Annotated in this window: 112 protein-coding genes, 4 tRNA genes and 3 pseudogenes (2 of these 119 cut by a window edge); 95 read left to right on the forward strand and 24 right to left on the reverse strand. The window is 59.4% G+C overall.

The window, feature by feature from the left end:
* A protein-coding gene (locus tag CHU70_RS05675) for a DUF2505 domain-containing protein (RefSeq protein ID WP_147719193.1) crosses the window boundary here: on the reverse strand, positions 1–42 show its start. It extends 456 nt beyond the left edge of the window; the window shows 42 of its 498 coding nt (coding positions 1–42); the start codon lies at positions 40–42; the stop codon falls past the left edge of the window.
* A gap of 85 nt (positions 43–127) precedes the next feature.
* Here CHU70_RS05675 and CHU70_RS05680 point away from each other — a divergent pair, with 85 nt between their 5' ends.
* Complete coding sequence (locus CHU70_RS05680; protein WP_187269752.1) at positions 128–1,303, forward strand: UDP-N-acetylmuramate dehydrogenase; 1,176 nt, start codon at positions 128–130, stop codon at positions 1,301–1,303.
* A gap of 322 nt (positions 1,304–1,625) precedes the next feature.
* Here CHU70_RS05680 and CHU70_RS05685 read toward each other — a convergent pair whose 3' ends face one another.
* Positions 1,626–3,461 (reverse strand): long-chain-fatty-acid--CoA ligase, encoded by a 1,836-nt coding sequence (locus tag CHU70_RS05685; protein WP_080969550.1) that lies wholly within the window; start codon positions 3,459–3,461, stop codon positions 1,626–1,628.
* A 259-nt stretch (positions 3,462–3,720) separates the two neighbouring features.
* Between CHU70_RS05685 and mshA the strand changes: the two genes are divergently transcribed.
* From mshA to CHU70_RS05710, 5 genes are all read left to right on the forward strand, one after another.
* The gene (gene mshA, locus CHU70_RS05690; RefSeq protein WP_180950668.1) at positions 3,721–4,983 is read left to right on the forward strand and encodes a D-inositol-3-phosphate glycosyltransferase; all 1,263 of its coding nucleotides are present in this window, start codon (positions 3,721–3,723) and stop codon (positions 4,981–4,983) included.
* Between the two features lie 59 nt (positions 4,984–5,042).
* Complete coding sequence (locus CHU70_RS05695) at positions 5,043–5,528, forward strand: YbjN domain-containing protein (protein WP_147719190.1); 486 nt, start codon at positions 5,043–5,045, stop codon at positions 5,526–5,528.
* Between the two features lie 70 nt (positions 5,529–5,598).
* Positions 5,599–6,345, forward strand: coding sequence for a phosphoglyceromutase (locus CHU70_RS05700; protein WP_016421977.1), 747 nt, complete (start codon positions 5,599–5,601; stop codon positions 6,343–6,345).
* 130 nt (positions 6,346–6,475) lie between these two features.
* Positions 6,476–7,783, forward strand: coding sequence for a cell wall metabolism sensor histidine kinase WalK (locus CHU70_RS05705; protein ID WP_016421978.1), 1,308 nt, complete (start codon positions 6,476–6,478; stop codon positions 7,781–7,783).
* A gap of 3 nt (positions 7,784–7,786) precedes the next feature.
* Positions 7,787–8,482 carry a response regulator transcription factor gene (locus tag CHU70_RS05710; protein ID WP_016421979.1) on the forward strand — a complete coding sequence of 232 codons (696 nt, stop codon included), beginning with the start codon at positions 7,787–7,789 and terminating at the stop codon, positions 8,480–8,482.
* 53 nt (positions 8,483–8,535) lie between these two features.
* On the opposite strand, the gene CHU70_RS05715 is transcribed toward CHU70_RS05710, so the two are convergent.
* Positions 8,536–9,468, reverse strand: coding sequence for a hypothetical protein (locus CHU70_RS05715; protein ID WP_147719189.1), 933 nt, complete (start codon positions 9,466–9,468; stop codon positions 8,536–8,538).
* A gap of 34 nt (positions 9,469–9,502) precedes the next feature.
* Between CHU70_RS05715 and CHU70_RS05720 the strand changes: the two genes are divergently transcribed.
* The 5 genes from CHU70_RS05720 to CHU70_RS05740 all read left to right on the forward strand — a co-directional run bounded on the left by CHU70_RS05720 (position 9,503) and on the right by CHU70_RS05740 (position 13,602).
* Positions 9,503–10,441 carry a Ppx/GppA phosphatase family protein gene (locus CHU70_RS05720; RefSeq protein ID WP_076773236.1) on the forward strand — a complete coding sequence of 313 codons (939 nt, stop codon included), beginning with the start codon at positions 9,503–9,505 and terminating at the stop codon, positions 10,439–10,441.
* 1 nt (position 10,442) lies between these two features.
* Positions 10,443–11,891, forward strand: a complete 1,449-nt coding sequence (locus CHU70_RS05725; protein ID WP_147719188.1) for a hypothetical protein — start codon at positions 10,443–10,445, stop codon at positions 11,889–11,891.
* A gap of 102 nt (positions 11,892–11,993) precedes the next feature.
* On the forward strand, positions 11,994–12,803 hold the full coding sequence (gene proC, locus CHU70_RS05730) for a pyrroline-5-carboxylate reductase (protein ID WP_016421983.1): 810 nt from the start codon (positions 11,994–11,996) through the stop codon (positions 12,801–12,803).
* A 263-nt stretch (positions 12,804–13,066) separates the two neighbouring features.
* Positions 13,067–13,258, forward strand: a complete 192-nt coding sequence (locus tag CHU70_RS05735; RefSeq protein ID WP_005509751.1) for a helix-turn-helix domain-containing protein — start codon at positions 13,067–13,069, stop codon at positions 13,256–13,258.
* A 242-nt stretch (positions 13,259–13,500) separates the two neighbouring features.
* Complete coding sequence (locus tag CHU70_RS05740; RefSeq protein WP_003855542.1) at positions 13,501–13,602, forward strand: 30S ribosomal protein bS22; 102 nt, start codon at positions 13,501–13,503, stop codon at positions 13,600–13,602.
* A 238-nt stretch (positions 13,603–13,840) separates the two neighbouring features.
* Here CHU70_RS05740 and CHU70_RS05745 read toward each other — a convergent pair whose 3' ends face one another.
* On the reverse strand, positions 13,841–14,965 hold the full coding sequence (locus CHU70_RS05745) for an HAD family phosphatase (protein ID WP_049172365.1): 1,125 nt from the start codon (positions 14,963–14,965) through the stop codon (positions 13,841–13,843).
* Positions 14,966–15,135: 170 nt separating this feature from the next.
* Between CHU70_RS05745 and CHU70_RS05750 the strand changes: the two genes are divergently transcribed.
* The 17 genes from CHU70_RS05750 (at position 15,136) to rfbA (ending at position 33,923) form a co-directional block, all read left to right on the forward strand.
* On the forward strand, positions 15,136–15,378 hold the full coding sequence (locus CHU70_RS05750) for a glutaredoxin family protein (RefSeq protein ID WP_038627544.1): 243 nt from the start codon (positions 15,136–15,138) through the stop codon (positions 15,376–15,378).
* A gap of 224 nt (positions 15,379–15,602) precedes the next feature.
* The gene (locus tag CHU70_RS05755; RefSeq protein ID WP_083327083.1) at positions 15,603–17,045 is read left to right on the forward strand and encodes a glutamyl-tRNA reductase; all 1,443 of its coding nucleotides are present in this window, start codon (positions 15,603–15,605) and stop codon (positions 17,043–17,045) included.
* Positions 17,046–17,060: 15 nt separating this feature from the next.
* Positions 17,061–17,993, forward strand: a complete 933-nt coding sequence (gene hemC / locus CHU70_RS05760; RefSeq protein WP_070851779.1) for a hydroxymethylbilane synthase — start codon at positions 17,061–17,063, stop codon at positions 17,991–17,993.
* 204 nt (positions 17,994–18,197) lie between these two features.
* Positions 18,198–19,865: a bifunctional uroporphyrinogen-III C-methyltransferase/uroporphyrinogen-III synthase gene (locus CHU70_RS05765; protein WP_147719187.1), complete on the forward strand. Its 1,668-nt coding sequence runs from the start codon at positions 18,198–18,200 to the stop codon at positions 19,863–19,865.
* A gap of 47 nt (positions 19,866–19,912) precedes the next feature.
* Positions 19,913–20,971 carry a porphobilinogen synthase gene (hemB, locus tag CHU70_RS05770; RefSeq protein ID WP_070438168.1) on the forward strand — a complete coding sequence of 353 codons (1,059 nt, stop codon included), beginning with the start codon at positions 19,913–19,915 and terminating at the stop codon, positions 20,969–20,971.
* 45 nt (positions 20,972–21,016) lie between these two features.
* A complete protein-coding gene (locus CHU70_RS05775; protein WP_147719186.1) occupies positions 21,017–21,661 on the forward strand; it encodes a sugar porter family MFS transporter in 645 nt (214 codons plus the stop codon).
* Positions 21,658–22,038: a hypothetical protein gene (locus CHU70_RS05780; protein ID WP_147719185.1), complete on the forward strand. Its 381-nt coding sequence runs from the start codon at positions 21,658–21,660 to the stop codon at positions 22,036–22,038. Before CHU70_RS05775 ends, CHU70_RS05780 begins: the two co-directional genes overlap by 4 nt.
* 19 nt (positions 22,039–22,057) lie before the next feature.
* Entirely contained in the window at positions 22,058–24,649 is a 2,592-nt protein-coding gene (locus CHU70_RS05785; RefSeq protein WP_147719184.1) for a cation-translocating P-type ATPase, read from the forward strand.
* A gap of 35 nt (positions 24,650–24,684) precedes the next feature.
* The gene (hemL, locus tag CHU70_RS05790; RefSeq protein ID WP_049190552.1) at positions 24,685–26,031 is read left to right on the forward strand and encodes a glutamate-1-semialdehyde 2,1-aminomutase; all 1,347 of its coding nucleotides are present in this window, start codon (positions 24,685–24,687) and stop codon (positions 26,029–26,031) included.
* Between the two features lie 7 nt (positions 26,032–26,038).
* Positions 26,039–26,749 carry a histidine phosphatase family protein gene (locus tag CHU70_RS05795; RefSeq protein WP_083324575.1) on the forward strand — a complete coding sequence of 237 codons (711 nt, stop codon included), beginning with the start codon at positions 26,039–26,041 and terminating at the stop codon, positions 26,747–26,749.
* Between the two features lie 55 nt (positions 26,750–26,804).
* The gene (locus CHU70_RS05800) at positions 26,805–27,419 is read left to right on the forward strand and encodes a TlpA disulfide reductase family protein (protein ID WP_016421995.1); all 615 of its coding nucleotides are present in this window, start codon (positions 26,805–26,807) and stop codon (positions 27,417–27,419) included.
* Between the two features lie 23 nt (positions 27,420–27,442).
* Positions 27,443–28,303 carry a cytochrome c biogenesis CcdA family protein gene (locus tag CHU70_RS05805; protein WP_187269750.1) on the forward strand — a complete coding sequence of 287 codons (861 nt, stop codon included), beginning with the start codon at positions 27,443–27,445 and terminating at the stop codon, positions 28,301–28,303.
* Between the two features lie 14 nt (positions 28,304–28,317).
* Positions 28,318–30,006, forward strand: coding sequence for a cytochrome c biogenesis protein ResB (locus CHU70_RS05810; protein WP_147719182.1), 1,689 nt, complete (start codon positions 28,318–28,320; stop codon positions 30,004–30,006).
* Positions 30,007–30,178: 172 nt separating this feature from the next.
* On the forward strand, positions 30,179–31,189 hold the full coding sequence (gene ccsB, locus CHU70_RS05815) for a c-type cytochrome biogenesis protein CcsB (RefSeq protein ID WP_016421998.1): 1,011 nt from the start codon (positions 30,179–30,181) through the stop codon (positions 31,187–31,189).
* Between the two features lie 52 nt (positions 31,190–31,241).
* Positions 31,242–32,234, forward strand: coding sequence for a dTDP-glucose 4,6-dehydratase (gene rfbB / locus CHU70_RS05820; protein WP_147719181.1), 993 nt, complete (start codon positions 31,242–31,244; stop codon positions 32,232–32,234).
* Positions 32,235–32,337: 103 nt separating this feature from the next.
* Positions 32,338–33,027: a dTDP-4-dehydrorhamnose 3,5-epimerase family protein gene (locus CHU70_RS05825; protein WP_147719180.1), complete on the forward strand. Its 690-nt coding sequence runs from the start codon at positions 32,338–32,340 to the stop codon at positions 33,025–33,027.
* A 20-nt stretch (positions 33,028–33,047) separates the two neighbouring features.
* Positions 33,048–33,923: a glucose-1-phosphate thymidylyltransferase RfbA gene (gene rfbA, locus CHU70_RS05830; RefSeq protein ID WP_070603557.1), complete on the forward strand. Its 876-nt coding sequence runs from the start codon at positions 33,048–33,050 to the stop codon at positions 33,921–33,923.
* Here rfbA and CHU70_RS05835 read toward each other — a convergent pair.
* A complete protein-coding gene (locus CHU70_RS05835; RefSeq protein WP_070429274.1) occupies positions 33,920–34,186 on the reverse strand; it encodes a hypothetical protein in 267 nt (88 codons plus the stop codon). The two genes, rfbA and CHU70_RS05835, sit on opposite strands and share 4 nt — an antisense overlap.
* A 176-nt stretch (positions 34,187–34,362) precedes the next feature.
* Here CHU70_RS05835 and CHU70_RS05840 point away from each other — a divergent pair, with 176 nt between their 5' ends.
* A complete protein-coding gene (locus CHU70_RS05840; protein WP_070429275.1) occupies positions 34,363–34,722 on the forward strand; it encodes a DUF4229 domain-containing protein in 360 nt (119 codons plus the stop codon).
* Here CHU70_RS05840 and CHU70_RS05845 read toward each other — a convergent pair.
* From CHU70_RS05845 to menE, 3 genes are read right to left on the reverse strand one after another with little or no spacing between them, the layout of a single operon-like run.
* Positions 34,719–35,879, reverse strand: a complete 1,161-nt coding sequence (locus CHU70_RS05845; RefSeq protein WP_049192983.1) for an alpha/beta fold hydrolase — start codon at positions 35,877–35,879, stop codon at positions 34,719–34,721. The two genes, CHU70_RS05840 and CHU70_RS05845, sit on opposite strands and share 4 nt — an antisense overlap.
* Positions 35,880–35,888: 9 nt before the next feature.
* Entirely contained in the window at positions 35,889–36,785 is an 897-nt protein-coding gene (locus tag CHU70_RS05850; protein ID WP_016422005.1) for a 1,4-dihydroxy-2-naphthoate polyprenyltransferase, read from the reverse strand.
* Between the two features lie 56 nt (positions 36,786–36,841).
* Positions 36,842–37,990, reverse strand: coding sequence for an o-succinylbenzoate--CoA ligase (gene menE, locus CHU70_RS05855; RefSeq protein WP_048732378.1), 1,149 nt, complete (start codon positions 37,988–37,990; stop codon positions 36,842–36,844).
* A 102-nt stretch (positions 37,991–38,092) separates the two neighbouring features.
* On the opposite strand from menE, the gene msrA reads away from it, so the two are divergent.
* Both msrA and CHU70_RS05865 read left to right on the forward strand, forming a co-directional pair.
* Positions 38,093–38,749 carry a peptide-methionine (S)-S-oxide reductase MsrA gene (gene msrA, locus CHU70_RS05860; protein ID WP_048732380.1) on the forward strand — a complete coding sequence of 219 codons (657 nt, stop codon included), beginning with the start codon at positions 38,093–38,095 and terminating at the stop codon, positions 38,747–38,749.
* A gap of 99 nt (positions 38,750–38,848) precedes the next feature.
* Positions 38,849–40,027: a hypothetical protein gene (locus CHU70_RS05865; protein ID WP_069359108.1), complete on the forward strand. Its 1,179-nt coding sequence runs from the start codon at positions 38,849–38,851 to the stop codon at positions 40,025–40,027.
* A gap of 26 nt (positions 40,028–40,053) precedes the next feature.
* On the opposite strand, the gene CHU70_RS05870 is transcribed toward CHU70_RS05865, so the two are convergent.
* The 6 genes from CHU70_RS05870 to CHU70_RS05895 form a co-directional block, all read right to left on the reverse strand.
* Complete coding sequence (locus CHU70_RS05870) at positions 40,054–41,487, reverse strand: hypothetical protein (RefSeq protein ID WP_147739784.1); 1,434 nt, start codon at positions 41,485–41,487, stop codon at positions 40,054–40,056.
* Positions 41,484–42,227, reverse strand: a complete 744-nt coding sequence (locus CHU70_RS05875) for an ABC transporter ATP-binding protein (protein ID WP_147719178.1) — start codon at positions 42,225–42,227, stop codon at positions 41,484–41,486. Before CHU70_RS05875 ends, CHU70_RS05870 begins: the two co-directional genes overlap by 4 nt.
* A 116-nt stretch (positions 42,228–42,343) precedes the next feature.
* Positions 42,344–43,030: a response regulator transcription factor gene (locus tag CHU70_RS05880; protein ID WP_242451362.1), complete on the reverse strand. Its 687-nt coding sequence runs from the start codon at positions 43,028–43,030 to the stop codon at positions 42,344–42,346.
* Positions 43,031–43,103: 73 nt separating this feature from the next.
* Positions 43,104–44,333: a sensor histidine kinase gene (locus CHU70_RS05885; protein ID WP_147719177.1), complete on the reverse strand. Its 1,230-nt coding sequence runs from the start codon at positions 44,331–44,333 to the stop codon at positions 43,104–43,106.
* A gap of 33 nt (positions 44,334–44,366) precedes the next feature.
* Entirely contained in the window at positions 44,367–45,047 is a 681-nt protein-coding gene (locus tag CHU70_RS05890; protein ID WP_016422013.1) for an alpha-ketoglutarate-dependent dioxygenase AlkB, read from the reverse strand.
* 16 nt (positions 45,048–45,063) lie between these two features.
* Positions 45,064–45,846, reverse strand: coding sequence for an SDR family oxidoreductase (locus CHU70_RS05895; protein ID WP_147719176.1), 783 nt, complete (start codon positions 45,844–45,846; stop codon positions 45,064–45,066).
* Positions 45,847–45,985: 139 nt separating this feature from the next.
* On the opposite strand from CHU70_RS05895, the gene arfB reads away from it, so the two are divergent.
* Together arfB and pdxY are read left to right on the forward strand one after the other, a co-directional pair.
* Complete coding sequence (arfB, locus tag CHU70_RS05900; RefSeq protein WP_070429282.1) at positions 45,986–46,429, forward strand: alternative ribosome rescue aminoacyl-tRNA hydrolase ArfB; 444 nt, start codon at positions 45,986–45,988, stop codon at positions 46,427–46,429.
* Between the two features lie 41 nt (positions 46,430–46,470).
* Positions 46,471–47,397 (forward strand): pyridoxal kinase PdxY, encoded by a 927-nt coding sequence (gene pdxY, locus CHU70_RS05905; RefSeq protein WP_222865510.1) that lies wholly within the window; start codon positions 46,471–46,473, stop codon positions 47,395–47,397.
* A 65-nt stretch (positions 47,398–47,462) separates the two neighbouring features.
* Here the strand turns inward: pdxY and CHU70_RS05910 are convergent, their stop codons facing one another.
* On the reverse strand, positions 47,463–48,443 hold the full coding sequence (locus CHU70_RS05910; protein ID WP_016422029.1) for a 1,4-dihydroxy-2-naphthoyl-CoA synthase: 981 nt from the start codon (positions 48,441–48,443) through the stop codon (positions 47,463–47,465).
* 13 nt (positions 48,444–48,456) lie between these two features.
* Here CHU70_RS05910 and CHU70_RS05915 point away from each other — a divergent pair, with 13 nt between their 5' ends.
* The 5 genes from CHU70_RS05915 to CHU70_RS05935 all read left to right on the forward strand — a co-directional run bounded on the left by CHU70_RS05915 (position 48,457) and on the right by CHU70_RS05935 (position 53,873).
* Positions 48,457–49,482, forward strand: coding sequence for an o-succinylbenzoate synthase (locus CHU70_RS05915; RefSeq protein ID WP_147719175.1), 1,026 nt, complete (start codon positions 48,457–48,459; stop codon positions 49,480–49,482).
* A gap of 191 nt (positions 49,483–49,673) precedes the next feature.
* A complete protein-coding gene (menD, locus tag CHU70_RS05920; protein WP_187269749.1) occupies positions 49,674–51,398 on the forward strand; it encodes a 2-succinyl-5-enolpyruvyl-6-hydroxy-3-cyclohexene-1-carboxylic-acid synthase in 1,725 nt (574 codons plus the stop codon).
* 67 nt (positions 51,399–51,465) lie between these two features.
* The gene (locus CHU70_RS05925) at positions 51,466–51,957 is read left to right on the forward strand and encodes a DUF3592 domain-containing protein (RefSeq protein WP_049172339.1); all 492 of its coding nucleotides are present in this window, start codon (positions 51,466–51,468) and stop codon (positions 51,955–51,957) included.
* Positions 51,958–51,961: 4 nt separating this feature from the next.
* Positions 51,962–53,170 (forward strand): glycosyltransferase family 1 protein, encoded by a 1,209-nt coding sequence (locus CHU70_RS05930; protein ID WP_049190593.1) that lies wholly within the window; start codon positions 51,962–51,964, stop codon positions 53,168–53,170.
* A gap of 10 nt (positions 53,171–53,180) precedes the next feature.
* Positions 53,181–53,873, forward strand: coding sequence for a demethylmenaquinone methyltransferase (locus CHU70_RS05935; protein ID WP_048732404.1), 693 nt, complete (start codon positions 53,181–53,183; stop codon positions 53,871–53,873).
* Positions 53,874–53,924: 51 nt separating this feature from the next.
* On the opposite strand, the gene CHU70_RS05940 is transcribed toward CHU70_RS05935, so the two are convergent.
* A complete protein-coding gene (locus CHU70_RS05940) occupies positions 53,925–55,277 on the reverse strand; it encodes a geranylgeranyl reductase family protein (protein ID WP_222709367.1) in 1,353 nt (450 codons plus the stop codon).
* A 118-nt stretch (positions 55,278–55,395) separates the two neighbouring features.
* Here CHU70_RS05940 and CHU70_RS05945 point away from each other — a divergent pair, with 118 nt between their 5' ends.
* From CHU70_RS05945 to CHU70_RS06015, 15 genes are all read left to right on the forward strand, one after another.
* Entirely contained in the window at positions 55,396–56,451 is a 1,056-nt protein-coding gene (locus CHU70_RS05945) for a polyprenyl synthetase family protein (protein ID WP_049172333.1), read from the forward strand.
* A gap of 180 nt (positions 56,452–56,631) precedes the next feature.
* A tRNA-Tyr gene (locus tag CHU70_RS05950) sits at positions 56,632–56,713 on the forward strand.
* A gap of 371 nt (positions 56,714–57,084) precedes the next feature.
* A tRNA-Thr gene (locus CHU70_RS05955) sits at positions 57,085–57,157 on the forward strand.
* Positions 57,158–57,196: 39 nt separating this feature from the next.
* A tRNA-Met gene (locus CHU70_RS05960) sits at positions 57,197–57,270 on the forward strand.
* A 103-nt stretch (positions 57,271–57,373) separates the two neighbouring features.
* Positions 57,374–57,446 (forward strand) — tRNA-Trp (locus CHU70_RS05965).
* Positions 57,447–57,989: 543 nt separating this feature from the next.
* Positions 57,990–58,298: a preprotein translocase subunit SecE gene (gene secE / locus CHU70_RS05970; RefSeq protein ID WP_016422041.1), complete on the forward strand. Its 309-nt coding sequence runs from the start codon at positions 57,990–57,992 to the stop codon at positions 58,296–58,298.
* A gap of 191 nt (positions 58,299–58,489) precedes the next feature.
* Complete coding sequence (gene nusG, locus CHU70_RS05975; RefSeq protein ID WP_049190597.1) at positions 58,490–59,353, forward strand: transcription termination/antitermination protein NusG; 864 nt, start codon at positions 58,490–58,492, stop codon at positions 59,351–59,353.
* 333 nt (positions 59,354–59,686) lie between these two features.
* Positions 59,687–60,124, forward strand: coding sequence for a 50S ribosomal protein L11 (rplK, locus tag CHU70_RS05980; RefSeq protein WP_016422043.1), 438 nt, complete (start codon positions 59,687–59,689; stop codon positions 60,122–60,124).
* 101 nt (positions 60,125–60,225) lie between these two features.
* The gene (rplA, locus tag CHU70_RS05985) at positions 60,226–60,930 is read left to right on the forward strand and encodes a 50S ribosomal protein L1 (protein WP_016422044.1); all 705 of its coding nucleotides are present in this window, start codon (positions 60,226–60,228) and stop codon (positions 60,928–60,930) included.
* 254 nt (positions 60,931–61,184) lie between these two features.
* Positions 61,185–61,817 carry a hypothetical protein gene (locus CHU70_RS05990; RefSeq protein ID WP_049193217.1) on the forward strand — a complete coding sequence of 211 codons (633 nt, stop codon included), beginning with the start codon at positions 61,185–61,187 and terminating at the stop codon, positions 61,815–61,817.
* 387 nt (positions 61,818–62,204) lie between these two features.
* Positions 62,205–62,717 (forward strand): 50S ribosomal protein L10, encoded by a 513-nt coding sequence (gene rplJ / locus CHU70_RS05995; protein WP_016422046.1) that lies wholly within the window; start codon positions 62,205–62,207, stop codon positions 62,715–62,717.
* A gap of 124 nt (positions 62,718–62,841) precedes the next feature.
* Positions 62,842–63,225, forward strand: coding sequence for a 50S ribosomal protein L7/L12 (gene rplL / locus CHU70_RS06000; protein ID WP_016422047.1), 384 nt, complete (start codon positions 62,842–62,844; stop codon positions 63,223–63,225).
* 223 nt (positions 63,226–63,448) lie between these two features.
* Positions 63,449–64,414 (forward strand): DUF3068 domain-containing protein, encoded by a 966-nt coding sequence (locus tag CHU70_RS06005; protein WP_049170045.1) that lies wholly within the window; start codon positions 63,449–63,451, stop codon positions 64,412–64,414.
* A 432-nt stretch (positions 64,415–64,846) separates the two neighbouring features.
* Positions 64,847–68,335, forward strand: a complete 3,489-nt coding sequence (locus tag CHU70_RS06010) for a DNA-directed RNA polymerase subunit beta (RefSeq protein ID WP_042388391.1) — start codon at positions 64,847–64,849, stop codon at positions 68,333–68,335.
* A 148-nt stretch (positions 68,336–68,483) separates the two neighbouring features.
* Positions 68,484–72,455, forward strand: coding sequence for a DNA-directed RNA polymerase subunit beta' (locus CHU70_RS06015; protein WP_070438078.1), 3,972 nt, complete (start codon positions 68,484–68,486; stop codon positions 72,453–72,455).
* A 306-nt stretch (positions 72,456–72,761) separates the two neighbouring features.
* Here the strand turns inward: CHU70_RS06015 and CHU70_RS06020 are convergent, their stop codons facing one another.
* The gene (locus CHU70_RS06020) at positions 72,762–73,409 is read right to left on the reverse strand and encodes an SDR family oxidoreductase (protein ID WP_016422051.1); all 648 of its coding nucleotides are present in this window, start codon (positions 73,407–73,409) and stop codon (positions 72,762–72,764) included.
* Positions 73,410–73,951: 542 nt separating this feature from the next.
* Between CHU70_RS06020 and rpsL the strand changes: the two genes are divergently transcribed.
* The 17 genes from rpsL (at position 73,952) to CHU70_RS06105 (ending at position 87,008) form a co-directional block, all read left to right on the forward strand.
* The gene (gene rpsL / locus CHU70_RS06025; RefSeq protein WP_005509887.1) at positions 73,952–74,323 is read left to right on the forward strand and encodes a 30S ribosomal protein S12; all 372 of its coding nucleotides are present in this window, start codon (positions 73,952–73,954) and stop codon (positions 74,321–74,323) included.
* 3 nt (positions 74,324–74,326) lie between these two features.
* Positions 74,327–74,797, forward strand: a complete 471-nt coding sequence (gene rpsG / locus CHU70_RS06030) for a 30S ribosomal protein S7 (protein ID WP_016422052.1) — start codon at positions 74,327–74,329, stop codon at positions 74,795–74,797.
* A gap of 299 nt (positions 74,798–75,096) precedes the next feature.
* Positions 75,097–77,229 (forward strand): elongation factor G, encoded by a 2,133-nt coding sequence (gene fusA, locus CHU70_RS06035; RefSeq protein ID WP_016422053.1) that lies wholly within the window; start codon positions 75,097–75,099, stop codon positions 77,227–77,229.
* Positions 77,230–77,731: 502 nt separating this feature from the next.
* Positions 77,732–78,922 carry an elongation factor Tu gene (tuf, locus tag CHU70_RS06040; RefSeq protein WP_049170037.1) on the forward strand — a complete coding sequence of 397 codons (1,191 nt, stop codon included), beginning with the start codon at positions 77,732–77,734 and terminating at the stop codon, positions 78,920–78,922.
* A gap of 669 nt (positions 78,923–79,591) precedes the next feature.
* Positions 79,592–79,897: a 30S ribosomal protein S10 gene (gene rpsJ, locus CHU70_RS06045; protein ID WP_003938093.1), complete on the forward strand. Its 306-nt coding sequence runs from the start codon at positions 79,592–79,594 to the stop codon at positions 79,895–79,897.
* 31 nt (positions 79,898–79,928) lie between these two features.
* Entirely contained in the window at positions 79,929–80,585 is a 657-nt protein-coding gene (rplC, locus tag CHU70_RS06050) for a 50S ribosomal protein L3 (protein ID WP_005509762.1), read from the forward strand.
* Positions 80,582–81,229 (forward strand): 50S ribosomal protein L4, encoded by a 648-nt coding sequence (gene rplD, locus CHU70_RS06055; protein WP_016422055.1) that lies wholly within the window; start codon positions 80,582–80,584, stop codon positions 81,227–81,229. The genes rplC and rplD overlap by 4 nt, the downstream gene beginning before the upstream one ends.
* Positions 81,229–81,534, forward strand: coding sequence for a 50S ribosomal protein L23 (gene rplW / locus CHU70_RS06060; protein WP_005509869.1), 306 nt, complete (start codon positions 81,229–81,231; stop codon positions 81,532–81,534). Before rplD ends, rplW begins: the two co-directional genes overlap by 1 nt.
* A 37-nt stretch (positions 81,535–81,571) precedes the next feature.
* A complete protein-coding gene (gene rplB / locus CHU70_RS06065) occupies positions 81,572–82,414 on the forward strand; it encodes a 50S ribosomal protein L2 (RefSeq protein ID WP_016422056.1) in 843 nt (280 codons plus the stop codon).
* 14 nt (positions 82,415–82,428) lie between these two features.
* Complete coding sequence (rpsS, locus tag CHU70_RS06070; protein ID WP_005509882.1) at positions 82,429–82,707, forward strand: 30S ribosomal protein S19; 279 nt, start codon at positions 82,429–82,431, stop codon at positions 82,705–82,707.
* Between the two features lie 3 nt (positions 82,708–82,710).
* Positions 82,711–83,073, forward strand: coding sequence for a 50S ribosomal protein L22 (gene rplV / locus CHU70_RS06075; RefSeq protein WP_005509775.1), 363 nt, complete (start codon positions 82,711–82,713; stop codon positions 83,071–83,073).
* Positions 83,073–83,813: a 30S ribosomal protein S3 gene (rpsC, locus tag CHU70_RS06080; protein WP_016422058.1), complete on the forward strand. Its 741-nt coding sequence runs from the start codon at positions 83,073–83,075 to the stop codon at positions 83,811–83,813. Before rplV ends, rpsC begins: the two co-directional genes overlap by 1 nt.
* 3 nt (positions 83,814–83,816) lie before the next feature.
* Positions 83,817–84,233, forward strand: coding sequence for a 50S ribosomal protein L16 (gene rplP / locus CHU70_RS06085; RefSeq protein WP_016422059.1), 417 nt, complete (start codon positions 83,817–83,819; stop codon positions 84,231–84,233).
* Positions 84,233–84,469, forward strand: coding sequence for a 50S ribosomal protein L29 (gene rpmC, locus CHU70_RS06090; protein ID WP_005509851.1), 237 nt, complete (start codon positions 84,233–84,235; stop codon positions 84,467–84,469). Before rplP ends, rpmC begins: the two co-directional genes overlap by 1 nt.
* The gene (gene rpsQ / locus CHU70_RS06095) at positions 84,466–84,744 is read left to right on the forward strand and encodes a 30S ribosomal protein S17 (protein WP_042388398.1); all 279 of its coding nucleotides are present in this window, start codon (positions 84,466–84,468) and stop codon (positions 84,742–84,744) included. Before rpmC ends, rpsQ begins: the two co-directional genes overlap by 4 nt.
* 201 nt (positions 84,745–84,945) lie before the next feature.
* Positions 84,946–86,295 carry a magnesium transporter gene (gene mgtE, locus CHU70_RS06100; protein WP_069359389.1) on the forward strand — a complete coding sequence of 450 codons (1,350 nt, stop codon included), beginning with the start codon at positions 84,946–84,948 and terminating at the stop codon, positions 86,293–86,295.
* A 53-nt stretch (positions 86,296–86,348) separates the two neighbouring features.
* Positions 86,349–87,008 (forward strand): bifunctional 2-polyprenyl-6-hydroxyphenol methylase/3-demethylubiquinol 3-O-methyltransferase UbiG, encoded by a 660-nt coding sequence (locus tag CHU70_RS06105; protein WP_147719173.1) that lies wholly within the window; start codon positions 86,349–86,351, stop codon positions 87,006–87,008.
* Positions 87,009–87,028: 20 nt separating this feature from the next.
* On the opposite strand, the gene CHU70_RS06110 is transcribed toward CHU70_RS06105, so the two are convergent.
* Positions 87,029–87,925, reverse strand: coding sequence for a carbohydrate kinase (locus CHU70_RS06110; protein WP_147719172.1), 897 nt, complete (start codon positions 87,923–87,925; stop codon positions 87,029–87,031).
* A 27-nt stretch (positions 87,926–87,952) separates the two neighbouring features.
* On the opposite strand from CHU70_RS06110, the pseudogene CHU70_RS06115 reads away from it, so the two are divergent.
* The 3 genes and pseudogenes from CHU70_RS06115 to CHU70_RS06125 all read left to right on the forward strand — a co-directional run.
* Positions 87,953–88,336: pseudogene (locus CHU70_RS06115) on the forward strand (glycoside hydrolase family 32 protein); the annotation flags it as partial.
* Between the two features lie 127 nt (positions 88,337–88,463).
* A pseudogene (locus CHU70_RS06120) lies at positions 88,464–88,880 on the forward strand (PTS glucose transporter subunit IIA); the annotation flags it as partial.
* A 116-nt stretch (positions 88,881–88,996) separates the two neighbouring features.
* Positions 88,997–89,824: a formate/nitrite transporter family protein gene (locus tag CHU70_RS06125; RefSeq protein ID WP_222865514.1), complete on the forward strand. Its 828-nt coding sequence runs from the start codon at positions 88,997–88,999 to the stop codon at positions 89,822–89,824.
* 44 nt (positions 89,825–89,868) lie between these two features.
* Here the strand turns inward: CHU70_RS06125 and CHU70_RS06130 are convergent, their stop codons facing one another.
* Entirely contained in the window at positions 89,869–90,585 is a 717-nt protein-coding gene (locus CHU70_RS06130) for a VIT family protein (RefSeq protein WP_049193225.1), read from the reverse strand.
* A 132-nt stretch (positions 90,586–90,717) separates the two neighbouring features.
* Positions 90,718–91,959 (reverse strand): multidrug effflux MFS transporter, encoded by a 1,242-nt coding sequence (locus CHU70_RS06135; RefSeq protein WP_065428880.1) that lies wholly within the window; start codon positions 91,957–91,959, stop codon positions 90,718–90,720.
* 281 nt (positions 91,960–92,240) lie between these two features.
* On the opposite strand from CHU70_RS06135, the gene rplN reads away from it, so the two are divergent.
* From rplN to rplO, 10 genes are all read left to right on the forward strand, one after another.
* On the forward strand, positions 92,241–92,609 hold the full coding sequence (gene rplN / locus CHU70_RS06140; RefSeq protein WP_016422069.1) for a 50S ribosomal protein L14: 369 nt from the start codon (positions 92,241–92,243) through the stop codon (positions 92,607–92,609).
* Positions 92,610–92,924: a 50S ribosomal protein L24 gene (rplX, locus tag CHU70_RS06145; RefSeq protein ID WP_005509963.1), complete on the forward strand. Its 315-nt coding sequence runs from the start codon at positions 92,610–92,612 to the stop codon at positions 92,922–92,924.
* 2 nt (positions 92,925–92,926) lie between these two features.
* Positions 92,927–93,481 (forward strand): 50S ribosomal protein L5, encoded by a 555-nt coding sequence (gene rplE, locus CHU70_RS06150; RefSeq protein WP_005509901.1) that lies wholly within the window; start codon positions 92,927–92,929, stop codon positions 93,479–93,481.
* A gap of 382 nt (positions 93,482–93,863) precedes the next feature.
* Entirely contained in the window at positions 93,864–94,760 is an 897-nt protein-coding gene (locus CHU70_RS06155; protein WP_049170004.1) for a GDSL-type esterase/lipase family protein, read from the forward strand.
* Between the two features lie 403 nt (positions 94,761–95,163).
* Entirely contained in the window at positions 95,164–95,562 is a 399-nt protein-coding gene (rpsH, locus tag CHU70_RS06160; RefSeq protein ID WP_005509822.1) for a 30S ribosomal protein S8, read from the forward strand.
* Between the two features lie 15 nt (positions 95,563–95,577).
* Positions 95,578–96,114 carry a 50S ribosomal protein L6 gene (gene rplF, locus CHU70_RS06165; RefSeq protein ID WP_005509895.1) on the forward strand — a complete coding sequence of 179 codons (537 nt, stop codon included), beginning with the start codon at positions 95,578–95,580 and terminating at the stop codon, positions 96,112–96,114.
* Positions 96,114–96,512, forward strand: a complete 399-nt coding sequence (gene rplR, locus CHU70_RS06170; protein WP_005510009.1) for a 50S ribosomal protein L18 — start codon at positions 96,114–96,116, stop codon at positions 96,510–96,512. The genes rplF and rplR overlap by 1 nt, the downstream gene beginning before the upstream one ends.
* 34 nt (positions 96,513–96,546) lie before the next feature.
* On the forward strand, positions 96,547–97,164 hold the full coding sequence (rpsE, locus tag CHU70_RS06175; protein ID WP_005510059.1) for a 30S ribosomal protein S5: 618 nt from the start codon (positions 96,547–96,549) through the stop codon (positions 97,162–97,164).
* A gap of 5 nt (positions 97,165–97,169) precedes the next feature.
* On the forward strand, positions 97,170–97,355 hold the full coding sequence (rpmD, locus tag CHU70_RS06180; protein ID WP_005509843.1) for a 50S ribosomal protein L30: 186 nt from the start codon (positions 97,170–97,172) through the stop codon (positions 97,353–97,355).
* A 7-nt stretch (positions 97,356–97,362) separates the two neighbouring features.
* Positions 97,363–97,809 (forward strand): 50S ribosomal protein L15, encoded by a 447-nt coding sequence (rplO, locus tag CHU70_RS06185; protein ID WP_016422071.1) that lies wholly within the window; start codon positions 97,363–97,365, stop codon positions 97,807–97,809.
* Positions 97,810–97,912: 103 nt separating this feature from the next.
* Here rplO and CHU70_RS11490 read toward each other — a convergent pair whose 3' ends face one another.
* Both CHU70_RS11490 and CHU70_RS11495 read right to left on the reverse strand, forming a co-directional pair.
* Entirely contained in the window at positions 97,913–99,064 is a 1,152-nt protein-coding gene (locus tag CHU70_RS11490; protein ID WP_370449630.1) for an aminotransferase class I/II-fold pyridoxal phosphate-dependent enzyme, read from the reverse strand.
* A gap of 48 nt (positions 99,065–99,112) precedes the next feature.
* A pseudogene (locus CHU70_RS11495) lies at positions 99,113–99,772 on the reverse strand (6-carboxyhexanoate--CoA ligase); the annotation flags it as partial.
* A 349-nt stretch (positions 99,773–100,121) separates the two neighbouring features.
* On the opposite strand from CHU70_RS11495, the gene secY reads away from it, so the two are divergent.
* The gene (gene secY, locus CHU70_RS06195; protein ID WP_048731466.1) at positions 100,122–101,459 is read left to right on the forward strand and encodes a preprotein translocase subunit SecY; all 1,338 of its coding nucleotides are present in this window, start codon (positions 100,122–100,124) and stop codon (positions 101,457–101,459) included.
* Positions 101,459–102,010: an adenylate kinase gene (locus tag CHU70_RS06200; protein WP_005509947.1), complete on the forward strand. Its 552-nt coding sequence runs from the start codon at positions 101,459–101,461 to the stop codon at positions 102,008–102,010. The genes secY and CHU70_RS06200 overlap by 1 nt, the downstream gene beginning before the upstream one ends.
* A 168-nt stretch (positions 102,011–102,178) precedes the next feature.
* On the opposite strand, the gene CHU70_RS06205 is transcribed toward CHU70_RS06200, so the two are convergent.
* The gene (locus CHU70_RS06205; protein WP_147719171.1) at positions 102,179–102,760 is read right to left on the reverse strand and encodes a hypothetical protein; all 582 of its coding nucleotides are present in this window, start codon (positions 102,758–102,760) and stop codon (positions 102,179–102,181) included.
* Positions 102,761–102,897: 137 nt separating this feature from the next.
* On the opposite strand from CHU70_RS06205, the gene map reads away from it, so the two are divergent.
* From map to CHU70_RS06250, 9 genes are all read left to right on the forward strand, one after another.
* Positions 102,898–103,698 (forward strand): type I methionyl aminopeptidase, encoded by an 801-nt coding sequence (gene map, locus CHU70_RS06210; protein ID WP_070429842.1) that lies wholly within the window; start codon positions 102,898–102,900, stop codon positions 103,696–103,698.
* Between the two features lie 284 nt (positions 103,699–103,982).
* Positions 103,983–104,204 (forward strand): translation initiation factor IF-1, encoded by a 222-nt coding sequence (infA, locus tag CHU70_RS06215; protein ID WP_016422077.1) that lies wholly within the window; start codon positions 103,983–103,985, stop codon positions 104,202–104,204.
* A 296-nt stretch (positions 104,205–104,500) separates the two neighbouring features.
* Complete coding sequence (rpsM, locus tag CHU70_RS06220) at positions 104,501–104,869, forward strand: 30S ribosomal protein S13 (RefSeq protein WP_005509836.1); 369 nt, start codon at positions 104,501–104,503, stop codon at positions 104,867–104,869.
* 3 nt (positions 104,870–104,872) lie between these two features.
* Positions 104,873–105,277 carry a 30S ribosomal protein S11 gene (gene rpsK, locus CHU70_RS06225; protein WP_016422078.1) on the forward strand — a complete coding sequence of 135 codons (405 nt, stop codon included), beginning with the start codon at positions 104,873–104,875 and terminating at the stop codon, positions 105,275–105,277.
* A gap of 24 nt (positions 105,278–105,301) precedes the next feature.
* Positions 105,302–105,907, forward strand: a complete 606-nt coding sequence (rpsD, locus tag CHU70_RS06230; protein WP_005509964.1) for a 30S ribosomal protein S4 — start codon at positions 105,302–105,304, stop codon at positions 105,905–105,907.
* Positions 105,908–105,980: 73 nt separating this feature from the next.
* On the forward strand, positions 105,981–107,006 hold the full coding sequence (locus tag CHU70_RS06235) for a DNA-directed RNA polymerase subunit alpha (RefSeq protein WP_016422079.1): 1,026 nt from the start codon (positions 105,981–105,983) through the stop codon (positions 107,004–107,006).
* A gap of 37 nt (positions 107,007–107,043) precedes the next feature.
* A complete protein-coding gene (gene rplQ, locus CHU70_RS06240; protein ID WP_016422080.1) occupies positions 107,044–107,514 on the forward strand; it encodes a 50S ribosomal protein L17 in 471 nt (156 codons plus the stop codon).
* Between the two features lie 293 nt (positions 107,515–107,807).
* Complete coding sequence (locus CHU70_RS06245) at positions 107,808–108,698, forward strand: tRNA pseudouridine(38-40) synthase TruA (protein ID WP_042388414.1); 891 nt, start codon at positions 107,808–107,810, stop codon at positions 108,696–108,698.
* 59 nt (positions 108,699–108,757) lie between these two features.
* Positions 108,758–110,899, forward strand: coding sequence for a DUF6541 family protein (locus CHU70_RS06250; RefSeq protein WP_016422082.1), 2,142 nt, complete (start codon positions 108,758–108,760; stop codon positions 110,897–110,899).
* Between the two features lie 589 nt (positions 110,900–111,488).
* Here CHU70_RS06250 and CHU70_RS06255 read toward each other — a convergent pair.
* Complete coding sequence (locus CHU70_RS06255) at positions 111,489–112,643, reverse strand: hypothetical protein (RefSeq protein ID WP_016422084.1); 1,155 nt, start codon at positions 112,641–112,643, stop codon at positions 111,489–111,491.
* A 114-nt stretch (positions 112,644–112,757) separates the two neighbouring features.
* On the opposite strand from CHU70_RS06255, the gene eccB reads away from it, so the two are divergent.
* On the forward strand, positions 112,758–113,309 hold the beginning of the coding sequence (gene eccB / locus CHU70_RS06260) for a type VII secretion protein EccB (protein ID WP_016422085.1). 891 nt of this gene lie beyond the right edge of the window; 552 of the gene's 1,443 nt are visible here — the first part of the coding sequence; the start codon lies at positions 112,758–112,760; the stop codon falls past the right edge of the window.

Consider the following 113,309-nt stretch of genomic DNA (forward strand, 5'->3'; position numbering starts at 1 on the left):
CGGCTGGTCGAAGTTGACGGTGTGCGTGTTAGTCGTAGTCATGCGCTTGATGATACGTAATTTGCACTACGCTAGGGGCGTGGAAAATCTCGACCAATCGCCGAACCCAATTCACCTGACCTCCGACATGGAAGAAGCCATCGATGGGCTTGCGGGGCTAGAGGGGGTGGAGCTCAGCACGCATACCGCTTTCGCGGATTTGACGACGCTCCGCCTCGGCGGGGTGCCGCGTGCCGTCGTCCGGTGTAGCACGACGGACGCTGTGGTCGATGTTGTACGCGCGCTTGACGACGCTAACGTGCCCCTCCTCATCGTGGGAGGCGGATCCAACCTGGTGGTAGCCGATGAACTCGAGCCGCTGGTGGCCGTGGTGATCGAGGCCGACAACGTGACCATGAGCACTCGCGGACACGGGCTGGAGTCCGTGTCGGCAATCGTGGAGGCCGAGGCCGGTGCGGTCTGGGACGAGGTCGTGGAGATGAGTGTCGACGCAGGTTTTGGCGGCCTTGAATGCCTGTCGGGTATTCCGGGATCGGCCGGAGCCACTCCGGTGCAGAACGTTGGCGCCTACGGTGCTGAGGTGTCGCAGGTCCTGGACTCGGTGCAGCTTTACGATCGCGCAACCGGCTCGGTCGAGTGGGTGGAACCGGAGTCTCTCGACCTTTCCTACCGCTACTCGAACCTGAAGTTCACCGCACGGGCAGTGGTGCTGGCCGTGCGGTTCGAGCTCAGTGTGGATGGCATGTCCGCGCCACTTCGCTATGGCGAACTGGCGCGGCGCCTGGGCGTCGACGAGGCCGAGGCTGCGGCTGGCGAGATTCGCAGGCCGGCTGAGTTGGTGCGCGAAAAGGTGCTTGAGCTGCGCCGGGGCAAGGGCATGGTGCTCGAAGATGCTGACCGCGATACCTGGTCGGCGGGTTCTTTCTTTACCAACCCGATTATTCCGGAGAACTCGGTGGAGGCCGTGCGTGCAAAGGTTGCCGCGCTGCGTGGGGCCGATGAGGCCGCGAATATGCCCGCATTCCCCGCTGGCCCCGGCCACGAGGGAGCCGTGAAGCTCTCGGCGGCGTGGCTTATCGAGCGCGCCGGGTTCCCCAAGGGCTACCCCGGTGACGGTGCGCCCGCGCGACTGTCGACTAAGCACACTCTTGCCCTGACCAACCGCGGGGAGTCCGGCGACGGTACGCCGACGACCGCCGCCGACTTGGTGGCTTTGGCGCGCGATGTGCGCGCTGGTGTGGAAAAGGCCTTCAGCGTGACCCTGGTGCCCGAGCCGGTGTGGGTCGGCGTGAGCATCGACTAGGCCCGCGGCGGGTGGCTGATGGCCAGTGGGGGCGGACTGGAGAGGCTAGCGTGCCTGATGGGACTAACGGGGGTGATGGGGCTGACCGGGGCGCTGGGGCTGATAGAACCGCCGGGTAGTCCTCAGTTTGCGCTCCCGGGCCTTCTCCCAATGGCGGGGATAGAGAAAGTGACTAGGTTTATGGCACGTGAATATTATTCACCCTCAGTTTTTTGTCATAAACCTAGTCACTAAGTCTGGGGGGGGGGAGCCGGGGTCCGCCTTAAAGGGATAGGAGCCCGCTCTACTCAGGCCCCTATCCCAACTACAAAACCACCGTGAACTAATGGTGCTTGCGGTGGGAAAGCGAATCGACGCTCTGGCCCTTCTGCTCCAGCTGCGTGAGCAGCACGTCGCGGACATCGCGGCGGCGGACCTTGCCCATCTGGTCGCGAGGTAGTTCCTCCAGGTGGAAGAATGCGCGCGGCACCTTGTACCGGGTCAGGTTGTCGTAGCAGTGGTCGCGGTAGGCGTCGGAATCCAGTCGGGCGTAGTCAGCAAGGGTGATGGCGGCCACGACCATCTCGGAGCCGTCACTCTTCGGCAGGCCGACGACCGTGGCATCGGTGATGTCCGGGTGGGAGAGCAGTACTTCCTCGACCTCGGCCGGGTAGACATTGAAGCCACCGGTGATGATGACCTCCTTGATGCGGGCAACCAGCTTGATGAAGCCGTCCGACTCCATGACTCCGACATCGCCGGTGCGGTACCAACGGTCGCCAGCGGGAAGCTCAGCAGGCCCATCGGTGAAGGACTTCTCCGTTGCCTCCGGGAGGTTGAGATAACCGGCGAAAACCTGTGGGCCTCGGACGATGACCTCGCCCTCCTCGCCGTCAGCGCGGAGTTTGGTGGGATTTTCGGGGTCAACGATGGCAACCTCGGTGTCGGGGAATGGCAGGCCAACGTAGCCCGGGCGGCGGTTGCCGTCCATCGGGTTGCCGACGATAATCGGTGACGTTTCGGTGAGGCCGTAGCCTTCGACAAGGCGCCCGCCAGTGAGTTTCTCCCACTTCTGCACAAGGGAAACCGGCAGGGTAGCAGCACCGCAGAAGGCGAACTTCACGCCGGAGAGGTCGACATTATCGCGCTCGGCGGCTTCGACAATCTTCTCGTAGAGAGTCGGCACACCAGGCACCCATGTCGGGCGATTGTTCTTCATCACCTTCATAATCAGCGGAATCTCCGGTGCCGGCACCAGCACCAGTTCAGCGCCAATCAGCATGGACAAGTTGGTGACAATGGTCAGGCCGTAGGCATGGAACATCGGCAGAACACCGAGGGAGATCTCCCGCTCCTTGCCAAGGCCCGGCACCCAGGCCTTGCCCTGCAGAATGTTGGCTACCAACCCCTGGTGACTCAACTGCGCGCCCTTTGGCGAGCCCGTGGTGCCAGAGGTGTACATCATCACTGCAGTGTCATCGGCAGTGATGGATTCATCGGCCTGGAGGTCGTGGCCGTCTCCGCCGACGGCGTCGTGAAGCAAAGCGTCAAAACCCATGACCTGCGGTGCGGAGGAGTGCAGCTTAGCGCGGGCGGCGCGGAGTTTCGGCAGCGGGATCGACAGGGCGGTGCGCATGACAAACGGCAGGTCCTGCAGCATATTGACCGCGATGATGGTCTCGAGCGGGGTGTTGTTGCGGAGGTCCTCAAGTACGGGGACGATCTTGTCCCAGCAGATGGCAAAGCGGGCGCCGTGGTCGTTGAATGGGTGGCGCAGTTCGTGGGCGGTGTAGAGGGGGTTGTGCTCTACGGCAACAGCGCCGAGGTGCAGAACTGCCCAGTAGGCGATGACGTGCTGCGGGCAGTTCGGCATGAGCAGTGCCACGCGATCGCCTTTGCGTACGCCAAGTGCGCGCAGGCCGGCGGCAACGCTGCGAACCTTGGCATCCAGCTCGGCGTAGGAGGTGGAGCGACCGAAGAAGGTCAATGCCTTGCGGCGCGGGTGGTTGCTCAGAGTGTGGCGGTAGACGTCTAGGAGGGTGTCGAAGTTGTAGTCGATGTGGGGTGGGGTCCACTCCGGATACAGGTTCAGCCAGGCCTTGGAGGCCGCAGCGTTGGGTGTGGAACCGTGAGCTGGGGCAGAGTCATTTGCAGCGTGTGAGCTGGATGTATCGGCCATGGGATCCTCCTAGGTTTTTGTTTATCGCCTGACTATGTCGTGAGGTGATAATAACCTACGACGTAGTAGGTATCGACCTCTATTGTGCCGTACGTCGCACTGCGATGCCGGAATTCCTATACACGTATTTGAGGTACTCATTTGCGGGGTTGCCCCTGGCATAGGCACTCTGGGCAGTATGAGCGAAACATTTCCGGCGGCAACGGCGGGCGCAGACGCGGCCACCTCTAACACCCCGGCGTGGCCGAACCGCATCGCGATGATCTCCATGCATACCTCTCCGCTGGAGCAACCGGGCATCGGTGACGCTGGTGGCATGAATGTCTACGTGCTGCGCACCTGCGAGGAGCTGGCGCGACGCGGTGTGAAGGTGGATGTTTTCACCCGCGCCACGCGTTCCAGCGATGGGCCGGTGATTCAGGTCAGTGAGAACTTCCGCGTCATCAACATTGTGGCTGGCCCATATGAGGGGTTAGAGAAGTCAGACCTGGCTACGCAGATGCCGGCCTTTGCCGGTGGGGTCATTGAATTCGCCCGCAAACAGGGGATTGAATACGACCTGATCCATTCGCACTACTGGCTCTCTGGCCAGGTGGGGTGGCTGCTGTCGGATTTGCTTGACATTCCGTTTGTGCACACGGCGCACACGCTGGCGGCAGTGAAGAATCTCCATCTGGCGGAGGGAGATACGCCGGAGCCGGAGTCTCGGCGTATCTGTGAGCAGCAGATTGTGGACAATGCGTGCCGGCTCATCGTCAACACCGATGCCGAGGCTAAGCAGCTCGCGGATCTCCACGATGCCGACCCGTGGCGCATCAATGTCGTGCCGCCCGGGGTGGACGTGGAGCTCTTTTCGCCGGGCAGTGATCGTGCCACCGAGCGGTCCCGTCGTGAGCTGGGCATCCCGTTGCACACTAAGGTCATTTTGTTCGTCGGTAGGCTGCAGCGGCTGAAAGGCCCGCAGGTATTGCTGCGGGGTGTCGGTGAGCTCATGCGTCGCCATCCCGCCACTAATGTCCGAGTGATTATCTGCGGTGGACTTTCCGGTTCTGGGCTGCATGCGCCCGACGAATTCACCAATCTCGCCGCGGAAGAGGGGATCGACCACCTGGTCCGTTTCATGCCCCCGCGCCCGCCGCAGGACCTGGCGAAGCTCTACCAGGCCGCAGATATTGTCGCCGTGCCCAGTTACAACGAAACTTTCGGGTTGGTGGCGATGGAGGCTCAGGCCACCGGCACTCCCGTTGTCGCGGCGAATGTCGGCGGACTCTCCATCGCTGTCGACGACGGGGTCAGCGGTTTGCTTGTCGACGGTCACGAGTCCGCAGCCTGGGCCGATGCCCTCGGTCGCCTGGTGGAGGACGACGAGCTGCGCATTAAGTTGGCCACCCAGGCGCGCGAGCACTCCTTGGAGTTTTCCTGGCAAAAGACCGTGGATCGGTTGGCCGATGTCTATCATCGAACCGAACTCCAAAAGGAAAATTGTCCCGGCTCTATCCGGGATGCGGGCGGCTCCCGGTAGGTTTCGTTAGCTTCAGTACCGCCAGAGCCGTAGCCACAAAAGCAGGGAGATGATTCACGATGAGCACGGACATCCAAGTACAGCTGAAATCCCTCGGTGAGCAGCTGGAACGCCTCGGTGTCGAGCATGGTCTTGCAGACAATGCCGCCGTGGTGGTCCTGCCTGGTAAGAAGAAGCTCAAGACTGTCGTCGGCCTCATCCCGGCGCCGGACTCCTTGCGCGTCGAAGCCTTCGTCTGTCGCGCGGTCGAAGAAAACCACGAGGCCGTCTACAAGTGGTTGCTGCAGCGCAACAGCCGCCTGTTCGGCATCGGTTACACCATCGACGCCGCCGGCGACATCTACCTGGTCGGTCAACTGCCGGCTGAGCTTTCCGACGATGACCTCGACCGCCTCCTCGGCCAGCTGCTCGAGACGGCCGATGGGGACTTCAACCAGATCCTCGAACGCGGCTTTGCATCGGCAATTAAGCGCGAGTGGGAGTGGCGGGTTGACCGTGGGGAAAACCTGGCCAATCTGGAGCAGTTCCGCCACATGGTTGAGTAGCCGGGGGTAGCAACCCACATAGCGGGGCAACGAACGGCGGGCTTTCCCGTTTTGGGGCACAATTAGGGGTATGAGCAATGGAAAACTGATTCTTGTCCGTCATGGCCAGAGTGAGTGGAACGCATCCAACCAGTTCACGGGCTGGGTCGACGTTGCACTGACCGACAAGGGCCGCGCTGAGGCAGTACGTGCCGGTGAGATGCTCGTAGAGGCAGGCCTGAAGCCGCAGGTTCTCTACACGTCGCTGCTGCGTCGCGCAATTAACACCGCACACATTGCCCTGGATACCGCTGACCTGTTGTGGATTCCGGTTATCCGTGACTGGCGTCTGAACGAGCGCCACTACGGTGCTCTGCAGGGTCTGAACAAGGCAGAGACCAAGGAGAAGTACGGCGAGGACCAGTTCATGTCCTGGCGTCGCTCCTACGACACTCCGCCGCCGGAGCTGTCGGATGACAGCGAGTTCTCGCAGGCTAATGACCCGCGTTACGCCAACCTGGATGAGGTTCCGCGCACGGAGTGCCTCCTGGACGTCGTGAAGCGTTTCATTCCTTACTTTGAAGAGGAAATCCTGCCGCGTTTGAAGGCCGGTGAGACTGTTATGGTGGCAGCTCACGGTAACTCCCTGCGTGCACTGGTCAAGCACCTGGACAACATCTCGGACGAGGACATTGCCGCTCTGAACATCCCGACCGGTATCCCGCTGGTTTACGACTTTGATGCTGAGGGCAAGGTTTTGAACCCGGGTGGCACCTACCTGGATCCGGAAGCTGCAGCTGCAGGTGCTGCTGCTGTTGCCGCTCAGGGCAACAAGTAAAAATGTAGGTGTTTGATAGGCCGATAAGGGGCGCAGCCAAGTGGGGCTGTGCTCCTTGGTCTATTTAGAGCTAGCTAGCGCACTGATTTTCAGCGCGCGCGGATTGTGAAAAGAGCTTAGGGTAAGACCCGTGTCAAAAATCATTATCGCCGCTCTATTAGGTGCTGCGGTTATGGCAGCTGTGCTGATTCTTGGTGGAGTTGTCTCGGGTGCCTATAACGCCGCTCGGCGTCAGAAGAGCGACGAGGAAAGTTCAATAACCACCATGGCGCAGGTCATGCACCTGGCCATTCAGAAGTCTCCGACGGGTGTGGTGGTCGTTGACATCTCACGTGATTTGATTTTGTCGAACTCCATGGCGCACAAGTTAGGGCTGGTCTATGAGCGCCGCCTCAATGACGTGGGCTGGGAAGCTGCGCTCAAGGTCTTTGACTCGCAGGAGGACCAGGAGCTAACGCTGGTGCTGCCGTCGCGCCGGGCGGGGGCGCCGGACACAATTGTCCGCTGTCAGCTAACTCCGTTGTCACTGGTGGACGACCGTTTTGTGGTGATTTATGCGGCGGATGTCTCCGAACAGGCCCGTATGGAGGCCGCGCGACGTGACTTTGTGGCTAACGTTTCCCACGAGCTCAAGACTCCGGTGGGGGCCATCAGCCTCTTGGTCGAGGCGCTGAATGAAGCTACCGACGACCCGGTTGCCGTGCGTCACTTTAGTGAGAGCCTGACGCAGGAGTCCAAGCGGATGTCGACCATGATTACGGAACTCATCTCGCTGTCGAAGCTGCAGGGGGCAGAGCCGCTGCCGGACATGTCTCCCGTGAAGGTTGAAGAGATTGTCCAAGGAGCTGTGCGTCGTAACCAGATGCTCTCGGAGCAGGCGGGTATTGAAATCACCGTTGACTGTGAGCCGGATTTGGTGGTTGAAGGTGAACGCAGCCTGCTGATCACCGCGGTGTCCAACCTGATTTCAAATGCGATCAACTACTCGCCAGAGGCCACGCCTGTATCTGTGACTGCGGTCAAGGAGGATAACGACACCGTCGCTATCCGCGTCACTGACCGCGGTATCGGCATTTCCCAGGCGAATCAGAAGCGTATCTTCGAGCGCTTCTTCCGTGCGGATAAGGCACGCTCGCGGGCGACAGGCGGTACCGGTCTGGGCTTGGCAATTGTTAAGCACGTCGCAGCGAATCACAAGGGAACCGTGAAGCTGTGGAGTCGGCTGGGCACAGGATCGACCTTCACCATTGAGCTCCCGCTGATGGAAAAGAACGGTTCCGCGTCGAATGATGGCGATGTATCTGCACGTTTGCCAATCGGCCACACCCAGCCTGCGGGTAAAATTGCGGCTAAGAAAAACGCGCAGCGCGGTACGGGCAAAACCCGTGGCAAGGATAAGGATTCCCAGAACAAGGATTCCAAGGAAGGAATGAAGTAATCCGTGACTGAGGTACTTATTGTCGAAGACGAGACGGCTTTGGCGGAGCCGCTTGCGTTTCTGCTGCAGCGCGAAGGATTCGAGGTGCGGATGGCCGCTGACGGCCAGGAAGCACTTGCAGAATTCTCCAAGGCAGAACCGGACATTGTGCTGCTGGACCTCATGCTGCCAGGTATGAGTGGCACCGAGGTCTGCAAAAACATCCGCTTAAAGTCCTCTGTCCCAGTGATTATGGTGACCGCCCGTGACACTGAGATTGACAAGGTCGTCGGCCTCGAAATTGGTGCGGATGACTATGTGACCAAGCCGTATTCCTCTCGGGAACTTATTGCCCGTATCCGGGCTGTGCTGCGCCGCGGTCGCCACGACGACTCCGACGATGTCGAGGATATCTACGAGGAGGTCTTGCGCGGCGGCCCGGTCGTGCTGGACGTCGAGCGCCATGTAGTCACCGTTGACGGCGATGATGTCGCAATGCCGCTCAAGGAATTCGACCTGCTGGAGTACTTGCTGCGCAACCGTGGTCGTGTGCTAACCCGTGGCCAGCTCATCGACCGCGTCTGGGGCTCCGACTACGTCGGCGACACCAAGACGCTGGACGTACACATCAAGCGCCTGCGCTCCAAGATTGAGCGCAATCCTTCCTCGCCTGAGTTCCTGGTCACCGTTCGCGGCTTGGGTTACAAGTTCGAGGACTAACGCAGCTAACTGCTGCCGATGATCTCCGCTGGCGATCTGATGAATCCTCGACGTTAAACCTCGTCTGGGGACAGCCCCTCGGCCGCTGCGCGTGTGGCCGGGTGAATCGCCAGCAGTGGGTAGCCGCTCGGCCCGAAGGCCTTGGCCGCGCCCGCTGCCTCTCGGGCCCGGCAGTGCTCCGCCAGAATTTCGTAGCACTCTTCGCCGATGAGCTCGATTAGCTCAGACTTGTGCGTGCGCCACATCGGTTCGCCACCGGCATGAGTGGCCGGCGCGCCCGTGCAGAACCATTCAAAGTCCTCGCCGCCATCGCCCCAGCCGCGACGGTCGTACTCAGTAATAGTCGTGCGCAGAATCTCCTGGCCGTCTGGGCGTTCCTCCCAATCCTCCAGTCGACGTAGCGGCACCTGCCAGCACACATCTGGCTTGACCTTCACGGGGTCAATGTCGTTGGCCATCGCCCACTGGTGGATGGCACAGCCCGCACCATTTCGCCACCCCTTACGGTTGGCAAAAATGCAGGCATTATTCACGACCTTCGTTTTCAGAGCAGGCTCAGGCTCTCCGTTTTCGTCGTCAAGCTCGTCCCACACTAACCACGGTTCCAACGGCTCGGAGGGATCGGTTTCGTAGGTTTCGAGCCACTTCAGCATTTGTTTGGGGCGGTTCTGCCACCACTGGGGCTGTGCGGAGTCGCCTTCCATCCGCTTTACGACGTCAATAACCCTCTCGCGGTCTTCGTCGTCGGTGATAAAGGCACCATGGCCGCAGCATCCGACATCCGCGTTCGCGGAGTCGATGCCCAGGCAAGCGGAGGTGCCGAAGGCGCATTGATAGGAGCTCATCAACCAGGTTAGGTCGCAGGTGATGATGTGTTCTGGGTCCTCTGGGTGGGCGAACTCGAACCACTCTCGGGGAAAATCATAGGCGACTTCAGCGGGAGATGGTTGTGGTCCGCGACCGGGGCGGGGGTGGGGTTGATTCACACCAATACACCGTAGACCGTCTAACCTACTAAGAGTGAGATTAGGTGTATTAGATGTAGGTAGTAATACCGTCCACTTGGTGATGGTGGACGCCCGCCGGGGCGGACATCCGACTCCGATGAGCGATTCCAAGTCGACGATGAAGCTGGTCGAGTACCTGGATAAGGACAACAACCTGTCCAAGAAGGGCATTGACAAGCTGACGGGCTACGTCGCTGAATCCAAGGAATTGGTTGAGCAGATGAAGTGCGAAGAGATGATTAGCTTCGCCACTTCGGCTGTTCGCGATGCCGCCAACGCGGACGAAGTACTCGCCCACGTCGAGAAGGAAACTGGCATTAAGCTGCAGATTCTCTCCGGTGAGGAGGAGGCTCGTCTGACCTTTTTGGCAGTACGGCGCTGGTACGGCTGGTCTGCTGGTCGTCTAATCAACCTGGATATCGGTGGCGGCTCTCTCGAGTTGACGTCGGGTAACGATGAGGATCCGGAGGCCGCGTACTCACTGCTGCTCGGTGCGGGCCGTTTGACCCACGAGTGGTTCGAGACCGACCCGCCGGAGCGTAAGAAGATTGACCTGCTGCGCGACTACATTGATGCTGAGCTCGCTGAGCCAGCTCGTCATCTGCGTACGCTTGGTGAGCCGGACTTGGCTGTCGCCACCTCGAAGACTTTCCGCACTCTCGCCCGCCTGACTGGTGCGGCGCCTTCCGCCGCTGGTCCGAGGGTTAAGCGCACTCTGACTGCGGCTGGTTTGCGTCAGTTGATTGCGTTTATTTCACGCATGACGGCGGCTGACCGTGCTGAACTTGAGGGTGTTAGTGCAAATCGTTCTCACCAAATTGTCGCAGGTGCTCTCGTTGCAGAGGCTAGTATGCGAGCATTGGGATTAGAGAAGGTCGAGATTTGTCCTTGGGCTCTGCGCGAGGGCATTATCTTCCGACGACTGGACAGTGACCTATACGGAAAGGGTTGAGATGAGCGAGGAAAAGCTCACCGTTGCCGAACTGCTGGCGCGGCGGCAGAAGGAGGGAGCCCCCTCTGAACCACCGCGGCGCCGCCGTCGACGCAGCCTTGAAGAAGGCGGTGTGTCCGTTCAGGAACTCACTGGCTCAATCCCTCGCGTTAAGGCCGGCGAACCGCGGCGTGGTGCGCACGCTCTTTCCAACGCAGACGACGGTCAGACGACTACGAGCGATTTGCTTGCCGACGAAGCTGCGACCAACGGCACCGAAGAAGCACGGGCTTCCGAACCGGAGGCAGAAGCTCCGGAGCACTCGGAGGCCGTTGCTGAGTCAGTGATAGTTGCTGAAGAGGCGGATTCTTCGGAGCATGAGGTTCAAGCTGAGGCCGAGGCTGAAGTTGCTGCTCAGGAAGAGGAAGAGCTGGAATCAATTGAGGCTGACACCGAGGTCGCTGATGCCGAAATAGCCGACGCCGAGGTCGCTGACGTCGAAGCTGACGAAGTTGCCGAAGAACCGGCTGCTCCGGCTGTTCCGGTTGCTCCGGCAACTCCGCAGCAGGAGCAAGCTGCGCCGAGCATGCCAACTACGCAGCCAGCAGCCACTGCAGTGCCATTGGCAATTCCGATGGAACCCCGTCCGGTCATGGTCAACTCCGAGCGTTCGGAGATTACCTACACCTTTACCGAACTGCGTGACATGGCAGACGAGTCGCAGCAGATTGGGGAGCCGGGGCCAGTCGCTCGTGCAGTACTCACCGGTTCCAACGCTTACGACGACCGTCCGACTGCCTCCATTCCGGTTGTCCAGGACAGTGTCGACGAAGAGGCTGCGGCATCCGCGGAATCGGATGACGTCGACGGTGAACAGCTTGCTGAGTCTGAAACAACAGAAGCTCCGGAAGAGCAAACCCGTGTGCTGCCGCAGGTGGAAGAGGCAGACGCAGCCGGTGAGACCGAAGCTGCTCAGGAAACGGATACCTTCGAGGCTGCCGACGCTGATGCCGATACCGGTGCCGCTTCCGAGGCGGCAGTAGCAGCCGCTGTCGCTCCTGAAGTAGCACAGCCAGAAGACGTACAGGCCGAGACCACACCGACCCAGGTCGCAGCTGACGAGAAGCAGTCGGAGCCCCGGGACGTCGTTAAGCGTGATAAACCCAAGAGCTCCAAGGGCAAGGTCGCCGCGCGCGATGGCTACGCCGAGGACAATTCCCTCTCGGTGCCGTTGCTGCTGGTTCAGGTCTTCGTGGGTCTGATTGCTGGTGCATTGGTGTTCCTGGGCTTCACCATGGCCTGGTCGTCGCTGCCAAAGATCGTGGTTGTCATCATGGCTCTCGTGGTCGCTGGTGGCTTCGCGGGAATGGCTAACTACCTGCGCCGTGAGAAGGACAAACTGACACCGATTCTCGCGGGGCTTGTCGGTTTGGCGCTGACATTTGGCCCCTGGATTCTCTTCCAGTTGTAGTGGGGTCAACAGAATAATCATCACCTGATGCAGGGGTCGGAAGCGTAGTTTTCCGGTCCCTGCATTCGCATGTGTGGGCCAGTTTTGGCACACTTAGCGTCCATGACAAGAATTGCTGTAATTGGTGGCGGAAAGATTGGTAGCGCACTCGTCGGTGGTCTCATCGACGGTGGTGTCTCGCCCTCCTCGATTTATGTGGTGGGGCGCACCAAGGAGAGCCTGGCCGGTCTGAAGGAGACCTACGGCATTGTCGATGCCGACGACCCAGTAGGGGCCGTCGACGGTGCCGACGTGGTGTTCTTGTGCGTAAAACCGTACTTGATTATCGACATGCTCGAGCAGATTGCCGACGTGCTCGATGACTCTGAGGTCGACACCATTGTGGTGTCGATGGCGGCTGGCATCACGCTGGACAAGATGGAAAGCGTCTGTGCTGTCGGTACTCCGGTGATCCGCGTCATGCCGAATACCCCGATGCTGGTGGGCAAGGGGGTCTGTGCAGTCGCGCCGGGCCGCTTTGTCACGGAGAGCCAGACCGACGAGGTTGTCGAACTGTTGAAGAAGGTCGGCAGCGTTGAGGTTGTCGATGAGTCGCTGATGTCTGCAGTCACTGCAGTCTCGGGCTCCGGTCCGGCTTACTTCTTCCAGTTCGTCGAGGCGATGACCGACGCGGGTGTGAATCTGGGCCTCAAGCGTGATCAGGCTAAGCGTCTGGCGTCGGCTACGGCTGCTGGTGCAGCCGAGATGATGATGCAGGAAGGCGCGGACCCGACTGCGTTGCGTGCCGATGTCACCTCTCCGGGCGGTACAACCGCTGCGGCCACCCGAGTTTTCGAGGAAGAAGGCATTCGTCGCGCGGTGCATCGTGCGCTGCAGGCTTGCTATGACAAGGCCAACGAGATGGGTAAATAAGCATTTCGCCGAGTAGAGGCGGGTGTACAAGTAACCCCAATATTTGGGGCATTGGAAATGGTCAGCGGCAGTAGCTAATCCGATACGCAGGGACGATGGGTTAGTCACAACTGTCACACCATTCGCCAATGCCCCTATTTTTTATCAAAAATCGCACCGGCACCTTGCCTACCGGTAGGATATGAAAAGCACGTGCGTGTCACGATTTTCTGCAGGAGGGGAAGCCTGCAGCGCGTCGCGTGCGCTGAAGGGAATATTTACTAATGCAGAATGCAGATAAAGGCACCTTTCTGACCGTTGCAGAAGTTGCTGACATCATGCGCGTATCCAAGATGACCGTCTACCGCCTGGTTCACGCTGGCGAGCTGCCGGCAGTGCGCGTTGGCCGTTCTTTCCGCGTCCATGAGTCCGCAGTCAAGGAATACCTGGACTCCTCCTTCTACAACGCGGGTTAATTTTTTCTGCCTTTAAGCGGGGCTGTTTGACCTGAACGCATATGTCCCCGCTATGATTAATCCGATTAGTACATGGTGCTGTGCTGCGCCTCTGTTTCCTATCGTCTTCAAGTCATGAAGTATCTAGCTGTGAAGGCGGAAGGAAAAAGGGCGTGACATCTCGGCGGTTGTAAGGCCGCATTGAGTACGCCGCCATTGTGCAAGAAAAGAAATTTCCGTCAACGAATAGCGAGGTCGAGCCGATGGGTTCCGTCATTAAGAAGCGTCGCAAGCGCATGTCGAAGAAGAAGCACCGCAAGATGCTTCGCCGTACCCGCGTGCAGCGTCGTAAGCTCGGCAAGTAAGCCAGCATTCCTGCCGTTATCGCAGGAGCGCGCGTGCTGCGTCGCGTACACGTTTTAAAAGCAGAACCCGCCCGGTCTCGTTGAGATAGGGCGGGTTTTGTCGTTGGGGGCTAATCACGGGCTGCCGATTACGGGCTGCAAATGTGAAACTGTAGGAGTTTATGACACTTTCATGCCATTTTTCGAGCCATTTTTGTCATAAACGCAGTCACTAACTCTCGAGTGCGCCTAGCAGCGCTTAGCTTTCCTTGTTCGCGTCCCACAGTCGCTTGCCGACGAGTCCCGCGCCCCCAACAACTCCTGCCAGTAGTGCTCCGATCGAGAGCCACCGCATCGTGGCGAAGGTTACGGAGCGGAAGTGACGGTAGTCGTAGATAGTCCAACCCATCTTCTGGGCGTAATTCCGCAATTTGCGATCCGGGTTGATGGCCACGGCGGTGCCCACCATGGACAGCATGGGAATGTCGTTGGCGGAATCTGAGTATGCCGTGCAGCGAGACATGTCCAACCCGGAGGAGGCCGCCAGAGCCGCTACCGCGTGCTTCTTACCCGGGCCGTGGAGGATATCGCCCACCAGGCGGCCGGTGAACTTTCCATCTTTGACCTCGGCGACTGTGCCGAGGGCGCCGGTCAGCCCGATGTGCTTAGCGATAACCTGGGCCAGCTGCACCGGGGTGGCGGTGACCAGCCAGACCTCTTGGCCAGCCTGGATATGTAGTTCCGCCAGATCGCGGGTGCCCTGGTAAACGCGGTCGCTGATCTTTTCTTCAAAGATCTCTTCGCCGAGTTTGACCATTTCATCCACATCGTGGCCGGCGAAAAACTCCAATGCCTGTTCGCGGGCCTTAGCTACGTCGGCGGCGTTTTCCGCGCCCGAGATTCGGAATTTAAGCTGTTTCCAAATCATCCCGGCCAAATCGCGCTTCTTGATGAACCCGCGCTCGACCAACCCCATGGCAAAGAGGAAGATTGATGCGCCCTGGACAAGCGTGTTGTCCACATCGAAGAAAGCGGCTGCGCCTTGATCGCGTTCGACACCTGGAATGGGCTGCGAGAGCACACGTGCACCGCCAGCGGCATCTTCGGCACCCGCTACACTGCGAAATCCCGTAGCCAGTTCTTCGCCGCCGACGTCGTAGACCTCGCCGAGAGCTTCCAGCGCATTGGCGGCTGCTGCAGTACCAGCTTCCTCCTGTGCTTCATCATTGAGCGGAGCGAGAACTATCTGCTCGAGGAAATTGCGGACGTTACCCTGCGAGGACGCAAGGTCGCCCAGCATGTCGATGGGGAAGGGGGAGCGGTTGACGGCACTGAACTCACTCACGGTACGAAAATCTCTTTCCACGGTGTATGCAACTGATATCCGTTATCGGAAGCTCTTGTTGAATAGTATCCGCTCTTTAGGCAAAGCTGCGCGCTGAGATTCAAGGAGCGGATGGGGGGGGGGCAAAGATAAGAAGGGTCACTTTTGCAGGGGAAGTGCGGGGAGGGGGACGTCGTAAAGCGAAACAGTCGACCTTTAGACTGGCCGTTATGGTGACTGTGACGGTGATGAGTAGGAAGACGTGCGGTTCGTGCGCTCGCGTGATTGCGCAGATTGAGCCGCTGGTTCGGGACCAAAATGCGCAGTTCCAGGTGGAAGACGTCGATACCGATCCGAACTTGGCCATGGAATTTGGCGATCGCGTGCCGGTGATTTTGGTCAATGATGAGGAAATCGCTTGCTGGGAAATCGATGACGATGAGCTCCTGGAAGCGATAGCGGAGGTCGAATAAGTTCCCGAGACAGCTCTGCCGAACTGCTAGGAGCTGCGGGAACATGGCAGAATGTGGAGTAGCGGCAAAGAAGCAGTAGAGCGCTGCGAACATCGAGGTAGAGGCTAAGTAAAGTATGCCTTTGTTGTGGCGAGATGGCAGAGTTGTCTAGCGTTAACAGTCATAGCTGTGTGAAAAAGCCCGTAGCGGGGACTGTGAAGGAGCAATAGAGCGGTGATTGAGCGGTGAGTGTGCTTCTCGTCGGAATGTCGTACCGGTCTGCACCGGTGACCCTTCTTGAAAAGGTCTCTGTCGGTGAAACTGAGCGAGAGGCCATTTTGGCCCGTCTGATCGCGGATGAAGCAATCAGTGAAGCGATGCTGTTGTCGACCTGTAACCGCGTTGAGTACTACGTGGTGGCCAACGGCTTCCACTCTGGGCTATCGGCTGTGGTCCGTGAAATTGTCGGTCGTACTGGGCTCGAACTCGATGAACTGACGCCGCACCTCTATGTCCGGTATGCACAGGCTGCGGCGGAGCATGCTTTTTCGGTGTGTGCTGGTCTCGACTCGATGGTGCTGGGCGAACAGCAGATTATCGGTCAGATTCGCAATGCCTACCAGGAAGCGGACGAAGCCGGCACAGTCGGTCGCATGTTGCATGACTTGGCACAGAAGGCGCTGCACACGGGTAAGCGCGTGCACAGTGAAACTCTGATTGATAACGCTGGTGCTTCGATGGTCTCCGTGGCCATCGACGAGGCAGTTGCTGCACTGCAACCCGGATTCAACTCTGGTGTTGACGTCGCTGAGGGTACCGATATCCTGGCCGGACGTTCGGCTCTTATCCTCGGCGCCGGTGCGATGAGTTCGCTGGCCGCTAGCTACCTGGGGCGCTGCGGTATTGACCGTCTGATTATTGCCAACCGCACCGTTGACAGGGCGCAGAACCTGGCCAACCACTCCATCGAAGCGGGCATCCCCGCTACTGCTATTGCGTTACATGATTTCGCCGATGTCCTCGATGATGTGGACATTCTCGTCAGCGCCACTGGGGCCATGACTCCCGTCGTTTCAGCTGCTGATGTCATCGACCACGGCCCGCTCGCCATCGTCGACCTGTCTATGCCTCGCGACGTTGCGGAGGATGTCTCCGGGCTTGAGGGGATTGCACTATTCAACATCGAATTGCTGCAGATGACCCGCACGGAGGTCCCGGGCCGTGATGATGAGGCTGCAGCGCGCGACATTGTGGCCGAAGAGTTGGAGTCCTACCTCACGGCGCAGCGTGCAAGCGAGGTAGCACCGACTGTTCGCGCTCTGCGTGAGCGTGCGGCAGATGTGGCGGCGGCTGAGCTCGCTCGCCTGGAGGCGAAGACACCAGGTCTTACGCAGAAGGAACGTCTCGAAGTCGAGTCCACGGTTCGCCGCGTCGTCGATAAGCTCTTGCATGCGCCAACGGTGCAGGTCAAGAAGCTTTCTAGCCAGCAGGGTGGTGGCAACTACGCACTTGCGCTGCAGAAGCTCTTCGACCTGCCCCTATCTACCCCCTCTGGCCTGTATGCTGACACCGATATCCCCGCAGATCTCATGGTAGAGGGCCGAATTGGGCGGATGCAGGGATTTGAGCAGTATGGTCTTGACAGTAGTGCCATCATTGAAGGCGTTGCTGAAACCACCAAAAATTAACACCCGGAGGGAAACATGCCTGACCCAGCGACTATTCGTATCGGTACCAGGGGCTCGGAACTGGCCACGACACAGGCCGGCCACGTCCGTGATGCACTGATTGAGCTGGGGCAGCCTGCAGAGCTGGTGATTGTAAAGACCGCCGGTGACCATAACCGCCACGACCCGGTGGAAAAGATTGGTATCGGTGTCTTTACCCAGGCGCTGCGTCATGCACTCCGCGAGGGGGTGTGCGACATTATCGTGCACTCGTTTAAAGATCTGCCCACGTTGCCGGAAGACGACATGATGGTCGCAGCCGTGCCGGAGCGCGTCGACCCGCGAGAGGCGCTGATTTCCCGCGATGCCACGCCGCTGATGGACCTGCCTGAGGGTGCTCGAGTGGGTACCTCCGCGCCGCGTCGTGTCTCTCAGCTGCGTGCGCTGCGCTCCGACCTGGAACTTGTACCACTGCGTGGAAACATCGAAACCCGCATGGGGCGCGTCTCTGAGGACCTGGACGCTGTCATTCTGGCTCGCGCCGGACTGGAGCGTACGGGGCGCCTCGGAGAGATTGCGGAATCCCTGGACGTGGACGTCCTCATGCCGGCCCCGGCCCAGGGCGCCCTGGCGCTGGAGTGCCGCACTGCTGACCGCGAAATTGTGGATATTCTGCGGAAGATTGACCACCCGGTGTCCCATGCCCGCGCTGTCGCTGAGCGCGCTGTACTCAATGAGCTGGAAGCAGGCTGCACCGCCCCGGTTGCGGCCTACGCAACCGTGAGCGATAGCGGTGAACTCACCCTGCGGGCGGGGGTGTTCGCAGTCGACGGATCGCGCCAGTTGCTCGAGACCGCTACCGCAACCGTGGATAAGGCCGATGAGCTTGGCCGGAAGGTTGCGGCGGCCCTGCTTGAACGGGGTGCTCATGAGGTAATGGGCGATACCCTGCGGGAATCTCAAAAGTAGCCGGTTAGTTAATTTGGCTCAAACCCTTTATGCTAATAGGCCTGTATGCATGCCGTTGGGATAAGGGTTTCCTTCGTGTGCTCGCATGTGAGATTCAGGTGTCTACCTGCCCCTCACATGCGTTGGCGCATGTCCGCTTTCTTCCTTAGAGACTCATCGGCACGAAAAGTGAACAACCAATAGAAAAGAAATCACTCCGCAACGATGAACACCTCCCTCCCCTCAGCAACGGGACGCATCCTGTTCGTCGGCGCTGGTCCTGGAAATCCCGACCTGCTGACGCTTCGCGCCCGTGAGATTCTCGCAGACACCGCTATCGCCTACGTCGACGCCGATGTCATGCCGGGGGTTCGAGAGCTCGTCGCAACCGATGTGCCTGTTCCTCCCGAGCTGCTGAAGGAAGCCGAGGAAGAGTACGAGCGCATGTGCGCCGCCGCCAAGGCCAAGGGATCTCGTCGTAAGCCGCCGCGCCCGGCACCGCCGACCGCTGCAGATTTGCGCGAGCCTATCGACGATCCCAAGAAGATGGCCGCCCTGCTCGTCGAAGAAGCAGCCAAAGGCAATGATGTAGTGCGTTTGGTGGCCGGAAATCCGCTGACCAACGATTCGCTGCTGGCCGAAATCAACGAGGTCTCGCACGCCGAGGTTGAGTTCCAGATCGTCCCTGGTATGTCCGTGCCCTCCACCGTCCCGGCATTTGCCGGTATCGCGTTGGGCTCGACGTACACGGAGACCGATCTCGGTCGCGCCGATGTGGACTGGGACGAGCTGGCACAGGCACCGCAGCCGCTGGTGCTGCAGGCTGTGCAGGATGACCTGTCCGCTATTGCCTCCGAACTCGGTGAACGCGGTCTGCCGTCGTCGTTGCCAGTGTCGGTGACTGTCAACGGTACGACTCGGCTGCAGCGCACCTACGATGTCACGCTGGGCACCTTGGCACAGCTCTCGGGAGACCTGACCGGTCCGCTGGTGGTCACACTTGGCAAGGGCGTGGACAATCGCTCGAAGTACTCGTGGTGGGAAAACCGGGCCCTCTACGGATGGAAGGTGCTGGTCCCACGCGCCAAGGCGCAGGCAGGGCCGATGAGTGCTCGTCTCGTTGGGCACGGCGCCATCCCGATTGAGGTCCCGACCATCTCAATCGAGCCACCACGTAGCCCAGCGCAGATGGAACGCGCCATCAAGGGGCTTGTCGACGGCCGTTACCAGTGGGTTGTTTTCACTTCCGTCAACGCTGTTACCGCAGTGTGGGAGAAGTTCCAGGCATTCGGCTTGGACGCTCGCTCGTTCGCTGGAGTCCGCATCGCAGCCGTCGGTCATCGCACCGCTGCTGCCATCCGTGATCTCGGCATTACCCCGGAGCTGCTTCCGGACGACACTCGTCAGAACGCCGCGGGCATCGTCGACGTGTTCCCGGAGTACATCGAGGATCTCGATCCGGTCAACCGCGTATTGCTGCCACGCGCCGACATCGGCACCGACGTGCTTGTCGACGGTCTGATTGACCTGGGCTGGGAAGTCGATGATGTGGTCGCTTACCGTACCGTGCGGGCAGCGCCACCGAGTGCGGACATCCGCGACATGATTAAGTCCGGTGGCTTCGACGCAGTGTGCTTTACCTCGGGGTCGACGGTGAAGAACCTGGTCGGCATCGCGGGTAAGCCGCATGCTCGCACCATCATTGCCTGCATCGGGCCGATGGCCGCAGCCACGGCTCGCGAGTACGGTCTGCGTGTAGATGTCGTGCCGGAGCGTGCAAGCATCCCGGAGCTGGTGGACGCGCTGGCAGAGCATGTTGCGCAATTGCGGGCTGCAGGGCAACTGCCACCGCCGCGCAAAAAGCGTCGTCGTTCGCGTAAAACCAAGGCCTAAGCCAGGGCGAATCGGGGCGAGTTCGCGTTTTGATTAAGGTTGTCTTTATGACTACATCTGGAGCTTCTGAATCATCCCGCGAAATCGATCTCGAACAGTTTGGATTTCCTCTCCCGATTCGTCGCCCACGCAGGCTGCGCACCAACCCGGTGATGCGTGCGATGACGGCAGAGACGACACTGACTCCGAAGAATCTCATCCTTCCCATGTTTGTCGCAGATGGGATTGATGAGCCAAAGCCAATCAGCTCCCTGCCCGGGGTAGTGCAGCACACCGAAGACTCCCTGGTGGAAGCTGTGCGCGAGGCTGTTGAGGCAGGTATCTCGGCGGTTGACCTCTTCGGTGTCCCGCTCGATGCGGATAAGGACGGCGAGGGCTCTGAATCCTGGAATCCGGAGGGCGTTCTCAACCGCGCTCTGCGTCGTCTCCGCGACGAGTTCGGGAATGACATTCTGATCATGGCCGACACCTGTCTGGATGAGTTCACTGACCACGGCCACTGTGGCGTACTGGGCACGGACCGCTTCGGCAACACGGTCGTTGAGAATGACCGCACGCTGATTAACTACGTCAAGATGGCCGTTGCCCAAGCCGACGCCGGTGCACATATCGTGTCCCCGTCGGGCATGATGGACGGCCAGATTGCCGCCATTCGTGAGGGCCTGGACGCCGCTGGCCATGAGGATGTCTCCATCATGGCGTACTCGGCAAAGTATGCCTCCGCCTTCTACGGTCCATTCCGTGAAGCCGTGGGCAGCTCGCTGCAGGGTGATCGCCGTACCTACCAGCAGGATCCTGCAAATCGTCGTGAGTCCCTGCTCGAAGTGCAGCTCGACGTTGACGAGGGCGCGGACATGGTGATGGTAAAGCCGGCCATGAGCTACCTGGACATTCTGCGTGAGGTCGCGGATATGTCGCCGGTGCCGGTTGCCGCCTACCAGGTCTCTGGTGAGTACGCGATGATTCACGCCGCTGCCGCCAACGGGTGGATTGACCTGGATGCTGCGATGATGGAAGCAGTACTGAGCATTCGCCGTGCCGGTGCGGAGCAGATTTTGACCTACGCAGCGGTGGACTTGGCGAAGAAGCTGCGTGCCCAGTTCTAATCCGCTGGAGTGAACGTGCAGTAATAAGTATCGAGAAGTGGACGGATGACTAAAGAAGAGAAGAAGCCCGCAATTCCCGAGCAGGTCGAGGGAGCTAGGCAGGCGTGGCGGGTTACGGCCGTGATGCAGCTGCTCCTCGCTGCAGTAGCCACGGTGACCTACTGGCTGCATCCGGAAATGCTGATGAGCCCCTCAACCGCTAAGGAGAATTTCCCGGGTTTCAGCGAGGGCCAGATTGATGCCGCCATGAAGGCGAGTATCGTTATCGCGTTCTTTTTCGCAGTGGGGCTTTGCATCGCGTTCTTCGCCATCATCGAGCGAATGCGCAAGGGGAGTGAAGGTGCTCGCACCGTGCTGGTTATCGGCTCACTTTACCTGGCGCTGTCGGCGCTGATGTCCTTCTTCTCTTCTACGGCTTCAGAATCGGGAGTGCCAGCATCCCTCGTTCTTATCAGCGGAATTGTGCGAATCGCCTCTGCCACTGCCGCGGTAGCTGGCCTGGTGCTCGCCGCCTCGAAGGAGTCCAAGGACTACTTCGATCATCAGCGCCCCTCGAAACCGTGGACTCCGTCCGCGCCGAAATCGCATCTGCCGGGAGCGTCGAAGTATGGCGCTGATACAAAGCAGCAACAGCAGCTGGACCAGTCACAGCCCAAGCAGACCAAGCAGCCTGAGGAGTCCAAGCAATGATGTCCCTGCCGAGTCGGCCCTGGCAGTGGGTGCTTTTCGTCGCGCTCATCGCCCAGATTGTCCTGAGCTTGATACTGGTCACCGGCGACTACTCGCAGGCTCCCGCCGCCGTTGGCCGCGACATCTACATCGTCGCCGGTGTGACGCTGGTCTGCTCGCTCATTGGTAGCGGCTGCTTGCCGACGGCCACTGAGTTCAAACTCTCCCGGAACTGCCTGCTCATCATGGTGATTGTCACGGCTCTCACCATGTTCTTTGCCATTATGGCCGGCGCGCTGACTGTATGGGTTATCGCGCCCAGCCTGGCGATGGCGTGTGGACTACTGTTGCTCTATCGTGAATTAGCGCTCACGCGCGCCAACCAGCCACAGGATTAGACGGAAAGTTTCAAAGGCCATGAGTGACACCGGTGAGTTTGATTTCTCTCTGGACAATCGCGTTGAACAGGCGATTGTGGATGCCAAGGTCGCTGCTCGTAAGGCATTGCCACGAAGCCGTCAGGACATCGATGAAGAAAGTGCCCATCAGCGGCTTGCACACCGCAGAGGCCAGTCCAACACAGCTTTCGCACTCATCCTGGAAAACTTGGAAAACGCCGAGAGTGCTGAGCGTGCTGAGCATGTTTTAGAATCCTTTCCAGATGTTACGGCCTCGGTGGTCTACAAGCCCGGACGCGCGTGGATTACAGCGCCCGATACCATCGATCCGAATCAGTTCATCGAAGCTCTCCGCGAAGTTGGGATTGAGTCGTACCTCACGCGCAGCACGCTTCGTCGTCGTGCAACTCGGCTGGATGTGTCGCAACATCGCCGTCCCGCTGTTCCGGCTGCCGCTCAACAGAATGAGGAGGAGCGCATTCGCCGTCGTGAAGCGGCGTTGCGCCGAAGCGGCGGCGGTGCGGAGGTACTGTTCACGGCGCGTGAACTGGTGACCAAGCAGCGCTTTTGGGGAAGCCTGTTCTTATCGATTCCAGTGCTGGTGACGTCGTTGAACGTCAACTGGCAGTTCCCGGGCTGGCAGTGGATGTGCCTTGTGCTGACCACGATTGTGGCGTGGTGGGGTGGCTGGCCGTTCCACCGGGCAATGGCGGCGTCCCTGCGTCGGCGGATGTCGGCGCTGGATGGGGCGAGCTCCATTGCCATTCTGCTCGCGTGGCTGTGGTCGCTGGCGCAGCTTATCTTTGGCCCCGCGGGACAGATTGGATATACCACTGCGCCCACGTGGTTTGCTTTCAACTATCGGGAAAGCGCCTCGGCAGAGGTGTTTTTCGACGTTGCTTGCGGCCTGACCGTGCTGTTGCTAACAGGCCGTATGTTTACGCGCTACAACAAGGTGCGTACTGGACAGATTTTGCGCAACCTGCGCATTCCAGCTGAGCGAAACGTGACAGTCGTGCGCAAGAGCGCCAAATCCGCGGAGCCGAAACGGGTGGAGGTGACGGTCGCGGAGCTCAATATCGGTGATGACATCGTGGTTCCACCGCACTCGGTGATTCCGGTCGATGGCTCAGTCATCGGTGGTGCGTCCACGATGGATGCACAGCTACTCGGTATTGGCGTTGAACCGCAGAAAGTCAAGGTCAACTCCAAGGTTTGGGCCGGCGCAATCAACCTGGATTCGGAGCTCAAGGTGCGCGTGGAGCGCACCGGTTTCAAGACTCGGGCGTCGTCGATAGCGCGCTGGCTGCGTCAAGCGGTTCGAGAAGAAACGGTGATGCACCAGACCGCAGTGCACTCGGCATCAGAGCTGGTGCCGTGGACGCTGTCGTTGGCGGGTGTGGCATTTTGCGGCTGGTGGCTGGCGACGGGCACGATGAGCGGTGCCCTCGCGGTGGCGCTGGCCATGCTCTCGGGCATCGCGCCGGTGGCATTGGCAATGTCTACGTCGACCGTGCAGCGCATCGGGATTCTGGCCGGTGCTAGTAACGGAATCTTGATTCGTGGCAATGAGACTTTCCGGAAGTTGGCTACCGCCAATGTGGTGATTTTTAACCGGGTTGGAACCCTGACCGAGGGTGACACCCACGTGCTCGGTGTCGCCGCTGAGCGCAATGAAAATCCGGATTTGGTTCTGCGTGTGGCGGGCGCTCTCATGATGGAGAGCAACCACCCGGCATCAGCGGCAATCGTGCGCGCGTGCCGTGTATCCCGCGACGCCGGTTCCGGCGGTGGTGAGGTGCCGCACTGGATTGAGACTGTACACGTCGCAATTGCGGAAGACGGTGCGTTCGTTGGCCAGGTAGAGATCCCGGTGAAGGACTCGGACGACAAGTTGGAGATGCGCTTTGTTGAGGGGCGTGTTTGGCGTCCGCGTGATCTCACTGCACTCAGCGAGAAAATGGCCGTGGCTGCGCTCAGTGGCGGTACTCCGATGGTGGTGTCGTGGCGTGGCAAGGTCCGTGGTGTCATCACCATTGGTGAGGACATTAAGCCCGATGCGGTCGAGAGCATTGACCAGCTTGAGGATATGGGCGTGGACACCATGATGATCACGCGAGATCCGTATCCAGTAGCCCGTCGTTTTGCTGACCGGCTGAATATCTCACGAGTATTCGCGGGCATCATTGCCTCCCGCAAGGCCATTGCGGTGCGTTCGGTCCACAGTGACGGCGAGACTGTCGTGATGGTTGGCGACAAGGACATCCGGGACTCTCTGCGTGCCGCTGACGTGGGTGTTTTGATGGACAACACCGAAGGCAATCAGAATCTTGATGTTGATTACGCCGATGTCGTGGCACTGCGGAACAACGTGTTGTCGATTCCGGAGGCCATTGAAATCGCACGTGCTGTGGTGCGGATGATGGACTCCAACATCTACTTTGCGTGGTTCTACAACGTTGCGGTCATCCTGCTGGGTATGACCGGTATGATTCACCCGCTGCTGGCATCGCTTTTGATGATTTTCTCCAGCTTGTGGATCGACTGGCGATCCCGTCGAGTGTCCTCTCGCCGCAAGCATCTATTCAGGGTGAAGCTGGGACGTTGGTAGGGCAGGGTAGCTCTTCATCCGAGTGGCCGTCTACGATGGTCACCGTGACTCAAGACATTAATGCTCCTCATGTCCCAGAAAACGTTGAGCTCACCGATCGTTCGGCAGAGTTCTTTACGCAGGCTCAGGCAGTGACGCCGGGTGGCGTGAACTCGCCGGTCCGCGCCTTCGGTTCCGTCGGTGGCACCCCACGTTTCATTGACCACGCCGCGGGCTCTCGTCTCGTGGATGTTGATGGTAACGAATATGTGGACTTGGTCTGCTCGTGGGGTCCAATGATTCTGGGCCACGCGCACCCGGCAGTGGTGGAGGCCGTTCAGAGCGCCGCCACTCGCGGTTTGTCTTTCGGCGCTCCGACGACGGCTGAGACCGACCTGGCTCGTCACATCGTTGAGCGCACGTCGGTAGATGAGGTGCGTCTGGTCAACTCCGGCACTGAGGCCACTATGTCCGCAGTACGCCTGGCTCGCGGTTTCACTGGCCGTTCCAAGATCATCAAGTTCGCCGGCTGCTACCACGGTCACGTGGACGCGCTGCTGGCATCGGCCGGTTCCGGTGTCGCTACTTTTGGTCTGCCGGATTCGCCGGGTGTCACCGGTGCATCGGCTGCCGACACCATTGTTGTTCCTTATAACGACATTGAGGCCGTCAAGGCCGCATTCGCTGAGAACCCGGGCGAGATTGCCTGTGTCATCACTGAGGCGGCAGCGGGCAACATGGGTACCGTCGCACCGCAGGACAACTTCAACGCGAAGTTGAAGGAAGTCTGCCACGCAGACGGCGCACTGCTGATTCTCGATGAGGTCATGACTGGCTTCCGCGCTTCCTACAACGGCTGGTACGGCATTGATGGTGTGGCCGGTGACCTGACCACCTTCGGCAAGGTCGTCTCCGGTGGTCTGCCGGCAGCTGCCTTCGGTGGTCGCCGCGACGTCATGGAGTACTTGGCTCCGAACGGTCCGGTGTACCAGGCAGGCACACTCTCCGGTAACCCGGTCGCTATGGCAGCTGGCCTGGCCAACCTGGAGAATGCCACGAAGGATGTCTATGACACCGTCGCAGCCAATGCAGATCGCCTGGCCACGATTCTGTCCGACGCCCTGACCAAGCAGGGCGTGGCCCACCACATTCAGCGTGCGGGCACGATGCTCTCGCCACGCTTCGCCGAGGGCGAGGGCCATAACTTTGAGCAGATGCAGGCAGCGGATACTTTCCGCTACCCGGCTTTCTTCCACGCCCTACTGGCCAATGGTGTCTACCCGCCGGCTTCTTGCTACGAGACCTGGTTCGTCTCCGCTGCGCTGACCGACGCCGACTTCGAGATTATCGAGCGTGCAGCAGCCCGCGCGGCCGAGGCGGCGGCAACCGCCAAGCCGGAGTAGGTGACACGTGCCGAACAAGACCAATTCGCAGGCCGAGCAGCAGGCAGCACAGCAGGAATCGCAGCCGACACCGCCGGAAAACCAGGCGTCTAAGCGTGCAACAAAGCACGCCAAGACCACGGTCGTACATCTCGTCCGCCACGGCGAGGTTTATAACCCGGATAAGATTCTCTACGGTCGCCTGCCCGGCTGGCACCTGTCTGAGCGCGGTCAGCGTCAGGCAGCGGCCACGGCCGCGTCCTTCGAAGGCCACGACATCCGCTACTTCGCCTGCTCTCCGCTGCAGCGCACGCAGGAAACCTCACGGCCCTTCACCGAGGTAATCGGCATGAAGCCGACCCTGGATGAAGATTTGCTGGAGGCTGGCAACTCCTTTGAGGGTTTGCACATCAAGGGCATTGACTCCGCACTGTGGAATCCGAAGTACTGGCCACGACTGCGTCGTCCGAGCGTGCCCAGCTGGGGCGAGCCCTACGAGGAGATCGCGGACCGTATGTTCCACGCCATCGAGCGAGCCCGCGAGGCCGCCGAGGGAGCGGAAGCGGTGCTGGTGACACACCAGCTGTGCATCATTGCAGCTCAGCGTCGTGCGCGGTACTTGAAGCTCGCCCACAACCCGGCAACTAGGCAGTGCGATCTGGCCAGCGTGACCTCCTTGGTCTTCGTCGGCGACACCATTGTCGACGTGCGCTACAGTGAACCGGCCGGTCACCTGTAAGGTGAATAAATAGTTTTGTTGAAGTTTCACTGACCCCCGGAAGGTGGCACCCCAAGTGGCCAAGGTCTCATCGTCCCGAATTGCAGCAACGCTAGCGGCAGCAACTCTGTCTCTGTCGCTCGCAGCATGTAACCCCGGAGATTCAGTGGGACACGATGCCGTTGCCGTCGGCGGTCAGTTCGAGTTTGTTTCTCCAGGGGGTCAGCAGATCATTGACTACGCACCCGAGGAGCGCAAACCGGTCGGCAAGGTGTTCGGTCCTTCTCTAGAGGACGACGACAAGAAAATCTCCCTCGATGACTTCAAGGACCAGATTGTGGTCCTAAACGCCTGGGGGCAGTGGTGCGCACCGTGCCGATCCGAATCGGATGACCTGCAGTATGTCCAGGAACAGATGGAAGAGCAAGGTATCGGCACCGTTCTCGGCATCAACGTCCGCGACAATGTCCGCCAGGCTCCCATCGACTTTGTGAAGGACAACGGCATCACCTACCCGTCCATCTATGACCCGGCCTTCGTCAACGCCAGCGCACTCGGCGGCATCCCGGCTTCGGTGATTCCGACAACCATCATTCTGGACAAGCAGCACCGCCCGGCCAAGGTCTTCCTCCGCGAGGTCGATCACACCATGCTGATGAAGGCTGTTAATGAAGTGAAGGCGGAGGGCTAGGCCCCAGCATGGGAACTCTTGCCATGGACACGATTTATCTTGCCGATGGCATCGGCCAGCAGTTCGCCGACGCCGCCACCGGCGGTCCCATCCTATTAGGCCTGCTCGCTGCTGCGCTGGCTGGTCTCGTCTCGTTTGCCAGCCCGTGCGTCATTCCGCTCGTGCCCGGTTACGTCTCGTATCTCACCGGTATTTCCGGAGCCTCGGGGGCGCAGGGCAATGGCGTGACGACGGGAGTTGCGGACGCAACCGCCGTCGATAAGCATAACGGCGATGGAGGCCGTGGCCAGCGTTCCTCGACTGCCCGCGTCGGCCTCGCCGCGTTGCTGTTCGTGTTGGGCTTTACTGTCATTTTCGTGCTGGGGTCGGCCTCGATTTTCGGGCTCGTGTCCACGTTGCGTTTGCAGGCGCGCACGCTGACGATTGTTGGTGGCGTGGTGACCATCGTGATGGGACTTGCCTTCATGGGCATGGTGCCAGCGCTGCAGAAAGACACCCGTATGGCGCCGAAGCGCTGGACCACGTGGCTGGGAGCGCCACTGCTCGGCGCGGTGTTCGCGCTGGGGTGGACGCCGTGTCTGGGCCCGACGCTGACTGCAATTATTTCGGTGTCCGCAGGTACACAGGGCATGACTGCGGCCAGGGGAGTGGCGCTGATTATCGCTTACTGCCTGGGGCTGGGGCTGCCGTTCATTTTGGTGGCGCTGGGGTCGGCACGTGCGATGCGTGGAGTGGACTTCCTGCGTAAGCACTCGCGAACCATTCAGCTCATCGGTGGTGTGGCGCTGGTGCTGGTCGGAATTGCCCTGGTCACGGGACTGTGGGATGTTTTTGTTGCCTGGGTTCAGGCCGCTTTTATTACTGATACGGTAACGCCAATTTAGTGAAAGATTTTTCAATGTCGGTGAATTGGAATAAGGTACGACAGCCCTTCCAGCAGGTCTGGAATTGGTTGACCAGCATGCGCACGGCGCTGATTCTGCTGTTCATCCTCGCTTTCGCAGCGGTTCCCGGCGCACTGTTGCCGCAGCGCTCGCTGAATAAGGACAAGGTCGACCAGTATCTTGCCGCCAACGGCAAGACCGCCGAGATCATGGATAAGCTGCAGCTTTTCGATGTCTTCTCGTCCGTCTGGTTCGTCGCCATCGTGGCGTTATTGCTGATTTCCCTGGTCGGCTGCATTATTCCGCGCACCATCGACCACTACAAGGCCATGAAGACACCGCCGGCCAGGGCACCGAAACGGTTGGCGCGTCTTCCGCTTCACGACGAAGCCGTGGTCGATGCTTCCGCGGACGAGGTTTCTGAGCGGGTGCGTGAGCGCCTGAACAAGTGGGCGTTGACCGAAACCCCAGCAGATGAAGACCGCGCCGGGGCACGCTCCTTTTCCGCGGAGAAGGGCTACCTGCGTGAGCTCGGCAACCTGGTATTCCACCTGGGCATTGCGCTGCTGATCATCATCGTCGGCTTGGGCCGCATGATTTATTACGAGGGCCAGGTCATTTTGCTGACCAACACCGGCACCGAAATTTCTGACGACAACGTCAACAGCGCGGTGGGCGTTCCGTTCTGTAACACCGCTGCGGCGAACTATGACTCGCTGCGCTCGGGCAACACCTTCGACGGTACGACTCTGAACCCGTTCTGTATTCAGGTGGAGGACTTTGCCGCCGATTACCTGCCGAACGGCCAGGCCAAGATGTTTACCTCGCACATCCGATTCGCAGAAGAGGAGGATATGCGTAAGCCGGTCGATGAGTGGGAGAAGACCACGCTGCAGGTCAACCACCCTCTGCGCATCGCCGGTGACCGCGTCTACCTGCAGGGGCACGGCTTTGCGCCTGCGTTCAAGGTGACCTGGCCGAATGGTGAGTCGCGTACGTCGATTGTCCAGTTCCGCCCGGATGACCCGACCTTCTTCCTGTCCTCTGGGGCGCTGCGCTTCGACCCACCAGCGGGCATGTACCCGGACTTGTTCGAGCGCCGCCAGAACCAGATTGCAATCGAGGGACTGTTCGCTCCGACCGCGGAGTTTACTGGTGAAAAGGGTGCTCTGCTGCAGTCCTCTTACCCGGCGATGCAAGACCCGGCCGTGGCTGTCGACATCTACCGCGGCGACGCGGGCTTGGACACCGGTCGTTCGCAGGGGCTGTTTTCCCTCGACCGCGATCTGATGCACTCGGGTCAGCTGGCTAAGGAAGCCCGTGTCAACCTCAAACAGGGCGAATCCACCGAGCTTGCCGACGGCACCAAGATTGAATTCCTCGGTGCGAAGGAATTCGTCAACTTGCAGGTTTCGCACGATCCCACGCAGTTCTGGGTGCTGGTGGCGACTGTGTCCGCATTGGCTGGCATGGTTCTTTCGTTGGGCATTAAGCGCCGACGTGTTTGGGTGCGCATGTTCCCGCTGGAAGATGGCCGCACTCGCGTTGAGTTCGGTGGCCTTGCCCGCACCGACAAGGCAGGTTGGGGCGAGGAGTTCCAGTACATCGTAGATGACATCCTGGAACGTGACAGTGATGACGAGGATGCTGCTGACAACAATGCTGCGACCGACGAGAGCGCGGACGACAAGGACAAAAGCTAACTGACCACTAAGTCTGGTCCATCATTACTGCAGGGCGAATGCGCGGGGGCGAGAATTGCGCCTCCGCGCATTTTTGCGTCCCCCGTGTCCCCGGTCCCCTTTTGCTTAGTCCTGCTTTAGTACTAGGGTTTGAAGAAGTATTCCGCTAATTCCACACTTTGGAGCCAAGTACATGCTCGTCAATAAGACACTGGCGCAGTTTTCGGACTGGTCGTACTTCACGGCCTTCGCCTTTTATCTTGTGGCCTTTGTTATTTCCATTGCCTACTACAGTCGTCGTATCGCGGCCGCTGAAGCGAAAAGCCAGGTTGCGGAACGCGAGCTGGTAGCCGCCGGTGCGGGTGAGGGAGCTACCACCGCTAGTGTTGCTGACTCGGGGGAGTCGGCGACGAAGTCGTCGGCAAGCGAGCCTAAGAACCAGGTGCTGACGAACCGACTCGGCGTTGTGACGGAAATGCTGATTTACGTCGGGGTGGCCGTGCACTTTGCATCGGTGCTGCTGCGTGGCCTGGCCGTGCAGCGTTTCCCGTGGGGCAACCTCTACGAGTACGTATCAGTTTCAATCCTCTTTGCTATGGCAATTGCAGCTGGCGTACTGCATCGTGAAACCATGCGTGTGTTCTGGCCGTGGCTGTTGGCTCCGATTCTGGCGCTGATGTTTTACGGTGGTAAGAACCTATATGTTGAGGCTGCTCCGGTGGTGCCGGCACTGCAGTCGATTTGGATTCCGGTTCACGTCTCGATTATTTCTATCGGGTGCAGTATCGCACTGATTTCCGGTGTTGCCTCGATTCTCTACATGCTGCGGATGTACAACCGCGAGGGCAAGGAAAAGGGCTTCCTGGGCAAACTGGTCGCGCCGCTGCCGGATGCTCAAAAGCTGGATGCGATTGCTTACCGCACCGCTATTTGGTCCTTCCCACTGTTCGGTCTGGGCATTGTGCTGGGCGCTATCTGGGCCGAGTCCGCATGGGGTCGTTACTGGGGCTGGGACCCGAAGGAGACCACGGCGCTGATTACCTGGATTATCTACGCCCTGTACCTGCACGCTCGCGCGACTTCGGGTTGGCGTAATACCAAGGCCGCGTGGATCAACATCTTCGGTTTTGCCACCATGGTGTTCAACCTCTTCTTCATCAACCAGGTGGTTTCGGGCCTGCACTCCTACGCTGGTCTGAACTAAGTCTTCACACTTGTACAAAGCCGGCATCGCCGGGTGAACTAGAATCGCTTCCATGCGCGTTCTCGTCACCGGTGGTGCCGGCTTTATTGGTTCCAACTTCGTTCTCCGCACTCTGGCTACACGGCCCGATGTGAATGTCACGGTGCTGGACGCTTTCACCTATGCCGCGAACCCTGCGAGCTTGGATGGCGCGGACTGTGAAATTATCCGCGGCGATGTTCGTGACGCGGAGCTGATCGATCGCCTCGTGCCCCGCTTCGACGTGGTCGTCCACTTCGCCGCAGAGAGCCATAACGACAATTCGCTGGTGGATGCCGATCCCTTCGTCACCACTAATGTCATGGGCACCGTGAATCTGGCCAAGGCTTGCGCCACCCACGACGTCCGCCTTCACCACATCTCCACTGATGAGGTCTTCGGCGATCTCGCTCTCGACGACTCAGCACGCTTTACGACGGCCACCGCGTACAAACCCTCCAGCCCCTACTCGGCCTCCAAGGCTTCAGCGGACCACTTTGTCCGGGCGTGGGTGCGCAGCTTCGGGCTGGCTGCGACGATTAGTAACTGCTCGAACAACTACGGTCCTAGGCAGCATCCCGAGAAACTGATTCCCCGGCAGATTTGTGGTCTGCTGCGCGGTCGTAGCCCTCGCGTGTACGGCACTGGCGAGAATGTTCGGGACTGGATTCACGTCGATGACCACAATGACGCGGTCTGGGCAATCTTGGATTCCGGCGAGGTGGGGGAGACCTACCTCATTGGTGCCGATGGTGAGCGTTCCAACCTCGACGTGGTCGGCGACATCCTGGAGGGCTTCGGTCGCGCGCGCACTGACTTCGTTCATGTCACTGACCGGCCGGGACATGACCGTCGATATGCAATTGATCCCGCATCCATCCGTACCCTCGGCTGGCAACCGCGTTACCAAGACTTTTCCGCAGGCCTCGCCGAGACCATCGACTGGTATCGCGCCAACGAGTCCTGGTGGGCCGCGGCCTACGATGCCGCTGAGGCTGGCTACGCTGAGCGCGAGCAGGAGTTGTAGTTCGTCTGTCGGGGCACACCTAGCGCACTCCCAACGCACACTCAGTGCACACTAAACGCGTGCCACAGCCTCAGCCCGGGCGCCGCGTCTACACTTGTTACCCATGAGCCCTAAGAGCACATTCCAGCCCACTTCCATCGACGGCGTTTTCACCTTCGAGCCGGTCATCCACGGCGACAGCCGCGGTAGTTTCCACGAGTGGTATCGCCTCGACGCATTCGCCGAGGCCACGGGCTACCCGTTCTTTCCGGAGCAGGCCAACATGAGTGTCTCCGCCGCTGGCGTTGTCCGTGGCCTTCACTTCGCCGACGTCAGCACCGCTCTAGACGGTCATCCCGGCCAGGCGAAGCTGGTTACGTGCCCCGTAGGCCACATCCTCGACATTGCGGTTGACCTGCGTCGCGGCTCTGACACATTCGGCAAGGTTGAGGTCTTCGAGCTCGACAGCACGACCCGCCGCGTGGTCTATCTGCCCAACGGCATCGGACATGGTTTCGTCTCGCTTGCCGACGACTCCGTGCTCACCTACCTCACTTCCACCGGCTACAACCCGGAGGCTGAACGCGCTGTTAGCATCCAGGACCCGACTCTCGGAATTGACCTGGCTGCGCTGCTGGCCAAGGGTGGTCTCACCGACGCGGACATGATTCTCTCCGAGCGCGATCAGAAGGCTCCGACTATCGAGCAGTTCGAGGCCGAGGGCAATAAGCTCCCCAGTGAGTTTGACTGCAAGGATCTTGAGAACATGGCTCGCGACGAGTGGGCAATCGCCAACGAAGCGGCCGGGCAGTAAGGCAGAAAGGCGCGAGCACTATGAAGGGCATCATCCTCGCAGGTGGTACGGGCTCTCGGCTGTTTCCCATCACACTTGGCGTAAGCAAGCAGCTGGTTCCCGTCTATGACAAGCCGATGATCTACTACCCGCTGAGCACGCTGATGCTAGCGGGAATCAGGGACATCCTCGTCATCACCACGCCACATGATGCCCCGCAGTTTGAACGCTTGCTTGGCGACGGCTCGCAGTGGGGCCTCAACCTCACCTTTGCCACCCAAGACGAGCCCCGTGGTCTCGCTGAAGCGTTCATCATCGGTGCGGACCACATCGGCGATGACTCCGTTGCGCTCATCCTCGGCGACAACATCTTTTACGGTGCTGGCTTGGGCACGCAGCTGCGCCGCTTCCATGACGTCGATGGCGGAGCGATCTTCGCCTACTGGGTCGCAGATCCCACAGCCTATGGAGTCGTGGACTTCGACCAAAGCGGCAAAGCCGTGGCGATCCAGGAGAAACCGAAGAAACCACGCAGCCATTTCGCGGTGCCTGGTTTGTACTTTTATGACGCCGAGGTTGTTGAGATAGCTCGCTCGCTGCAACCGTCGTCACGCGGCGAATTGGAAATCACGGATGTTAACCGCGCCTACTTGGAGCGCGGGAAACTGCAGGTAGAGGTGCTGCCGCGCGGCACGGCATGGCTGGACACGGGCACGGTGGACAATCTGATGGCCGCGGGTGATTTCGTGCGCACGATTGAGCAGCGGCAGGGGCTAAAGATTGGCTCGCCGGAAGAGGTGGCGTGGCGCATGGGATTCATTGACGATGCTGCGCTTAGCGCGCGTGCCGACGCCCTCAGCGCCAGTGGCTACGGGGAATATCTACAGCAGTTGTTGCTGCGTGGCAAGGACGTTTAGTCAGTTTCGCCGGGATTATCGAGGTTGTCGTCCTGCTCCCGTTCGCGCCGCTCCTGTAGCTCCTGCTCACGTTTACGGCGATCGAATTCGGCCTTCTTGAGCTTCCAGAGGAACTCCGGATCATCGTCGGGAGCGAGCGGACGGGGTTCCGGTTGCGGAGCGGAAATACGTCGCATGCCGTTGCCGCGACTGCCGGGACCAAATGCCTTCCACAGCATGACTACGACAAGGATGATGAACAGCAGCAGAATGAGCCGACCCATGTAATAGCTAACCTCCTGGATTTACCGACTAGAATACGCAACGAGTCCCGTAGTGCCCACGAGGGGTATCGCACTGCATGCGGTACGGCGTACAGAGTTCGTTAGGGTACAAAGGAACGTTGGACACGAACAACGTCGGGCACAGCACAGGCGTAACACGTAGAGGTGAGGGTTTAATGACCAATCCAGCAGAGCAGGACAAGTTGGCTTCTGAGGCTCAGATGCCAGCAGCTCCGGTGACCAAGAATGCTGGTCGCGGCAATGCCATGAAGGGGCTGTTCTGGTACGGCCTTGCTCGTCTGCTGCTATTCCTAGTGCTGTTCTTCGTTCTGCTCGTGATTATTTACTTCGTTAATGTGCAGATTCCGGCTGCAATTACGGCTGTGTTCGCACTGATTATTGCGATGCCGCTGTCGGTTTTTGTGTTCCCGAAGCTGCGCGTCCAGGCCAATGAGTCTGTTGCAGTGTGGTCGGAGAACCGCCGCGCGCACAAGGAATACATTGCGCAGCAGATTAAGGACCGCGAGGAAAACTAGCGCACCTTCTCCAGGGCCCGCTCGATAGCCCGGTTCACCGCTTCAGGCGCCTCCAGCGGCAACATGTGGCCGGCCCCGTCGACTTCAACCAGTTCGGCGTCCGGCCACTTTTCCATAATTAGGTCTGCTTGCTTGCGCGGAGTGACATCGTCCTTCGTGCCCACCAGTACCGCTCCTGGCAAGCCCTCCAAGTAAGGCCCGGATGCGAACTCGTCGTGATCCTGCAGGTCGTCGAGATATCCCACGAAAGTTTCCAGCGGTGTTTCATTAATCATGGCCGCGTGGAACTCGATGATCTCGTAGTCCGTGCGCCGGGCGAACACCGCCACCGCCAACGACGGCGCCATCAGTGACGCGATTGCCTCGCGGAACTTGCGAATCTCCTTCGGCGAGGACTCAATTGCATTGCGCGCCGCATCCGCCACCGGGGACGCCAGAATCTGCGGCACACCCTGGGCGGCCAGCTTGTCGATAGACGTGGAAATCAACACTACGCCTGCTATCCGACGGCGAATGCTTTCCTCGGCAGCCCGCACCATGTGCAGTGCAATCAAACCGCCTAGCGAATGCCCAACCACGATGAGTTTTCCGGTCGCGGCACGCTCGGCGATCACGGCCAGCGCATCGGCCGCAGCCCCTTCGACCGTGCAGAGTGAAGCCGGAACCGCTCCGGTCTGGCCGTGGCCGCGCAGATCCATAGTCAACAGGCGTGCTTCCGGGTGCGACTTGCGCAGCGCGTTGAACTGCCGGTACCAGGACTCACCAGCCAGGGTGAAGCCGTGGACGAAGACGATGGTCACGGGTTCTTTGGCGGGTTCGCTAGGTTCAACCTCGTACCAGTGCACCGGAATATCGGTGGTGACAGCATCCGGCTTGTCGCTGGCCTTCCGCTCGTCGTCCTTGGCCGCAATCTCGGCCGTGACCGGTGCGGTCTTGATATGCACCACGCCGGTTGACGTGAGATCGGTGAGTCCCGGTTCACGGGTCTGCGAATGCAGCGCACCGTGCTCCAGCGCCAGTCGGCGGCGTCCCGATTTGGTCAAACGCAGAGCAGCGCTGCGGGCGAAAGCTGGAGCCTTGGCTGCTGTGTCGCCAACTCGGGTTGCGGCCTCCTGGACGTCGTCAAGCGCCTTGTGCGTCAGTGTGCGGAAGTCCATCGGTACCCCCTAGCTGAGCGCGAGTGCGAGTGCCGTAATGACGGACCAGGCAAGCATCATCTTGCCGGTAAGCCCCAGTACCGGGATGAGCTCCTTGCCCTTCTTATGCATGCGAATTGGCTCGGAGGCCTTCACCCACAGCGGCACGATGAGCAGACCCACCAGCGCCCATGGGCGCCAGAAAGCGATAAAGCTGCTGGCCAGCGCGGGCATGAGGGAGAGAATCTGCCAGACGATGCGGGTGCGGAAGTCGCCCAGGCGAACTGCCAAGGTGATCTTGCCGGTAGCGGCGTCGGTGGGGATGTCGCGCAAGTTGTTCGCCAGGTTCACGGCAGAAGACACCGAACCAATACCAATTGCGCAGGCCAGGCCGACCCAAGACAGCGAGCCCGTCTGGGTGAATTCCGTGCCGAGCACCGCGACGAGACCGAAAAAGACGAAGACCGAGACCTCGCCAAGTCCGCGATAACCGTAGGGATTTTTACCGCCGGTGTAGAACCACGCAGCCGCGATGCACAGTGCACCGACCAGAATGAGCCACCACGCGCTCATCAGGGACAGCGCCACACCGGCAAGACCGGCGACACCAAAGGAACCGAACGCCGCGTACTTCACAACCTTCGGCTCGACCAGACCAGAACCCGTCAGGCGCAGCGGGCCCGAGCGGTCATCGTCAGTGCCGCGGATGCCATCGGAGTAGTCGTTGGCGAAGTTCACGCCCACAATCAACGCCCACGCGACAACCAGCGCGAGCACCGCACGTCCCCAGATAATCGGCGCGTGCGTCGATGCCGCTCCGACACCGACGATGACCGGCGCAAACGCATTCGCCCAGGTATGGGGGCGCGCGCCTTCCAGCCAATCGCTTAACGACGCCGTTGCAGGACTCTTTGGTGCTTCAGACATGAATTAATAATAGGACGTGACACCAAATGCCTTGAACTAATGCGTGTCTGAATGAGCTAAAAGAGCGCCGCGACTTTCTTCCGGTCGACCTTGCCCGGACCAATCAGTGGCAGGACCTCCACGCGACGCAGGTCCTTGGGAATCATCCAGTGATTGATTCGCCCGGCGTCTTCAGCATCGCCGAGCCCGTCCATGACATCGCCGAGCTCAGCGATGCCTTCATACGCTGCGACGATAGCGTGGCCGAGCCTTGGGTGTGGCACACCGACCACGCAGGCTCCCGTAACTCCATCGATGGCGAGCAGTTCACGTTCGAGGACTTCGGGGTGCAGCTTCAACCCGCCGGAGTCGATGATGGTGTCCAGGCGTCCCGTAATGACTAGTCGGCCATCGTGGATCTCGCCCGCATCGGAGGTGGCGAACCAACCTGGTTTATGGAAAGCCTCGTGACTGGGCGCGTTGCGGTAACCGTGTGCAATCATCGGTCCGCCCAGCCAAACGCGACCATTTTCGATGGCGACCTGTGCACCTTCGATGGGCTGTCCGTCATAGACGCAGCCGCCGGCTGTCTCGGAGGAACCATAGGTGGTCACGACGTTGATGCCGAGTTCTTCGGCGCGCGCTGCCACCTGCGGGTTCAAGGCTGCGCCGCCGACAAGGACAGCATCAAACAGGCGCAGGGCTGCCGCGCCAAAGGGTTCTTCCATGGCCTTGGCCAGCTGCATCGGAGCCAGCGAGGTGTAGGCACGGTCGCTGGTGAGGGCCTCAGCGCCGTCGGCGAATGCGGCCACATCAAAACCGTCGGTCACATCCACACACACCGGATTCGTGCCCGCGAGCAGCGAACGAATGAGAACCTGCAGGCCAGCGATATGGTAGGCCGGCATCGCCAGCAGCCACTGCCCTTCACCGCCGAGCCACTGATGTGTAGCGGTAGCAGAGGAGACCAAGTTATCCACCGTCAGCTGTGCACCCTTCGGTGTGCCGGTGGAACCGGAGGTGCCGACAACAAGCGCGATGGATTCATCAATTGGCTCACCTGCGCGTTGCGAGTTCCGCAAGATTGAGGCGCGCGTGCCGTCGTGAAGCGGAACGGGAAGAAGAGAGACCTCACCGTCCAGCGCAGCGCGGAGGTCGGGCAGGATGGCGGTCGGGTTGTGGGGATTGATGGAAAGCAGGCTGAGCGTACGCACAACCCAAACCATAGTCGGTGTTATTCCGTAGTTTCTGGTGGCGAGGTCGGAACAATCGTGGCCTCGGGCGCGTTGCGCAGACCAAAGACAGTCATAGATAGAAAGGCGTCGAAGATGGGTTGGATTTTTGGTAGATCAGCGGAGCTGGTGCCGGAAGATGAGGCGCTAAAGGGCGGCTCGCACCCGGTGTTGGAAAATCCGAAGCCGCATGCGGTGCTCGGCACGCCGATCACCGGCCCATGGGAGGAAGGCCAGGAGGTCGTCTACATCGGGATTGGCTGTTACTGGGGTGCTGAGAAGCTGTTTTGGGAAACACCGGGCGTGCTCAGCACATCGGTCGGGTTCGCCGGGGGCATGACGCCGAATCCCACCTACCGCGAGTCCTGCACCGGACGCACCAACCACACCGAGATTGTGGAGGTCGTCTACGACCCGGAGCAGATTAGCTTCGACCAGCTGATCGCCAAGGCCTTCGAGGCCCACGATCCCACGCAGGGCTACCGCCAGGGTAATGATGTCGGCACGCAGTACCGTTCCGCGATCTACACGACGACGCCCGAGCAAGCGCGCCGGGCACAGGAGATCGCCGATGCCTACGCGCCGAAGCTTGCCGACGCTGGCCTGGGGGCCATCACCACGGAGATTAAGCCACTCGCGGAGACCCCGGCAGGGGAGTACTACCGGGCTGAGGATGAGCATCAGCAGTACTTGTTTAAGAATCCGAACGGCTACTGCCCAGTGCATTCGACCGGCGTGGCCTGCGGAATTTAAAGGCGAAACTTCGTAGAACGCTTAATTGCGATTAGTAAAACTCACTGAGAAAAGTAAGGTGGTTATATTAATCCGATAGTCGAATAGGAGTGAACCCTTGTGGTGAAGCAAGTACTGCGCGTTGCATTTGCCTTCGTCGGCGTGGTCGTCGGCGCGGGCTTTGCGACGGGTCAGGAAATCATGCAATACTTCGTCGCCTTTGGCATCAATGGTGTCTGGGGTGCCGTTCTCTCAGCGGTAATCATGAGCCTGATGGCGATGATCATTTTGCAGCTGGGAAGCTATTTTCAGGCCAGCGAGCACGGCGAAGTTTTCCGACGCGTATCGCACCCCATCTTCTCGCGAGTACTGGACATTGGCGTGATTATCACGCTCTTCGCCACCGGGTTCGTCATGTTCGCCGGTGCCGGTGCCAACATGGAGCAGCAGTGGGGCATCCCCGTGTGGATCGGTGCCGTAATCATGGTGCTGGTGACCATTGCAGCCGGTTTCCTCGATGTTGACCGAGTGACCACAGTGATCGGTTCCATCACGCCGTTTATCGTCGGCTTTATTCTGCTGGCCAGTGTTTATACGCTGGCGTTCACCGATGCCACCCCAGCCGCGGAGCAGGCAGCTGCCGTTGCGGAAGTCCCGACCACTCTGCCGAACTGGGTTGTCGCCGCAGTGAACTATGTCGGTTTTAACCTGATGGTTGCGGTTTCCATGGCGATTGTTATTGGCGGTAGCCTGTTCAATCCCCGCGCCGCTGGAGCCGGTGGGTTTACCGGTGGTTTGATCTACTCCGCGATGCTGCTGATTACCACCATCACGCTGTTCCACACTGTTGGTACTGTCGCCACCGATGCCGTGCCAATGCTCACCGTCATTAATCGACTGCACCCGTGGCTGGGCCAGGCCATGGCCGTGGTAATCCTTGGCATGATCTTCAACACGGCACTTGGCATGTTCTACGCACTGGGGCGTCGCGTCACCGCAAATCACCCGGAAAAATTCAAGATTGTCTACGTCGCGCTGGTCTTGCTCGGTTTCGCCTTGAGCTTCATGGGCTTCCAGAACCTAATCGGTTGGGTCTACCCAATCCTGGGCTACATCGGTCTGCTGCTCATTACTGTCATGCTTGTTGCCTGGTTGCGCGGCCGCGAGCGCATCAGTGAAGAGACTTCCCGCCGCAAGCGCATCTTCCGCCTGGTCCGCCGTGGCCGGAACAAGGAGGCCCGCGAGGAGATTGAAGACTCCAACCTCAGTGTCGAAGAGGTTCGCGAGGCGATCGAGTAGTAGGTGGGCTGCTCGTAGCGCCGCCGTCAGTCTTGGGATCGGATCGCCTTCAATGATGTCGCCCGAGCCCAAGCCACGAAAGCCGCCATCACAATGGCGGACACGAGAACCATCACTGGCCACCGCTCGGGGTAATCACGGACTACCCAAGTCCATCCCCATTCCGAGGTCCACCACAACGGTGAGGCGCTGAGGACATCACCGCCAACCATCACCGCCCAACCGCCGAGCGCGACCGAGACAAAGATTGCGGCCGCCACACTTCGACGCGCAATTAAGCCGGTCACGGCCACAATCATCGCGGCCACAAGAGGAGCGATGACCGCCTGGTACGGCCAGGGGTTAATGCCCGTCTGGCTATTGGTCTCGCCGCCTGCACCACTGATAACCACCGCAACCACCAGCACCGGCAGGAGAAACGCCATATCCAAGGCAAACAGTCGGAGCGTGATGCTGCGTCGCGCACGCCGATACATCAGTGCTGGCCAGGCATCGGCTTGCGAAGTCCATGTCATGATGGCCACCACGGTTGCGGCCGTCGGCACGCAGACGAAACTCAGCAGCCCCAGCGCATACTCCGGGTTCCACACCACACGCACGACCGCAAGTCCGGCAAGCATCAGCGCTGCGAGACTCCACCAGGTGCGCCAGGGAAGGGTCGCGCTCATGCCATGGCTTAACGACGAAGTGCTGCGTTCCCGGCCCGTCGGCAAGCTGAGAGATTTTCCGTGCGCAAGCAATGCGATGGCAAATAGACCTAGCCCGAGGAGTAAATGCAGCAACGCGGGCGGCAGGATGGCGATGTTCCAGATCTCGCTGTCGGCGGGAGCCGAGATGGAATTAGCCTGCACTCCGTGGATAGGTAACGTTGGGCGGATTGCCCAGGTCCACGGGAGAACTTTCCAGTTTGGGCTCATGGCGTCCAGTGTTCCTGCGATGGCCCAAGCGATGGAAGCGAGCGGAGCGAGGAAGAGAGCTGCGCGTGGCACAAGGCGCCATAGGGCAAGGCCGAATGCCCAGAAGACGAAGAATGACAACGTGCTAAAGAGCGTGAATTGCGATGCGGTGCTCACGCTCCGGGCAAGGAGTGCAGCCATCAATGCGTGACCGAGGGCCGCGGAGGCGATGACAGTGGCTGCGCGGGCAAGGAGCACTCGAGTGCCCGAGATATTGCGCCAGATTAGGCCGCCTTGGCGGAGTTTTTCTTCACGGTTTTGGCCGATGACGGACGTAATAGCAGCCAGGGGAGGAAGCAGGATAAGCGAGTAGATGTGGGCGCTCGCCATGGCGGTGGCGTCAACGCCTCTAGAAAAGACCATGCTGACCAGAGCGATTGCCACCATGATGATGGGAAGAAACATGGTGAGTGACCACTTCGCCCGCAGTAGCTCGGCGCGGAAGTAGCGGCGAATAGGAACGGTGCGCGTGTCAAGAGTGCGCGTGTGCGGTTGAGTGCTCATCGGGCAACACCTACTGCGGTGAAGAAAGCTTGCTCGAGGGATTGACCAGAGGCCGCAAAGTCAGTCAGCGGGCCTTCGTAGACCAGTCGGCCACCGGCGAGGACACCAAGGTGGTCAACGCTCTTTTCGACTTCTCCGAGTTGGTGGGAGGACACCACGACGGCCTTGCCACTAGCGGCAAGATTTCGCAACAAGGTGCGCAGGCCCACGATAGCTTCGGGGTCGAGTCCGTTGGTGGGCTCGTCGAGAAGCACAATGTCGGGGTCGGTGAGCAGCGCCATCGCCAGGGAAAGACGAACCTTCATGCCCGTTGAGAAAGCGCGGCCACGCTTGTTACCAGCATGAAGCCCGACCAAGTCGAGGACTTCGGCGATACGGCTCTTGTCCGTGCCGGTCAGATGTGCGTGCACTTTGAGATTGTCGGTGGCTGAGAGCTGTGGGTAGAACGCCGGGCCATTGATGGAGGCGCCGATGCGGTCCAGGTCGACAACGGACCACGGGTGTCCCGCGATGCTGATTTCACCGGAGTAGGGAATTAGCCCAAGCACCGTGCTCATCAACGTGGATTTACCTGCGCCGTTGAGTCCCAATAGCCCGTAGACCTCGCCGGCGCGGACGTTCATATCGAGGCCGTTCAGGACAGGTTCGTTCTTGCCGTAGGAGACAGTGATGCCGCGCAGCTGGAGGAGGGGAGCGGCGGCGTCTGCGGAAGGGCCTGAGGTGGGGGTTGGTGCGTTCATGCCTTAAGTAATAGGAGTGTTTGGCACGGTTCGCGCCCTCCCTGAGGATGAGGTGGCGGAAATATCCTCCCTAGGGAGGAGGCGATAGCGAGGATGACGGTACCAGCGAGGAGAAGCTACAGCAGCCCGTTTTTCGCAGCCCAAATGACAAGATCCACGCGACTGCGTGAGCCTGTCTTGGTCAACAGGGATTTCACATGGGTTTTCACTGTCGTCGTGGCGACAACCAACCTGCGAGCAATTTCGTCATTGGAAAGCCCTTGGTAGACGAGGTTCAAAATCTCCTGTTCGCGGGGTGTGAATTGGGTTCCTGTGTGAGTGGGGTCTGAGTCAGCGCCATGTGTCGAGAACGCTCTCGCTGGCTGTCCTGAGTGCGGTGCGCGCGGTGAAACATGCCGCAACACCATCGGCGTCACCTTCGGATCGATGACTCCTTCACCACGGTGGATACGCATGATGGCCGAAAGCAGCTCACGGGGATTGGAGTCTTTGAGCAAAAAGCCTGCGGCCCCAGCTTCTAAAGCGCCGAGCACCAGGTCTTCTTCGCGGAAAGTGGTCAGTACCAAGACTTTTGGAGTGGAAGCGCGAGCCGCACCTCCGGACGGCACGCCTTGCACAATCTGTCGTGTGGCCTCGATACCGTCCATCACGGGCATTCGAATGTCCATGACGACCACATCGGCTCCGGAGGCACGACGCACAGCCTCGGCGCCGTCGCCCACGGCACCAATGACTTTCATCTGCGGGTGGGCATCAATAAGCTGCGCGAAAGACTGCCGAATCAAAGCCTGATCTTCAGCCACTAATACTCGAATTACATCCATTGCTCGTCTTTCTCAACAGGATTGACAGTCAGCCCTGCTTCGGTCGAACCGCTTACAGCCGAATACTGACGCGGAACATGCCGTCGCTTTCACCATAAGTCATCTCGCCACCGAGCTGAGCCACGCGTTCTTCCAGACCAATCAGGCCAGCGCCAGCTCGCTTCCTGGGTTCCAAAGTTTCGCTCTCAGCCCGGTTTGCAGTCACCAAATGAACCCGCGCCGGGCTGTCATCAGCATCGGCAGGTGGATCGATTACCAGTGCCAGCTGACCAGCGCCCGATGAGTGCTTGGCCATATTCGCGGCCAACTCCGTCACTGCCCGCACCAAAGTCAAACGCTTCGCGAGTGGCCAATCCGCCAGGTCTCCATAAGACTCCGGCAGAGTCACCGAAACATCGCGACCCGGCGGACAAACTGCCGCAACCAGACGCGGAATCTCATTCGGGTCAGCGCTAATCTCGCCGCCATCACGTAGCGCATCGACAAGCGCATGCACATCCCGCAACGATTGGTCTGCGGTCTGGGCAATACCTTCCAGCGTGGTCTTTTCAGCAGCGGATTCCGCTCGTGAGCCATCCATCTCCGCCAGGTACAGAGCGGTTTGGGCCTGAACCTTAATAGAGGTGAGTCCGTGCCCCACGACGTCGTGAAGCTCCCTGGACAACTCCAGCTTGTTGAGCGCCACGACGTTTTCCAACTCCGCGGCATGTTCCTCGGCGTTGATTCGGAGCCACAGGGGCACTGCGTACGCGCTCGCCGTAATGAGCACCGCCGGCAGACCGAAGACCAACAGTCGTTCCGGGGTAAAGCCGAAGGCAGGAACTGCCGGGTTGAGGAAGCTGCCAATCAACCCCAAAAACAGCCCAACGATGCCCCAGGTGCGATTCGGTTCCCACCTGGTCACAGCCCATAGTGATAGTGGGGCAGCAACAATAATAGGGTCGAGCCCAAGGTTTACAGGGGATAACCACACCAGCAGGGCGAGACCCGCTAGGGCGCTGTACGTAACCACAAACGATGCGCGCACTGCTTTACGACGAAACGCTGCGGCCCCGGCAATCATCGCGGACAGAATCACATTGGTGACATAAGTAAAGCTCGGGCCATAAGTAAGTAGCGGCGTCATGCTCAACCAGCAGCACAGCAGGAAAGCAGCCGCAATAGCGAGATCGGCAGTTGGGAACGAGCCGACAAAGAAACGTACCCGGCTGCGCCAGTCGAGTGGGGCAGGGGTCTGCGCGGTGGCAGGCTGTGCGTGCATGGAGGAAGCGGTGCGCTGCATGTGTCTAGGCTAGCGGTCGGTGGCTTGCGCGGTTTAGTGTGAGTTTTCCACTTGCCGGAATGTGATGTTGATGCGGCCCTCTTTAAGCCCGCACCCCTCCGGCAAAGTGCCGCGACGAGTCTTGGGCACACCATGAAACGCAAGCCGCTTCGGACCACCAAACACAATCACATCCCCGCTGGCGAGAGTCACGTCATCCCAGGGTTTGTTGCGGTTTTCAGTCCCGCCAATGCGGAACAGGGCCTCATCGCCGATAGAGAGCGACACAATCGGGGCAGGGGAGTTTTCGTTTCGATCCTGGTGCATCCCCATGGTGGCCCCGGGTGGGTAGTAGTTGACCAACGCCATGTCGGGCCGAAAAGTGGTGGGCCACTGGCTGAGGGATTCGTCGTAAAGCGCGGCAGCGCCGAGTGCTTCGGTGGCGAGCTGTAGCAGATTGTCAGGCACGGGCGGGACGCGAACGCCGCCGACGTGCGTGACGTAGCGGTATGGATTTGTGGCCCACATGCGGCCGAGATGCAGCATGAATACCTGCATCTGGCCGCTTTTGAGCTGCGGACGAGTCATGGCCAGGGGAGTGCCGGCAACGTCGCGGGCGATGTCGCGGAGTTGCGTGATGATGCCCGATTGCCGCTCCAATGGAAGCCATCCCGGCAGATGAACAACTCCCGGCGTGATGCGGGCATCATCGCGCGGGAGTTGATCAAAGAGCATAGGTTTAGTTTGCCTCTTAACCCGCGATGATTGCGTTAACCGGGCGGGACAGGAACTGCGGGCCAATCTTGCCCAGGTAGCGCAGGATAAAGTCTGCCGCCGACACCGAGTAGAAGTGACGCTGGCGCTCAATGAAGTTCTGCGGGTGCGTTGCCTTCCACACAGCATCAGCGACTTGGTTCGGCGTAATGCGCACGCCAAGACGACGGGTGGAACCGGCGGAAACGTCCGCCAGTTTGGTCTTCGCCCACAGCGGCATGATTGCGACGACGCGGATCTTGTCCTTGCGCCACTCCAGATCCAGAGCCTGCGTCAGACCAGAGACGTAGAACTTCGACGCGGAGTACGGCGCGATGTGCGGCTGGCCGTAAATGCCCGAAGCCGAACCCATGTTGACCAGGTGAGACCCCTTAGTGCGCTTCAGGTACGGGTGCGCCGCCTTCGCACCCAGAGTCAGACCGGTGCAGTTGATGTCCACCTGCGCGCGAATAATCTCCGGCGACTGGTCGATGATATCGCCATCGCCGATGATGCCCGCGTTGTTGTCCAGCACCGTCAGCTTGCCGCCGGTGTGGGAGGTGAAGTCCGCAAGCGCGTCTTCCCACTGCTTAAAGTCCGTCACGTCCAGCTTGCCGACGATTACCTCCGGGCGCTCAGCCTTAAGCTTGGCCAGGGCATCCTCATTGATGTCGTAGACGCCTACGGTCCAGCCTGCAGCCAGGAACTTCTCGGCCACCGCGCGACCAATGCCCTGCGCGCCGCCGGAGATGAAAATGGACGGGGAATCAGAAGTGGCCATGGTGCCTCAATCCTGCCTTTTCTTACTGTTTTTATAAGTGGATAAATGTTATTTGCCAGCTTAGGTGAGTATTTGTTGTTTAACCGCGGATTAGAGGAAACGCGCCCTGATTACAAACGCGCCCTCTACACTGGCCACCATGAAACCCCTGAACATCCCACCAGGTCCCGGCATCCCAAAGGGCCTCGTCATCCCCGCGGCGGAGCTCACCGAACGCTTCGCGCGCTCCGGAGGGCCGGGCGGTCAGGGCGTTAACACCACCGACTCCAAGGTGCAGCTATCGGTGGATATCGCCGAGCTCAGCGTGCTTTCCGACGTCCACCGCCGCCGCGCTCTCCAGAACCTCAGCCACCGCCTCGACGGCACCACACTGACCGTGTCCGTTACCACGCAGCGCTCCCAGGTACGCAACCGCGCGGAAGCCAGGCGGCGCTTAGCGGAACTCATCCGAGAAGCTGTGCAGCCACCGCCTCCGAGGCGCCGGCGGACTCGACCGAGTCGGGCCTCGATTGCCCGTCGTAAAGCGCAGAAGCAGCGCCGCTCCGAGCTCAAAGCCAGCCGACGTCGCCCCAGCGCCTACTAGGGAATATGGGATTTTCGTGCATCCGTTGCAATATAGATGGTATGAGCGAAAACCAGGCCCCTACTGAAAAGGCAGCTGAAACTGTCGCGGAGTTCAACCGCGTGCCCTCGATTCTGTCCATCCAGTCGCATGTGAGCTATGGCCACGTGGGCAACTCCGCTGCGGTCTTCCCGCTGCAGCGCGCAGGTTTTGAAGTGTGGCCGGTCCACACCGTCGATTTCTCCAACCACACCGGCTACGGCCAGTGGCGCGGCCCGATGATTCCGGCCACGGATGTGCGCGAGGTCATCAAGGGTATCGATGAGCTGGGCAAGCTTGACGACGTCGACGCGATTATCTCCGGCTACCAGGGTGGTAGCGATATTGCGGATGTCATCATCGAGGCCGTGGCGCTGGCCAAGCAGCGCAACCCGAAGGCTATCTACTCGTGTGACCCGGTGATGGGAAATGCCAAGAGTGGCTGCCACGTTTCGGACGACATTCCGCCGCTGCTGCGCGACAAGGTCGTGCCGGTGGCAGATGTGATTACGCCAAACCAGTTCGAGCTGGGCTACCTGACGGGCCGCGAGGTCAGCGACCTGGAGTCCACCATTGCGGCAGCTCATGCTGCTCGTGAGATGGGCCCGGAGGCCGTGTTGGTCACCAGCGTGCTACGTCCGGAGCGCAAGGAGGGCGAGATTGAGATGCTCGCCGTCAATGGTGCGGGCGCATGGCTGGTGGCGACGCCGTACCTGCCCCTGAAGCGCAACGGTTCCGGCGATGTCGCGGCTGCGCTGTTTGCAGGCAACCTGCTGCGCGGTCGCGGTATTTACGGTGACCTTTCGGTCGCGTTGGGTAACACAGCGGCCAGTATCTTTGAGCTGCTGAAGGTCACGCACGAGTCCGGCTCTGGCGAGCTGGAGCTCGTGCGCGCGCAGGAGGCCTACGTTCACCCGGAGCAGCGTTTTGAGGTTACGAAGGTTCAGTAGGGCTGGGGTGCAGTAGGGCTGGGGGCTCACGCCGCTAAGCCAGCCCTAGCAGTGTCCCAACAGGCCTAGTAATAGAACGGGAACTCGTCCCAGTTCGGGTCGCGCTTTTCCAGGAACGCTTCCTTGCCCTCGACGGCCTCGTCGGTCATGTACGCCAGGCGAGTAGCCTCACCCGCGAAGACCTGCTGACCCATCAGGCCATCATCGGTCAGGTTGAAGGCGAACTTCAGCATGCGCTGCGCTGTCGGGGACTTACCGTTGATCATGCGACCCCACTCGACCGCGACATCTTCCAGCTCAGCGTGGTCCGCGACCTCGTTGACGGCGCCCATGCGGTGCATGGTCTCAGCGTCGTAGGAGCGGCCGAGGAAGAAAATCTCGCGGGCAAACTTCTGGCCAACCTGCTTCGCCAGGTAGGCCGAGCCATAGCCGGCGTCGAAAGATCCCACGTCAGCGTCGGTCTGCTTAAAGCGGGCCTCCTGGCGCGATGCGAGCGTCAGGTCACACACGACGTGCAGGGAGTGTCCGCCACCTGCGGCCCAGCCATTGACCACGGCAATGACAACCTTCGGCATAGTGCGAATTAGGCGCTGCACCTCCAGGATGTGCAGGCGGCCTCCCTCGACCTTGGCACGCGCGGTATCGATGGTGGATGCGTCCGCGGTAGCGTCGTCATGCTCGTGGGACGTTGCGTACTGGTAGCCGGAACGACCGCGAATGCGCTGGTCACCACCCGAACAGAATGCCCAGCCACCGTCCTTGGTGCTCGGGCCGTTACCGGTCAGCAGCACTACGCCGACATCCGGGGTGCGGCGCGCGTGGTCGAGCGCGCGGTAGAGCTCATCGACGGTATGCGGGCGGAATGCGTTACGAACCTCCGGGCGATCAAACGCAATACGCACAATACCGTTCTCGCGGCCCTCGCCGACGTGCCGGTGGTAGGTGATGTCGGTCAAATCCTCAAAACCATCAACCGTCTTCCACTGCTCGGGGCGGAAAGGGTTATCGGTCGAGTACTTCGCGGTATCAGTCATGGCTTCCAGCATAAAGGTCTCTAGCATGAGGGGTATGTCTGTGTCCGCTGCGCCCAACATCCAGCTTCCGCCCATCGATGACATCCTCGACCGCGCCCACGTCGTCGCGCTGCCCATGGCAGTGAAATTCCGTGGCGTCACCACCCGCGAGGCACTCCTCATCGACGGCCCCGTCACCTGGGGCGAGTTCGCTCCCTTCCTGGAATACGAGGCGTCCGAGGCCGCCGCGTGGCTGCGCTCGGCCATCGAATGCGCATACGTCGGCCTGCCCATCCCGAAGCGCGAGTTTGTCGAGGTCAACGCCACCATCCCCGCCGTCACACCCGACCAGGTGCCGGAGGTCGTGGCGCGCTACCCCGGGTGCCGCACGTTTAAGGTCAAGGTCGCAGAGAGCGGCCAATCGCTTAACGACGACATCGAGCGCGTAGCCGCCGTCCGCACCGCGGTGGCCGAAGCTTATGGCTATGAACCTGTCGTGCGGGTCGATGCGAACCGTGGCTGGTCGGTGGAGCAGGCAATCCGCGCCGCTCATGAGTTGGGGCCGCTGGAGTACATGGAGCAGCCCGTTGCGACTGTCGCCGAGCTCCGCGCGGTCCGCGACGCAGTGGGGGAGTTTTGTCCGATTGCTGCCGATGAGTCGATTCGCAAGGCCGAGGATCCGTATTTGGTTGCGCGCGAACAGGCGGCGGACGTGGGCGTAATGAAGGTCGCGCCGCTTGGTGGACCACGCTGCTTGCTTCGGTTGGCCGAGGAGCTCGCGATGAAGGTGACGGTCGCCAGCGCCCTGGACACCGGTGTTGGCATGGCCGCCGGTTTGTTCACGGCGGCGGCCCTGCCTGCCACAGAGCTGCAGCCGGAGCCGAACGCGGCGGGTTTGGCCACGTCCTCGCTGTTTATCGAGGACGTCATCGAGCCCCGGCCACTTATCGATGGCCGACTGCCCGTCACCAACCCCGCTCCCGACCCTTCCCGCCTGGCCGAGCTCGCCGCGCCGGGCCCCCGCCGCGATTGGTGGTTCGACCGCCTCCGCGCGGCGTACACCCATCTATAACGCCAAGAAAGTGACTAGGTTTATGACACTTTGAGCCCGAAAAACGGCTTCCAAACTGACATAAACCTAGTCAGTAACTTCCGGCAAGTAGCCTATTGAGTGTGAACAATAACCAGGACACCCCTCAAGACCCGGACACCGGCGCGGCCGAAACCACTCACGCCGTCCAGTCCACACAAGCCCCATCCGCAGTGGTAGCGGGCCTCATCGTCGATGAGCTGCTGCGTCTCGGCATGGTCGATGCCGTGGTGTGCCCGGGTTCCCGGTCCGCCCCACTCGCCCGCGCTCTGGTCCAGGCCGCTGACGCGGCGAAGGTTCGCCTACACGTGCGCATCGATGAACGCTCCGCGGCCTTCCTCGCCCTCGGCCTGGCCTCGCGCACCCGCAAGGTGACCCCGGTAATTACAACGTCCGGCACAGCAGTGGCGAACCTCGTGCCCGCCATGGTGGAAGCCACCGCGTCGGGCATTCCGCTGCTGGCACTGACCGCCGACCGCCCCGCGCATTATCGAGGCACTGGCGCGAACCAGACCATCGTCCAGGACCGCCTGTTCGCTGATGCCTCCGTCGTCGAGTTCGATCTGGACGGCACCGCCCCGGTCATGAAGGCCACCGCCGCGCAGATCCGCGCTCGCATTGATCGCGTTGTCGCCGCCATGGCATCCGGCGCCGGCCACCTTAACGTCCGTTTTGTCGAACCGCTCGTGCCTGACGACGACTCCGTCGCCGACATCCCCGAGGGCCGCGCCGATGGCGGCCCCTGGACCACGATTGCGCCTACCAACAGCAACAACGTCGGCGTGGCCGCCACCGCAACCGGCCCGGCCAACGCGGCTAGCACAGCCACAATTGACATCAGCCGCCGCACACTCGTGATTGCGGGTTCGAATGCCCCGCACCTGCCGGCGCTGGAGGATTTGCCAACCATCGCTGAGCCGAATGCATATGCGCCGGCGCACCCGGTGCACCCGCTTGCGGCGGGCACTTTCGCGCAGATTCCGCCGGAGCAGATTGTGTTGGTCGGCAGGCCGACGCTGCACCGAGGTATCTCTAAGCTGCTGGCCAATCCGGATATCGAGCTGACCGTTGTCTCCGAAGCGGAAAACCACGGTTTTGGGGTGGAGTTCCCGGATGTGACGGCGAACGCAAGGGCCGTCGTAAAGCATGTGCAGACTTTGGGGGAGCAGGACCCGCAGTGGACGAAAATCTGTGAGGCTGCCGGCGAATTGGCGGTGAAGTCCGTGCGAGAGACGCTTACCGAGTCGATTGAAGCGGAGGAACCGCTGACCGGATTTCATGTGGCGGCGGCGCTGACGGATAGCCTGCGCACGGGTGACAACGTGGTGCTGGGCGCGTCGAACCCGGTGCGCGATGCGTCGTACACGGGCCTGCCTTTCCCGGGTGTGAACACGTATGCGGGACGAGGTGCCGCGGGCATCGACGGCACGGTGGCGACGGCAATCGGTATTGCGCTGGCGTCCGACCGTGAGCATGCCGACGAGATTCGCCCGCCGCGGACGATTGCACTTATGGGTGACCTGACGTTCCAGCACGACTCCGCAGCGTTGGCAATTGGGCCGCTGGAGCCGAGGCCGGAAAACCTCACCATCGTGGTGGCCAATGATGCCGGTGGCGGTATTTTCGAGACGCTGGAGGCGGGCAGCCCGGCTCTGCGGGGAAGCTTTGAGCGCATCTTCGGCACGCCGCAGGACGTGGACTTTGAGGGCATCTGCCAGGCTTACGGAGTCGAGCACGTGCGTGTCGACCGCCTCCCAGATCTGCTCGCGCAGCTGCACCCGGATACCGATGTCGACGGCATCCGCGTCATCGAGGTGGCGACCACACGTGCGACGCGTCGGCAGTTGCACCACAAGCTGGCATACAATGCGGAGATTGGGGTGCTGGACAAGCACTAGCCGGCCGGCAGCATCCAATCAGAGCTGGAAACAATCAGGGACAGAAAAATAGGAGGTCGCGACCGCCATGCAGTGGAAAACTGCCCTGGCCAATTGGCCGCGCTTCCTTCGTCAGGTACTGCTCTTTGTGATGATTTGCCTGTTGCTGTCGTGTCTGGCCATGGTGGTTGGCTGCTTCATTAATGACCGCAATATCGAGTCGAACATGGGGCAGTCCGTAGCCAATGTGCGCTCGGTCGAGCTCCTTCGCACCACGGTTGATTTCGTCGACGAGAATGGCGATTTTCAGTCGCCACCAACCGGTTTGCTCTATCCCGTTGGTCTGGAAGAGGGGCAGCGCGTCCGCGTCGAATACGACCGCACTGATCCCAATGTCGTCCGCGTCGCCGGGCGCACATGGACGCTGTCACTTCTCCCGGCGACCAGTATCGCTGTGGTTACATTTCTCGTCGTCGCGCCGTTGTGGTGGTCGTCGTTGCGCGCAACCCGTCGTTTACAAAGAGATCCCCAAAAGGTAAACAGAGGGTCACTTTCGCTTTCCGACGAGATGGAAAACTAGCACCATGCGCGTTGCCATCATTGCTGAAAGCTTCTTGCCCAACATCAATGGAGTGACAAACTCCGTGCTGCGGGTGTTGGAACACTTACGCCGTGAAGGACACGAGGCGCTGGTGATTGCGCCGGGTGCTCGGGACTGGCAGGAAGAGGCAGAGTTCTACTGCGACTACCGCATTGAGCGTGTGCCCACTGTGATGGTGCCGTTGATTGATTCGCTACCGATTGGTGTGCCGAACCGTCGGGTAGCGTCGGCGCTGACGCAGTTTAAGCCGGATGTTGTCCACTTGGCTTCGCCATTTGTGCTCGGTGGTGCGGGCGCGCTGACTGCCAAGGCACTGGGCATCCCGGCTGTGGCCATCTATCAGACGGACGTTGCGGGTTTTGCCAAGAACTACAAGTTGGCGGGGCTCTCCACGGCCGCGTGGTTGTGGACGCGCGTGATTCACAACTCCTGCGCCCGAACGCTGGCGCCGTCCTCGCCGACTATTGAGGACCTGCAGGATCACAAGATTCGTGATGTCTACCGCTGGGGCCGCGGTGTTGATGCGGTTCGCTTTACTCCGACAAAGCGTAGTGAAGAGCTCAGGAAGCAGTGGAGCCCGGAGGGCAAGCCGATTGTTGGTTATGTCGGCAGGCTCGCGGCGGAGAAGTCTGTGGAGCGGCTGGCAGCGCTGAACGGCCGCGATGATATCCAGGTGGTCATTGTCGGCAATGGCCCGGAGCTGCAGAAGCTGCAGAAGCAGATGCCGAATGCCGTCTTTACCGGACAGCTCACCGGCGATAAGTTGGCAGCGGCATTCGCCAGTCTGGACGTGTTCGTCCACACTGGTGACTTTGAAACCTTCTGCCAGGCGGTACAGGAAGCCCACGCCTCCGGTGTGCCGGCCATCGCTCCGAACGCAGGCGGCCCGCGCGACCTGATTACCAACGACGTCAACGGCTACCTGCTGGAACCCAAGACTTTCACCCGCGATCTGTCTGAGGCGGTCGACAAGCTACTGCTCGTCGACGATGAGCTGGCACGCAAGCAGCTGCGCAACCGCTGCCGCGACACCGTGACCGAACGCACCTGGGAAGCACTGTGTGCAGACCTGGTTCGCCACTACGAGGAGGTTTCTGGGGTTTCCGCGGCCGAGACGTCAAGCAAGGTCGCAGCAGATGCGATTGATGCCTCCCGTGCAGGTGCTGCTACGCGTCAGAAGTCGGTCGCGTAATCTGGACATCGTGTCTAGGGCTGATTTAACGAAAAATCCCAGCGAAGTCGCCTCGATGTTCGACGGCGTGGGGAAGAATTACGACATCACCAATACCGTGCTCACCGGTGGTATTGACCACTACTGGCGCGTGCGCACGGCAAAGCGCCTGAACCTGCAGCCCGGCCAGAAGGTCCTCGACCTGGCCGCCGGTACGGCTGTTTCCTCGGTGGAGTTGGCAAAGTCTGGCGCATACGTCGTTGCCTGTGACTTCTCCCGAGGCATGCTCAAGGCCGGTGCACACCGCGATGTTCCCAAGGTCTGCGGTGACGGCATGAAGCTGCCATTCCCGGACAACACTTTCGACGCGGTGACCATCAGCTTCGGTCTGCGCAACATCGTGGACTACAAGGCGGGCCTCGCTGAGCTAGCTCGCGTGACCAAGCCGGGCGGCCAGCTGACAGTCTGTGAGTTCTCCACCCCAGTGGTGCCGGTGTTCAGCACCTTCTACAAGGAATACCTGATGCGGGCACTTCCGCAGATCGCCAAGGTCGTCTCCTCGAACCCGGAGGCCTACGTGTACTTGGCGGAGTCGATTCGCGCCTGGCCAAACCAGCCGCAGCTCGCCCGCGACATCAATGCCTCTGGCTGGGAGGATGCCGGTTGGCAGAATCTCACCTTCGGTATCGCAGCGCTGCACTCGGCAACCAAGCCCGCACAGTAGCTCGCTAGCTCGCAATCGGGCTGGGTCGCAGGGCCCGTCGTAAAGCGATTCCTACTGCCAGGGCTGGCGTCCGAACCACTTATCGGAGGCCAGCGCCGCCCGCCCCGAAGCGCGCCACAGTCGCGCCACTACGTCGCGGTCGTGTTCCGTGACCAGGTTTCCCATCAGGCGTGCGGCAACACCCATGAGCTGACTGCCCCACGGGGCACCGATGGTCAGCGGGCCGACCGTAGGAAGGAAGCTCGGGTACGTCAGCGTCAGCGCCAACTTGCGAGCTAGCGAGAAACCGGTGCCGTAGTGCTCGCGAAGTAGGGCGGGCCAGGAGTGCGTCAGCCCATCGCGGCTCGCACCAATCGAACTAATCAGCTCCACTGCCAGTCGCGCCGACTCCATGCCGTAGTCAATGCCCTCACCGTTGAGCGGGTTGACTAAGCACGCCGCATCGCCGAGCAACGCCCAGTTCGGCCCCGCCACATTCGACACGGCACCGCCCATCGGCAGCAGCGCCGACGTCACGTGCTCCGGCTCGCTCATCTGCCACTGATCGCGAACCTGTCCGTGGTACTCACGCAGCAACTTCTTCACATTCGTGCGCGCCGGGCGTGCCGACGTCGCCAGCGCCCCACACCCCACATTCGCCCGGCCCTCGCCCAGCGGGAAAATCCAGCCATAGCCCGGGTGCGTATGCCCTTCGGAGTCGCGCAGTTCCAGGTGCGAGTGAATCCAGTCATCCGCTACGTCTGCGCTGTCGAAGCTGACATACGACCGTGCGGCCACGCCAAAGACGCTGTCTCGATGCCACGCACGCCCCAGCTGCTTGCCGACGGTACTGCGGACCCCATCGGCCACGAGCAACCAGCGGGCCGAGATGGTGTGTGGCTTGCCCTCGCGGTCGGAAAGCTCCACCGCGCGCACGCCGTGCCCTCGCGTGCCGCCAGTGTTCAGCGCTCCGAGAACCACCTTCCGCGCTGCGACTCCATCAAAGACCTGCGCACCGGCATCAGCGGCGGCATTGAGCAAGAAAGTGTCGAGCTCAACTCGCGGCATCGCGGATCCGACAGCGGGGAAAGTGCCGGAGGCATCATCTGGCCAAGGTGCGGTGATGGAGCCGCCGAAGCCGTGCAGCTTGAGTCCGCGGTTGCGGTTGTGGCGCAGGAGCTCGTCGTCAAGCCCTAGGCGACGTAGCTCAGCGATGGCGCGAGGAGTGAGCCCGTCGCCACAAGTTTTGTCGCGTGGGAAGCGCTGGGAGTCGACCACAGTGACCGAAAAACCGGCGCGGGCGGCGTGAATTGCGGCTGCGGAGCCGGTGGGGCCTGCGCCAACAATGAGCACGTCAGTGCTGCTGGGTAGAGCGACGGTGCCGTCGAACGTGGGGGAAACTCGCGAAATCGGGCTTGAGGTCATTGCCCCAGCGTATAACGACGTTGAAACAAATATGGGAACTGGTCTGCTAGCCACTATGCTCGTAAGGTAGTTTATTTAGCAGTTTCTTATCTTTTATCGTCAGTTAGGCAGGTCTCGAATGCGTACTGGAGACTACTCCGGGCTTAGTTCCGGAAGTGCTCAGGGCACTGGTGAGCACACCGCCACTAGTTCTCACTTCGTTGATGAGGCGCTGGAAGCAACAATCACCGAGGGAATGCGCAAGAGCGAGGACCTCCTGATTACCGAGCTGGGGCGCGGCGAGGACTTCCTAGTCGAACGGGTTTCCCACCTAGCTCACGCTGGTGGTAAGCGCTTCCGCCCGATGTTTACCATGCTGGCCGCGCAGTTCGGGGAGAACCCGGAGAGCGATAAGGTCATCACCGCCGCGACGGTGCTGGAGCTGACGCACCTGGCGACGCTCTACCACGACGACGTCATGGATGAAGCGGATAAGCGCCGCGGCGTGCCCTCCGCAAACTCGCGCTGGGACAACACCGTCGCCATTCTGGCCGGTGACTACCTCTTCGCTGCTGCGTCCCGCCTGCTGGCAGAGCTCGGCTCCGAGAGCGTGGCTCACTTCGCTGAGACCTTCGGTGTTCTTGTCACAGGTCAGATGCGAGAGTGCCTCAACGACTTGGACCTGCCGATAGAAGAGCGCATCGAGCGCTACCTGAAGGTCATTGCCGAAAAGACCGGTGTGCTCATCGCATCGGCCGGTTATCTCGGCGCCTATCACGCCGGTGCGTCCGCCGAGATTTCCAACGCGCTGCGCCGCTATGGCGAACTAATCGGTATCGTTTTCCAGATTGTCGACGACATCATCGACATCTCCTCCAATACCGATCAGTCCGGCAAGACTCCGGGTACTGACTTGCGCGAGGGCGTCTTCACGCTGCCGGTGCTCTACGCGCTGCAGGAGGATACCCCAGCCGCTGACCGCCTCCGTGAGATTCTCGTCGGCCCAGTCTCCGACGACGCGCTTGTCGACGAGGCCCTCGAGCTTTTGGCTCAGACCAACGGTGTGGCTCGCGCGATGGAGAAGGTCAATGAACTGCTGGATGAGTCCGACCGCGTCATCGCTGACCTTCCTGACTGTGCGGCCAAGGAGGCCCTGCGTCACGTTGCTCGCTACACCGTGGAGCGCGTGGGGTAGCGGATTGAGCTCCATCGGCGAGATGGGTCTAGGGGCGAGCACTGCTCCGAGGTGAGCTCTCCTCTGGGCTGAGCTCTGCTGAGGGGTGAATCCAGGTAGGGAAATATCCTCTCGACCTGCCGATTTGTGTAAATGACAGAGTAGTGGGTAGCATTCCATTCGCACCGTTTAAGAGTGCACGCCAGATTGCCCGAGCGGCCAAAGGGAGCGGATTGTAAATCCGTCGGCATTGCCTTCGTTGGTTCGAATCCATCATCTGGCACAGTGAAATCACCGCGAGAACTTTCTCGCGGTGATTTTTTTGTAGGGGCCGTTGGTGGGGATACGGGGCAGGGTTTGGGTTAGGGGTTCGGGCTAGGGGGTTGGGTTAGGGGTTTCGGGTTAGGGGCGGCCACCCATCGATGAGCTATTCACTTATGGTTCCGCTGGGGCTCATCGATAAGTGAATAGATTATCCATAAGTGCGCGCAAAAATGTCAGCAAACGTGACAAGAAATACCGCTGCCTACCTGCTGATTTGTGCTCAGCGGTGATTTCGGGTTAATCTTTGCAAGGCTTCACGGAGAGCACAGAGCGAAACGAAGCGGTCAACAATTGGCCCGGAGTTACGTGCTGAGTTCAATGGATGCTGATGCCCCCTTAGCTCAGTCGGCAGAGCGTTTCCATGGTAAGGAAAAGGTCGACAGTTCGATTCTGTCAGGGGGCTCTGTTCTTTTATACGGACTTATGTCCGGTAGAGAATAGGGGCGATGTAGCTCAGATGGTGAGAGCGCACGACTCATAATCGTGAGGTCGGGGGTTCGATCCCCCCCATCGCTACTACGGACAGTGATGTTCGTCGAACCCCGCCTTGATAATGCTTCAATGCAGTAAGGTGGGACATTGTCAGCTAAGGGCTGGAAAGTTCTTTTGCTGGTGGTGAAGGGGCGTGGCTCAATTGGTAGAGCAGCGGTCTCCAAAACCGCAGGTTGCAGGTTCGAGTCCTGTCGCCCCTGCAAGTACCCGTCATCCAGGGCGTATGAAAAAGCGTCTGGGTGGCGGGTTTTTCGTTTATATTCGGCGGCGGTGGGTCAATGCGAGTTACTGACTGCGGTTATGGCAAAAATGGCTCGAAAAATGGCTTGAAAGTAAAAATGGCTTGAAAGTGCCACAAACTCGCACAGTTTCACATTTGCAGCCCGTAGTCTGGTGGGTCGTCGTTTTTGCAGCCCGAGCCAGCAGCCCAAGCTTGCCGCACGAGCGAGCAGCCCAAGCTTGCAGCCCGAGCTAGGGCGAAGCAGCAGTGACGTGGCCGTCAGTGAGTATCGCTGCAAGGCCAGCAGCGGAATCGAATCTCGAAGCCCGCGGTTCCCACGAAGGGCATTTCTTCGATAGTGTGGAGAATCGGCTAGAATTTACGCACTGAACCAGACTTGCTCTGCACAGTGGGGGCTCGGCTCCGGAGAACATCCCTGGAGTTTGCCCTTGGAGAATTCACGTTTGAGTTTCACTGTGCAGTATCTTTAGGTCTCATATGCACGAAGTAGCGAAGGAGCATCGTGTCTGAGGAAAACCAGACTTTCCAGGCGGCGGCTCGCCCGTCCGGTAAGCGCCAGGCGACGGGCGCGCAGACCACCGTGGCGAAGAAGCCTGCGCGTGAGAAGGAGACCAACGAGCTTTCGACTCGTAACCCTTTGGTTTTCATCAAGCAGGTTGTTGACGAGCTGCGCAAGGTGATTTGGCCGACCGGCCGCCAGATGGTCACCTACAGCATCATCGTGATCCTGTTCCTGATTGCCATGATCGCTCTCGTGTGGGGTGTGGACACGCTGGCCGGTCTGGGTGTCCGATCGGTGTTGGGCAAGTAATCGGTTATACTGTTTCGCAGTGATGCTTTTCATCCCGCCTCCGAGTTCCGGACGGCGGGATTATTCGTTAGCGCAGCTGGTGTCTTGCTGTGCGAAGTGATTGCGGATGGCATATTGGCTCTTAAGGCTCTTTGAGCGAAGATGCCAATGTCGCGAACCGTTGATGTAGATACAAGAGGGGTTAGCACGACATGAATGATGGTCAGAATATTTTCTCCGACGCCCAGTCCGCGGATGCTGCCGCAACTGAGCAGGATGCGCAGGGCGCACCGGCTCAGGTAGAAGCTCCGGCCGAGGGTGCAGCCGCAGCCGACGCAGCCGCAGCTGACACTGCTGCAGCAGAAGCAGCGCCGGCAGAGGAGACCGCCGCTGACGCTGAGGCGCAAGCAGCTGCTGACGCAGACGCCGAGTACCGTAAGCGCCTGCGCGAGTTCCAGCGTGAGCTCAAGCGTCGTCCGGGCGACTGGTACATCATCCAGTGCTACTCCGGCTACGAGAACAAGGTGAAGACCAACCTGGAAATGCGCGCCCAGACCATGGGTGTCGATGAGCAGATCCACGAGGTCATCGTTCCGGTTGAGGAAGTCGAAGAGCGCAAGGACGACGGCAAGAAGAAGATCGTTAAGCGCAAGCTGCTGCCGGGCTACGTTCTGGTCCGCATGAGCCTGGATGACCCGTCCTGGTCCGTCGTCCGCGACACCCCGGGTGTTACTTCCTTCGTCGGTAGCGAGGGTCAGCCGTCCAAGGTCAAGATTCGCGAGGTCGCTAAGTTCCTCATGCCGAAGGAGACCATCACCGCGGACGCCGCTGAGGAAGCTGCAAATGCCGACGGTGAGCTGGCTGTCGCAGCGGCGCCGCAGGCGGAGAAGAAGGCCGTAGCCATCGACTACGAGGTCGGCGAGTCCGTCACCATCCTGTCCGGCCCGTTCGCATCTGTGGCTGCGACCATCTCCGAGATCGACCCGGACACCGGCCGCATGAAGGCCCTGGTTTCCATCTTCGGTCGAGAGACCCCGGTCGAGCTGGGCATCGATGAGGTCGAGAAGCTGAACTAGGCCTCGCACTAAGCGGGCCTCGCACTAAGCCGGGCAGCAAGCCAAGCGCCGAGCAAAGGCACCAGCTAGCTCTCTCGAACAACCAATCCGGTAACGGATTTTGATGCACGCCATACGCTGCGGTAACGTAGCCAGGCGTGCATTTTTGTGCCTTGAGCACAGATGCGCCAAGTAATTCGTATCCCCGGTGGCTGGCACCAACTCGATGACCAGCGCCAGCGGCCATGATGGTCGTGGGCGCAAGGGTCGTCGTAAAGCGTCGGCATCCGGACGGGGTGAGTCGCCTTTTCATCGGGGCGGCGTGCCCCGGTAACTAGGAAGTAGGTTAATCCGATGGCTCCGAAGAAGAAGCTTTCTGCGATTATTAAGCTGCAGATTCAGGCTGGTCAGGCTAACCCGGCTCCGCCGGTTGGTCCGGCACTGGGTGCCCATGGTGTCAACATCATGGAGTTCTGCAAGGCTTACAACGCAGCAACTGAGAACCAGCGTGGCAACGTTGTCCCGGTTGAAATCTCCGTCTACGAAGACCGCTCCTTCACCTTCGTTCTGAAGACCCCGCCGGCAGCTAAGCTGCTGCTGAAGGCCGCTGGCATTCAGAAGGGCTCTGGCGTTCCGCACACCAACAAGGTCGGTTCCGTGACCTGGGAGCAGTGCAAGGAAATCGCCGAGCTGAAGAAGCCGGACCTGAACGCTAACGACATCGAGATGGGTGCACGCATCATCGCCGGTACCGCTCGCTCCATGGGCATCACCGTCGAGGGCGCAAAGTAAACCGTCAGCGTTTAGCTGCTCCTTCATCAAGTGGTAGGGCCAGCTTCGGCCCGCTACACACCACAATCCAACCATTTCACTTAATTGAGATTGGACTTTTCATGAGCAAGAACTCTAAGGCATACCGCGCCGCCGCCGAGAAGATCGACGCCGGCCGCATCTACTCTCCGCTCGAGGCCGCTAACCTGGCCAAGGAGACCTCCTCCAAGAACTACGACGCCACCATCGACGTCGCCATCCGCCTGGGCGTTGACCCGCGCAAGGCTGACCAGCTGGTTCGCGGCACTGTCTCCCTGCCGAACGGCACCGGTAAGACCGTCCGCGTTGTCGTCTTCGCTGCTGGCGAGAACGCCACCAAGGCTGAAGAGGCTGGCGCTGACTTCGTTGGCTCCGAGGAGCTGATCGAGAAGATTCAGGGCGGTTGGACCGACTTCGACGCTGCTATCGCTACCCCGGACCAGATGGCCAAGGTTGGTCGCGTGGCTCGCATCCTCGGCCCGCGTGGTCTGATGCCGAACCCGAAGACCGGCACCGTTACCCCGGATGTCGCTAAGGCTGTCACCGAGATCAAGGGCGGTAAGATTTCCTTCCGCGTTGACAAGGCTGCAAACCTGCAGGCTGTTATCGGTAAGGCTTCCTTCGACGCTGAGAAGCTGGCCGAGAACTACGGTGCGCTTATCGACGAGCTGATGCGCCTCAAGCCGTCCGCTGCTAAGGGTAAGTACCTGAAGAAGATCACCGTCTCCGCCACCAACGGCCCGGGCATCCCGGTTGACACCAGCGTGATCAAGGACTACACCGCCTAAATCAGCATCAGCCGATAGGTGAGTGTGCTCTTCATGAGTCACTCGAGAGCGACTCTGAGCAAAGCTCTTTAAAACCGCCGCCGCGCGCACTTTCCCACAGTGTGTGAGGTGGCGGTTTTGCATTGGCATAAGGGGTATCGATAGCGCGGTGGGGGCTTGGGCGCGGTAGACGTCGTAAAGCGAATTGCTAATCCAAACAACTAATCCAGGCGAAATGGACTCACAGCCAAAGTTTGTTGCTTAAAATCGCGACTATGACGTTAATTTTGGAACCCGAAGAAGGGCTGGAGGCGCTCGGCGAGATTAATCGCCTGGCGCAGCTCGACGACGGTTCCGGAATTATTGAACCGCAGCTCATCTCGTACCTTGATTCGTTGGGCGACGATGCCTATGACATGCCCTGCCTGCGCATCGCGGGGCAGACGCTGCTGGGCGAGGTACTGACGGGGCTAGGGGAGGACGAGCGCGTAGCTGAGGTCCTTCGCCGCAATATCCAGGATTCTGTGGTGCTTCCGGGGATGAGTGAGGAGGAAGCTCTGCAAGCTCGGGCGGCGCAGGTCGTCGTAGTGCGGTTGTTGCGCATCATTGCGCGGATGGAAGCCGTGGAGCTGCGCAATGTCGTGGCGCAACAGCGCCTGGCATTGCAGATTCCGCCGGTCGTGCGTGTGGCGCTGACACTGACCGTGGATATTCTCGACGCCGCTAGGTTAGACGCGCATCCCGACGACATGGTGCGCGTGGTACTCGACTACGCCGACCAAGTGCTCTGGCTTGCCGACGATGACCTGAATGCGTACTTTGCCGAGCTCGAGATGATTGTCCAGCAACGTGAGAAGGACCTGGAGTTCGGCCGCTTCGGAGAGCCAGGTGCGGCGCGGTTTGGATAGGCGATTTGGTTAATTGCCAGGGTCTGGTATAAAGTTTCTTCACGAAGTTTGACCGGCTTCCAATCGGTACCAACATCGAGTTGGGAAGATGGAGGTTGGTACTCAAGTTTCACCGAAGACCGTCGGTCATTCGCTTTGAAAGAAGCGGATTGAAGGTTTCATTGTAGGAATACAGTGAGCGGCCCACGCAGGAGGACTTGGAAGCGCTTGCGCAGTTTGACTTCACCTGTTGTCCTTGCGGTCGGCGGAGTTGAAGTGGAACATGCCACAAGAATTGTGCGCCCCATCCTTGTGCGAGGATTGGGGCGTTTGTTGTATTTGCGCAAAAGAATCCTTCACTTGGCCGAGCGGAAAATTGCAAAGACCAGGAAGGAGGCGAGAGTACACATGGCAGCAAATGCTGAGAAGATTGCAGCTGTTGCAGCGCTGAAGCAGGACGTTGAAGAGTCCAACGCTATCGTGCTGACTGAGTACCGCGGCCTGTCCGTTGCGGAAATCACGGAACTGCGTCGCGCCCTCGGTGCTGATGTTAAGTACTCCGTCGCCAAGAACACCATGATCAAGATCGCTGCCGACGAGGCAGGGATTGAGGGTCTTGATGAGCACCTGAACGGCCCGACTGCAGTCGCCTTCATCAAGGGCGAGGCTGTGGATGCGGCTAAGGCGATTAAGAAGTTCGCCGGTGACAACAAGAACCTCGTGATCAAGGGCGGCTACATGGACGGTGCTGCAATGGATGCAGCACAGTTCGAGGCTCTTGCGGATATGGATAACCGTGAGACCACGCTGGCAAAGCTGGCTGGTGCCTTCAACGGCGTTCTGGCGAACGTCGCTGGCCTGCTCGACGCTCCGACCTCCTCGGTTGCCCGCCTTGCTGCGGCACTCGAGGAAAAGAAGTAATCCCGAGCGGCTCGCGATCTACGCGAACTAAATCACGCGAAAAACTTTTCAATATCACTTTGACGGCTTCGACCCCAGGGATCTCTGAGGGGAGCGGCCGCACCACACTCATAGGAGAATATCCATGGCTAAGTACACCACTGAGGAACTGCTCGAGGCTTTCAAGGAAATGACCCTCGTTGAGCTCACCGAGTTCAAGAAGGCTTTCGAGGAAGAGTTCGACGTCACCGCTGCTGCTCCGGTTGCAGTTGCTGCTGCAGGCGCTGCTGGCGGCGAGGCTGCTGCTGAGGAGAAGGACGAGTTCGACGTCGTCCTCGAGGACGCTGGCGCTAAGAAGATCGGCGTTATTAAGGCTGTCCGCGAGATCGTCTCCGGCCTGGGCCTGAAGGAGGCTAAGGAGATGGTTGAGTCCGCTCCGAAGGCTATCCTGGAGGGTGCTTCCAAGGACGACGCTGAGGCTGCTAAGGCTAAGCTGGAAGAGGCTGGCGCAAAGGTTGCCCTCAAGTAATTCAATTACTTGCCTCGGCCCCGGTAGTGGCCTAAAGCTACCAATTATGACCGCCAATTCTGGGCTTCGTGCCCGGGGTTGGCGGTTCTTTTGTTTCTGGGGCCTTTGCTAACCCGCCTGACCCGGGCAAAACCTCACTAATCTCACCCGTCACAGGGAGTTGAGGCAAAAACCAGCCCACTCATTGTCTTGATTACCCTTATTGGCCTGTAAAGTATCTAACATGCTCTCACGGCCGAGAATTCTGTCTATCCTTCTGTTGGGTCTAGGCACCGCACTGCTTGCTGCTGGCATTTTGCTGCCCAAAGTGCTCAATGTTGATCCCAAAATGCCGCTTGACCTGCCGCCGGTGTCGTATACCCTGCGGGCGGAAGACGGCGTATCCACCAGGATTAACGAAGAGGGCAAGCGGGAAGAAGTGCACTCGCCGCTGCAGCGACAGCTTCACGGCGTGCTCATCGAACCCGCGGATGCGGACAAGGTTTCGCTCCGCGTCGGCGTGACTGAAATGCGTGAGCTTCCCCCTGAGGTTATCGGCACCGACCCGCTGACGGAGCTTATCGAGGCCAATATCTGGACAGTTACCATCGACCGACTCACCGGCGAGGCGCTGGCTCCTGCGACGCTTGTCGACCGCATGGCGGGCGTTCCACGGTCAGTGGCTTTCGAGGGGAACTGGGTGAAGCTCCCGGCCGACACGGAGGAAAAGGAATACCTGATTTTTGATGATCTCCTCCACGATTCCTTACCAGCAAAGTTTGTCGGGGAAGAGGAGCGCGGTGGTAACCGTGTCCTGCATTTCCGTCAGGACATTGAGAAGACGAATCTCGCCCAGAAGTACCGTTCTTATGTCTCTCAGCTAACCCAGGATGACAAGTCCGGCTTCCTCCAGTACCAGGGCACCCGTGATTTGTGGGTTGAGCCCAAGTCTGGCTCGGTCATCGATATGGCCGAGGACATCCACCTTTGGTGGGAGACCCGCGACGGCGAGCCGATCATGGACTACCTGCGCTTCAACGGCAAGATGGACGAAGGCCTTTCCAATCAGCTTCTCTTTGGCGCAATACAGAATTTCCAGCGCCCAGCTCTAGAGCCGTGGTCAATCGGCCTCATTGCGTCCGGTTCAATTCTGGTATTCATCGCAATCGTGGGCATCGTGCGTCCTTCGACCCGTCGTAAAGCAGAGTAACGCTTTACGACGGCCATAGCGCCCAGGCCTCATCGTTATATCGGTAACGGGTGAATGCGACACGCCCGATTTGTCAAGTTGTACTAGACAACTGCCAGTTTTTGATATAGGCTAAATCGTTGCGCTGGAATTAGTGTATCTGTCGCCAGCTCTTTTATAGTTTGCGCTCGGAGCGCGGGGCTATTATGTAGCACCGTTTTTCGTGCATCTAGCTGTTAAAGGAGTTGCTGCGGCGCCGCCGTTAGGGCTCGGGGCTCGCCTTTAAAGGCTGGTCTTGGAGGCCAAGTGGCGGGGGAATCACTTTCGTGTGTGACCAAAGGTTAGACGCAAAGTATCCCGGTGCGCAACAGAAATGATTCCTGCAACTTGAATCGCGTATAAACCAAGCGGGCGGAGCGCACCACCGGTTGCCGGTGTGCTCCACCGCGTGAGGTGCTGGAAGGACGCATCTTGGCAGTCTCCCGCCAGACCAAGGCAGTAACCGGTATTCCCGGAGCTTCGAAGAGGTACTCGTTTGCAAAGATTCAGGAGCCGATTGCGGTTCCTGGTCTGCTCGACCTGCAGCGTGAGTCTTTCGCATGGCTCATTGGCACGCCTGAGTGGCGTGCTCGTCGCCAGGAGGAGCTCGGAGAAGACGCTCGGGTTACCAGCGGTCTCGAAGATATTCTAGAAGAGCTCTCTCCGATTGAGGACTACTCCCAGAAGATGTCCCTGACGCTGTCGGACCCATGGTTCGACTCCGTTAAGAACACCGTGGATGAGTCCAAGGATAAGGACATCAACTACTCGGCTCCCCTCTACGTCACCGCGGAGTTCACCAACCGCGAGACCGGTGAGATCAAGAGCCAGACTGTCTTCATCGGTGACTTCCCGATGATGACGGACAAGGGTACGTTCATCGTCAACGGAACTGAGCGTGTCGTTGTTTCTCAGCTGGTGCGCTCTCCGGGCGTCTACTTCGATGAGACCATCGACAAGTCCACCGAGCGCCCGCTGCACTCGGTGAAGATTATTCCGTCGCGCGGTGCGTGGCTGGAGTTCGACGTCGACAAGCGGGACACCGTCGGCGTTCGTATTGACCGTAAGCGTCGCCAGCCGGTCACGGTTCTGTTGAAGGCTTTCGGCTGGACCACCGAGGAGATCAAGGAGCGCTTCGGCTTCTCTGAGATCATGATGGCCACCCTGGAGAAGGACGGTGTTGCAAACACCGACGAGGCTCTGCTGGAGATTTACCGCAAGCAGCGCCCGGGTGAGCCGCCGACGCGCGAGTCCGCGTTGGCTCTGCTGGAGAACAACTTCTTCAAGCCGAAGCGCTACGACCTGGCTAAGGTCGGTCGCTACAAGGTCAACCGCAAGCTGGGTCTGGGCGCTGATGCCTCCGGCGAGATGGTTCTGACCGAGCAGGATATTGCTACCACCATCGAATACCTTGTGCGCCTGCACGACGGCGAGAATGTTATGACCTCGCCGGAAGGTGTTGAGATCCCGGTTGAGACCGACGATATCGACCACTTCGGTAACCGTCGTCTGCGTACCGTAGGCGAGCTGATTCAGAACCAGGTCCGCGTGGGTCTGTCCCGCATGGAACGCGTGGTTCGTGAGCGCATGACCACTCAGGACGTGGAGTCGATCCAGCCGACCACCCTGATTAACGTGCGCCCGGTTTCCGCGGCTATCCGTGAGTTCTTCGGTACTTCCCAGCTGTCCCAGTTCATGGACCAGAACAACTCGCTGTCGGGTCTGACCCACAAGCGTCGTCTGTCTGCACTGGGCCCGGGTGGTCTGACCCGTGACCGTGCTGGCCTTGAGGTTCGAGACGTTCACCCGTCCCACTACGGTCGCATGTGTCCAATTGAGACCCCAGAGGGTCCGAACATTGGCCTGATTGGTTCGCTGTCCTGCTACGCACGCGTGAACCCGTTCGGTTTCATTGAGACTCCGTACCGTCGCGTCCGCGATGGTGTCATCACCGACGAGGTCGACTACCTCACCGCTGATGAGGAAGACCGCTACGTCGTCGCGCAGGCCAACACCCCGATCGACGAGAACGGCCACTTCGTTCAGGAGACCCTGTCTGTTCGTAAGAAGGGTGGTGACGTCGAGTCCGTCCGCGCCGATGAGGTCGACTACCTCGATGTTTCCCCGCGTCAGATGGTCTCCGTGGCTACCGCCATGATTCCGTTCCTCGAGCACGACGACGCTAACCGTGCCCTGATGGGTGCGAACATGCAGCGCCAGGCTGTGCCGCTGCTGCGTTCGGAGGCTCCGTTCGTCGGTACTGGTATGGAGCAGCGTGCTGCTTACGACGCCGGCGATGTCATTGTCGCTTCGGCCACCGGTGTGGTCGAGACCGTGTCGGCAGACTTCATCACCATCATGGATGATGAGGGCCAGCGCCACACCTACCTGCTGCGCAAGTTTGAACGCACCAACCAGGGCACCTGCTACAACCAGAAGCCTCTGGTTGACGAAGGCCAGCGTGTTGAGGCCGGCCAGGTCATCGCTGACGGTCCGGGTACCGACAACGGTGAGATGGCACTTGGTAAGAACCTGCTCGTGGCATTCATGCCGTGGGAAGGACACAACTACGAGGACGCCATCATCCTGAACCAGCGCATGGTTGAGGAGGACATCCTGACCTCGATTCACATCGAGGAGCACGAGATTGATGCCCGCGACACCAAGCTGGGTCCGGAGGAAATCACCCGTGACATCCCGAACGCATCCGAGGAGATGCTGAAGGATCTGGATGACCGCGGTATCGTCCGCATCGGTGCCGACGTTCGCGACGGTGACATCCTGGTCGCTAAGACCACGCCGAAGGGCGAGACTGAGCTGACTCCGGAGGAGCGCCTGCTGCGCGCTATCTTCGGCGAGAAGTCCCGCGAGGTCCGTGACACCTCCATGCGTGTTCCGCACGGTGAGTCCGGCAAGGTCATCGGCGTCCGCGTCTTCTCCCGTGAAGACGATGACGACCTGGCACCGGGTGTCAACGAGATGGTCCGCGTCTACGTTGCGCAGAAGCGCAAGATCCAGGACGGCGACAAGATGGCAGGTCGCCACGGTAACAAGGGTGTTATCGGCAAGATCCTGCCGCAGGAGGACATGCCGTTCCTGCCGGACGGCACCCCGGTCGACATCATTCTGAACACCCACGGTGTTCCGCGTCGTATGAACATCGGCCAGGTCCTCGAGGTTCACCTCGGCTGGCTGGCGAAGGCCGGCTGGAGCATTGAGGGCGACCCGGATTGGGCTAAGCGTCTTCCGGCAGACCTGCACGACGTTCCGTCCGACTCCCTGGTCGCAACCCCAGTGTTCGACGGTGCTGAGAACGAGGAGCTCGCTGGTCTGCTCGCGTCGTCCCGCCCGAACCGTGACGGCGAGGTGCTGGTCAACGCTGACGGTAAGGCCACGCTGTTCGACGGCCGCTCTGGCGAGAAGTTCCCGTTCCCGGTTTCGGTGGGCTACATGTACATGCTGAAGCTGCACCACCTGGTCGACGAGAAGATTCACGCTCGTTCCACCGGTCCGTACTCCATGATTACCCAGCAGCCGCTGGGTGGTAAGGCCCAGTTCGGTGGTCAGCGCTTCGGTGAGATGGAGGTGTGGGCAATGCAGGCATACGGCGCTGCCTACACCCTGCAGGAGCTGCTCACCATCAAGTCCGATGACGTGGTTGGCCGCGTCAAGGTCTACGAGGCAATCGTGAAGGGCGACAACATTCCGGATCCGGGTATTCCGGAGTCGTTCAAGGTGCTTCTGAAGGAACTGCAGTCGCTCTGCCTGAACGTTGAGGTCCTTTCGGCCGACGGCGTTCCGGTTGAGTTGGGCTCCTCCGACGATGAGGAACTCGACCACGCGACCGCATCCCTCGGCATTAACCTGTCCCGCGATGAGCGTTCCGACGCTGACTCCGCATAGTTTCTCGCTTAACGACGAAACATTGCGTGAGTATCAGGGTCGGGAAGCCCTAACTCGCGAATAACCCAACACAGACGACAACGTACAAAAACCTCCGCAGAGAATTTGGTTTCCGCATTACTTCGATGCGGAGGGAAAGGGAAAACAGGTGCTCGACGTCAACAACTTTGACGAGCTCCGGATTGGGCTCGCTACCGCCGACGACATCCGCCGCTGGTCTCGCGGTGAGGTCAAGAAGCCCGAGACGATTAACTACCGTACGCTGAAGCCGGAAAAGGATGGCCTTTTCTGTGAGCGTATCTTCGGCCCGACCCGTGACTGGGAGTGTGCTTGTGGTAAGTACAAGCGCGTTCGCTTCAAGGGCATCATCTGTGAACGCTGTGGCGTTGAGGTGACCAAGTCGAAGGTTCGCCGTGAGCGCATGGGCCACATTGAGCTGGCCGCTCCGGTCACTCACATCTGGTACTTCAAGGGTGTGCCGTCCCGCCTCGGCTACCTGCTCGACTTGGCTCCGAAGGATCTGGAAAAGATCATCTACTTCGCTGCCAACATCATCACTTCTGTGGATGAAGAGGCTCGCCACAACGACCAGGAAACCCTCGAAGCAGACATGCTCGTGGACAAGAAGCTGGTTGAGGACGACCGCGACCAGGAGCTGGCCGAGCGCGCCCAGACCCTGGAAGAGGATCTGGCTGAGCTCGAGGCAGCCGGTGCCAAGGCTGACGCCCGCAAGAAGGTTCAGTCTGCAGCCGAGCGCGAGATGCGCCACATCCGTGAGCGCGCCCAGCGCGAGCTGGATCGTCTCGATGAGATTTGGAACACCTTCATCAAGCTCGAGCCGAAGCAGATGATTATCGACGAGGGTATTTACACCGAGCTCGTCGACCGCTACGAGGACTACTTCACCGGTGGTATGGGTGCTGAGGCTATTCAGACCCTGATCCGCAACTTCGACCTGGCCAAGGAGGCCGAGGAGCTGCGCGAGATTATTCGCGACGGCAAGGGACAGAAGAAGATGCGCGCCCTCAAGCGCCTGAAGGTTGTCACTGCATTCCTGCAGTCCGGCAACGACCCGGCCGCTATGGTGCTTGACTGCATCCCGGTGATTCCGCCGGAGCTGCGCCCGATGGTGCAGCTCGACGGTGGCCGCTTTGCGACCTCGGACTTGAACGACCTCTACCGTCGTGTCATCAACCGCAACAACCGCCTGAAGCGCATGATCGACCTCGGCGCTCCGGAGATCATCGTCAACAACGAGAAGCGCATGCTTCAGGAATCCGTTGACGCACTGTTCGACAACGGGCGTCGTGGCCGCCCGGTCACTGGTCCGGGTAACCGCCCGCTGAAGTCCCTGAGCGACCTGCTCAAGGGTAAGCAGGGTCGTTTCCGTCAGAACCTGCTGGGTAAGCGTGTTGACTACTCCGGCCGTTCGGTTATTATCGTCGGCCCGCAGCTGAAGCTGCACCAGTGTGGTCTGCCGAAGCTGATGGCTCTCGAGCTGTTCAAGCCGTTCGTGATGAAGGAGCTCGTGGCCAAGAGCTACGCGCAGAACATCAAGAGCGCAAAGCGCATGGTTGAGCGTCAGCGCCCAGAGGTCTGGGACGTCCTCGAAGATGTCATTACCGGACACCCGGTCCTGCTGAACCGTGCACCTACGCTGCACCGCCTGGGTATTCAGGCGTTCGAGCCGGTCCTGGTTGAGGGTAAGGCAATTCAGCTGCACCCACTGGCATGTGAAGCTTTCAATGCTGACTTCGACGGTGACCAGATGGCAGTCCACCTGCCGCTGTCCGCTGAAGCACAGGCCGAGGCTCGTGTCCTGATGCTGTCCTCGAACAACATTCTGTCACCGGCTTCCGGTAAGCCGCTGGCTATGCCGCGTCTGGATATGGTCACTGGCCTGTACTTCCTGACGCTGGAGAAGCCGGAGCTGCCGGGTGGCCACCAGGATGCCACCGAGGACGCACCGGAGCAGGGTATTTACACCAGCCCGGCCGAGGCCATCATGGCTTACGACCGCGGTGCAATTGGCCTGCAGAGCCCGATTAAGGTTCGCATCAGCCACCTGCGTCCGCCGGCCGAGATTGAGGCCGAGCAGTTCCCAGACGGTTGGAACAAGGGCGATACCTGGCTGGCTTCGACCACGCTGGGTCGCGTTATGTTCAACGACCTGCTGCCGTGGAACTACCCATACGTCGAAGGCGTTATGGCTAAGAAGCCGCAGGCTGCGATCATCAACGACTTGGCTGCCAAGTACCCGATGATCACGGTCGCTCAGACCGTCGACAAGCTCAAGGATGCTGGTTTCTACTGGGCTACCCGTTCTGGTGTCACCATTGCTATGTCTGACGTGCTGGTTCTCCCGAACAAGCGGGAGATCCTGAACGGCTACGAAGAGAAGGCCGCCACGGTGGAGAAGAAGTTCCGCCGCGGTAAGCTCTCGGCTGCTGAGCGTCACGAGTCGCTGGTTAACCTGTGGAAGGCCGCGACGGCTGAGGTCGGTGAAAAGGTCGAGGCTCTGTACCCGGATGACAATCCGATTCCGATGATCGTGAAGTCGGGTGCTGCCGGTAACATGGGCCAGATTCACTCGCTGGCCGGCATGAAGGGCATGGTTACGAACCCGCGTGGTGAATACATCACCCGTCCGATTAAGACCTCCTTCCGCGAAGGCCTGTCGGTTCTCGAGTACTTCAACAACTCGCACGGTTCCCGTAAGGGTCTGGCCGATACCGCGCTTCGTACCGCTGACTCGGGTTACCTGACCCGTCGTCTGGTCGACGTTGCGCAGGACGTCATCGTTCGCGAAGAGGACTGTGGCACCCACGATGGTGTCATTGTCGAGATCGGCGAGGATGTTCTGGACGCAGCCGGTAACCCGACCGGCGAGATTCGTCGTGCGAAGTACGTCGAGACTGCCGCGATTGCTCGTGTGCTGGCAGCCGATGTCACCGACGCTGAGGGCAATGTCCTTATCTCGGCTGACACCGACCTGAACGACGACCACATCACCCTGGCTCTCAGCCACGGTGTCAAGGAAGTCAAGGTCCGCTCGGTTCTGACCTGTTCCACCGCAACCGGTGTCTGTGCCAAGTGTTACGGTCGCTCGATGGCAACCGGCAAGCTGGTCGACATCGGAGAGGCTGTCGGTATTGTTGCTGCGCAGTCCATTGGTGAGCCGGGTACCCAGCTGACCATGCGTACGTTCCACCAGGGTGGTGTCGGTGGCGACATTACCGGTGGTCTGCCGCGTGTCCAGGAGCTGTTTGAGGCCCGCGTGCCGAAGAACAAGGCTCCGCTGGTCCGCGAAAACGGTCGCGTGCGCCTGGAGGAGGACGAGCACTTCTACACGCTCACCCTCATCCCGGATGCCAACAGCGAAGACGAGGTTGTTTACGACAAGCTGTCCAAGCGTCAGGGCCTGGCTGAAATCACTGTCGATGGCCGTCGTCGCGCCATCCGCGATGGTGACCATGTGGTCAAGGGTCAGCAGCTGCTCAAGGGCGCTGCCGATCCGCACGAGGTCCTCGAGGTTCTGGGCCGCCGAGGCGTCCAGCGCCACCTCATCGAGGAAGTCCAGTCGGTCTACCGTGATCAGGGTGTGGCCATTCACGACAAGCACATCGAGGTTATCGTCAGCCAGATGCTGCGCCGCGTGATTGTGTCTAAGCCAGGTGACTCCGAACTGCTGCCAGGTGCACTGGTCGAGCGCTCCACGGTCATGGCGAAGAACCGCGAGATTGTCGCCTCCGGTGGCAGCGTCATCGAAGGCCGTCGCGTGCTGATGGGTATTACCAAGGCATCGCTGGCCACCGAGTCCTGGCTGTCCGCCGCCTCCTTCCAGGAGACGACGCGCGTGCTTACCGACGCCGCTATCAACAAGCGCTCGGATAAGCTCATCGGCCTGAAGGAGAACGTGATCATCGGTAAGCTGATCCCGGCTGGTACGGGTATCTCGCGCTACCGCAACATCACGGTTGAGCCGACTGAGGAAGCTGCCCGCCAGGCAGCCGCCCCGTTCGCTTCCTTCGGCGAGGGCTTCTACGGTGCCGAGGACACCTACGGCATCGATCAGGTCGGTTCCGCAGTTCCGCTGGATGACATCGGAACCTTCGAGTAGAAATCAATAGCTTTGCGGCAGCGGCTGGGGGGGAGCGGGAGAATTCCCTCGGTCACTGTCTGGCAAAGCACCTCGCCTGACAGTTGGGGCTTCGTGCGCTAACTGTTAGGTGGCAACCGGAAAAATCCTCCGGCACAGTTGTGGCTTACTAGCGGGTTGCTAGTTCGTCACGGTCGTGCCGGAGGATTTTTCTTTGTCGAGGCAACCCAACTGGAAAACTCGGCTGGAGACTGAAGAAAGGCGATAGGAACAGAGGCAAGGGGCAGGGGAGGAAGGGCCTAGGGGTTCCGTCCCGACCTCCCTCCTCTACATCTTGAGAGCCTCTGCAATCGGGGTGTTGCCCTCGTTGAAGTTAATCATGCGACCAACGGTAGCCTCGTTGAACACGGCCTGCGCGATGACATTGGCAACGGTCGCGCGAGCGACCTCGCCTGCCTTGTCCGCCGTGGTGTCGATGGAATCCTGGCCCTCGTTGAGCGTGAGCGCACTCGGGCCGAGAATGGTCCATTCCAGGTTTGAAGCGCGCAGCGCTTCGTCGGCTGCAGCCTTGGACTCGGCATAGGCAAAGAAGCTGTGATCCTCTGGAACGCCATGGTCGTGGCCCGCACCAAAGTAAGAGACCATCACGTAGCGCTTAACGCCAGCCTGCTCGGCTGCGGCAATCGAAGTAATAGCTGCGTCGCGGTCGATCGCGTACGTCCGTTCTGGTGAACCTCCACCAGCGCCGGCGGACCAAATCACAGCGTCGTGCGCGCTGAGAAGGTCCGCAAACTGTTCGGTCGAGAGACTGGCGATGTCGTAAACGGCTGGTGTGGCGCCGAGAGCCTCGATATCCGGAACCTGGTCGGGGTTGCGTATAACAGACGTGACCTCGTAGCCATCGTCGATAAGTAGGGGAGTAGAGATTTGGGCCACCTTGCCGTGGCCGCCAATGACAATAACCTTTTTAGACATGTCCCCACCTATACGCTGCCAGTACACTGCTGGCAATGAAGAAGGCATTCGCCTGTGGTGAACATGGCGATTAAGTTTCTCCAGCGCTGATGCAGGACAGTACTATGGGCAAACCGAACGGACGGCAGAATTGGCCGAGTTATCAATTCAAACCGGCATAGTAACGTCTGCGTCTTTTGGGGCGAGGCGCGCCGTGCTGAACACCCAAAAATTTGATCACCAAGCCCACAAGCGCTCAAAGTGCTTGAAATTTATAGGCCATTACCAGGGTGTTTGGACTAAACCCGCAGCTCGCGTACTGTTATACAACGATCCCAGAAAAGAATTGGGAACTTGAGACATTACCCAGTAGGCCAGCGAGAGCGGCTGACTGGGTTTCGCACGTTCAAAATCCCTCCATTTCTTGCGTTCAACCGATGGGCTCACCACTGGATGAGTAATAACTTTTCTTGTGATGCATTCACACGGAAGGTGGTTACTCCGCTGCGGTTGGCATCGGTCGTGAGAATGTCCAGCGAGGATTGAAAACAGAAAGAGGCTTCATGCCCACTATTCAGCAGCTGGTCCGCAAGGGCCGCCATGACAAGAAGGCTAAGGTTGCAACCGCAGCTCTGAAGGGTTCCCCTCAGCGCCGCGGCGTTTGCACCCGTGTTTACACCACCACCCCGAAGAAGCCGAACTCGGCTCTTCGTAAGGTCGCTCGTGTTCGTCTGACCTCTGGTATCGAGGTTTCGGCTTACATTCCGGGTGAGGGCCACAACCTGCAGGAGCACTCCATGGTGCTCGTTCGCGGTGGTCGTGTTAAGGACCTCCCGGGTGTCCGCTACAAGATCGTCCGTGGTTCCCTCGACACCCAGGGTGTCAAGGACCGCAAGCAGGCTCGTTCCCGCTACGGCGCAAAGAAGGAGAAGTAAGCCATGCCACGTAAGGGCCCAGTACAGAAGCGTCCTGTCGTCAACGACCCGGTCTACGGCTCCCCTCTGGTGTCGCAGCTGGTCAACAAGGTTCTGATCGACGGTAAGAAGTCGACTGCAGAGCGCATCGTCTACGGTGCACTTGAGCTGTGCGAAGAGAAGACCGGTACTGATCCGGTGCTGACTCTGAAGCGCGCAATCGAGAACGTCAAGCCGGCTCTTGAGGTTCGTTCCCGCCGTGTTGGTGGCGCCACCTACCAGGTCCCGGTCGAGGTTCGTCCGGGCCGTGGCACCACGCTGGCACTGCGCTGGCTGCTGATGTTCTCCCGTCAGCGCCGTGAGAACACCATGACCGAGCGTCTCGCTAACGAGATTCTCGATGCATCCAACGGCCTGGGTGCATCCGTCAAGCGTCGTGAGGACACTCACAAGATGGCGGAAGCAAACCGCGCATTCGCTCACTACCGCTGGTAATCGCTTATCGACGGAGGCCGCGAGTGGTCACCGTCGTAGAGCAGCTGCCGGTATGTCAACGGCGCGCGTCGGTCGCGGTCCACAGATCTTTAAGGGTCACTCAATAGGGGCCAGCCCGGCGCTTACACCCGATGTCTTGCGTAGAATTTACGCAATAGGTGTACGTCACGGCGCGACTTCGCGCCAAGACGGTGGCATTATAGATAAAGCAAACCCGACCGACGGCGGATTTGACGGCCAATTGCAATCCCGTAATTGAGTCTCACCGCCAAACCGATTTGAAACGAGTGGGGAATCAAGTGGCTGAAGGTGCACTTCCCGTTAAGAAGGACCTCCACAAGGTCCGCAACATCGGCATCATGGCGCACATCGATGCTGGTAAGACGACTACGACTGAGCGCATCCTGTACTACACGGGTATTAACCGCAAGGTCGGCGAGACTCACGATGGTGGCGCTACCACCGACTGGATGGAGCAGGAGAAGGAGCGCGGTATCACCATTACCTCCGCTGCTGTGACCTGTTTCTGGAACGACAACCAGATCAACATCATCGATACCCCGGGCCACGTCGACTTCACCGTTGAGGTTGAGCGTTCCCTGCGTGTGCTCGACGGTGCCGTCGCAGTCTTCGACGGTAAGGAAGGTGTCGAGCCGCAGTCTGAGCAGGTTTGGCGTCAGGCTCAGAAGTACGATGTCCCGCGTATTTGCTTCGTCAACAAGATGGACAAGCTGGGCGCTGACTTCTACTACACCGTTGGCACCATCGTTGACCGCCTCGGTGCTAAGCCGTTGGTTATGCAGCTGCCGATTGGCGCTGAGGATGACTTCGACGGCGTTGTTGACCTGCTGGAGATGAAGGCCCTCATGTGGCCGGGCAAGGTTGAGATCGGTACTCCTGCGCAGGTCGAGGAGATTCCGGCGGACATGGTCGACAAGGCTAACGAGTACCGTGAGAAGCTCATTGAGACCGTCGCTGAGTCCGACGAGGAGCTCATGGAGAAGTACTTCGGTGGCGAAGAGCTGACCATGGACGAGATCAAGGGCGCCATCCGCAAGATGGTTATCAACTCTGAGGTCTACCCGGTCTACTGTGGTACCGCGTACAAGAACAAGGGTGTTGAGCCGCTGCTCGACGCTGTCATTGACTTCCTGCCGAATCCGCTGGACATCGGTGAGGTTCACGGCCACCAGATGGGCGACGAGGACGTCGATATGGTCCGTAAGCCGTCTAAGGATGAGCCGTTCTCCGCTCTCGCATTCAAGATTGCTGCTCACCCGTTCTTCGGCAAGCTGACCTTCGTCCGCGTTTACTCCGGTCGTGTGGAGCCTGGCCAGCAGGTCCTGAACTCCACCAAGGACAAGAAGGAGCGCGTCGGTAAGCTGTTCCAGATGCACGCCAACAAGGAGAACCCTGTTGACGAGGCAGTGGCAGGTAACATCTACGCCTTCATTGGTCTGAAGGACACCACCACCGGTGACACCCTGTGTGCACAGGATGCTCCGATCGTTCTGGAGTCCATGTCCTTCCCGGATCCGGTTATCTCCGTTGCTATTGAGCCAAAGTCCAAGGCTGACCAGGAGAAGCTGGGTACCGCTATTCAGCGTCTGGCTGAAGAGGACCCGACCTTCACCGTTCACCTGGATGAGGAAACCGGCCAGACCGTTATCGGCGGTATGGGCGAGCTCCACCTCGACGTCCTGGTTGACCGCATGAAGCGCGAGTTCAAGGTCGAAGCAAACATCGGTAACCCGCAGGTTGCTTACCGCGAGACCATCCGCAAGCCGGTCGAGAAGTTCGAGTACACCCACAAGAAGCAGACCGGTGGTTCGGGTCAGTTCGCCCGCGTCATCATTGCTCTGGAGCCGTACTCCCCGTCCGCTGAAGAGGTGGAAGAAGGCGAGTCCACAACTTACCTCTTCGCAAACGAGGTCACCGGTGGCCGCGTTCCGAAGGAGTACATCCCGTCTGTCGACGCTGGTATCCAGGATGCAATGCAGTACGGTACCCTCGCCGGCTACCCGCTGGTGAACATCAAGGCAACCCTGCTCGACGGTGCTTACCACGAGGTTGACTCCTCCGAAATGGCCTTCAAGATCGCTGGTCAGCAGGCTCTGAAGGAAGCTGTTCAGAAGGCTAAGCCGGTCCTGCTCGAGCCGATGATGGCCGTTGAGGTCATTACTCCGGAAGAGTACATGGGTGAGGTCATCGGTGACATCAACTCCCGTCGTGGCCAGGTCAACTCCATGGAAGACCGCACCGGCGTCAAGGCTGTCAAGGCTCTGGTTCCGCTGTCCGAGATGTTCGGCTACGTTGGTGACCTGCGTTCCAAGACCCAGGGTCGCGCTAACTACACCATGATCTTCGACTCCTACGCTGAGGTTCCGTCCTCCGTGGCCGAGGAGATCATTGCAGCTCGTACCGGCGCTTAAATCACGCCGGTAGGGTGGGGCACTCAATCAGAGTTGACCCCATCCCTGCACGCACTGCACTGTCACTCTTTTAGAGAACGCAGTGCGAGGGTCTGCAGCTTTAGTAGATTCCCTCTAGCTTTGACTGTGCTGAGACATCGTCAGACTGTTGGCGTGTGTTAGCACAGGCAAGCTCTAGGGGGTAGCTGCTCGCAATTCATATCGTTGGCCGATTTTAGATCGCAGCTCAAATATCTAGCATTTATGCAGGTAAATGACGATGTGAGTTGCTGGCCGTTACCCACCCTTAACTAGGGGGTTGGTCTGGTTTGGAAAACTCCAGTATCCTGCCCTAGTATCGAGTAACTGGCACAGTGAAAGAATAGTGCTCTTTTGCGCGCGCACGTTCCGAAGTCGGAAGCGAACAGCTTCAAGGCTTCTGATGCTTGTGAAGGCGGATTGAGTGACCACAAAATTGTGGCTGCGAGAGTCGTGGCCACCTAGACCTCCAGGAGGACTAAAAGTGGCAAAGGCGAAGTTCGAGCGTACGAAGCCGCACGTCAACATCGGTACCATTGGTCACGTTGACCACGGTAAGACCACCACTACCGCCGCTATCACCAAGGTTCTGGCTGACAAGTTCCCGGACCTGAACGAGTCGTTCGCTTACGATGCCATCGATAAGGCACCGGAAGAGAAGGAACGTGGCATTACCATCAACGTTTCCCACGTTGAGTACCAGACGGAGAAGCGCCACTACGCTCACGTCGATGCCCCGGGCCACGCCGACTACATCAAGAACATGATTACCGGTGCTGCTCAGATGGACGGCGCAATCCTGGTTGTCGCTGCTACTGACGGCCCGATGCCGCAGACCCGCGAGCACGTTCTGCTGGCTCGCCAGGTTGGCGTTCCGTACATCCTCGTTGCACTGAACAAGTGCGACATGGTCGACGACGAAGAGATCATCGAGCTCGTCGAGATGGAGGTCCGCGAGCTGCTGGCTGAGCAGGACTACGACGAGGAAGCTCCGATCGTCCACATCTCCGCTCTGAAGGCTCTTGAGGGCGAAGAGAAGTGGGTCAACTCCATCCTCGAGCTGATGGAAGCTTGCGACGAGAACATCCCGGATCCGGTTCGCGAGACCGACAAGCCGTTCCTGATGCCGATTGAGGACATCTTCACCATTACCGGTCGCGGCACCGTTGCTACCGGTCGTGTTGAGCGCGGCGTTCTGAACGTTAACGACGAGGTCGAGATTCTGGGCATCAAGGAGAAGTCCCAGAAGACCACCGTTACCGGTATCGAGATGTTCCGCAAGCTGCTGGATTCCGCTGAGGCTGGCGACAACTGTGGTCTGCTGCTCCGCGGTACCAAGCGTGAGGACATCGAGCGCGGTCAGATCGTTGCTAAGCCGGGCGCTTACACCCCGCACACCGAGTTCGAGGGTTCCGTCTACATCCTGTCCAAGGATGAGGGCGGCCGTCACACCCCGTTCTTCGACAACTACCGTCCGCAGTTCTACTTCCGCACCACCGACGTCACCGGCGTCGTTTCCCTGCCGGAAGGTGTCGAGATGGTCATGCCGGGCGACAACGTTGACATGTCTGTCAAGCTGATTCAGCCGGTCGCAATGGACGAGGGCCTGCGCTTCGCTATCCGCGAGGGTGGCCGCACCGTCGGCGCTGGCCGCGTTACCAAGATCGTTAAGTAAGTCTTTTCCCCATAGGGGAAATGCTTTAACTTAAGTCTTAGAAGAATCCCGACTCCGCGTAAGCGGAAGTCGGGATTTTTTGTATCTGTACATAGCCGACACTAGACCGGGCGGGGCGGCGCAATAGCCGTCGTCAAGCAGACTGTGCCGTAATGGGTGTGATGTACGTTGCACTTTGGAATCGTGATTTTACATTCGTAGCCCGGACGTGCTTTAATACGGAGGTTGCTTTAACAAAGGCGTTCGCGCCAATTGTTGTATCAGGCCCAGCTGGGAACCAGTACGAAATTGGACATAGCGCCTATGGTAAGGCGAGCATGACCACGTAGGGAAGTTTCTTCCCAATCGTGCCTCACGGAGAAAACGGGCGACACGCCCGACCGCGGGGGTCGGAGGTGGCATGGCAAATTAACAGCGGCAGTAGGCAAATGAAGAGCCCCACGAGGGGGACTTGTTTTCCACTGGGATTTGAGTGCAAGGCGTTATTCGTCCGCTCGGGTCATGGCCATAAGTTAATTTGCCATGACGATCGAAGACGAAATCGCTTTGAAGTAATGCACAACCCAGTTTTGATTTCTGGCGCTGGCCATAGTTGCTGACGGCGTCGAGAAACATTGACAGGGTCGACGCCCCTTTAATTGGGGCGCGCCGACCGAGGAGAGGACAAGCGTGGCCGGACAGAAGATCCGCATCAGGCTCAAGGCCTACGACCACGAGGCTATCGACGCTTCTGCGCGAAAGATCGTGGAGACCGTTACCCGTACGGGTGCACGCGTCGTTGGCCCGGTGCCGTTGCCAACCGAAAAGAACGTTTACTGCGTTATCCGTTCGCCGCACAAGTACAAGGACTCGCGCGAGCACTTCGAGATGCGCACTCACAAGCGTCTGATCGACATTCTCGATCCAACGCCGAAGACCGTCGATGCACTTATGCGCATTGACCTTCCGGCAAGTGTCGATGTGAACATTCAGTGATCCTGGACTTTTGGTAGCGGAGACAAGATAAATGAGTGAAAACGAGATCAAGGGCATCCTGGGCACGAAGCTCGGTATGACTCAGATCTTCGACGAGGAGAACCGCGTTGTTCCGGTTACCGTCGTTGAGGCTGGGCCGTGCGTAGTGACTCAGGTGCGCACTAAGGAAACCGACGGCTACGACGCCGTCCAGATTGCATACGGCGAAATTGACCCGCGTAAGGTCAACAAGCCGGAGGCCGGCCACTTCAAGAAGGCCGGTGTGACCCCGCGTCGCCACAGCGTTGAGATTCGCACCCCGGACGCTTCCTCTTACGAGGTCGGCCAGTCCGTTGGTGTCGACATTTTCGGCGAAATTGAGTACGTCGACGTCACTGGTACCTCTAAGGGCCACGGCTTCGCCGGTGGTATGAAGCGCCACGGCTTTGCTGGCCAGGGTGCCGCTCACGGTAACCAGGCTGCTCACCGTCGTGTTGGTGGCATTGGCGCTTGCGCCACGCCAGGACGCGTCTTCAAGGGCAAGCGCATGGCAGGCCGCATGGGTAACGACCGGGTCACGACCCAGAACCTGAAGATCCAGAAGGTTGACGCTGACGCGAACCTGCTGCTCATCAAGGGCGCAGTTCCGGGTGCACGCGGCGGCCTGCTGGTTGTTAAGACTGCCACGAAGGGTGGTGCTCACGCATGACCAACCTCAAGCTAGACGTACACACCGCTGAAGGCGGCGTGAACGGTTCGGTTGAGCTTCCTGCTTCCGTGTTCGACGCGGAGGTGTCCATCGCCCTGATGCACCAGGTTGTTGTCGCGCAGCGTGCAGCAGCTCGCCAGGGCACCCACAAGGTCAAGACCCGCGGTGAGGTTCGCGGCGGTGGCCGCAAGCCGTGGCGCCAGAAGGGTACCGGTCGCGCTCGTCAGGGTTCGATCCGTGCTCCGCACTGGACCGGCGGTGGCGTTGTCCACGGCCCGGTGCCTCGCGATTACAGCCAGCGCACCCCGAAGAAGATGATTGCAGCTGCTCTGCGCGGCGCACTCTCTGACCGTGCTCGCCACGACCGCATCCACGTTGTCGAGGAACTGGTCCCAGGCCAGACCCCGTCCACCAAGGCAGCTCGTACTTTTGTCGAGCGTCTGACTGAGCGCCGCAACGTGCTCGTCGTTCTGCCGCGCGAGGACGTCAACTCGTGGAAGTCGGTTCGTAACCTGCCAGGTGTCCACATCCTGTCTGAGGATCAGCTGAACACCTACGATGTTCTGAAGGCCGATGACGTCATCTTCGCCGTTCAGGCACTCAATGACTTCATCACTCGCACCGCCGGTAAGGAGGAGAAGTAATGGCTACCATCGCAGATCCCCGCGACATCATTGTTGCACCGGTAGTGTCTGAGAAGTCCTACGGACTCATGGAGCAGGGCGTTTACACGTTCCTGGTCCACACCGACGCTAACAAGACCCAGATCAAGATCGCGGTCCAGGAGATTTTCGGTGCCAAGGTCGCTTCCGTCAACACCCTCAACCGTGAGGGCAAGCGCAAGCGTTCCCGCACCGGCTACGGCAAGCGCAAGAACACCAAGCGCGCCTACGTGACTCTCGCGGCCGGCAGCGATCCCATCGACATCTTCGGCGGTTCGGCAGCTTAGCCGCTAGCCGACGAGGAAGTTAAGGAAGAGCAAAAGTATGGCTATTCGTAAGTACAAGCCGACTACGCCGGGTCGCCGCCAGAGCTCCGTCTCCGAGTTCAGCGAGATTACTCGCTCGACTCCTGAGAAGTCTCTGCTGCGCCCGCTGTCGAAGACTGGTGGCCGTAACGTTCACGGTCACATCACCACTCGCCACAAGGGTGGCGGACACAAGCGCCAGTACCGTGTCATCGACTTCCGTCGTAATGACAAGGACGGCATTCCGGCAAAGGTCGCTCACATCGAGTACGACCCGAACCGTACCGCCAACATCGCACTGCTGCACTATGCAGACGGTGAGAAGCGCTACATCATCGCTCCGAAGAACCTGAAGCAGGGTGCCATCGTTGAGTCCGGCGCTAATGCCGACATCAAGGTTGGTAACAACCTGCCGCTGCGCAACATCCCGACCGGTTCCACTATTCACTGCGTGGAGCTCAAGCCAGGCGCTGGTGCACAGCTGGCACGTTCTGCTGGTGCTTCTATTCAGCTTCTCGGTAAGGAAGGCAAGTACGCAGTTCTGCGTATGCCGTCCTCTGAGATCCGTCGCGTCGACGCACGTTGCCGTGCAACCGTCGGTGAGGTCGGAAACCAGGATCAGATCAACATCCGTTGGGGCAAGGCCGGCCGTATGCGCTGGAAGGGCTGGCGCCCGACTGTCCGCGGTGTTGTCATGAACCCGGTCGACCACCCGCACGGTGGTGGTGAGGGTAAGACCTCCGGTGGTCGCCACCCGGTTTCCCCGTGGGGCCAGAAGGAAGGCCGCACCCGTAAGCCGAACCGTCCAAGCGACCAGCTGATCGTTCGTCGCCGTCGTACCAACAAGAATAAGAAGCGCTAAGGAGGGAACTGAGAATGCCACGCAGCCTTAAGAAGGGCCCGTTCGTCGATGAGCACCTCCTCGCGAAGGTCGATGCACAGAACGAGAAGGGCACCAAGCAGGTCATTAAGACCTGGTCTCGCCGCTCCACGATTCTCCCCGATTTCATCGGCCACACCTTCGCCGTTCACGACGGTCGCAAGCACGTGCCGGTGTTCGTGGATGACTCTATGGTCGGCCACAAGCTGGGCGAATTCGCCCCGACCAAGACCTTCAAGGGTCACGTCAAGGATGACAAGAAGGGACGTCGATAAGCCATGAGCAACGACATTACTTCTGCACGCGCAACTGCGCGCTTCGTCCGCGTTACTCCGATGAAGGCACGTCGCGTCCTGGACACCGTTCGCGGTAAGTCCGTCGACGAGGCACTGAACATCCTGGAGTACGCTCCGCAGGGTGCTGCTGATCCGGTTGCCAAGGTTGTTGCGTCTGCAGCTGCAAACGCTGAGAACAACTTCGGCCTGGACCGTCGTACTCTGGTCATCTCCGAGGCTTACGCCAACGAGGGACCGACCATGAAGCGCTTCCGCCCGCGTGCGCAGGGCCGTGCTTTCCACGTCCGCAAGCGCACCAGCCACATCACCGTGGTCGTCGAGAGCCAGAAGGAAGGTGACCGATAGTGGGACAGAAGATCCATCCACACGGTCTTCGCCTCGGTATTTCCAGCGACTGGAAGTCCCGCTGGTACGCCGACAAGCAGTACGCTGACTACCTGGCCGAGGACATCAAGATCCGCGATCTGCTGTCCACCGGTCTTGAGCGCGCCGGCATCTCCGATGTCGTTATCGAGCGCACCCGTGACCGCGTGCGTGTGGACATCCACACCGCACGCCCGGGCATTGTTATCGGTCGTCGTGGCTCCGAGGCTGACCGCATCCGCGGCCAGCTCGAGAAGCTCACCGGCAAGCAGGTTCAGCTGAACATCCTCGAGGTCAAGAACATTGACGCGGATGCGAAGCTGGTTGCTCAGTCCATCGCTGAGCAGCTCGCCAACCGTGTCGCTTTCCGTCGTGCAATGCGCAAGGCTATCCAGTCTGCAATGCGTCAGCCGCACGTCAAGGGCATCAAGGTTGTCTGCTCCGGTCGTCTCGGCGGTGCCGAGATGGGCCGCACCGAGCGCTACCACGAGGGTCGCGTTCCGCTGCACACCCTGCGTGCGGAAATCGACTACGGCACCCACGAGGCTCACACCACCTTCGGCCGCATTGGCGTCAAGGTGTGGATCTACAAGGGTGACGTGATCGGTGGCCGTCGCGAGTCCGAGATCAACGCCGGCAACGACCGCCAGCGTCGCGGCAACGACCGTCCGCGTCGTGGTGGCAAGCGTCGTCAGCGTGCATCTGAGAAGAAGGAGGGCTAATTCATGCTCATCCCGAAGCGCGTTAAGTTCCGTCGCCAGCACCGCCCGACCCGTTCTGGTATGTCCAAGGGCGGCAACAAGGTGACTTTCGGTGACTACGGTCTCCAGGCTCTCGAGCCGGCCTACATCACCAACCGTCAGATTGAGGCAGCGCGTATTGCTATCAACCGCCACGTCAAGCGTGGTGGTAAGGTCTGGATCCAGATTTTCCCGGACCGTCCGCTGACCCAGAAGCCACTGGGTGTTCGTATGGGTTCCGGTAAGGGCCCGGTCGAGAAGTGGGTTGCAAACGTCAAGCCGGGTCGCATCATGTTCGAGATGTCCTACCCGGACGAGGCAACTGCTGTCGAGGCACTGAAGCGCGCAGGCGCTAAGCTGCCGATTAAGACCCGAATCGTTCGGAAGGAGGATCAGTACTGATGTCGAACGGCATTCCCGCCCACGAGCTTCGCTCGCTGGATAACGATGACCTGGTTGCCAAGCTCAAGGAGTCTAAGGAGGAGCTGTTCAACCTCCGTTTCCAGAGCGCTACCGGTCAGCTGACCAACAACCGCCGTCTCCGCACTGTCCGCAAGGATATTGCTCGCATTTACACCGTTATGCGTGAGCGCGAGCTCGGCCTGTCTGCTGCACCAACCGATGGTGATGCAGCATGAGTGAGGAAAACATGAACACCACCGAGGCTGGCGCACGCAAGGTGCGCACCGGTTACGTCGTGTCCGACAAGATGCAGAAGACCATCGTCGTCGAGCTCGAGGACCGCAAGCAGCACGCCCTGTACGGCAAGATCATGCGCACGAACTCTAAGGTCAAGGCGCATGACGAGAACGAAGAGGCTGGCGTGGGCGACCGCGTCCGCATCGAAGAGTGCCGTCCGCTCTCCAAGGACAAGCACTACCGCCTGATCGAGATCATCGAGAAGGCTAAGTAAGACCCGTCAGCTGAGCAATCAGCTTGGGCTTTACGACGAGAACCCCGCCGCGGGAAACACGAAAGTGTTTTCTGTGGCGGGGTTTTGTTTTTTTAGAAAGCCATGTTCCTTCGTATTTCTAGTCCTCTCAGTCCAGGTTTGATGGGTTTTTATCTCTGATAGCATTGGCCAGGATTTGTGCTTTGTGAGGGGAGAAGTTCGGTGACTACTGACGTGACCAGGATTGATGATCGAGATCTCGAGTCCGCGCTTCGCTCACATGACGTGGCTACGCTGTCGCGGCTCTTAACTGATATTGAGCCCAAGGCTGCCGCTCGAAAGATGCGCCGCCTCAGCCATGGGGAACGTGCGCTGTTCTACCGCACACTGCCGAAAGACACGGCGGTTGAAACCTTCGATGAGCTGAACTCGGCTCTGCAGGCGCACCTGATTGACAGTCTCCGTGATCCTGAAGTCACCGCAGTTTTCGCGGAGATGGAACCGGACGATCGAGCAGAGCTGCTCGACGAGCTTCCTGCGTCTGTCGCTGCAAAACTGCTTGCCGATCTGCCGGATGACGAGCGAGAGCTAACCAACATCGTCCTCGGTTACCCCGATGGTTCCATTGGGCGTCGGATGAGCCCGGAGCTGGTGTCGCTTCACGACGATATGACGGTGGGGGAGGCTCTGGAGACCGTCTACAAGCATCTGGATGATGCCGAATCCATCTACACGCTGCCGGTGTCGAACCGGAACCGTCGGCTGGTGGGCGTGGTTAGCCTTCGTGAACTGATGCGCGCCAGCAGTGATATCCATGTTGCGGCGATTTTGCGGAAGGCCGATTACGCAGAGGCGACCGAATCCGAAGAGAAGGTAGCCCGCATGTGCGCTGATCGTAAGCGCCTAGCTCTGCCGATTGTCGACAGCGAGCAGCGTGTTATCGGTCTGCTCACGGTCGACGACGCCCTCCGGATTCTGGAAGAGGCAGACTCCGAGGACCAAGCTCGTATTTCCGGTTCTGAGCCTCTGCGCTTGCCCTATCTCGCGACGCCCATTTTCGAGATTGTTCGCTCTCGTGTGGTGTGGCTGCTCGTGCTTGCTATCGGTGCAACATTGACCGTGCAAGTCCTGGAAACTTTCGAAGAGACTCTTTCTCAGATGGTGGTTCTCTCGGTATTTGTGCCGCTGCTGATCGGTACAGGTGGCAATACCGGTAACCAGGCAGCAACCACGATTACGCGTGCGTTGGCGCTGGGGGATGTCCAACCCCGCGATATATTCAAAGTCATTCTCCGCGAGGTGAGAGTCGGTGCCTTCCTCGGTTTATTGCTTGGTACTCTCGGCCTGCTATTGGCTGGCTTGGTTTACGGCTGGGACATCGGCCTAGTGATTGGTCTGACGCTGCTGGGTATTTGTACTCTCGCGGCAACTGTCGGTGGCATCATGCCGCTGATTGGTAAGAAGTTCGGCATTGACCCAGCCGTCTTCGCTAACCCGTTCATTACAACTCTCGTCGATGCCTCCGGTCTGATCATCTACTTCCTGATCGCTAAGTCAGTATTGGGAATCTAGTCCCGTCGCGCAGGGGACGTCGGCGGTATAGAAAAGAGACCAACTGCGCCATAATGGTGGCCATGAGCAATGGCACCCACAATCACCGCACTTGGAAAGAAATTATCGCCGCCGATCCGCAGCATTCCCGCCGCTACGCCAACCGCTGGCGGGGATTCGTGCGCGAGGGCCGCGATATTGACGGCGAGGCGCGGTTGGTGGATGCAATGGCGCCACGCCACGCTCGAATCCTGGATGCCGGCTGTGGGCAGGGGCGCGTCGGCGGTTACCTGGCGAAGGCTAGTCATCGAGTCGTCGGTGTCGATGTCGACCCCTATCTCATCGACGAGGCAAAGCGACAGTTCCCGGATGCGACGTGGTTGGTAGGGGACTTGGCGCAATTGCCGCATGTGCTTGACGACGGGCTGGAGAACACACCCCACGATGACACGGCATCCGCCTTCGACGTCATCATTTGCCCCGGCAATGTGCTCACTTTCGTAGCGCCAGAAGACCGCGCGAAGGTACTGCAGGGCTTCGCGGAGGTGCTGAATCCGGAGAGCGGTCGTGCCATTATCGGCTTCGGCGCTGGCCGTGGTTGGGACTTTGCCGATTTTGAAACCACTGCGCAGGAGGCTGGGCTCACCGTGATTCAGCGTTATTCCACGTGGGATCTTCGTCCCTTTGACAAAGAGTCTCAGTTCCTGGTTGCAGTGCTTGAGCGAGCTAAATAGAGCGGGCTAAGCAGCGCGGACTAGGAATCTTTAGCCAGGAGTTCTTCGACTTCGGTTTTCGTCGGCGGCTGCGCTCCCTTGCGGGACACAGTGATGGCAGCCGCGGCGGCCGCATAGTGCAGAATCTCGCGCCACTGATCTGGTGATACGGAAGTCAGGTCAGCTGCCGTCAGACCTCGTTCCTCAATTTGCGCCAAAAGTGCGCCCATAATTGTGTCCCCAGCACCGATGGTGTCAACGACATTCGCGTTGACGGCTGGGACATCGATGCGGTTTCCGTCGGCAAGCAAAGTGAGCCCATCGCCACCTCGGGTGATGACGGCGGCCGGAACTTTAGTCAGCGCCTCTTCGCCAAGGAACTCGACTTCCTCGTCCGAGAGCTTCAACAAATTGACGTAGGGGAGCAAGCTCATGAGGAATTCGCGGTGTGCATCCGTTGCGTAAATGGGGCGAATATTTGGATCCAAAGCGACCAGGGTGCCATTGGCCGCGAACTGTTTGAGCAATTCCGCGTACCGGCTGGCACCCGGTTCCAGCGCCAGCGACAGCGTGCCAAAACATGCGATATTCGCATCGATGAGCTCCGGCTCCACAAGTGGGGTGGCCGTGCCGTCGGTGTAAAAGGTGTACGTTGCAGAGCGATCGTCGTGGATGGTGGTTACCGCCAGAATGGTCGGCTCTGGGCCACGCTGAACGTAAGAGGTGTCGACCCCTTCGTTTTCCAAGTGCTTGACCAGCTCATTTCCGAATCCATCTGTAGACAGGCGGGACTGGAAAATAACATCCGCACCGAGGCGAGAGGCCGTAACCGCGACGTTGTAGGGGCCTCCGCCTAGCGCCGGCACGTGGTTATTGAGGCTGCCAGGAGATACCGGAACGAGGTCAACCAGACCTTCGCCGCAAACACAAATAGCCATGACTTCAATAATATCGGGGGGAGGGGTATGACCTATCGGTCGAATTACCATCTGTCACCGCCACAGGGCCGACTGAATGACCCGAATGGCCTCTTCGTGGACGGCGAGACACTGCATGTGTTCTACCAGCATGATCCATGCTTTCCACATGCGCCGAAGAGAACTGGGTGGGGGCATGCGTCCGCGTCGCTCACGACAGCCGAGCGGTGGCGTCATCACCCCGATGCGCTGTATCCAGGCATGCCCTATGACAAGCATGGTTGTTATTCGGGCAGCGCGGTTGTAGATGGCGATGATGTGTGGCTCTTCTATACCGGCAATCTGAAGGCAGACGGGCGCCGCATTCCGTCGCAGAATCGGGTGCGCGCGCTTGACGCCTCCGCCCCAGAGGGTGGGATTCATCTTGCCGATTCTGGTTATCTCATGGATTCTCGCAACGATTGAGAAGTTCTTCCATAAGCGTCTCAAGGGCACTGTCGACTTCATGCTGACACCACTGTTGACGTTGCTCATCACTGGTTTCATCACCTTTGCCGCCATTGGTCCAGTTTCAGGAAAGGTCATGGTGACCTTCCCAACAAAGCACGCCTACGCCATGCGCGGCTTCGATGCCGAGGGCAACAAGGTGGACATCCTCATGCATATCGGTTTTGACACCGTGAACTTGAAGGGTGAGCACTTCACTTCCTTGGTCAATAAGGGCGACGAAGTTCAGCAGGGTGATACTTTGGCTGAGTTCGATATCGACGCAATCAAGGCTGCTGGATACCCGGTAACTACGCCTGTCGTTATTTCCAACTCAAAGAAGACCGGCCCTGTGCTGCCGGCTGAAGGCTTCCGCGATGGCCAGCCAATTTCGTTCGGGGCACCGCTTTTGACGGTCGACCCAAAGATTAAGGACGAGCCGAAGTCAGAAACTGCTGCTGCACCTGCTGGTACCGGAGAAAAGAAGTAAATCTGCCTCTCTTCGACGGTGAATCGCAGTTCCAGGTTGCAGCGCCTAAGGGGGGTAGGGCGCTGTGACCGTCGTAAAGCGGTTGCGATTCCGCGTCAGCCTGTCGTTATTCTTTTATGCGAATAACTGCAATTAACGGCACGCAGGGAAAGGCTTCGGCGGTGACGCTATACGAAACGCTGGATACGGCTGGCGACAAGAAACAGGAACTGTTGACGCAGGACTACGGACGATTTGCCGTGCGAGCGGTCCTGGCGGGTATGTACCTGACGCTCGGGACGGCCTTTGCAGCGGTCGCTGGACAAGTGGCAGAGGGCGTCGCGCCGGGGACTGGGGGACTGGTTTTTGCGTGCCTGTTCGGGCTTGGGCTGTTCGCCATTGTGGTGCTCGGTGCGGAGCTTGCGACCGGCAGCATGATGTTTGTGTCCTGGTCCGCCGCACGCGGACGCATGGCGTGGGGAGTGGCCTTTCGAATGGTGGCCGTCGCTACGTTCTACAACTTCATCGGTGCGGCGATTGTGGCGCTGGTGCTCAGCCAGAGCGCCAAGCTCGGTGGGATTGATGACACACATCTGATTTCCACCTTGGCTGAGGGGAAGCTGGCCAAGCCGTTCTTCGGCGCTTTCGTAGAGGCCATGGGTGCGAACTTCGTGGTCAATATGGCTGTCCTAGGTGCACTTCAAGCCAAAGAAATCATTTCGAAGTTCGCTGTGATTCTGCCGATCATTGCAGTGTTCGTCGGGCTCGGACTCGAGCACGTGATTGCGAACTTCTCGTTGTTTTCCTTGGCCTTTTTCGCTGATCCGCATCCTGCAGGCTTCGATGGTCTGCACATTACTGTTAACTGGGTGGCCGTGTGGCTGGGCAACTTCGTAGGTGGTGGCCTGGGAATCGGCGCGGTCTACGCCTGGTTGAACCAGACGAAGACCAGCTATGTTGACTAGTTTTTGAGCTTCGTCGCGTGCTAACCGGCCGCCTATCTGACGTCCTAACCGACAGCCTGCCCGAAGAGCAGACCGACGAAGTAGGAAACAATCAAACCGAGCGCACCACCAATTACCAGGCGCAGAGCAGCCTTGCCGGAGTGCGTGGAGCTGAGCTTGGCGCTGATGTAGCCGGTCAGGGCCAGAGTCACGATGGTGACAACGGTGACTGCGATTGCGCCAGAGGTGGGGCCGGTGAAAATCAGTGCCGCAATCATTGGCAGGATGGCGCCGAGCAGGAACGACAGTGCCGAAGAACCGGCAGCAGCCCAGGGGTTGGTAAGTTCCTCACCGTCAATGCCCAATTCCAGCTTTAGGTGAGCCGCCAGCGGATCGCTTTGTGCGATGCCGTGGGCAGCATCTTCGGCGATATGTTCTGGGATACCGTAGCTAGAGAGAATCCCCACGAGCTCTTTATGCTCTTCATCTGGAAAGTCTTTAAGCTCGGCCTTTTCTTTGGCAATGAGTGCTCGCTCGGTATCGCGCTGGGTTGAAACCGAAACGTATTCACCCAGAGCCATCGAGATAGCACCAGCGATAACGGCCGCGGCGCCAGCAGTCAGAATAGCTTCGCGAGAGGAACCTGCTGCAATCACGCTGAGCAAGATTAGAGCAGTGGAGACGATACCGTCGTTGGCTCCGAGGACTCCGGCGCGAAGCCAGTTGAGCTTCGCCGTCTCAGATGCCTTATGTGGTTCATGAGGATGTATGTGCGTGGTCATGGCAGGACCTTTCTCCCATGTCAGCCCCATGCCTACGGGTGGTACGAGGCCTCACCATCGATTTAATGCCGATTCGGACACATTCTCAACCAGTGAAGTGAAACGCGGGGAGTCCTCTCGCGCGCGTAGCTCTTATGGAAGTCGGTGTGAGCGTTTGTGGAGGTCGGCGCGCGTCAATGTCAACACCGCGGTCAGTGCAATCAATGCACAGGTCAACATCGAAATAGCCATCGAGAGGGGCAGATTGGAACCAAGCCCCACCAACGGGGAAACCGTGGCGGCCGCGAGGAACTGTGTGAAGCCCATGAGACCGGAACCTGAGCCAATTCCGATATCTCGAACCTCCTCAATTCCGAGTGCCGTGGCATTGGCGAAGATTAGCGGCATCATCGGTACCGTAATGAACAGCAACAGCCAAGTAGTGAAGAAGGTAATCCCGACGAGGGCATTAATAATCAGGCCTATCGACGTCACGAGCATGACCGTAAGGGCAACTAAAATGCCTTTGCGGGGATGAAGCCGGTTGATCATCTTACCGTTGAGGATTGACACAAATGTCAACATCGCTGCATTGGATGCGAACACGAGAGAAAACTGAGTAGGGGTGAGCCCCAGCAGCTCCTGGAAGATAAAGGGTGACGCAGCGATATAGGAAAACATCACCGAGAAGCCACCAGCGAAAGCCAACAAGTAGCCGACAAATACTGGCCGCCGCAGCAGCCTGCCAATATTGGGCAGGAGATTGCACAGAGCGCCTGTGGAGCGTCGCTCAGGCGGCAGGGTTTCCGGAACCATCAGGATCACAATCGCGACCATGGCGACGTTGATGGCTGCGAGAAACCAGAACACGCTGCGCCAGCCGAATGCGGGGCCTAGAAAACCGCCCACAAGGGGAGCGATTGCCGGGGCGATGGAGGAAATACCCATGAGGGTAGAGAAAGCTTTCGCTGATGCCTTGCCCGTCAAGGGGTCTGGTACTACAGAACGAGCCAGAACAACTGTGGAGCCACCAGCTAACCCCTGGAACAAGCGCATTGCAATAAGCGTGCCAATATTCGGTGCTACTGCACAGAGAATTGACGATCCCAAGAACACCAAAGTCGCAATGAGAAGCAGCTTCTTGCGGCCCAAACTATCGGAAAGGGCGCCAATGACGAGCTGTCCAGCAGCCATGCCAATCATGAAGGTTGTCAGCGTGAGCTGAACCATCGACTCGGTCGTGGAGAACTCGCGTGCAATCTCCACGAAGGATGCCAGATATGTATCTGCGCCGAACGGGGCGGCGGCGGATAACAAGGCCAACCCGGCAAGTAGCGATACCGGCAGCGTCTGTGCTGGCTGTGTCTGAGCGCTCCCGGAATGTTGATTTGTCACTGTCTCAGTATAGGGTTGCCGCAGAAGGCATAAACCATGTTGGGGGCATGAAACTAAGGGATTTTGTTGTCCCGCACGAACGTGCCATAATACACAGGTTGCGCGAAGCGACTGCGTGCTGCTCTCAACGGTCTAGAACCGTAGTAAGCACGAGGTCAAAGCGATAGGAAAGCTACCTCTAGCAGGTGCTTCCGTCGTAAAGCGTAAACGCAAGACATAAAGACCGCGTGCGTTTAGGACGGAAATCTGACGCACAATGCAACCAGGTCAGGAGAAACGCAGTGATTCAGCAGGAATCCCGTCTGCGCGTTGCCGACAACACTGGTGCACGTGAAATTCTGTGCATCCGCGTTCTCGGTGGCTCGACCCGACGCTTCGCTGGCATTGGCGACACCATTGTCGCAACTGTCAAGGAAGCTACTCCGGGCGGCAACGTCAAGGCAGGCGAAATTGTTAAGGCAGTTATCGTCCGTGCGAAGAAGGAGACCCGTCGTCCGGATGGCTCCTACATCTCGTTCGACGAGAATGCAGCTGTCATCATCAAGGCCGACGGTGAGCCAAAGGGCACCCGTATTTTCGGCCCGGTCGCGCGTGAGCTGCGTGACAAGAAGTTCATGAAGATTGTCTCGCTCGCACCGGAGGTGATTTAAGTGAAGATCCGTAAGGGCGATACCGTGCTGGTTATCTCCGGTCCGGACAAGGGTGCTCAGGGCAAGGTCATCGAGGCCTACCCGAAGCGCGACAAGGTCCTGGTCGAGGGCGTTAACCGTATCAAGAAGCACGTTGCAAACTCCGCTGCGGAGCGCGGCGCTTCCTCGGGTGGCATTGTCACTCAGGAAGCTCCGATTCACGTGTCGAACGTCATGCTGGTCGACGAAGATGGTACCCCGACTCGCGTCGGTTACCGCTTCGATGAGGACGGCAAGAAGGTTCGCATCTCCCGCCGTACCGGGAAGGACATCTAAGCATGAGCGAAAATTACACCCCTCGTCTGAAGGCCCGTTACCGCGATGAGATTCGCGGCAAGATGCAGGAAGAGTTCTCCTACGAGAACGTCATGCAGATTCCGGGCGTCACCAAGGTCGTCGTCAACATGGGCGTCGGCGCTGCTGCTCAGGACAAGAAGCAGATCAACGGTGCTATCAACGACCTGACTCTGATCACCGGTCAGAAGCCGGAGACCCGTCGTGCTCGCAAGTCGATCGCTAACTTCAAGCTTCGTGAAGGCGACGCCATCGGCGCTCGCGTCACCCTGCGTGGCGACCGTATGTGGGAGTTCCTGGATCGTCTGCTGACCGTGGCTCTGCCGCGAATCCGCGACTTCCGCGGTCTGTCTGATCAGCAGTTCGATGGTCACGGTAACTACACCTTCGGCCTGTCTGAGCAGACCATGTTCTACGAGATCGACGTTGACAAGATCGATCGCCCGCGCGGTATGGACATCACCGTCGTGACCACCGCTACCAACAACGAGGAAGGCCGCGCGCTGCTGCGCGAGCTGGGCTTCCCGTTCAAGAAGTAGTTTTGCCTCTTCGGTAGCTTTTGCCTAAAGCTCCGGATGCCGCTTGGCCTCCGGGGCTTTTTGCTGCTCTGTTAACTGCTTATGTTCGTGGGGGAGTGAGGTCGCTGTGCGGGGCCTGCGTAAAAGTTACCAGTGTTGCTGGTGGGAAAGTTGACCCTTTTTGGGGGTTGGAAATTAGTAAAGCCACAAGGTTTCTCAGTTGAAAGTTAGGCGTTTGTGATGATTTCGTTGTAAACTGCCATTCGTCATAGTGACGGCCGCCAAAATGCATTGTGGTCGTTATCAATTTGGGCAAGACTTAAGTGACTTCAGCTTCTGTGTGATTGAGCCAGTGGTTCTACACAGAGCGGTTCTTAAGTTAAAACGCAAAGGGATTAACTACATGAAGAACTTCTCCGTGGCCGTCCGCTCGGCTGCTATTGCAACTGTTGCGGCTCTGGGTCTGAGCTTGGGTGCAGGTGCTGCCAACGCACAGCCGGCACTGCCGGAAATGCCGAACATTCCGATTCCGGGTATCGGCGACACCGGCCCGAAGGGCGTCAAGCAAATCGTTACCTTCGGTGACTCCTTCACCGCTAATGCCGGTAAGGGCGGCCCGCGTGGACTGGCGCCGGGACAGAACGCACTGGTCGCTAACTGCGCTACCGACATGGAAAACTGGCCGAAGATTGCAGCTTCGAAGCTGAACAAGTCCCTGGGTGACTGGTCCTGTAACGGTCTTGGCGGCTTCCCGGGTCAGCTCCTCGCATACCTGGAGGCTTCCATCCAGTACGGCGACATCGGAGAGGGCACCGAGAAGGTTGTCCTGATGTACGGCGGCATGGACTGGGTCCAGTGGGTTGACGTGGCAGGCGAGCTTGTCGCAAAGCCGGATCCCCAGGCTCCATCCGCGTTCAAGCAGACGCTGCGTCAGTTCACTGACCGCGTCCACCAGGTTGCCCCGGGCGCTCAGGTCGTCCTGGCGTCGTACCCTGAGTACGCCACTGATGATCAGCTGTGCCTGGTGAACACCTCGGACCAGACCTTCCCGATCCCGGCACCGGGTGCCAGCGAGATCCAGGGTGCATTCCGTGACAGCATTCGCTCCGCATCTCACCACGTAGGTGCCGGCTTCATTGACGTCTACGAGGCAACCCTCGGCCACGGTACCTGCAACCCGAACCCGGATGAGCGCTTCGTCGCCGGTTTCGCAGACCCGGTGATGGGTCCGATGACCAACCATCCGACGGTGGCTGGTGAAAAGGCAATGGGTAACATCATCGCCGACCAGCTCTACTAATTTCCTCTAGCCGGCGCCATGTCGGCTAGGAATTGAGTTCCACTGTTAATTGGTGGGGCTTCACGCCGCGAGCGGACTAACGTCCGTCTGCGGCGTTTTTGCATTTCGGCCTGTATTTGTTAGTATCACCAGGTCTGCCCTCTATAAGAGGTGCGGCAGTAAAAATGTAAGAACTTTGCTGTAGGCCCCTCGCCTCGCATCGTCTCTGGCGTCACCTGGGTGGCGAGCTGACTCGGCTATTGAACCGAGTTGGCGAACAGTAGCCCTTAAATCGCCGGAATCACGATATTGGAAATCGCTCCAACTTAAGCTTTTGCCGTGTGACAGTTGCTGTTTGCGCGGTCATTGGAGTTAGCCACGAGGTGGGAAGGAACCGCAGCGAGAAAGGAAGCGGTCACTAACCATGACCATGACTGACCCAATCGCCGACATGCTGTCGCGCGTGCGCAACGCTAACAACGCGTACCACGACTCTGTCTCGATGCCGTCGTCCAAGCTGAAGGCTAACATCGCCGAAATCCTCAAGTCTGAGGGTTACATTGCGGACTACGCAGTCGAGGATGCCAAGGTCGGCAAGACCCTGACCCTGAACCTGAAGTACGGTCCGTCCCGCGAGCGTTCGATCGCTGGCGTGCGTCGCGTCTCCAAGCCGGGTCTGCGTGTTTACGCAAAGTCCACTAACCTGCCGAAGGTCCTCGGCGGCCTGGGCGTGGCTATCATCTCCACGTCTCAGGGCCTGCTGACTGACCGTCAGGCTTACGAGAAGAAGGTTGGCGGGGAAGTCCTCGCTTACGTCTGGTAAAGGGGGAACTACACAATGTCTCGTATTGGTAAGAACCCTGTCGTTGTCCCGGCAAACGTTACTGCCCAGGTCAACGGCCAGGACGTTTCCGTCAAGGGCCCGAAGGGCGAGCTGTCTGTCTCTATCCCGGCTCCAATTACCGTTGAGCTGAAGGACAATGAGATTGTGGTCAACCGCCCGGATGACCACCGCAAGAGCCGCTCCCTGCACGGCCTGTCCCGTTCGCTGATTAACAATATGGTTGTCGGTGTGACCGAGGGCTACACCATCAAGATGGAAATCTTCGGTGTCGGTTACCGTGTCGCCAAGAAGGGCAAGGACCTCGAGTTCTCCCTGGGCTACTCGCACCCAGTCCTGATCGAAGCACCGGAAGGTATCACCTTCGACGTCGACGGCACCACCAAGCTGTCGATTACAGGTATTGATAAGCAGCAGGTCGGACAGCTCGCAGCTAACATCCGTCGTCTGCGTAAGGATGATCCTTACAAGGGCAAGGGCATTCGTTACGATGGCGAGCAGATCCGTCGCAAGATCGGAAAGACGGGTAAGTAATGAGCAACACCAACGAAAAGCGCCTCCCGGTAGGCAAGGACATCTCGACTCGTCGTCGTGTCGCCCGCGCCCGCCGTCACGCACGCTTGCGCAAGAACGTCCGCGGCACCTCCGAGGCACCGCGCCTCGTCGTGCACCGCTCTTCCCGCCACATCACCGCTCAGGTTATCGACGACTCCATCGGTCGTACCCTGGCAGCTGCTTCCACTCTGGACGCAGATCTCCGTGGCTTCGAGGGCGACAAGAAGGCCAAGAGCGCCAAGGTCGGCGAGTTGATTGCTGCTCGCGCTAAGGATGCTGGCATCGAGAAGGTCGTTTTCGACCGCGGTGGCTACCAGTACCACGGTCGCGTTGCTGCTCTGGCCGAGGCTGCCCGTGAAGGTGGTCTGAAGTTCTAATGCGCACTTACAAGTCCAACGGAAGGAATGCGTGATGTCGGAACGCGATAAGCGCGAAGGCGGACGTAACTCCGCTGACAACAAGAACAACAACCGTCGTGGTGGCCGCGGTAACGACCGTCGCCAGCAGGACGAGCGTTCGCAGTACATCGAGCGCGTAGTAACTATCAACCGAGTTTCCAAGGTCGTCAAGGGTGGTCGTCGCTTCAGCTTCACCGCTCTGGTCATCGTCGGTGACGGCGAGGGCATGGTCGGCGTCGGCTACGGCAAGGCCAAGGAAGTACCGGCAGCTATCCAGAAGGGTGCTGAAGAGGCTCGTAAGAACTTCTTCCGCGTCCCGATGATTGCTGGCACCATTACCCACCCGGTTCAGGGTGAGACCGCTGCTGGCATCGTCCTGCTGCGCCCGGCTGCTCCGGGTACCGGTCTGATTGCCGGCGGCGCTGTCCGCCCGGTTCTCGAGTGCGCCGGTGTTCAGGATGTTCTGTCCAAGTCGCTGGGTACCAACAACTCCATCAACGTTGTTCACGCAACCGTTGATGCCCTCAAGCAGCTGGTTCGCCCTGAAGAGGTCGCCGCACGTCGTGGCAAGTCCCTCGAAGAGGTCACCCCAGCACGTATGCTGCGCGCACGCGCAGGTCAGGGAGCGTGATTTCCATGGCACTGAAGATTACCCAGGTCCGTGGTACCGCTGGTACCAAGCAGAACCAGAAGGATTCGCTGCGCACCCTCGGCCTGAAGCGCATCAACGATTCCGCCGTTCGCCCGGATACTCCGGCTGTGCGCGGTCTCGTGAACGTTGTGCGTCACCTGGTCGAGGTTGAAGAAGTAGCGGGGGAGTAGGTAAACCATGAGCGAACCAATTAAGCTCCACGACTTGGCCCCGGCTCCGGGTGCTAAGAAGAAGAAGACTCGCGTCGGCCGTGGTGAGGCTTCCAAGGGTAAGACCGCTGGTCGCGGCACCAAGGGCACCAAGGCCCGCAAGCAGGTTTCGGCAGCATTCGAGGGTGGCCAGATGCCACTTCACATGCGTCTGCCGAAGTTGAAGGGCTTCAAGAACCCGGCGAAGGTCACCTTCCAGGTGGTCAACGTTTCGGATCTGGAGCGTCTGTTCCCGAACGGTGGCGACGTCACCATCGCCGACCTGGTTGCAAAGGGCGCTGTCCGCGCTAACCAGCCGGTGAAGGTCCTCGGCGACGGCGACATCAACGTCTCCGTCAACGTCACCGCAACCAAGTTCTCGGGCTCCGCAAAGTCCAAGATCGAGGCTGCAGGCGGCTCTGTCACTGAGGCCTAAAGCATTTAAGCTTTAACAAAAGAGCTCTTAACCCAAGTGGTTAAGAGCTCTTTTTGTATTGAGGGGGAGGAAAGGGGAGGGGAGGGCAGCGCAAACCGCCCGCTTACAGCAGGCCGGTGTGGCGCAGAGCCTGCTCCAGTCGGTCGATGTCAGCGTCCGTATGGAGCGCGGTAATGGTCAATCGCAACATTGCCTCACCACGGGGAACCGTCGGGTAGCGAATCGCAGGTATGTACACGCCTAGCTCCGCCAACCGTGCTGAGGCGTCCATCGCTTCGGCCTCGTCGCCAACGGGCAGTGGGATGATTGCAGATGCGGGGTCTGACTGTGCGTCAACCAGGGAGCGGACGCGCGCAATATTACGCTGCAATCGCTTGACGACGTCCCCAGCCTCCAACTGCTTCAACGCGGCGCGGATAGCTGCGACGGAACCGGGGTTCATCGACGTTGAGTACACGAAGCTACGGGCTTGATTGCGTAGCAGGTCGCCAACTGGTGCGGAGCAGAGAACGTATCCTCCTTCGACACCGAGAGCCTTGCTCGCGGTGCCGACCACAATGTCCGGGTGAATGCCCAGGTGCGCTGCGGTGCCACGGCCTTGCTCTCCGATAACGCCGACGCCGTGGGCGTCGTCAAGCATCAACCATGCGTTGTGACGGCGACAGGTGCGCTCGAGTGCGGGGCCGTCGATGACCTCGCCTGACATAGAGAACACGGAGTCGGAGATGACAAGCTTGTGGCGGGCGCTCGATGCTGCGAGGAGACGGTCGAGTGCCTGGTAGTCAGCATGTGGAAAGACCGTGACGTTAGCTCGGGCATTGCGGCACCCGTCGATGATGGAAGCATGGTTGGCGGCGTCGGAGAAGATTTCCACGTCGGCGGTGGCGATGGCAGCGATGGTTGAGTGGTTCGCCTGGTAGCCAGTCGCAAAGAGAACGGCATCGTCGAAACCGAAGAACTGCGCCAGTTCATTCTCAAGTGCGCTGTGGATGCTAGTGCCGGTGGTCAGGCGAGAGCCGCCGGACCCGGTGCCGAAATGTCCAATTGCCTCGGTGGCAGCTGAGATGAGTTCAGGGTGCGTGGACAGGCCGAGGTAGTCCGAAGAAGAAAACAGTAGATAGTCGGTTCCGTCAATTCGGCTGTGTGGCAGTTGTCCGGTTTCGAAAGTGCGCAGTGTGCGGGCAAGCCCTTCAGCGGCCCAGGCCGAGTTCCTTTGGGCGGCGATTGCTGAGAGGTCGCTGTTGGGGGCGGTCACGTCCGGCGAGGAACTGGCGTCAGCTGGGAGCTCGACGTAGACCGGCGCGTTCTCCAGGTAATCGATTAGCTCGGGGATATCGGTGCCGGGTTCAACGATGAAGATGCGAGTACCAAGAGTGCTGCCGTGGTCCTTGATATTGGGGATACGGTGAAAGATTCCGTCCAGCGCCAGATATCCCCGCGTGTAAAAGGGGTCATCGGAGAGGCAGATTTCTGCGACGATACCCGGGGCGCTGTGAACCTTAGATGCGAGGATGAGCGCCTCGTGAAAATGATCCTTGGTGCAGTCCTTACTGGGGTGCGAGATGGCATCAAAAGTGGAAACCCGTACACCACGGGCAGGATTTGGGTCGAGCCGTTCACCGGAGGAGGCATCGATGAGAGCGGCACCGCGGAGACCTGTGAGTGAATAGGCCATTTCGACGGCGATGTCGGCTGCTTGTATGCCTGCAGCGTGTAGGCGTTGAGCAATGAGATTGCGTGCGTCCTCAGGGCTGGGGTTCGACTCTAGAAAGGGAGTCAACGCGGACACGGTGCCGATAGTCGACTCTTCAACCTTGTCCACAGTGATGTGAATTGTGTCGGCTCGACCCTTGTCGTGGTGAAGTGCACGGCTAGTCATTGCAGAAGCCAGCTGAGGTAGTTCGACGGCCGGTGCAAGACGCTCAGCGCCAGAGATATGGCAGCCATCGGCGCTGGATCGCATGCGGATGCTGTAGGTACTCACAGAGCAAAACTTTAACACTGTTCAAGTTTTGTCTGGGAAAATTGGGTGAGGCACAGTGAGGGGGCGTGGGCTCAGAGGGGAGGGGGCGCTGGGATCGTCGTCAAGCGAAAAGAGGTGATTGGCGGGGCGCTGTACTAACGGTGATATGGAGGTGTATTGCGACGATGTGGAGAAACGCTGGTAGACTCACTACGTCAAATACTGTCAATTAAAGGTTTGAGGAATACGTCATCCGCGTTGCTTAACTAAAACGGGAGACTACTGGCGGATAAGCGGGTAAGTCTTTCGGGAAAAGCGTGGGAGAAGCGGATTTCTTGACCTCGGGAGGATGCACGTGGCTTCCGGTCTCATTGCGGCGTTGCGCGATCCCGATTTGCGTAAGAAGATCTTCTTCACTCTGACGATGATCATTCTGTACCGAATCGGCTCGCAGATTCCAACCCCTGGTATCGACTACCAGTTGGTCAACGCGCAGCTCGAGCAGATTTCGAAAGATCAGTCCAGCGTTTACTCGCTGATTAACCTGTTCTCAGGTGGCGCTCTGCTGCAGATGGCGATTTTCGGCATCGGCATTATGCCGTACATTACGGCCTCGATTATCGTCCAGCTGCTCACGGTGGTGATTCCACACTTCGAGCAGTTGAAGAAGGAAGGGCAGTCGGGTCAGACAAAGATGACCCAGTACACCCGCTACCTCACAGTGGCGTTGGCGTTGCTGCAGTCTGCAGGCATTGTGGCCATGGCAGACCGAGGTGCCCTGTTGGGTGGCTCGCAGTCGCTGCTGGTTAAGGATGCGGGTGTCTTTGACCTCGTGGTGATGGTCGTTGTGATGACCTCCGGTGCCGTGCTGGTCATGTGGATGGGTGAGCTCATCACTGACCGAGGCGTCGGCAACGGTATGTCGCTGCTGATTTTCTCCGGTATCGCCGCTGGTATGCCGGCGCAGGGAGCGAACATTCTGCGCTCCACTACCGGTGTCGTGTTCGCCACCGTGATTGTTGCCGTGCTGATTCTCATCATCGGCGTTATTTTCATTGAGCAGGGACAGCGCCGTATTCCGGTGCAGTACGCAAAGCGCATGGTTGGTCGTCGCCAGTACGGCGGATCTTCCACCTACCTGCCGCTGAAGGTGAACCAGGCCGGTGTTATCCCTGTCATCTTCGCGTCCTCTCTGATTTACGTGCCGGTTCTGATTACCCAGATTGTTCAGTCCGGTCAGTCGAATCCGAACATGGACAACTGGTGGCAGCGCAATGTCATTCAGTACCTGCTGGCGCCGTCCAGTTGGCAGTACATTCTGCTGTTCTTCCTGATGATCATCTTCTTCTCCTTCTTCTACACCTCCGTGCAGTACGACCCGCACGAGCAGGCGGAGAACATGAAGAAATACGGTGGATTCATTCCGGGCTTCCGCCCGGGACGTCCGACTGCTGAATACCTGTCCTACGTCCTGATTCGCCTGCTGACTGTCGGCTCGCTGTACCTGGCGCTGATTGCTGTTCTGCCAAATGTCGCTCTTGATATGGGGCTTGGCGACGCGAACTCCGGTACAGGCGGTATGTTTGGAGGTACAGCCCTGCTGATTCTGGTCAGTGTTGCGCTGACGACGGTCAAGCAGGTTGAAAGCCAAATGATGCAACGTAACTACGAAGGGTTCTTGAAGTAATGCGACTCGTACTTGTAGGTCCTCCCGGTGCAGGCAAGGGCACTCAGGCAGCTATCCTCTCGGAGAAGCTCGGTGTCCCGCACATCTCCACCGGTGACCTGTTTCGCGCAAACATCGGTGAAGGCACTCCGCTCGGCATTGAGGCGAAGTCCTACATCGACGCCGGCAACCTTGTTCCGGACGACGTGACTGTGCGTATGGTCGAGTCCCGTCTGAATGAGGACGACGCTGCCAAGGGGTTCCTGTTGGATGGCTTCCCACGCACTGTTGGTCAGGCAGAAGAGCTGAAGCGTCTGCTGTCCAACCTCGGCACTGAGCTGGATGCGGTCGTACAGTTCGACGTTTCTGAGGATGTCGTCGTCGAGCGCATGCTGGCCCGTGGTCGCGCAGACGACACTGAAGAGGTCATCCGCAACCGCATGCATGTGTACACCAATGAGACCGCTCCTTTGCTGGATTACTACTCGGAGAAGATCATCAAGATTGCCGCTGAGGGATCCGTTGAGGAGATTAACGAGCGCACGATGGCTGAGCTGGAGAAGCTGAACTAGGCTCCTGGCACACCGGGTAACTAGACGCTCTAGCTTTTTCGCTGGCTGGGGCCGATGGGTTTGCCGGTTGTAGATGGTTGTTGAAGCCGCCCTTTCGAACCGTTGAGGTTTGGAAGGGCGGCTTTTGTGTGTGGCTGGGCTGGGGCAGGGGGCAGCCGATAGTGAGGGCTACTGGAAGTCCTGAATGATTTTGTCGATAAGCGGTTGTGCGGCCTCGGCGCCAATATTCGCGAAAACGAACTCTTGGTAGATGCGGTTATCCTCGTCGATAACCATAACGAAAGGGGACCCCTTGCTGATGCCGCTAAATGCGTGCTTGCCGGGTAGCTCGTATGGCGTGTAGTTCTCGACGGACTCAGCCTTTTCGTTAATGCGCTCGACAGTGGCCGGGTCCTCGGCAGTACTGAGCATTGCGGTGCCACCGTCGCCAACCGCCATTACGCAGGTGAAGCCATGTACGCTCTCGCTGCCAAAAATGACGGGTTTAGAGTCATCCGACTCGACGCAGCTGCCAATCGCCTCCTTAATTGCATCAGGTGTGAAGTTTTGGATCGACTCAGGCAGTGCAGAGGCGCCCATGAAACCCGAGGTGCTTCCAGGGGCCTCCGGCGATTCCGTGGCAGGGGAAGTGGAGGGGACAGTCGGCGCTGGCGACGGTTCGGGGTTGCTTGAGCATGCGCCAATCAGGAAAAGCGAGCTGGCAGCAATAACAACGCCCGCAGTCTGCGCGGACTTCAACAGTGAATGCATGCCAGTTATCGTAGGGCAGCTCATCTTTGGGTGTAAATTTCTCGGAAGTAGCAGCGATCCGAGCGGCGCCCTCGTAGGTGGCGGGGTGCGGCTAGCCGGTGGTTCCCTTTTAAGTCAGAGTAGACTCAACCAGCGTGATGAGTTTTCCACGCCGCCGCAAAGTAGTTCCTGCCCGCACCGAGGGAGAATTGGATGCGATGCAAGCGGCCGGCGAGATTGTCGGTCGTGCATTGCTAGCCTGCCGAGACGCCGCTAAGCCAGGGGTCACCACGGCAGATCTCAATGAGATTGCGCACCAGGTCATTATCGATGCTGGCGCAACGCCGTCCTTCCTTGGCTATGAAGGCTTCCCGGCATCTGTCTGCGCATCAGTGAACGAAGTGATTGTCCACGGCATTCCGTCTTCGTCTACGGTTCTCGCCGATGGTGATTTAGTCTCAATTGACTGTGGCGCAATCCTGGATGGCTGGCACGGCGATTCGGCACTTACTTTCGGCGTCGGAAAGCTGAGTGACGATGTCGAAAAACTGAACATTGCGACATCAGAGGTCCTCGCCGAAGGTATTAAGGCCATGGTGCCGGGCGCTCGCCTCACCGATATTTCGTATGCGCTTGAAATGGCCACCCGTGAGGCTGAACTGCGCCACGATATTGAACTCGGCATCGTCGATGGGTACGGCGGGCACGGTATTGGGCGTGAGATGCACATGGACCCCTTCCTTCCCAACGAAGGCAAAGCTGGAAAGGGTCCCCGCATCGTCGAAGGCTCCGTATTGGCCATTGAACCGATGCTCATTCTCGGCGGCGAGTGGGGGAGTGATGAGCTTGACGACGGCTGGACGGTTGTCAGCGCCGATAGAATGCCGGCCTCCCATTGGGAGCACACAGTTGCCGCCACAGCGGACGGCCCCCGTATTTTGACTCCTCGAAATGAATAACTAGTGCGGGAGGGGCTACGCGAAAGGTCAGAATGTCGCCATAAAGGCTGCGATGAATTCTGAACGCGGAGAGAGAGTCCGCCTGCCATCGCTTGCAGGCGGTCCCATAGTGGTCGTATTTGGTAAAAACGCAGGTCGCGTGTAAAGTTGGGCGATGGTGTGGGCGCAGTGTCGCTGCAGTGATGATTATCCCTGCACGGAACTGCTAAAACACCAGGCAGAGTAGAGATTTCCCAACTGGTGCCGGGATTGTCCCGGGTATCCGCCAGAGAGACGTGGAGGACATGGCTAAAAAGGAAGGCGCAATTGAGGTTGAGGGTCGCGTCGTCGAACCCTTGCCGAACGCGATGTTCCGAGTGGAGCTGGACAACGGGCACAAGGTGCTCGCCCATATCAGTGGCAAGATGCGCCAGCACTACATCCGTATTCTCCCGGAAGACCGAGTCGTAGTGGAGCTTTCTCCGTACGATCTCGAGCGTGGGCGAATCGTCTACCGCTACAAGTAAATCGACCTGACCACTGTTGGTAGTGGTTATGGGCTTATTTACTAACTAGACAGAAACTCCACCGTCCTAGCTGCTTCTGGTGACGGCCGCGTGATGTTGAGACCGGGTGTCTCAGCAGATTAGCGCGGCGGTTCTTTATGAAAGCTTTTCCACAGAAGTAAGCGAGAATACCTCCGGCAACGGTGGCTGGAGCCTTTCTATAACACTTGCGCGACTCGGCGTCCGACCGAGTAAGCCGGGTCTGGGAAGGATGGCAGTGGAGTAAACCACCGCATCAACCGGAAGGAAATTGCCGTATGGCACGCCTTGCTGGAGTTGACCTGCCACGCAACAAGCGTATGGAGGTCGCTCTTACCTACATCTATGGCATCGGCCCCGCCCGTGCCAATGAGCTGCTGGAGAAGACCGGCATCTCTCCGGATCTGCGCACCGACGCTCTCACCGATGAGCAGGTTGCTGCGCTGCGTGACGTGATTGAAGCTACCTGGAAGGTCGAGGGTGACCTCCGCCGCCAGGTTCAGGCTGATATCCGCCGCAAGATTGAGATTGGTTCCTACCAGGGTCTGCGCCACCGTCGTGGCCTGCCAGTCCGTGGTCAGCGCACCAAGACCAACGCTCGTACGCGTAAGGGTCCGAAGAAGACGATCGCCGGAAAGAAGAAGTAAAACATGGCAGCTCCGAAGTCCGCACGCGGCCGTCGTACCGGCCGTCGCGTTGTAAAGAAGAACGTGGCTCAGGGCCACGCATACATCAAGTCCACCTTCAACAACACCATCGTGTCCATCACGGACCCGAAGGGCGCTGTTATCTCGTGGGCCTCCTCTGGTCACGTCGGTTTCAAGGGCTCTCGTAAGTCCACTCCGTTCGCTGCTCAGATGGCCGCCGAGAACGCTGCTCGTAAGGCCATGGAGCACGGTATGAAGAAGGTTGACGTTTTCGTTAAGGGTCCGGGTTCGGGCCGCGAAACCGCCATCCGTTCCCTCCAGGCCGCTGGCCTTGAGGTGTCCTCGATCTCGGATGTGACCCCTCAGCCGCACAACGGCTGCCGTCCGCCGAAGCGTCGTCGCGTCTAGGAATAGGGTAAGGAGAGAACAGAAATGGCCCGTTATACCGGTCCCGCAACCCGTAAGTCCCGTCGTCTCCGCGTCGACCTCGTCGGTGGCGACATGAACTTTGAGCGTCGTCCCTACCCTCCGGGGCAGGCTGGCCGCGCTCGTATCAAGGAGTCGGAGTACCTGCTCCAGCTCCAGGAGAAGCAGAAGGCACGTTTCACCTACGGCGTGATGGAGAAGCAGTTCCGTCGCTACTACGCCGAGGCTCACCGTCGTCCGGGCAAGACTGGCGATAACCTCGTCGTCCTGCTGGAGTCGCGTCTCGACAACGTTGTCTACCGCGCTGGTCTGGCTCGTACCCGTCGCCAGGCTCGTCAGCTGGTTTCCCACGGCCACTTCACCGTTAACGGTAAGAAGATCAACGTGCCGTCCTTCCAGGTAAGCCAGTACGACATCATCGACGTGCGCCCGAAGTCGCAGAAGATGATTTGGTTCGAAGAGGCACAGGAGAACCTGGTCGACGCTGTCGTCCCGGCATGGCTTCAGGTTGTTCCTGAGTCCCTGCGCATCCTCGTGCACCAGACCCCGGAACGCGCACAGATCGACATTCCGCTTCAGGAACAGCTGATCGTCGAGTTCTACTCGAAGTAATAACCAACTTCGCTTGCATCCATTCATTCCCTATGGCGTCATATAGCGGTCGCCACCTGGAGGATTTTCGAAAATGCTCATTTCCCAGCGCCCAACGCTGACTGAGGACTACATTGATTCCTCTCGCTCCCGGTTCGTTATCGAGCCGCTGGAGCCGGGTTTCGGTTACACCCTCGGTAACTCCCTTCGTCGTACGTTGCTGTCGTCCATTCCGGGCGCTGCAGTCACCAGCATCCGCATTGACGGTGTGCTGCACGAGTTCACCACTATCCCGGGCGTGAAGGAAGATGTCTCCGATATCATCCTGAACATCAAGGGTCTGGTGCTCTCGAGCGAGTTCGATGAGCCGGCTACCGTTTACCTGCGTCGCGAAGGTGCAGGCGCGGTGACCGCTGCAGACATTGAGTGCCCAGCAGGTGTGGAGATTCATAACCCGGACCACCACATCGCTACTCTCAATGATTCCGGTCGCTTGGATATTGAGATGATCGTTGAGCGTGGTCGTGGCTACGTGCCGGCGACCCCGAACTCCGGTGGCGAAATCGGCCGCATTCCGATGGACCAGATTTACTCGCCAGTTCTGAAGGTCAGCTACAAGGTGGAGGCTACTCGTGTTGAGCAGCGCACCGACTTTGACAAGCTGATCATCGATGTCGAGACCAAGAACTCGATCACCGCCCGCGACGCGATGGCGTCGGCAGGCAAGACTCTGGTTGAGCTGTTCGGTCTGGCACGTGAGCTGAACGAGGCTGCTGAGGGCATCGAGATTGGCCCGAGCCCGCGCGAGGCTGAGGATGTCGCTGCGTACCAGACTCCGATTGAGGATCTGGACTTCTCTATGCGCTCCTACAACTGCCTCAAGCGTGAGGAGATCCACACTGTCGGTGAGCTCGCTGCTCGTACCGAGTCGGATCTGCTGGATATCCGCAACTTCGGTGACAAGTCCATCAATGAGGTCAAGGAGAAGCTCGCTGAGCTTGGCCTCGCTCTGAAGGATTCCCCGAACAACTTCGACCCGGCTGCTGTCGCTGATTTGGACGCTGCCTCGGGCGATGACGCTGACTGGACTGATGGCGCAAGCGCTGGCTACGACGAGTAGTTCACCGACGCGACTTCATTAAAACGAGGAGATACCTATGCCTACCCCTAAGCAGGGTTCCCGTCTCGGCGGCTCCGCTTCGCACCAGAAGAAGATTCTGGCCAACCTCGCGAAGCAGCTCATCGAGCACGGCAAGATTAAGACCACCGACACCAAGGCCAAGCTGCTGCGTCCGTACGTTGAGAAGCTGATCACCAAGGCAAAGCGCGGCACTCTCGCAGATCGCCGCAACGTTGCAAAGCTGCTTAACGACAACTACGCAGTTAAGAAGCTGTTCGACGAGATTGGTCCGCAGTTCGCTGATCGCGACGGCGGCTACACCCGCATCATCAAGCTGGGTAACCGCAAGGGCGACAATGCCCCGATCTCTCTGATTGCTCTGGTTGAGGAAGAGACCGCAACTGCTGAGGCAACTCGCGCAACTCGCGCTGCTGCTTCCAAGCAGGCTGAAGAGGCAAAGGCCGAAGAGGCTGAGGCTACTGAGGCTGAGGCTGCAGAGGAGGAGTAATTCCCCTCGCTGACGGCTTCTGACCGTCACAGCTTTGAACCCCCGTTGAGCAGTTCATATCTGAACGCTCTTCCGGGGGTTCTTTGTGCTTGACGACGGTGCATAGCGCCCGACTCCAGTTCTGCCTCCGGTTACACCGACGGATTACGCACCAACATTGAGAGCAATACGGAGACCCTGCGGTGGAAACTGCTGATTATCTAATCCGGGGTCCCGGCTACAATCTGTTAACCGTGACATCACTTACTCCAACGACTCCGGATACCCCGTGCGATTCTCCCGATCGAGCCGCTATGGGGAGCACCGACTCCGACCTGGTTCGGTTGCGTTTTGACATTGCCTATGACGGGACCGATTTCCATGGTTGGGCTGCTCAGCGCGATAAGCCTACTGGAGAACCGGTGCGGACTGTGCAGGCGACGTTGGAATCCACTTTGGAGAAGGTGTTGCGCACTCCCGTGCAACTGACTGTGGCCGGTCGTACAGATGCCGGTGTTCATGCCTCCGGGCAGGTGGCTCACGCAGATGTTCCTGTCTCCTGTTTAGACACACGTTCTATCGCAGGGGACCCGAGTAATTTGGTTCGTCGTGTAGCGCGACTATTGCCCGCGGACGTGACGCTTCGGGGCACCTCGTTTGCGCCCCCGGGTTTCGATGCCCGCTTTTCCGCGTTACGTCGGCACTATGTCTATCGCGTCACTAGTTGCGTCAGTGGCCCGCTTCCTACCCGTGCTCGCGATACGGCCCACTGGCGGCGGTCAGTGGACATCAACCGCATGCAGGTGGCGGCTGATGCCCTACTGGGGCTCAATGACTTTGCCGCTTTTTGTCGACACAAGCCACATGCGACGACCACTAGAGATCTACAGCGGTTCCAGTGGTTCGACGTATCTACGCGGGAAGAACCAGAGCTGTACGAGGCCCATGTGACTGCCGACGCGTTCTGCTGGTCTATGGTGCGCTCACTGGTTGGGGCCTGCCTTAGTGTCGGTGAGGGGCGACGTGCGGTTGGATTCACTGAACAGTTGTTGAGTGAAGGGAAGCGTTCCCCGTTGGTCCCGGTGGCAGAGGCGCGTGGGCTCAGCCTGGTAGGTGTTGATTACCCCGGCGATGCTGATTTGGCGGCCAGGGCGGAGCAGACCCGCGAGCGTCGTGATGCCCGGACAGATGGGGACGAGGCTTAAATGTACAAGCTCTCGGTAATATTCCCTGAAGAAAGTGACCGTAGGAGGAGTGTTCGGTAGTGGTGTGGGCAATTGTTAGCTTGGTTGCGCTGCTCGTAATCCCCGGCGCTGTTGTAGTGAGAGCCAGCGGCGTTCGTACTCCGTGGGCGCTGGCCCTCGGTCCTGCGGTGACGTTTGGTATCGCAGGTACCGCAGGGTGGGCGCTCGGCGCTATCGAAGTGCGCTTCACCTTGGTCAGTGCGTCTATCTGCTGGGCCGTGACACTACTTCTCGCGCTTTGCTGGAGTGGCGGCAGCGCTTTGATTCGGCGGCGGCGCGGTAGTGTCGATCGCTCAGTGTCGGCCGAGACGCAGCCGCCCGCCGCAAGTCGATGGCGCGAGTTGGGCTATGGGCTAATCGCAAGTATCGGAGTCATCATCGCAGCGGCGGTTCTCACGTGGACCGCTATCGGCCGCATCGCTTCAATGTCCGAGGGGATGGCGACCATCCAGCAAGGCTGGGACACACTCTGGCATGCAAGTGTGCTCCGTTCGATTACGGAAGACGGCATGGCCTCGGCCACTAGAATGGGCGAGATTCAGAATGTGGAAACTCAGGCGGTGTCCTACTATCCCGCCGCATGGCATGCGTTCGGTGCGCTTTGGATATTGATTGTCCGTCTACCAATCACCGAGGCGGTCAATTACCTCGGCATTATCATTCCGGCCGTGACCATACCCACGGCGGCTGCGGCGCTGACCTGGCGAATTATTGATCGCCGAAAGCTGTCCACCGCCGTTGCTGCGGGGGTTGCGGCGCTTGTTTCCGCAGCGCTTCCGGTATTGATGCCCGTCGGGGTCTTCGTGGGGGCCTGGCCGTACCAGGTCTCGATTGCGCTAGCGATTACCGTTTTTGCCTTTGTTACGTCGCTCCCACACGCACCTCAGCGCATCTTGAGCGCTGCGCTTTCGATAATCGGTATCGGAGAGCTCCATCCGGCATCGGTGCCTACAGTCGTTATGCTCGGTGCAATTTGGTGGTTGTGCTACCGCCTGCCGCGTCCCGCGCATCCTGAACTGGGTGCGGTTCGCGCCAAGCTTTACGACGTCGCGGTGATTGCAGCCGCCTTTGTGCCAGCAGTGGCAGTACTACTGCCGCAGTGGCTTACGGGAACTTCTCAGACCGAGGATGTGCGCGCGGTTAGCGCTGAAGTAGACGACCTCGATCGTTTCGATGCGTGGTATCGAGGCGCCACAATGCTGACCCGCCACACTGAGGAATTCCGGCCGTTCTGGCCAATCATCATCCTCGGTTTCATCGGGATGGCGTTTTTGGTTTTCGCGGATACTTCGCGCCGACGGGTGTGGGTAGTACCGGCCTGGTTTGTTTCGGTGTTGATGACGACCCACGCGCTCAATCATTTTGGTGGCGTGCCGGGCGATATTCTCGCGCTGTATACGGATCTTCACTATTCGACGCCTCACCGGTTGGTGATGGTCACCGCGTACCTGTATTCCGCGCTTGCGGGTATCGCCGTTGCGTGGGGCTGCGCGTGGGCGGCTCGAATTAGTGAGTCAAAAGTGCCATCGACGGGGCGAGTTCTGGGGTTGAGCTTAGCGACGGTGAGCTCTGCTGTACTTGTGGTCTATGGAGTGGCGTCTAATGCTAGCGCTGCGGATTTCGCCTACAAGAGCCCTAGGGAATGGCAAATCATTTCCAAGGCTGACTTAAAGGCATTTGATTGGTTGGCCGAGCAGCCGGAGGCACATAAGTACCGCACGTTTACCAATCCGCCGGAGGGGTCCAGCTGGATGTACGCTCGCAATGACTTGCCGGTAGTGTTCCCGCACTATGATTGGCCAGTGGCGAATAAGTGGACTGCTACCTCAATGCTGTATTGGCACGCTGATTACCTCGGTTTTCCAGACCCCGATCGGCCGGATGGGGTGAACGATGTCGATCGCTCAGCCCGAAAGCTGAACGTGGGATTCATCTATTTGTCACCCCCGGGTATTTGGGATTCCAAGGAGGATTTAGAGTTTCCTGGTGAAGGGCTCTGGGTAGCTCCAGGGGTAACCCCTGTTTATCGAGATAGGGAAGTAACTATCTTCGCCTTCAATGACGTGATTACGCCAGAACGCATCGACGAGATGCGAGCTAGTTCTCCGGAAGTAATTCCTCCCTCGGCTACTAGGGGATGGAGCGATGGTCGGGTAGGTTAGGACACCATGCGGATGAATAAATTTATGGCAACGATCGCAGCCGGTGTGATGATGACTTTCGCGCTGGCCGGATGTGGAGACGACGAGCCGGCTAAGCCGGAAGTCTCGAATCGCTCCGTCAGTTCTTCCGCAAAGACTAAATCCTCGACTCCGCCGAAGCCGACTGAAGAGTCGACGACACCGACAAAATCAGAGACGCCGACGGAAACTCCTGCAATCACCCAGGTCAATGATGCGGATTACACCCCGGCGGACGGCCCAAATACTCGACTCTTTCAGTTGGAGGATGGCACGACACGCTGCTTCCTCAACGATCTGAGCGGTGACGCCTACTTGGCCTGCCAGGTGAATCTTGCCAATCCTCCGATGGTCGATGACGGCACGGGAAACAAGGTTCCCGCCAATGCTGTGTCCTGGAACCCGGGGGGAGTTACTTACGAGGTCCTTACGTTCCCGCCGGCGGGTGAGATGAAGACGCTGCCAGCGAATTCTCAGTTGAGCGCATTCGGTTACAACTGCGCGGCCTATGGCCCGTCTACTCTGGAGTGCTCGGGACCAGCGGGCGCTGCCACTATCGACAATGGCAATGTCACTGGTGCACAGATGCCGAAGGAGGATGTGCCTCCTGCAGCAGGCGGTCAGCCGGGTGGCCAAGAAAATGGCGCTCCGAATGACCCGGCGCAGCAGGGGGAGCCTGACGGCTCCCAGGCGCCGGGCGGTCTGCCAGATTTGGGTGCGTTGATTCCGGGACTAAACCGCTAGTTGCCCGCATAGCTAGTGGCTGCAATTCATCGGTAGTGCGGGCGGTAGATAGCGTCCAGGTGAATTCGCCCATCGCCAGTCGAGGGCACGAAGCTGGCATTTCCGCTGCTGCTGCCGTGGGCGAACCTGTACGACTGACCTCGATGATTCTCGCGATTCCAGTACACAGGTCGGGCTCATACTCTTCGACAACAACCACATCGACGGTGTCGTCTCCAGCTCGAGCGAGAAGTACTGCGCCCAGATCAAGAGCCACAGTATAGAAATGTGGACGGGACGTGCGAATCCCGACTCGATAGCCGAGCGAGAGCATTCCGATGAGCAGCTCACAAATGTCCTGATTGCCGCAGTCGACCTCCAATCGGGGGACGTTCGCGGGACACATTGTGATGGTTTGTCCACTGCTCCCGGCTCCTATGACCTGCGCCGGACCATTAGTGATAGCGATGTCACGTTGTCGGCTTAACCACAGGTGCGGTTTGCGTCCCAACGCCGCCACATGATGAGAGCGTCCAGTGCGGCGCAGCTGCACGACCTCCGCAGAGCTCTCAGTCAGAGCACATTCCGGTGCCGTCAATCGCCGTGCGCGAATACCAAGGGTTCCCAGCCGGTGGATGAGGAAGCGTAGGGCTTGGTCAGCGGAGGCTTCCACCGGAAGAGTTGCCACCAGATGTGTCCAGGGTTCAGGGGCTGTGCCGGAGCGCTCGGCTGCTCGGAAGTAGCGGTGCGCATGCTCTCCGCGGACTTCCGGCGCAATGTGATAAAAGCACAGCGCATCCAGGGTCACTGGGCTGTCGTCGGCAAGCGAGACGATATCCGCAGCGCTTAGCTGGCTTCGCAGGCCTGGTGTGAGACGTAGTCCGATGAGTTGTCCTGGTTCGGTGCGTCGCAGGCGGTCACGAAGGCTGCGGCCGCGCACAGGGACATGCGCGCCTGCAGTGATGGTTATTGCTGTAATGAGTAGCCACAATGACAATGGCATGTGAAAATCCCCCCAATATGTTCCCCACTAAAATTCCCCTGGTCGCACAGTAGCGCGGCCTGGCTTACTCTGCAGGGTAGAGATTATTTGGGGGAATAGTTTTGGGGGAAACTCATGCCACGTACGCCGACTACGCCTAGCCAGGTCAGCGGTCATCGATTCTTGATTCGTCGGATTGAGCACGCGCTTGTGCGTGCGGATTCGCGAATGCTGCACGATCCTCTGCGCACGCGTACGCGAGCACTGTTTATCGGCTGTGCGCTGGTGGTTTTACTGGCCGCCGGCACTGCGGTGCTGTCGTTGGTGCGGCCGCAGGGCGGTTCGAGCTCCAATGAGCAGCTGATTGTCGTATCGGGGTCGGAGGGCCTGCATGTACGTGTCAATGGTCGATTGCATCCAGTCGCGAATCTCGCATCGGCGCGGTTAATTTTGGGCAATCCTGCTGAGCCGAAGCGGGTGCGCAGTAGCGAGTTGGACAAAGAGGACATCAGTTTTGCTGTCGGGATTGAGGGCGCACCAGCAGTTCCGGCCGCGCCGGCAGGCTCTGGTGCCTCGGGAGCTGCCAAGAGGGGCAGTGCAGGTGCGCCGGAGTTGGCACTGTCTTTATGCGAGCGGACGGTGCAAGACCTCGGGCAGCCGTGGATTGTTGCAGAGTCGCTTGCGCGT

Source organism: Corynebacterium sp. LK10 (genome assembly GCF_008042455.1).
Taxonomy (GTDB): Bacteria; Actinomycetota; Actinomycetes; order Mycobacteriales; family Mycobacteriaceae; genus Corynebacterium; species Corynebacterium jeikeium_D.

What these genes read in the sequence shown, in the direction of transcription:
- rpsE (WP_005510059.1), top strand. Translation starts at nt 96,547, where the DNA reads ATGTCGGAACGCGATAAGCGCGAAGGCGGACGTAACTCCGCTGACAAC.
- msrA (WP_048732380.1), top strand. Translation starts at nt 38,093, where the DNA reads ATGGGTTGGATTTTTGGTAGATCAGCGGAGCTGGTGCCGGAAGATGAG.
- CHU70_RS05870 (WP_147739784.1), bottom strand. Translation starts at nt 41,487, where the DNA reads ATGAGCACTCAACCGCACACGCGCACTCTTGACACGCGCACCGTTCCT.
- CHU70_RS05735 (WP_005509751.1), top strand. Translation starts at nt 13,067, where the DNA reads ATGCAGAATGCAGATAAAGGCACCTTTCTGACCGTTGCAGAAGTTGCT.
- rpsS (WP_005509882.1), top strand. Translation starts at nt 82,429, where the DNA reads ATGCCACGCAGCCTTAAGAAGGGCCCGTTCGTCGATGAGCACCTCCTC.
- infA (WP_016422077.1), top strand. Translation starts at nt 103,983, where the DNA reads ATGGCTAAAAAGGAAGGCGCAATTGAGGTTGAGGGTCGCGTCGTCGAA.
- CHU70_RS05750 (WP_038627544.1), top strand. Translation starts at nt 15,136, where the DNA reads ATGGTGACTGTGACGGTGATGAGTAGGAAGACGTGCGGTTCGTGCGCT.
- CHU70_RS05915 (WP_147719175.1), top strand. Translation starts at nt 48,457, where the DNA reads ATGAGGGGTATGTCTGTGTCCGCTGCGCCCAACATCCAGCTTCCGCCC.
- CHU70_RS06245 (WP_042388414.1), top strand. Translation starts at nt 107,808, where the DNA reads ATGGGGAGCACCGACTCCGACCTGGTTCGGTTGCGTTTTGACATTGCC.
- CHU70_RS05890 (WP_016422013.1), bottom strand. Translation starts at nt 45,047, where the DNA reads ATGCTCTTTGATCAACTCCCGCGCGATGATGCCCGCATCACGCCGGGA.
- CHU70_RS05850 (WP_016422005.1), bottom strand. Translation starts at nt 36,785, where the DNA reads ATGTCTGAAGCACCAAAGAGTCCTGCAACGGCGTCGTTAAGCGATTGG.
- rpsQ (WP_042388398.1), top strand. Translation starts at nt 84,466, where the DNA reads ATGAGTGAGGAAAACATGAACACCACCGAGGCTGGCGCACGCAAGGTG.
- CHU70_RS05910 (WP_016422029.1), bottom strand. Translation starts at nt 48,443, where the DNA reads ATGCTGGAAGCCATGACTGATACCGCGAAGTACTCGACCGATAACCCT.
- rpmC (WP_005509851.1), top strand. Translation starts at nt 84,233, where the DNA reads ATGTCGAACGGCATTCCCGCCCACGAGCTTCGCTCGCTGGATAACGAT.
- arfB (WP_070429282.1), top strand. Translation starts at nt 45,986, where the DNA reads ATGAAACCCCTGAACATCCCACCAGGTCCCGGCATCCCAAAGGGCCTC.
- rplW (WP_005509869.1), top strand. Translation starts at nt 81,229, where the DNA reads ATGGCTACCATCGCAGATCCCCGCGACATCATTGTTGCACCGGTAGTG.
- rplR (WP_005510009.1), top strand. Translation starts at nt 96,114, where the DNA reads ATGAGCAACACCAACGAAAAGCGCCTCCCGGTAGGCAAGGACATCTCG.
- CHU70_RS05695 (WP_147719190.1), top strand. Translation starts at nt 5,043, where the DNA reads ATGAGCACGGACATCCAAGTACAGCTGAAATCCCTCGGTGAGCAGCTG.
- CHU70_RS06020 (WP_016422051.1), bottom strand. Translation starts at nt 73,409, where the DNA reads ATGTCTAAAAAGGTTATTGTCATTGGCGGCCACGGCAAGGTGGCCCAA.
- rplD (WP_016422055.1), top strand. Translation starts at nt 80,582, where the DNA reads ATGACCAACCTCAAGCTAGACGTACACACCGCTGAAGGCGGCGTGAAC.
- menE (WP_048732378.1), bottom strand. Translation starts at nt 37,990, where the DNA reads ATGGTTTGGGTTGTGCGTACGCTCAGCCTGCTTTCCATCAATCCCCAC.
- rpsH (WP_005509822.1), top strand. Translation starts at nt 95,164, where the DNA reads ATGACCATGACTGACCCAATCGCCGACATGCTGTCGCGCGTGCGCAAC.
- CHU70_RS06235 (WP_016422079.1), top strand. Translation starts at nt 105,981, where the DNA reads ATGCTCATTTCCCAGCGCCCAACGCTGACTGAGGACTACATTGATTCC.
- rplK (WP_016422043.1), top strand. Translation starts at nt 59,687, where the DNA reads ATGGCTCCGAAGAAGAAGCTTTCTGCGATTATTAAGCTGCAGATTCAG.
- mshA (WP_180950668.1), top strand. Translation starts at nt 3,721, where the DNA reads ATGATCTCCATGCATACCTCTCCGCTGGAGCAACCGGGCATCGGTGAC.
- CHU70_RS05775 (WP_147719186.1), top strand. Translation starts at nt 21,017, where the DNA reads ATGACTAAAGAAGAGAAGAAGCCCGCAATTCCCGAGCAGGTCGAGGGA.
- CHU70_RS05780 (WP_147719185.1), top strand. Translation starts at nt 21,658, where the DNA reads ATGATGTCCCTGCCGAGTCGGCCCTGGCAGTGGGTGCTTTTCGTCGCG.
- CHU70_RS05835 (WP_070429274.1), bottom strand. Translation starts at nt 34,186, where the DNA reads ATGGGTCGGCTCATTCTGCTGCTGTTCATCATCCTTGTCGTAGTCATG.
- rfbB (WP_147719181.1), top strand. Translation starts at nt 31,242, where the DNA reads ATGCGCGTTCTCGTCACCGGTGGTGCCGGCTTTATTGGTTCCAACTTC.
- secY (WP_048731466.1), top strand. Translation starts at nt 100,122, where the DNA reads ATGCACGTGGCTTCCGGTCTCATTGCGGCGTTGCGCGATCCCGATTTG.
- CHU70_RS05895 (WP_147719176.1), bottom strand. Translation starts at nt 45,846, where the DNA reads ATGGCCACTTCTGATTCCCCGTCCATTTTCATCTCCGGCGGCGCGCAG.
- proC (WP_016421983.1), top strand. Translation starts at nt 11,994, where the DNA reads ATGACAAGAATTGCTGTAATTGGTGGCGGAAAGATTGGTAGCGCACTC.
- CHU70_RS06155 (WP_049170004.1), top strand. Translation starts at nt 93,864, where the DNA reads ATGAAGAACTTCTCCGTGGCCGTCCGCTCGGCTGCTATTGCAACTGTT.
- hemB (WP_070438168.1), top strand. Translation starts at nt 19,913, where the DNA reads ATGACTACATCTGGAGCTTCTGAATCATCCCGCGAAATCGATCTCGAA.
- rplC (WP_005509762.1), top strand. Translation starts at nt 79,929, where the DNA reads ATGAGTGAAAACGAGATCAAGGGCATCCTGGGCACGAAGCTCGGTATG.
- CHU70_RS06005 (WP_049170045.1), top strand. Translation starts at nt 63,449, where the DNA reads ATGCTCTCACGGCCGAGAATTCTGTCTATCCTTCTGTTGGGTCTAGGC.
- CHU70_RS06110 (WP_147719172.1), bottom strand. Translation starts at nt 87,925, where the DNA reads ATGGCTATTTGTGTTTGCGGCGAAGGTCTGGTTGACCTCGTTCCGGTA.
- CHU70_RS06255 (WP_016422084.1), bottom strand. Translation starts at nt 112,643, where the DNA reads ATGCCATTGTCATTGTGGCTACTCATTACAGCAATAACCATCACTGCA.
- rpsK (WP_016422078.1), top strand. Translation starts at nt 104,873, where the DNA reads ATGGCAGCTCCGAAGTCCGCACGCGGCCGTCGTACCGGCCGTCGCGTT.
- hemL (WP_049190552.1), top strand. Translation starts at nt 24,685, where the DNA reads ATGGTCACCGTGACTCAAGACATTAATGCTCCTCATGTCCCAGAAAAC.
- rplF (WP_005509895.1), top strand. Translation starts at nt 95,578, where the DNA reads ATGTCTCGTATTGGTAAGAACCCTGTCGTTGTCCCGGCAAACGTTACT.
- CHU70_RS06105 (WP_147719173.1), top strand. Translation starts at nt 86,349, where the DNA reads ATGGTGGCCATGAGCAATGGCACCCACAATCACCGCACTTGGAAAGAA.
- nusG (WP_049190597.1), top strand. Translation starts at nt 58,490, where the DNA reads ATGAATGATGGTCAGAATATTTTCTCCGACGCCCAGTCCGCGGATGCT.
- CHU70_RS06205 (WP_147719171.1), bottom strand. Translation starts at nt 102,760, where the DNA reads ATGCATTCACTGTTGAAGTCCGCGCAGACTGCGGGCGTTGTTATTGCT.
- CHU70_RS05700 (WP_016421977.1), top strand. Translation starts at nt 5,599, where the DNA reads ATGAGCAATGGAAAACTGATTCTTGTCCGTCATGGCCAGAGTGAGTGG.
- rplE (WP_005509901.1), top strand. Translation starts at nt 92,927, where the DNA reads ATGAGCGAAAATTACACCCCTCGTCTGAAGGCCCGTTACCGCGATGAG.
- CHU70_RS06125 (WP_222865514.1), top strand. Translation starts at nt 88,997, where the DNA reads ATGCGAATAACTGCAATTAACGGCACGCAGGGAAAGGCTTCGGCGGTG.
- CHU70_RS05840 (WP_070429275.1), top strand. Translation starts at nt 34,363, where the DNA reads ATGACCAATCCAGCAGAGCAGGACAAGTTGGCTTCTGAGGCTCAGATG.
- CHU70_RS05805 (WP_187269750.1), top strand. Translation starts at nt 27,443, where the DNA reads ATGGACACGATTTATCTTGCCGATGGCATCGGCCAGCAGTTCGCCGAC.
- rplB (WP_016422056.1), top strand. Translation starts at nt 81,572, where the DNA reads ATGGCTATTCGTAAGTACAAGCCGACTACGCCGGGTCGCCGCCAGAGC.
- CHU70_RS05680 (WP_187269752.1), top strand. Translation starts at nt 128, where the DNA reads ATGGAAGAAGCCATCGATGGGCTTGCGGGGCTAGAGGGGGTGGAGCTC.
- CHU70_RS05765 (WP_147719187.1), top strand. Translation starts at nt 18,198, where the DNA reads ATGAACACCTCCCTCCCCTCAGCAACGGGACGCATCCTGTTCGTCGGC.
- CHU70_RS05825 (WP_147719180.1), top strand. Translation starts at nt 32,338, where the DNA reads ATGAGCCCTAAGAGCACATTCCAGCCCACTTCCATCGACGGCGTTTTC.
- CHU70_RS05725 (WP_147719188.1), top strand. Translation starts at nt 10,443, where the DNA reads ATGAGCGAGGAAAAGCTCACCGTTGCCGAACTGCTGGCGCGGCGGCAG.
- rplQ (WP_016422080.1), top strand. Translation starts at nt 107,044, where the DNA reads ATGCCTACCCCTAAGCAGGGTTCCCGTCTCGGCGGCTCCGCTTCGCAC.
- ccsB (WP_016421998.1), top strand. Translation starts at nt 30,179, where the DNA reads ATGCTCGTCAATAAGACACTGGCGCAGTTTTCGGACTGGTCGTACTTC.
- rpsM (WP_005509836.1), top strand. Translation starts at nt 104,501, where the DNA reads ATGGCACGCCTTGCTGGAGTTGACCTGCCACGCAACAAGCGTATGGAG.
- rpsG (WP_016422052.1), top strand. Translation starts at nt 74,327, where the DNA reads ATGCCACGTAAGGGCCCAGTACAGAAGCGTCCTGTCGTCAACGACCCG.
- pdxY (WP_222865510.1), top strand. Translation starts at nt 46,471, where the DNA reads ATGAGCGAAAACCAGGCCCCTACTGAAAAGGCAGCTGAAACTGTCGCG.
- CHU70_RS05685 (WP_080969550.1), bottom strand. Translation starts at nt 3,461, where the DNA reads ATGGCCGATACATCCAGCTCACACGCTGCAAATGACTCTGCCCCAGCT.
- CHU70_RS05875 (WP_147719178.1), bottom strand. Translation starts at nt 42,227, where the DNA reads ATGAACGCACCAACCCCCACCTCAGGCCCTTCCGCAGACGCCGCCGCT.
- rfbA (WP_070603557.1), top strand. Translation starts at nt 33,048, where the DNA reads ATGAAGGGCATCATCCTCGCAGGTGGTACGGGCTCTCGGCTGTTTCCC.
- rplJ (WP_016422046.1), top strand. Translation starts at nt 62,205, where the DNA reads ATGGCAGCAAATGCTGAGAAGATTGCAGCTGTTGCAGCGCTGAAGCAG.
- map (WP_070429842.1), top strand. Translation starts at nt 102,898, where the DNA reads ATGAGTTTTCCACGCCGCCGCAAAGTAGTTCCTGCCCGCACCGAGGGA.
- rpsD (WP_005509964.1), top strand. Translation starts at nt 105,302, where the DNA reads ATGGCCCGTTATACCGGTCCCGCAACCCGTAAGTCCCGTCGTCTCCGC.
- CHU70_RS05785 (WP_147719184.1), top strand. Translation starts at nt 22,058, where the DNA reads ATGAGTGACACCGGTGAGTTTGATTTCTCTCTGGACAATCGCGTTGAA.
- rpmD (WP_005509843.1), top strand. Translation starts at nt 97,170, where the DNA reads ATGGCACTGAAGATTACCCAGGTCCGTGGTACCGCTGGTACCAAGCAG.
- CHU70_RS05885 (WP_147719177.1), bottom strand. Translation starts at nt 44,333, where the DNA reads ATGCAGCGCACCGCTTCCTCCATGCACGCACAGCCTGCCACCGCGCAG.
- CHU70_RS05940 (WP_222709367.1), bottom strand. Translation starts at nt 55,277, where the DNA reads ATGACCTCAAGCCCGATTTCGCGAGTTTCCCCCACGTTCGACGGCACC.
- CHU70_RS05930 (WP_049190593.1), top strand. Translation starts at nt 51,962, where the DNA reads ATGCGCGTTGCCATCATTGCTGAAAGCTTCTTGCCCAACATCAATGGA.
- rplV (WP_005509775.1), top strand. Translation starts at nt 82,711, where the DNA reads ATGAGCAACGACATTACTTCTGCACGCGCAACTGCGCGCTTCGTCCGC.
- rpsL (WP_005509887.1), top strand. Translation starts at nt 73,952, where the DNA reads ATGCCCACTATTCAGCAGCTGGTCCGCAAGGGCCGCCATGACAAGAAG.
- CHU70_RS05990 (WP_049193217.1), top strand. Translation starts at nt 61,185, where the DNA reads ATGACGTTAATTTTGGAACCCGAAGAAGGGCTGGAGGCGCTCGGCGAG.
- CHU70_RS05925 (WP_049172339.1), top strand. Translation starts at nt 51,466, where the DNA reads ATGCAGTGGAAAACTGCCCTGGCCAATTGGCCGCGCTTCCTTCGTCAG.
- CHU70_RS06200 (WP_005509947.1), top strand. Translation starts at nt 101,459, where the DNA reads ATGCGACTCGTACTTGTAGGTCCTCCCGGTGCAGGCAAGGGCACTCAG.
- rplA (WP_016422044.1), top strand. Translation starts at nt 60,226, where the DNA reads ATGAGCAAGAACTCTAAGGCATACCGCGCCGCCGCCGAGAAGATCGAC.
- CHU70_RS05845 (WP_049192983.1), bottom strand. Translation starts at nt 35,879, where the DNA reads ATGGACTTCCGCACACTGACGCACAAGGCGCTTGACGACGTCCAGGAG.
- CHU70_RS05945 (WP_049172333.1), top strand. Translation starts at nt 55,396, where the DNA reads ATGCGTACTGGAGACTACTCCGGGCTTAGTTCCGGAAGTGCTCAGGGC.
- CHU70_RS05810 (WP_147719182.1), top strand. Translation starts at nt 28,318, where the DNA reads ATGTCGGTGAATTGGAATAAGGTACGACAGCCCTTCCAGCAGGTCTGG.
- rplL (WP_016422047.1), top strand. Translation starts at nt 62,842, where the DNA reads ATGGCTAAGTACACCACTGAGGAACTGCTCGAGGCTTTCAAGGAAATG.
- rplO (WP_016422071.1), top strand. Translation starts at nt 97,363, where the DNA reads ATGAGCGAACCAATTAAGCTCCACGACTTGGCCCCGGCTCCGGGTGCT.
- hemC (WP_070851779.1), top strand. Translation starts at nt 17,061, where the DNA reads ATGCCTGACCCAGCGACTATTCGTATCGGTACCAGGGGCTCGGAACTG.
- rplP (WP_016422059.1), top strand. Translation starts at nt 83,817, where the DNA reads ATGCTCATCCCGAAGCGCGTTAAGTTCCGTCGCCAGCACCGCCCGACC.
- CHU70_RS05740 (WP_003855542.1), top strand. Translation starts at nt 13,501, where the DNA reads ATGGGTTCCGTCATTAAGAAGCGTCGCAAGCGCATGTCGAAGAAGAAG.
- CHU70_RS06130 (WP_049193225.1), bottom strand. Translation starts at nt 90,585, where the DNA reads ATGACCACGCACATACATCCTCATGAACCACATAAGGCATCTGAGACG.